Raw genomic sequence first — 112,235 nt, forward strand, 5'->3', positions numbered from 1 at the left:
GCTCGCCAGCGGGGGTTGTGACGTGTAGGTGACCACTGCGCAGCCAGGAGTCGGTGTAGGTGTAGCTGAGGCTGGCGGTCAGCCGCTGATCGGGGGACCAGTGGCCCTGCAGCTCCAGACCCTGGACCCGGGCGCCGGGGAGGTTGAGCCAGGTGCCCCAGGCCGGGCAATCCCGGGTGGCCGGGTCACTGGGCTGGCAGGTCAGTGCCGGTACGGCGATGGGGTGGCCGTCGCTGTTGTGGAACCGGTGGGAAGCGGTGTTAATGATTTTGTTGCGAAAATCGCTGTGGAACGCGGTCGCACTGACGTTGAGCCCCGGCCGCTGGTAGTAGACGCCGAGCTCAGTGTTGACACTTTGCTCCGGTGAAAGCTCCGGATTGCCCAGCGCAAGGATGGCGCCCCGAGCCTGGGGGGCTCCGCTGGAGGCATCCATTTCCCGCAGCTGTGGCGCCTTGAACCCGGTGCCGATGCCACCTTTTAGCGTCCAGTGGGGCGCGGGGCGCCAGTTGAGGTAACTGCGAGGGCTCCAGTGCAGGCCGTAGATCTGGTGGTCACTGAGTCGCACGCCGGTGGTGAGAGTGAACCGGGGAGCGAAGCGCCACTCGTCTTCCACAAACCAGGCCTGTTGGTTGACGGAGCGGGTGCCCCAGAGGCTGTCCGGCACCTGCAGGTTGCGAAAATCGGCTTTGCTGGAGGTGGTGTCCTGCCTCTGGTATCCCAGGGTGGTGGTATGCGATCTGAAATAGGCGGTGAGCTGGCCATCCGCGATGGTATGGGTGACGCTGGTTGGCAGGTAGCGCTGGAACAGCGGGGCCCGCCGTGAGGTGTGTTCGCGGTAGAGCTGGAGGCGGGTATCCAGCGTCTGCCACTGGCCCTGGTGGGCAAGGGCCCAGCTGCGTCGACGGTAGTGGCGACGGCGGTTCTTGCCCGCACCGCTGGCATTGGCATGACGGGCGTAGTGTTGCCGGGCCTGTCCCAGCTCCAGCATCCAGCGCTGATGGCCGGAGGTTTCCAGCCACAGCCGGCCGGTGAGTTGCTGCTGGCGGCCCTGCTGGGCGCCGTTCTCAAAGGCATCCTCCTGGCGCTGTTGTTGGCTACCCCAGAGCTGCAGCCCCAGCCGGTCAGGCAGCAGCGGACCGGATACGTAGGCGCTGCCTTGATGGGCATTGCCCTGCTGGCCCACCAGCGCGGAGGTGTGGCCAAGGACCAGACTGCTCGACCAGTCGCTGGCCACGGCACGGGTGATTACGTTGATCACGCCGCCAACCGCGTCGGCACCATACAGTGACGACATCGGCCCCCGGATGACCTCAATCCGCTCGATGGCGGCCACCGGAGGAATCCAGTGACTCTCCAGGTCATTGCCGCCGCCGCGGGGATTGGCTTCTGCCGAACTGATCCGACGTCCGTCCACCAGGATCAGCGTCTGATCCGACTCCATCCCGCGAATGGATACGCCGCTTCCTTCCTGGTGACGACCGCCGGCGATGCTGACGCCGGGGATGCCGGTCAGGGCATCCTGCAGCGAGCGGAAGGGTTGGGTCATCAGCTGTTCGCGGTCAATCACGGTGATGGCGGCGGGAGCCTGCTGAAGCGACTGCTCGTAGCCGCTTGCACTGACCACCAGGGTGGGCAGCGGTTGCACTGGAGCAGGATCAGGCGCCAGTTGCACCCGCCGATGACTCTGGAAAAGTGTGTGCAGGCCGGTGTCCGCCAGCAGGACTTCAAAGGCCCTAGCCAGGGTGTAGGCCCCGATCAGTGACGGTGCCGGCTGATTGGGGACCAGGTTGGCGTCATAGACCAGTTGCAGTCCGGCCTGCTCTGCCAGTTCCAGCAGCGCCGCGGGTAACGGCTGGGCGGGGATGCTCAGTTCCTGAGTGTGGTTGCCTGGACTGTGGTCGGTAACCGCTCCGGCCTGACCAACGCCAGCCAACGCCGCGATCAGGCAGACTGGGAGCAGCCAGCCTCGACCCTGCCGGCGCATCAGTACACCAGGGTCAGCCAGGGCGTCAGCGACTGCTGTTTCAGACCGAGGCTGTCGGTGATGGTTGCCAGCGCCTGTTCCGGCTGTGCCAGGTCGAAGACGCCGCTGATCGGGCGTTGCCCCTTGGCGTCTCCCAGCAGTATCAGTTGGCCTGGATAATACCGTTGCAGCCGGGCCAGCACATGGCTCAGCGGTTCCTGCTGGAATCGCAGGGTACCCTGGCGCCAGTCGGCAAGGGTTGCCTGTGCCGCCGGCACCGGTGTCCGGAGCCCATCTGGATGAATACGCACCGCCTGCCCGGCATACAGTACCAGCGGCGCCTGTTCTCCATGACTGGCGATGGCGACCCGATGCTCGGTAACGGTGACCAGCAGCTGGGCCGGTAGCCGTTCCACTTCGAATCGGGTGCCCAGGGCGCGGGTGACGGTGTCGTCGGCGACCACCTCGAACGGCGGTCTCAGCCCATCCTTGGCCGGGGCCGGATGGAACCAGGCCACACCATGGAGGAGTTCAACCCGCCGCTGCTGAGCCGATAGCATCACATCGATGGCCGAGTCCGGGCCGAGCACTACCTCGCTGCCATCGGCCAGGGTCAGAGGCAGGGTTTCCCCCCGTTCGGTGTGGTAATCGGCCGTCAGTGCCTGATAGCGTTCTGGCATCAGGCCAACCCCAAGCAGCATGGCCAGTATCAGGCACGCCGCCAAGGCCAGTGCCGGTGAGCTGATGCGGGGCTTGACCACCGTGTGGCGGTTGGTAACCGTTGCCGGTGGGGGCAGGGCTTCCGTGGCCGCCGTTGTCATCAACTGTAGCACCCGACAGGCGTCGTCGTAGGCGTCGGGGTGCGACGGGTGCTGAGCCAGCCAGGACTCGAAGTCAGCCGCCTGAGCGGCTGAGAGGTTGCCATCGGCACAGATCACCGCCCAGTCGATGGCTGCCTGCTGCACGGTGTCGGCGGTAGCGGACGGGTGATTCATCGCTCTTCCCCCAAGTGGTGCATGACCGTACCCAGGGCCGCAGTCAGATGTTTCTGCACGGTGCTTTCCGATACCCCCAGCTGCCTGGCGGCCTCGCGGTACTTGAGCCCCTGGACCCGGGTCAGGTGAAACACTTCACGGGTCATCGGCGGCAGTCTGGTCATGACCTCGGCCACTCTGTCGAGTTGCTGGCGGCCACCGATCATACGTTCCGGCACCTGGAGGTCGTCGCGGATTTCGGGCAAGTCATTCGGGTCGCAGACGTCATTGGGGTTGCGCTGTTGCCGGCGCACATGATCCACCGCCAGGTTGCTGGCTGTCCGATAGAGGTAGGAGCGGCTGTGGGTGATCGGACGTTCGGGACGCTGCTGTAGCTGCTCGGCCATCCGCACAAAGGTTTCCTGGGTCAAATCCGCCGCTGTTTCCCGGTCCCGGAGTTTGCGGGTCAGAAAGATGTGAAGTTCCCGGCGATGTCGTTGGAACAGGTCGACAAGGTTGAGGGTGGAGGTTGCTTTCATGCCTAATCCGGCCGCTGGAGTCAGTCAGGAGCAGGATCATATAGGTATCGATAATCGTTATCAAATGAGATCTGTTGTCGGAATTGATCTGCGTGCTTGCGACCATTCGCGGCTGTTGCGGCTCGTCCAACCGGGGTAAGGTGGGCGGTTTCGATCAAGGAGATGTCGTGCCATGCGGTCGCTGTTCTACACCTACCTGATCCCGACCCTATTTGTATGGCTCTGGAGCACCGGCTTCATTGGCGCCAAGTACGGCCTGCCTTACGCCGAACCGTTTACCCTGTTGCTGATTCGCATGTTGTTGACCATGGCGCTGCTGCTTGCTCTGGCCGCCTGGCTCCGGGTGCGCTGGCCAGGCTGGCAGGTTGCCGGGCATCTGGCGGTGACCGGGCTGCTGGTGCATGGGTTCTATCTGGGTGGGGTGTACTACGCCATTCAGGGCGGTATGCCCTCCGGTCTGGTGTCGCTGATCGTCGGTCTGCAGCCGCTGGTGACGGGCGTCGCTGCCGTGTTCCTGCTGGGGGAAGGTATTGCGATGCGGCAGTGGGCCGGTCTCGGGCTGGGGCTGGCCGGTGTCGCCTTGGTGATCCTGGAAAAAATGGGGCCTGCAGCAGCGGCCATGGAGACCTTTCCAGTGTGGACCCTGGGATGGGTCCTGCTGTCGCTGGTGGGTATTTCGCTGGGCACGGTGTATCAGAAACGCTACGGCGCTCAGGCAGAGCTGGTTCCGGGGACGTTGATCCAGTATGCCGCTGCCGCCACCTTTTTTGCCGTGGGAGCCTTCGGCTTCGAGAGCCGCGAGGTGGAGTGGCATCTGCAATTGCAGCTGTCGATGGCGTGGCTGGTGTTCGGGGTATCCATCGGCGCCATTCTGCTGCTGATGTGGCTGATCCGCCAGGGGGCGGCCAATCAGGTGGCCAGCCTGTTCTATCTGGTGCCCCCGGTGACGGCCTTACAGGCCTACTGGGCCTTCGACGAGCGCCTGGGACTGCTGGCCATGGCCGGCGGTGCTCTCTCCGTCACCGGAGTGGCGCTGGTGGTGAGTGGCCGGAGTTAAAGGAGACTAAACCGCCACCGGCAACGGTGGCTCGGGATCGACCGGTGAGTCAGGGTCCCGTGGGGTGCTGCGGCTCTCCAGATAGCTCAGGATGGCATCGCGCAGACGATCGTTACCGGCTAGGCCCTGGTTGCCAAACAGGCGGTTGAACTCCAGCACGTACGGGTGATCCCCCACCATGGCGATGTCGAAGCCGGCGTGGTCGACCTCCAGGTCCCGGGCAAGCTGCAACGCCAGGTCCAGGGCGCCCTGGGGAACCGGGCTGGTGTCGATGCGACCGCCCTGGGCAACGTTGTTGTAGAAGCCCTGGTCGGCTTGGTGGCGCCAATAGGCGGTTACCACCCGATTGCCGACCACCACCACCCGGATGTCCCGGTCAATCGGCAGATATTCCTGGGCATAGAGGACGTCGGTCCGATCGCAGTAGCGTTGCCAGTCCTGGCGACTTTCTATCAGCCACACACCTTCCCCCATGCTTGCCCGCGGCAGCTTCGCCACAAAGGGCGACGGCATGGTGTCCCAGACCTCCTGGCGTTCCCGGGGGCCGTTGGCTTCGATCAGGGTCCAGGGCACGTGGGCCGGGGCGACGGTCTCGAACGCCCGGGTCATCTCCACCTTGTCGTGGCCAATGCGGTAACTGGCCACGCTGGGAAAAACCCGGCACTTGAGACCGTGCACCAGGGCGTTCAACTGCCAGTATTCCGGAAACAGCACCCAGTCTGCCTGGCGCAGCTCTTCCTTGTGAGCAAGGAACCGCTCGGGCTTGATCACCGTAGTGTCAGGAAAACCGAGGGTTCTGAAGATATCAAATGAGATCAGATGCATGACGTTCAGGGGCACCCCAAAGTTTGAACCGGTCACAGTTTAATCAGCTTTCGGGGCTTGGCAAGTGCTATCGTCACGAGCCGTGCGATTATTATGGTCTATTGCGATTGTCCTGAAGCTTCAGGCTGTGATCGATACCGACAGCGGCCACGAAGTCTTCGTCGTGGGATACCAACAGCAGCGCGCCGGGGTAGTGGGCCAGGGTGCTGGCCAATAGGGTCTGCGAGGCCAGGTCCAGGTGGTTGTCGGGCTCGTCCAGGAGCAGCAGTGCCGGGCTGTCGTCGGTCGGGGCCACCATCAGCAGCGCGACTTTCAGACGCTGGCCGCCACTGAGCTGGCCGGTAGGTGTCAGGGCCAGGTCGCCAGTGAGATTCATGCCGGCGAGCTGGGTGCGCAGATCGCTGTCCCCGCGGTTCGGCTGGTAACGCCGGAGATTGTCGAGGGCGGTGGCCTGGTCGTCGAGGATGGACAGCTGCTGATCCAGGTACAGGCAGCGTCCGTTACGCAGGCATTGACCGGATGCCGGCTCGAGCCGGCCGGCGATGGTTTGCAGCAGGGTCGACTTGCCACTGCCATTGGCGCCCTGAACGCGCCAGCGTTCACCTTGCCGTACACTCAGGGTGATGGGGGTGGTGTCGCCATGGCTCAGCACCAGGTCCTGCAGGAACAGCCGACGGCCACCGGGCTCCTGGCCTGAGCCCAGGGCCAGGCGCTGGTCGGGTTGGATCTGCTGTTGGGCCCGGGCGTCGCGAATCGATTCGGTAAGCGCCGACTGCTGGCGTCGGTGGCTGTCCTTGAGGCCGGAAAGGCTGTTCTCGGCTCGCTGTTTGCTGGCGTCCAGCAGCAGTTTGCTTTGCGATCCGTCCCGTCGTAACCGGCGGCCCTGGCGGCTGCGACGACTGGCGGCTTCCAGGGCTGCCTGATGTCGCTGCTGGCGTTGCCGTCGTTCGCGTGACAGCTGCTCCAGCCGCTGGCTCAGCGCCTGTTGCTGACGCTCCTGCTCTGCCCGGTAGTCGTCGTAGTCGCCGCCATACACCTGAAGGCCCCGGGGGGTGAGCTCCAGAATCTGCTCGACCTGCCGCAGCACGGCGCGGTTGTGGCTGGCGATGAGAGCGCCACCGGGATGGTGTTTCAGCGCCTGGCGCAGCCAAAGCCGGCCAGCCTGGTCGAGATGATTGGTGGGTTCATCCAGCAGCAGGAAAGCCTGTGGCCGGGCGAAGGCAGCGCACAGAGCAAGGCGGCTCCTCTGGCCGCCACTGAGGGTCGCTACGGGGGTGTCCAATGGGCAGGTCAGGCCAGCGAAGGCCAGTTGCTGATGCCACTGCGCCGGCAGGTGCCAGCGGTCGGCGAGGGTGGTGAGATCCTCGGCATCGCCTTCGCCGTGTTCCAGCCGTTGCCAGCTGTCGAAAAGCGGGCCGACACCCAGCGCCTCGGCAACTCTGGGGCCTGCCACTGCGGCCTGCTGATCTACCCAGTGCCAATCCCGGTGCCAGCGGATTTGGCCCTCGGAGGGAGTCAGCGCCCCGGCCAGTAGCCTGAGCAGCACCGATTTACCGACGCCATTGTCCGCTACCAGGCCGGTCAGGCCGGATGCCAGGGTAAAGGTGAGGGGCGAAAACAGTTGTTGATCGGCAAAGCCATGGGACAGGCCGATCAGGTCGACTACGGGGGATGAGGTGGGCATGGGCGTTGTTCTTCCTTAGGAAACAGGTCCATCGGGAACAGGCGGCCACACCGGCACGGGATACTCGGGAATTGTTGCTAAGAGGCACGCCGCCTGTCCTATCAAACCGCCAGCCATGGGGCTGGATTTGCAGAAATCGGTTGATGGCAGGACTTACTTCATTGGCGTGCATACTCCAGTCAGGAAAGGGGTGACCAGTTTAAGGCGGATGGCGTAACTGGCGCAAGGGTGGACCGGAGTCGGTCTGATCGGCTCCGGGCCACCCTGGATGGTGGGCAATTGCAACGGCGGGTCGATCAGAAGAACAGCGTGACGCCGCCAAACAGTCCCAGCTCGCCATCCTGGATGTCCAGTTCGGCGGTTGCGCTCAGATTCCGCTGGATCTTGTAGCGCCCCTGTCCGGTGAGACCGAAGTAATCCAGGTCGCCGGAGACATAGCGGGCACTGGCTCCCACCTCGATACGGTCGTCCAGCTGATGGCGAATACCGCCACGGATGGCCGGTGCCACATCGTCTTTGGAGCAGCCGCTGAAGCCTCGGCAGTTGTCCGCCTCCACTTCCTGGTATTCCAGGTTGGCGCCACCCCAGACATCGGTGCGGGCATCCACAGCGTGACGATAGGCGCCGCCGAGGTACCAGTTGGTGTAGTCGAGGTCATCGGACAGAAACCTCAGGCCGCCATAGGCAAAGATGTTGCGGTTGATCTGATACGACCCGCGACCGTCCACCCCGAACAGAGTGTCGTCGGTGTCGGTATCGAGAATAGCGAGGCCGCCCTCGGCGTAGGTGTAGCCCAGTTCCGCATGGGCCGCGGTGGAAGCGAGCACTGAGGCGAGCACAACTCCGGTGATACCTTGTTTCGTCATGTCCTTTATCTCCCTGCAGGATTGTTATGGTGCATTCGTGACCGTATTCTTTTGAGTGCAAATTGCAACCGTTCAGTTCGCAACCGGATCCCCGTGTGCATACGACCAATGCATGAGTCGCCAGGGGCGTGGCAATGCTCGTGTTCTGCGGCGGTTGCCATTACAGTGAATCTCCCAAAAACAACAAAGCGTCAGCAATCAGCGGACGATTCCCGATTGCCGGCGATTCAAGGAGATCTGTATGGTTCAGACGTCCATGCCCCCGATCAGCCGTTTCGACACGCCTACCCTGGAAGACCTGCCGCAGGACATCCGCGACCGCATCCTGGCGGTACAGGAAAAAGCCGGTTTCGTGCCCAACGTCTTCCTGGTGCTGGCCCGCCGTCCGGACGAGTTCCGGGCTTTCTTCGCCTACCACGACGCCCTGATGGACAAGCCCGGCAACCTCACTCAGGGGGAGCGGGAAATGATCGTGGTGGCCACCAGCAACGCCAACCAGTGTCAGTATTGTGTGGTGGCCCATGGTGCCATCCTGCGTATTCGCGAGAAGAACCCGCTGATCGCTGACCAGGTCGCGGTGAACTACCGCAAGGCCGACATCAGCGAACGCCAGAAAGCCATGCTGGACTTCGCCCTCAAGGTAAGCCAGCAGGCCCATGCCGTGGCCGAAGCCGACATCGAGGCGCTCAAGGTTCACGGCTTTGATGAAGAGGACGTTTGGGACATCGCCGCGATTGCCGCTTTTTTTGGCCTCTCCAACCGGATGGCAAACGTTGCCAACATGCGTGCCAACGACGAGTTTTACGCCATGGGTCGTTAACCGGCGCCGTCAGGCCGGGCCTCCGGGTCCGGCGTCATTTTCAGGAACACTCCCAGGGCAGCCAGCAGGAACGCGGTGCTGATGATGATCGCCACCGGGTAGTAGAGGTTGCCCGCCATGTCCATCTGACTGTACTTGATGATCATGATCAGTCCCTCCAGTGACATCGCCACACAGGCAGTGCCGATAAACCGGGGCAGGGTGCGTCGCAGCATGGTGACCACATCGTGGGCGCCGGACGGCCCGCTGTATTCGGAGCGAATGACCATCGCTAGTTCGTAGACGGCGAGGGCGATAATGCTGCTGTTGATCACCTGTATCAGCATCGGCATGGTGTCCTGGCCGCTGCCCAGATTGCTGATGACCGTCACCGTGGTTGAGATCACGATGCCTGCGGACAGCGCAAAGAACATCAGCGAGAACAGCCTGGCAAAGACTTCACGCACCGACAGGCGGATGCCCATTACCGTCATTGTCTGTACCTCCGGTGATTTCAGCGTTCAATAGGTCGGCATGCTAGGGAATCCGGCAGGTGGATGCAGCTTACGGTTGCGCAACGCCCTGTCCATCCTGGACTCTGTTCGGCCCATCCACCCGTCGGTTCACGGTTGCATGGCATCCCGCACCGGCACCGGCTGGTGCTGGTTTACCAGTCTACCTCGCCGGTGTTGACCTTGGCGCTGATGGTGAGGGAGTCCTCTCCCGGCAAGTCCGGATAACGGGCCTTCAGCTTATTGATGACGCCATCGGAGCTGTCGTGCTCGGTGAGAGCCTGCTCAAAGTTCTGCAGGTAGTCGCGGGTGAACACCACCGCATCCACCCCGTCAGGCCGCTGGCCCAGGTAGTGGCCGGGAATGACCTGCCGGGGCTGGCGCTCGATCATTTCATTGAGTACGGCCTGCCACTGGTCACGGGCTTCGCGACTCTGGCTGTCTGCGGTCCAGACGTGGGTGTCGGCGTACACCGCCACACCACCAAGGATGGTTTCCTCGCCGGGCAACCAGAGGTGGGCCTGGTGGGTGTTGATGTGGTGAACCTCCACCGGCTCGCCGTCCACCAGGAACTCGGTGCGCTCGCTGACGTCAGGTACGATCACCTGCTCCGGGGCGCCTTCTCCCAGCTTGGGTCCCCAGTATTCAATCTTGCCTGCCTTGGTGGCGTTGATGTGGGCAACCACCACCGGGCTGGCGATGACGTCGGCGTCCGGAAATGCTGCCACCAGTGGCTCCAACCCGAAATAGAAGTCCGGATCACCACCGCTGATGTAGATGGTGGTCAGGGTTTTGCCACTGGCGCGAATCAGGTCCACCAGTTCGTCGCCCTCGGTGATGCTGAACTGGGCATCCACCAGCATCGCCTCGGTCGGTCCGGTGATCAGCGTGGAGGTGACGGGGAAAATGCCTGCCTCGCCCGGGTTGTAGACGGTCAGGTCCAGGTCGGCAGCCAGGGTGCTGGTGCTGGCGAGCAGGGCGGTGGTGGCAAGTAGGAGTTTTGTATTGGTCATCATAAGTACCTTTGTGTTTGGTTATTCAAATCATGGGGCTTGCAGGTTGGGCAGTTCGTTCAGCAAACGCAGCCACCCTGGCTGGTCGCCGTAGAAGGTCGGCAGCCGAATCCGGTGCCAGGGCTGTCCTTCGAGCGCCAGGGCCAGAGTGGGGTAGCCCTGACCGCCAAGCTCGGTGAGACGCTGGCGGGTGGCGGCCAGGTGGTGCTGAAGGTCCGCCCCGGATTGGTTTGTCCAGACCTGTTCGGTGGCCTCTGGCCAGAGCCGGTCTGCGGCCAGCAGCTCATTCAGGACCTCTTCGCGGGTTATGTTGCGGCCATGGCCGTAGTAGCCCCGCTGGATCGCATTGAAGGCCCGGGCCGCGGTATCTGCCCCGACGCTCTGCTGGATCGCCAGAACCCGCCGGATGGCCGGGGTGGAGTCCAGCACCAGGGAGGGATCGCGCAGCAGCTGGTGACGGTAGCCGTCGCCAAAGGGTTGGCCGCTGAGGCTGGCGATCCGGTCGTCGTGGACCAGTACCTGTTCACGCCAGGTGTCATCCACCGGTCGCCGGCTGGGGCCGTGGAACAGGCCGCCGAAATGCAGGGTATGCTGGCCCGGGAAGCGTTCCAGCGCGGTCTCCAGCAACGGCGCGGCGGCATAGCTCCAACCGCAGAGAGGGTCGAGGATCCAGTGGAACCGTGGTGGTGTGTGGGACATGGGGTGTACTCCGGTCGCGATGTCTCTGATGGAGCGTTATTCTAGGTTTCGTATCAGGAAACAGAATCCCCATTGTCGTTGATGGTTTGTTGCATAAATCGAGCAGGTGAGTGAATGGACAGGGTCAAGGCCGCGATCGTTTTCAACCGTATCTGTGAACAGGGCAGTCTCAGCGCCGCGGCTCGGGTGCTGGACATGTCACGGCCGATGGTCAGCCGTTATCTGGAACAGATGGAACACTGGGCGGGCACCCGGCTGCTGCATCGCTCGACCCGCAAGCTGTCGCTAACGGCGGCGGGGGAGCGGGTTCTGGAGCAGAGCCGGGAGCTGGTGGAGGTGGCAGAGCGGATTGCCGATCAGCAGGAAGCGGAGACGCCGGCGGGCCGGCTACGGGTGGCCTGTGCCCGCTTCACCGCCGAACACATGGTGATGCCCTGGCTACCGCAGTTCCTGGCCCGCTATCCGGCGATGGCCGTCGATCTGCATGTCAGTAACCAGGCGGTCAATCTGGTGGAGGAGCGTATTGATCTGGCGATTCGCATCACCAATGACCTGGACCCGAACGTCATTGCCCGCCGATTGGGGGACTGTGAATCGGTGTTGTGCGCGAGTCCGGATTACCTGGCCCGGCATGGTCGGCCCACGGCGCCGGAACAGCTGGCGCTGCACAACTGCCTGCACTACAGCCATTTCAGTCGCGGGCTATGGCATTTTCGGCAGGCTGATGGCGAAAGGCTGGGGCTGGACGTGGTCGGCAACTTCAGCGCCAACGAGTCGTCCCTACTGACCAACGCGGCCCGCGCCGGCATGGGCATCGCCCTGCTGCCGGAGCTGGAAGTGCGACAGAGTCTGAGTGCCGGTGAGTTGGTGCCGGTGCTTGAGCAGCTGGAGCCGGAGCCGCTGGGCGTCTTCGGTCTTTATCGCAGCCGCCGGCACCAACCTCTGGCGTTGTCGTTGTTTCTGGAGTCGCTGAATGCGGCGTTGCCGGCGGGGTGACGTCTGCCTGAGCCGCCTTATTGCTTGCCGAACCCCCGGTCCCGCAGGAAGGACTGCATGTGGGGACGCAGCTTGCTGGTGAACAGCGGCTTGAGCTGTTCGGACCAGTTGCTGTCCTTGTTGCCACCGGTGCGCACCTGGTAGTAGCGGTGCATGGTGGCGTCAAATTCCGCCACTAGCTCGGCGTCCCGGGTATCCTGGTAGTAGTCTTCCTTGAGGATGGCGGGCAGCGGCAGCCGCGGTTTAACCTCCGGGTCCTGATTCGGGTAGCCCAGACACATACCGAACACCGGATAGACATGCTCCGGCAGGCGCAGCAGTTCACTGACCTCCGCCGGATTGTTGCGGATGCCGCCGATGTAGCAGATGCCCACGCCTTCCGATTCGGCGGCAATGGCGACGTTCTGTGCCATCAGGGCGGTATCGATGCTGGCCACCAACAACTGTTCCGTCATGCCCCGGACTACATCGGCACCAGCGCGCTCGGCGGCTTCGGTCGGGCGTTTCATGTCGGCGCAGAACACCAGGAAATCCGAGCATTCAGCAATATAGGGCTGACCACCGGCCAGCTCCGCCAGCCTGGCGCGGTTATCAGGGTTCACCACGTGGATGATGCTGTAGGCCTGGACGTGGCTTGAGGTCGCCGCGCACTGACCGGCGCGGACAAATGCCTCCAGGGACTGTCGTGGAATGGCCCGTGGCTGGAACTTGCGGATGGAGCGGTGGCGACTGAGCTGGTCGATGATTGGGTTCATGCGGACTCTCTGTTGCTGGATAGGGACGCCGGTCGGTCGGCGGTGTGTCTATTCTGCCGTGTCCACAGCGCTCGCGAAACCAGGGTGTGGCTTCCCAACCCTGCGCCTTTGCGGACCTACAACTGCAATACGCCCAGTTCCAGCGCCCGTACTACCGCCGCGGTGCAGTTTCGTGCCTGCAGCTTGCGCATTGCATTGCGCAGGTGGAAATCGATAGTGTGGGCGGACAAGCGCATGTGGTCGGCGGTTTCCTGGCGGGTGAAGCCCTGGGCGCACCAGCGCAGCACGTCGAGTTCTTTTACGCTGAGCGGCTGATTCTCAGTATGAGGTATCGCCAGACGGGCGTAGCGGGCCTGGAACTGACGGGTCAGACGGTCGGTTTTGTCCGGTAACCGCGAGTCCCTGCCCGGTGGGTCGCTGGCCAGTGTTACCAGGGCATGGCGGTACAGGGCCAGCAGTTCGTCGACACTGGAGGCGGCGTTGCTGCGCCGAAAAAACTCGTCGAAGTGCACGTCCGTCGTTTCCTTCCGTAGCCAGACTCAGTGCAATGCTGAAGCAATCACCGGGCCAGGCGTTGGTGTTGGAGATGGCCTGAAAAACCGCCGATGGCGACCCATGACTATCGATCACCATTGCCCATGACTACGTATATTCGTAGGCGTCAACGGCGACAGACTGGCTTAACCTGAACGTGCCGGGTGAATTCTGGGGAGCCTCTGATTGATCCCGCGTCTCCTCTGCGCGCTTTGATGGCTGTCACCGCAACGCGGGGCGTCGCAAATGGTCTGGGGTTACTTCCGGGCTCCCTGACTCTGGTGCTCCTGTGGGTCGTGCAGACTGCAGGTTTGCGTGTGCCTGCCGGGGTTGATGGTTTGGTATTCAAAGGAGGGAAGACAATGGTTCTTCGAATGAGTGGGCCTCTGGGGGCCTTTTGCCTGAGCCTGATGCTGGCCGCCTGCGGCGGGGGCAGCAGCAGCGGTGGTTCGAACAATGACGGTGGTGGCGACGGCAACGGTGGCGACAATGGCGGTGGTGATGTGGGCGGCACCACCCAGCAGGGGGTGTTCATCGACGCTCCGGTGGCCGGCCTGCAATACACCGCCGGCGCAACCAGCGGTGTGACTGATGCCGAGGGCCGCTTCGAGTATGTGGTTGGCCAGACTGTCCGTTTCTACATCGGTGGTATTGAGTTGGGCCAGGCCACCGGGGATGACATTGTCAGCCCCATCGATCTGGTCGCCGATGCGGTGGATGACAGCCACCCGACGGTGGTGAACATGGTCCGCTTTATCCAGACCATCGATGACGATGGCAATCCCGATAACGGTATCCAGATTACCGCGTCGGTTCGTGGCCAGGCGGAGGGCCGCAGTATTGACTTCAACCAGTCTGAAGCCGCCTTTGAGGCTGACGCGGCGGTAACGGCCGCGCTGGATGAACTGACCGCTGCAACCAACTCGGGCGCCCGCGGTATGGTTGCCCGGGAACAGGCGTTGGCGCACTTCCGTGAAACCCTGGCGAGCTTCGAGCTTGAGGGGCGGCTGGAGCCCGGGGTCATTGATGGTGAGAACCTGACCCTGGCGCAGGTGGAGTCCTATATGCAGAGCGTTGGCTCGGGGATCTGGCGCACCCTGGTGGTGATGGATGCGGCCACCTCGGTTACGTTGTTGGGCAATGAGATCACCTCCCAGACCGCCGGGACCTTCGTCACCGAAACCATGTTCCTGTCCGAGGGTGGCCAGTTGCTGGTGCGCAGTTGCGGCGAGGACGTGGCCGAGCCGGTGGACGAGGATGAGTTCGACCCGTCGGACGATGACAATCCGTTCTGCCAGGATGAGCAGTTCCAGTATTACCGGCTCGACAGTGGTGGTCTTGGTATGACCCTGACGTGTGACGGCAACATTCTCTGGGCGGCCGAGTTTGACAAGATTTCCAGTCAGACGACCTGGCACCAGGGGCAGCTGTCGATGTCTTCCGCCCAGTTTCCGGATCTTGCCAGTACCGGCGAAGTCTGCGGGATGATCACCGATGTTGAGGTGACCACCTCCGGTTTCCCCGATGACTTTGGCGACCAGTTCCCCGGTGGTGGTGACCTGCCGTATGGCAACGGCACCCAGACCTACTGGTCAACCGAGGTGGTTGCGCCCTACGGCAACGATGATATCGAGCTAATGTTCAACTTCTACGGCGGTAGCAAGCAGGCCGGCACTTACTCAGTGCTGGACTCTGTTGATCCCGGTACCGATGGCCGCTACGTCGTGGCGTACGCCGAATCCGATGCCTTCGGCGTCGGCTCGAACATCGTGGTGACCGGTGGCAGCGTCACCATCAGCAGTGTTGGCCTGTATACCGTCAGTGGCAGCTACAACCTGAGCACCGCCACGGGCGATCAACTGCAGGGGAGCTTCCAGTTGGGCATTCATCCCTGACTGACGGCCCGCCCCCTTATTGCCGGGGCTGTCCGGACATCGGACAGCCCCAGGCTTGAACGTTCCCGATTGTTCCGTGTTGACGGATCTGCTCGCCACGATTCCTTCCCGCCTTGCGCAACCGTAATCGCCGCCGGTCTTCAATGCTCCTATGCTGGGAGGCTCTGTAGTCGGACAGGATATCGGGGGAGACCGTGCAATGACCTATTGGTTGGTGGCCAACGGCCAAGCCGGTGATGGCGGGCGGGGGCGTGACTTCTGGGTATCGGCGTTGGTGGCCGCGGGGATTGAGCAGCCGCGGTGCTGTGAGTTTGACGACCCGGCCTGGCAACAGGAGGCGGGGCCAGGCGATGTGGTGATGGTGGCCGGTGGTGATGGCTCGGCGAACCTTGGTGCCCGCGTCTGCACGGACACCGGGGCGACCCTGGCGGTCCTGCCATCGGGCACGGCCAACGATTTTGCCCGCAATCTGGCATTGCCGGATGATCCGGATGCCCTATGCAGACTCATTGCCAGGGGTGAGTCCCGGGCTGTGGATGTGGCGGTTTTCGGTGAACAGATTTTTCTCAATGTGGCGCATGTCGGTCTGGGTACCCTGCCAGTGCGGCGCGGAAACGGCAGCCGCAAGCGACTGCTCGGGCGATTCAGCTACGGTGTGGAGCTGATTCGTCAGCTCGGTGCAAAGCGGGGCTTCCGTGCCACCATTGAATGTGATCGGGGGCAGGTGAGTGGCCGCTGGCTGTCTGTCGCGGTGGCCAGCGGTGCCTTCTATGGCGGTGGCAATGAAATCCCCCAGGCGGCCGCCGACGATGGCTTGCTGGACGTGATTGCGGTGAGGCCCCGGCCCCTGTTACAGCTGCTGCTGACCTTTGTGATGGTACGGTTGAACCGGCAGGCGCCGCGTCGCACCAGCACACTGCTTCACCTGAAGGGGCGGCAATGCCGGATTGGTACCCGTAAGCCCAAGACCGTGACCGCGGATGGTGAGGTGGTAGGCAAGACACCCCTTACCGTCACTTGCCGGCCAGGGTGCCTTAAGGTTATTGCGTCGACCGTGGTCAGCACCGTACGAAACTGAATTTTCAAGCCCGCGGGTCTGCCGTATAGTAGGGGTCTGCCTCGCCTGGCCAGTGCCTGGTCAGGGCAAAGGCGTAATGCCATGGCCGCAAAGGATATGGTCCCCATCAAAAGGAGTAGATATGTCTGACCCCACGCCGCAATCACCGTCGTCCCCTGAGCAGCCGGAGCCCAAGCCGCAGGCCGCCCCCGCTGCACAGCCAGAGCCTCAGGCTCAAGCCCAAGCACAAAACCAGGCCCAGACGGAGTCTGCTGCCGGTACCGGGCTGTCGGAACCCAGTCAGGATTCCCGCAACCTGGCGCTGTTGAACTGGATTGGTACCTTTTTCTTTGGCTTCATTCCCTGCCTGGTGCTGTACATCGTCAAGAAAGACGATCCCTATGTACTGGATCATGCCAAGGAAGCGCTGAATTGGTCGATTACCTCATTCATCGCATCCATGGTGGCTATTGTTCTGAGTTTTGTCGTAATCGGTGTCTTGCTGTTCCCCATCATCGGTATTCTGCACATCGTGGTTTGCATACTGGGATTGGTTGCCACCACCAAGGGCGAAACTTTCCGTATGCCCTACATTCTCCACCTGATCAAGTAAGCCCTGCTGTTCGCAGCCACCGAAACGCTCGGTGGCTGCCTTTCTCCCCCCGATTCCTGCCACAATTCATCACCACTGTGCCTCTGGCTGGCCCGAATCCGCCTGTAGCCTGTTTGCAGTTACGACGCATCGGGCGTTGGTATCACTGGCGATCAGGAGGGCAGGGGTTATGGCAACAGGCGAATCAATAGCGCGGGCTAGTGGTGTGAGGGAAACGGATGTGGCGCACCCAGGGCGTGTGCATCAACAGCTGCGGCGATTGCGGCTGGAGCGGGATCTGGCCATTGCCGCCTGCGAGCGGCTGGCGGCGGAGCGGATCGTGTTGCGTTGTCTGGCGCGATCACGCCGCCGTCGCTGATCCTGAGGGATATGTCGGCATTGTTTACGCAGCTAACAGAGTGTCGTGTTTTAAATCGTCTATCTAGCAGTAATTATTGAGAAAAATGCTTCTGGTCGGGTTCTTGCTAAAGCTTAAGTGCAGGCAGCAGTAATAAGACCCATAAAGGAGATAGACGAATGAAACACACTCTTGCACTGGGAGCTGCTCTGGCGTTGGCCAGTACATCCTCCCTTGCGGCGCCCATCAGCGCCGACGTGGTTTTTCTGGTGGACGAATCCGGCTCCATGGCCGGCGAGCATACCTGGCTCGGCAACATGATCTCCAGCCTCGAAAGTGGCTTGCAGGCTAAAGGTGTCGGTGGTTCCCAGGCCAACCAGTATTCCCTGGTGGGCTTTGGTTCATCATTACATGGCACCGGCCAGGGGCCTCACCCCCATGACATGGACGCCGGCACCGGCGGTATTCAGAACTGGGGCTCCGCTGCCCAGTTCGCGACTGCCACCAGTTCCCTGGTTGCCAGTGGTGGTTTTGAAGATGGCTGGACCGCCATCGACTGGGCCATCAACAATCTCAGCTTTCGCTCCGACAGCGCGGTCAACTTTGTGCTGGTGACGGATGAGGACCGGGACGCTCCCTTTGGCGATACCCTCACCGCTAACGGGTTGTTGTCTGATATGGGCGGCTTGGGCGCTTTGTTGAACGTAGTGGTCAACAACAACTTCGGCTGTTCGCCCAGCACCACCGGCGCCATCGGTATCGACAGCGACAGTAATGGTTACGAGGCCGATGGCAGCGGTGGCTACACCGAATGCGCTGGCCAAGGCACCATTGGCAGCGGATTTGGCACCACCAAAACGGACTACGTGGATCTGGCCACCGCCACCGGCGGGGCCGCCTGGAACCTCAATATCCTGCGCAGTGGTGGCCTGGACGCCGACTCCTTCACCACGTCTTTCGTGGACATCAAGGTGGAAGAGATCACCAACCAGGACCCGAACGATCCGGGTGACCCGGTGCCAGAACCTGGCTCCCTGGCGTTGTTCGGACTTGGTCTGACCGGTCTGTATCTGCGTCGTCGCAGAACCCAGGCCTGATTGGAATATCACCGGCCGGGCAGTCTTGTGGCTGCCCGGCATTTCGCCGGGAGGAGTGCCGGCGGTTGTCGCGGCTTCTGTGCCTCCCTTACACTGGCAGGGCAATGTAGTTCGGCCATACAAGGAAGCCCGGTGCCATGGTGTTATTGACGATTCTTGCGGTCCTGTTTGTGGTACTGGTCGTAATCGTACCCCTGATTGAACGCTACGCCCCCAGAGACAATGGTCAGCAGCTGGCCCGTTACCGTCGGTTCTTCTTTCCCGCCCTGGCGTTGCTGCTGGTGATTCAGTTGCTGCATCACTATCTGGGCTCCTAGCTCGCTATCCATTCGCCTTGCAATGGCGCCCGTCTGTTCTGTTTTACCCGCCCAGCTCCTGCCTGAGCCATTGGCAGAATGCCGCTTCTCCGGGGCGGACGAGGCGTCCGGCTTCCCGCACCAGGTAATGACCGCCATCGCTGGCCAGCGTGACCGGGCTGGCCTGCACCAGCGACCCATCCGCCAGGGCCTGCTCCACCAGCAGTGACCGCACCAGCAGCAGACCGAGACCGGACTTGGCAGCTTCAATGGCGAGGCTGGTGGTGTCGGTTTCCATGATCGGTTCGGGCAGGGTGCCGGCGATGTTCGCCTGTTGCTGCCACTGCTGCCAGGTCTCGCGATAGCCCTGCACCGCAATCCGGGGCAGGCTGTGCAGCCGTGTTTTCAGATCGGCCGCGCCATGCCGGATCGGGAATCCGGGGGCGGCCACCACCAACCAGTGTTCCCGGGTCAGGCGTTCCACCTCCAGTCCCTGCCAGTCGCCATAGCCATTGGCGATCTCCAGGTCAGCGCCTTCCAGGGTGTGTTGTGAGGGCCAGGTGATGGCCAGCAGGCGAAGTCGTAGGCTGGGCTGCTTGCGGTAGAGTTCGGGCAGCCTGGGCACCAGCCACTGACGGGCAAAGCTAGCGGCAACCCGAACCGTCAGTGGGCGTTGGGCGTCGTCACCGAACAGCGCCTGGGTTCCTTCCCGCAGAGTTGTAAGCGCTGTGCTGAGGATGGGGAGATAGGCCCGGCCGGTGTCGGTAAGCTCAAGACGGCGGGGGTGGCGCAGGAACAGCGGTTGCCCCAGGTGTTCTTCCAGCAACTTGACCTGCTGGCTGACGGCGGCCTGGCTGACACCCAGTTCCCGGGCAGCCTGGGTGAGGCTTTCGTAACGGGCGGCGGCTTCGAAGGCCCTGAGGGCGTTCAGCGGGGGCAAGGTGCTTCTACTCATAAGAAATTCTAACTTGTTGTCTCAAATTGTCTGGTATGTCTATCCACTTTCCAGCTTTTTATCAATCTCTCTTCGCCGATTTCACAGAAGTGACATCTTCTGTGAATAAGTTTTCCTGATAGTTGGCTTTCAGCTTTTTGAGCTGAACAGCCCCCGGAAGACACGTTGAGGAGAACGCCGTGAGTATGTTGAAAGAAGTCCGATTTGTGCCGGATGAGCTGATGATCGAGTGGGCGGACGGCCAGCAAAGTGGGTTCTATGCCTTGTGGTTGCGGGACCATTGCCAGATGTCGGCGAGCCGCCACCCGGCCAACGGTCAGCGTCTGGTCAATGTCAGCGACTTTTCGGAGTCGTTGTCGATCGGGCAGGTCAATCGCCTGTCTGAGGATCGGTTGGAGGTGGTCTTTGAGCCGGATGGCCACCGCTCTATCTTTGAGGCGCAGTGGTTGCGACGTCACTGCTACACCCTGAACGAACCCTGGGATGACCGGTCCGAATCTGCCAAGACCCTATGGCAGGCCAGCTGCTTCAGCGGTGGCGTGGCCAAGACAGACTATGTCGAATATGGCCATTCGCGGGAAGTCCGTCGGGACTGCCTGCAGTCGGTGCAGAGGCTGGGCTTTGCGCTGCTCGGCAACGTGCCCTGTGAGAGTGGGGCGGTGTTGGACGTCATCCGCAGCTTTGGCTACTGCCGTGAGACCAACTACGGCGAGTTATTCGACGTGCGTTCGGTGGTGGACCCCAACAACCTGGCGTTCAGCAATCTGGGGCTGGGCTGCCATGCCGATAATCCCTATCGTGATCCGGTACCGACCATACAGTTGCTGCATTGCCTGGCGAGTTCCACCGAAGGCGGCGACTCGATTCTGGTGGATGGCTTTCGCGCCGCCGCCATTCTGAGGGAAGAGGCACCGGAGGATTTCGAACTGCTGACCGGTCACTATCTCAACTACCGTTTTCAGGACGCTTCTACGGATCTGCGCTCGCGGGTTCCGATGATCGAGCTGGACGATCGCGGGCGGATCACCAAGGTGCGTTACAACAACCGCTCCATCGATACCATCTTGCTGGCCCCGGCGGTTATCAAGCCGTTCTATCGGGCTTACCGCCACTACGCCCGCATCCTCGAGAGGCCGGAGTTGAAACTGACGTTCCGGCTCAACCCGGGGGATCTGATGGTGTTCGACAACACCCGCATCATGCACGCCCGGACCGGCTACCAGGCCGGCGGCGAGCGCCATCTCCAGGGCGCCTATGCCGACCTGGATGGTCTCTACAGCACCCTGGCCGTGTTGCAACGGGAAACCCGGCCAGCCGCCATGGGGAGAGCGTTATGACTCAGTCATTGCCAACCCGGGACACCATTGTGGATTTCATCGAAGGCATCTTCCTGCGTCGGGGCGCGGAGTCGTACTTGGGCGAGGCGGTGTCGATGGCCCAGCACATGCTTCAGGCCGCGGCTTGCGCCGAACGCGACGGTGCGCCCACCACGATGGTGGCCGCGGCCTTGTTGCACGATCTCGGACATTACACCAATGAGATACCGGACGATGTTCTGATGGAAGGCACCAACAACTACCACGAGGAAGCCGGTGCCAACTTCCTCGCCCGTTTCTTCCCCGCCGAGGTGGTTGAGCCCATTCGCCAGCATGTCGCCACCAAACGCTACCTGTGCGCGGTGGACCCGGCTTACTTCCAGCGGCTGTCGGATGCATCGGTGTATACCCTGGAGCTGCAGGGCGGGCCGATGAGTGAGGCCGAAGTAGCGGCGTTCCGGACCAACCCCTACCTGGAGGCCTGTGTGCGGGTGCGCCACTGGGATGATGAGGGCAAGGACCCTGAGCGGGCGCATCCGCCGTTCAGCCATTATCGGCCGCTGTTGGCGTCGTTGGTGACGTCTTGACGCAGTCGCTGGTCCAGGGGGTTATTGGCGGCCAGCTTGCTGAAGCCGCAGCGGCGGAGGAAGTGGGCGTGGCTGCCTGGGCGGTGCGGAGTCTGATCGATGGACGTGACGATCTCCTCACGGAATCCGTGGCGGGGATAGCGTTGGTGGATCTGCTGGTGCAGAGCTTCCGGCACCAGGTGCTGATAGGCTCCAGCAACGTCCATGTGGGCACCGTACTTGAGCAGCAGTGCCTCGGCTGAGTGGTGGTGGGCGCTGAGCCAGGGGTTGAGGTGGTAGCTGATGGCCTCGTACAGCCGGCTGGCGTCGTCATCACTCCATTGCTGTCCCTTGGCCAGTCGCCAGGCTTCCCGGGCACCAAGGATCTGGAAACCGGTGTCGCAGGCACAGTCGAGGTTGGGGGTGGTCAGGCCCAGGTCGTGCAGCAGACAGGCGATGTAGAGCTGTTCCGGGTCGGCCTCGACCGCCAGCGCCTGGCCCACCACCGCGCCCATCAGCCAGGTGCGGTAACAATGCGACAGCAGCGCGGGGGAATAGCGGCTGGCTGCCAATTCCTCGCACTCGCGGGCAAATCCGGTGTCCGGGCGTCGGATAGCCTCCAGTGAAACCCTGCGCCGACGGGCCGGAGACAGGTTGAGGCGATAGCACAGCCGGCTGGCCTGCTCGTCGACCTGAGTGCGGATCAGTTGCCAGATAACGTGTGCCTTCTCGCGGGTGGTCATGGCACCGTTGGTGCGTTCGCTCCAGTGGTGTGAGCCTGGGGTAGGGCCGAGCATGGTTGTCTCCCGGTACTTGCTTTGGCGGAACAGGTCGCTTTCATTTTGAAAGTCTCTTTAGTGTCGCTAGATGACTTGCGTATTGCAAGTGACTATTGGTGCCTCTAAACTGCAACCATGACCTCTCCCAGCTCCTCTCCTGACCCGAACTCTGCGACCACTCAGCGCGCCGATCTGGCCGAACCTGTCGATCGCTCATCGGTGCCGGATAACACCCCGCCAGCAGGCCAGTACTGCCCACTGGCCCGGGGCCTGGAGTTGGTGGGAGATCGCTGGAGTCTGGTAATCCTGCGGGAGATGGCGCTGGGTCGGCATCGCTACGGCCAGTTCAGTGAGGTGGCGGAAGCGATTCCCACCAACATCCTGGCCAGCCGGCTACGCAAGCTCTCCGACCATGGTCTAATCCGCAAAGTGCTTTACCAGGAGCGACCGCGTCGCTACGAGTACCACTTCACTTCCCGGGGCGCGGCGCTGTTGCCGGTGATGCAGGCCCTGGCGCAGTGGGGCAGCGACCAGTTGCCGGAGTGTTATCGCCCGCCGGAGCGGTTTTTCGGGTTGTGTCCAGATGACCTGTTGAGGAGCGTGCCGAAATAGCCGGTGAGGTGGCCCGGTTGTGAATCAAATGAAAGTGGTTATCATTATTTTTATTTGATTCATGGCAGGGAACTAGCGGTATGCTAAAACTCAAAGCGTCGGAGTTCTTTGCCGACACTCATGCGGCAAGCTTTGTCGGTGTCCGATCCGAGGTTGAATCAACGTCCCTGATGCGGGATCTGATGGTATCCCTGGTGTCCTTCGAGGCCCCCGAACAGTTTGTGCTGGCGGCGGAGAACGATCAGGATCTGATCCACTTCAGTTATTTGTTCGAAGGCGGAGCTGAGGTCGGTTGGTCGGGGCAGAGTCACCAGTTGGGGGCTGGCAACCTGTTGGCCAGCTACGCCCCGCAGGCCCGTTTTCAGTTGCAGCTGTCACCGCGATACCAGAACATTGAGTTAATGGTCCGGCCCCAGCTTCTCGCCGAACTGGCGGGGGATGAGTACGAAGCCCTGGCGCTACATATCCGTGAGGGGTTCTGTTTCCGTGTCGGCCCCGGTTGCCCGGAAGCTGACCGTTCAGCACGGTCACTGGCGCGGGTGTTACGGCAGCCGGACATATCGCCGCTGTTGCGGCAGGCGGCGGCGCTGGAGTTTCTGGGGTGGCAGTTGCAGAGCTTCAATCAAGCCCGAGACAGTGGCTTGCCGCGCCAGGAGCGACAACAGCTCGCCAGGGCCCGGGCCCTGCTGCTGCAGGATCTCACGACGCCCCCAACGATAGCCGCGCTGGCGAGGGAAGTCGGGCTTGGCCAACTTCGTCTCAAGCGCGGATTTCGATTGTTGTACGGCGACAGTATTTACGCCTGCTTCCTGCGACACAGGATGGAGCGGGCCCGGCAGTTGCTGGAGTGTCATTCCGTCACCGAGACGGCTGTGGCGGTGGGTTACTCCAACATTAGCCATTTCAGCGCTTGCTTCCGGAAGCATTTCGGCTGTCTGCCTCGGGATATCCGGGCCCGCTCCAGAATGGCCTGATGCCCCGCCAACCGCTATCGCCATCCGGATCGGGGCATGGGCAAACCCGTTTCGGGTGGTTGTTGCAAGTAATAATCAATATCGTCTTGGTCAGGCAACGTATTCGAACGCACCCAAGTCGAGAAGTCCATGACCAAGATCCTCTCCCGGCCCTCCCTGGCCGTTGCATTGCTCACCGCGCCATTGGCGGTCTCCGCAAACACAACTGATGACCAGGCAGCACATTCGCTCCCGGCGTTGACTGTAACTGCCAGCAAACTGGGTACCACTGAGTTTGATACCCCGACCGGTGTAACGGTAACTGAAGGCGACACTGTCGAAGACTATCGCTACAGCACCCTTGGGGACCTTGCGGAGCGTCAGTCCAATCTCTATCTCACCAGCTTTACCGGCCATACCCCTCAACTGGTGTTCCGCGGGCTGGGGTTCTCGGACGATGAGTCTGACAGTGTCAGCAGCAGCGTGCTGATTGATGGTGTACCGGTCTTCGGTCTGGCCTTGGGGCAGCTGTTCGATCTGGATCAGGTGGAGCTGCTGCGGGGGCCCCAGAGTACACTGTATGGCCAGAACAGCATGGCCGGTGTGATGGCAGTGGCGACACAGGCGCCGCAGGCGGAGACGGCGAGTGCTCTGAAGTTTGAGTATGGCACCGGCAATCGCAGGCGTGGAGAGTTGACGACTAACCTGGTGATGTCTGAGCGCACCGCGGTCCGACTGGCATTGGGGGGAGAGTGGGCTGACGGCTATACCGACAACCAGATGCTTGACCGGAACGATACGGCGGATTGGGCCTCGGGTTTTGGTCGCGTGCGGTTGAGTCATCTCGATGAGGCCGGCGGGCAATGGCACCTTGGACTCCACCTGATGGATCACGACGGTGGCAATGATTATTTTGCCAGTCAGGATCAAGCCGATGACCACCAATCCATGGCCGGTGACTCGGGCCAGAACGATGTCTGGTTTGCGTTGGTGACTGGCGAGTACCGACGTCCGCTGGAGACTGGAGGGGACTGGGTGACGACGCTGGGCAGCAGTTCCTACGATTGGCGTTACTGGGTGCCGGCGTCGCTCTTCGATGCCCGCTCGGGATACCACATGGAGGGGCGCCAGAGCAGTCTGGAGACGCGGTTCAATGGCTTGCATGGTGAACTGGACTGGCTGTTGGGCGGCTTCGTGTCCCACAGTGCACGTGAGGCGCCCTATACCTTTGACATGGGGTCGGCTTACACGAGCAAAACTCACTCCGATGTTACCGGGCAAACCGCTGTACTGTTCGGAGAGGGCGGTTGGCGTTTTGGCAGCGGCTGGCGGGTCGCTGCAGCGTTGAGGCTGGAGTTTAATCATCGGGAAATGGACTGGCATGCGCTAAACCGAGGCCTGATAGATGCCGACGGTGACGGTACGCCAGAGACTCCATTTGAGCAGATCCGGCAACTGGAGGACATTAAGGCCACTGACCGGGTGCTGTTGCCGCGCTTTACTCTGGCACATCGCGATGGCCACTCCAGCTACCGTTGGTTGACTCTGGCTCGTGGGTACAAGGCATCCGGTTTCAATCTGTTCACCGGTAGCGAGGCTATTGCCAATACCGAGTTCGATGCCGAGTTCGGCAACTATGTGGAGCTGGGGCAGCGGCTGCAGGACCCGGATGGTGCGTGGCAGCTCAGCGGTAATCTGTTCTATATGAAGCTGACTGATCAGCAGGTCGTCGTGGTGAACGATCAGAACGCGACCATGACGACCAACGCCGGACGCTCACACAGCGCTGGACTGGAGCTTGAGGGCAGTGTTTGGCCTACCGATATGGTACGGGTTCAGGTTCGCGGGGCATTGCTGGAAGCGGAGTATGATCGTTATCGGAATCAGGGCGAGGATTTGGCTGGTAATCGCTTCCCGAATGCGCCCCGCTACAGTTATGGCCTGGCTTTGAGCTGGCAGCCGGCTTCGGGCTGGCGGCTGGGTACATCGGCGACCCGGCAGGGTTCGACACAGGTGTATGGCAATACCGCGATCAAGAGTCCTGGATACACCCAGGTGGATGCAATGGCGGGCTATTACCGGCCAGATTGGCAAGTCTCAGTGTTTGGCAAAAATCTGCTCGATGAGGACTACTACGTCAGGGCTATGAACAATGGCATGGTCGTGGCTGGTGCTCCGCGAACCCTGGGCCTGCGGCTGGGGCTGTCATTCTGATGGCTGTTGCCACCCGTTCCGCTCGATTACTACCGATGCTGGCGCTGTTGTACCTAGCCCAGGGACTGCCGATGGGGTTGGTGTTCCACGCCTTGCCGGCAATGCTTAGGGATGCCGGGGCATCCCTTGAGTTCCTGGCGATGGTGCCCCTGGCAAGTCTGCCCTGGGTGGTGAAGATGCTGTGGGCGCCCTGGATGGAGAACCACTGGTCGCCACGCTGGGGACGTCGCCGCAGCTGGCTGGTACCCGCTCAGGTGTTATTGACCCTGACGTTGGTCATTATGGCTCTGGTGCCGTTCGGGCTGGACCAGGCCAGCACACTGCTCGGCCTGGTGGCTCTGGCCTCGCTGTTGGCAGCGACCCAGGATGTGGCCAGTGATGGCTTGGCCGCTGATGCCCTGACGGGGCAGAGCCTGAATGCCGCCAACGTGCTTCAGGTGGCTGCCTTCATGGTTGGCATGCTGATTGGCGGCCCAGGAGTGATGGTGGTGGCTGATGGCTTTGGCGTCCGATTTGGGTTGCTGGTGCTGGCGCTACTAATGATGGTGTGCAGCGTGCCTGTGTGGGTTTGGCAGGAACCGGCCGCGGCCTTCGCCGGTCGTCATGTGCGGGCATCGTTGCGGCAGGCCTTTCAACGGGAGCGGGGGGTGTTCATGCTGGTGCTGGCCATGATCTCGACGCTGGCTGGCGCAGTGCTCTTTGCCTTGGCCAAACTGATTTTGGTGGACGCTGGCTGGCCTCTGGCTCGGGTGGGTGTGATTACCGGCGTGGGCAGTTCGCTGATGATTGTGGCGGGTTGTGTGCTGGCGGCTTGGCTGATGCGTTTCGCGGGTCAGTGGCAGACCCTCACCCTGGGGCTGCTGCTGGTGTTGGTGAGTACTGGCCTCTGGCGCTGGTTGGCGCTCCAGCAGGATCTAAATGTCAGCGCGGTTTGGCTGGCAACGTTGGTCAGTGGTACGGGGACCGGTGTTGTTTCGGTTGCCATCTACGCGCTGCTGATGGGGTTTGCCCAGCGTGGCGAGCAGCCAGCAACGGATTATTCACTGTATCAGGGCTGTCAGGTGCTGGGGGAAATTCTGGTCGGCAGTTTCGCCACCGCCCTGGCTGCTTTTGCAGGCTACGGCGCCGCAATGATGCTGGCTGCGTTGCTAGGGTGCCTGGCACTGGTCCTTAGCTTCCGCGGTCGACCGGGGTGTCAGGCTGCCGGGTAACGCTTGCGATCCTGTTGCGATGGGACCTGTTCTGGCTCTGTGACCCCCGCCAAGGTCAATTCTGTGTCTGTTTTTCCGGGCCATGAAGGGTCATAATGGTGGGCTTATCAAGACATCAGGTTGCGTATCGGGAGGAGCAGAGAATGGCGGATTCGTCCCCCAACAAGGCACAGGCACCACGGCAGACCGGGGCCTTTGGAACAGAGTTTATTTCGAAGATGGCGGTGGCCGAATGCATTGACGGTGTCTGGCAGCCGGCCAGGGTTGTACCGGTGGCGCCGATCTCCCTGCACCCTGCTGCTCACGTCCTGCATTACGCCAGTACCTGTTTCGAGGGTATGAAAGCCTACCGTACGCCGGATGGTCATACCCGTGTGTTCCGGCTGGATCGTCACATGGCCCGCTTCGGCCGCAGCGCCCAGCAGCTGTACCTGCCGTTCCCCGGTGAACAGGTGGTGGAAAGCATGGTCCGTGAGATGCTGGCGGAGTGTGACGCCGAAATGCCGGAGCCGCCCAAGGCGCTGTATCTGCGGCCTACGCTGATCGGCACCGAGGCGAACATTGGTGCCGCCGGCGCACCGTCCCGCGATGCCCTGCTGTACGTGCTGGGCTCGCCGGTGGGTGACTATTTCACCGGTGGCGCCAAGGCGCTGACCATCAAGGTGGAAGAGGAAGCCATGCGCTGTGCGCCCGGCACCGGCCAGACCAAGACCGGTGGCAACTACGCCGCTGCCCTGCGGCAAGTGATTGAAGCGCGGGAGAATGAAGGTGCGGATCAGGTGCTGTTCTGCCCTGGCGGTGACGTTCAGGAAACCGGCGCGTCCAACTTCTTCCTGCTCAAGGACAACTGCCTGCTGACCAAACCGCTGGCGCCCTCGTTCCTCGACGGTGTTACCCGGGATTCGGTGATCACCGTGGCAAAAGACTTGGGCTACGAGGTCCGTGAAGAGGACTTTACCGTTGACGATATCCAGGACTGGATCAAGGACGGTGAGGCGTTCCTGTCCGGCACTGCCGCGGTGTTGTCCGGTGTTGGTTACCTGCTGTGCCGTGGTGAGCGCCTGGTGGTTGGCGACGGCAGCATGGGTCCGCACACCCAGAAGCTTCGCCAGGCCCTGACCGACCTGCAGTTCGGTCGAGTGGAAGACCGCTTCGGCTGGTTGTCCTGATGGCTTCCGGGCGCTGGTCACGTGCTGATCAGCGACCCTCTCAGGTTCCGGTGTCTGAGCCACGATCGTCACTTCTTCGTATAAGACGTGACAGCTGATCGTGTTAAGATGCCGGCGCCGATTCCCTGGGTGGTATTGGTATCTGAACAGCGGATATCCGCAGTAACAGGGGATGTTATCCATGCAAATTGAAAACCTGCCTGAATCCATCGACGCCGACATCCAGAACTGCATGGCCGATGTATTCGAGACCCTTCAGGGCATGGCGCCCGAGGAGTCTTACCTCGCCACTAACCTCATGAAAACCAGGCCCTTCTTCCTGAAGGCACTGGCACTTCTGCGCACCACCGATTACCTGTCCCGCGGGGATCATCTGAATCTGCTCAAAGCGCTGGATTTCGAGATTGACGCCAACGGTGACGATCTGGAAGACAACCTGGCGTTCTGCTGGGTGACGATGGTCAACAATCTGGAAATGGCGCTGACCCAGCAGGAGTTCAACGCTCGCTTCGCGCTGTTTGTGCCTTTGGTCCTGCGCAAGATGAACGAAGTCCAGGCAGAGGCCAGATTCCCAGCGGCCTGACCATCTCCTCAAAACGACGCAGTAGGTCAGCGGGGCGTTTTTCCTTTACTGGTCGGTCAGTTACCGACTCTCGGATTCCCGTGGCCGGCCTCAGGACGGCAAGTGCAGGCTTTGCTCAATCACCAAATAACAACAATTCTCATTTGTATTATTATTAAATTGTGGTAGGTTTGCCGCCCGAAATTTGAGGCGGTCGGACCAGGGCTGCCTCATGGCCATTCGATGACCGGATCAACGAGGTATCCCGCAACCATGCGTGTCAAACCCGCTCACCCTACGATTACTCTAACTCTGTTCGTTGCCGGGCTGGCCCAGCCGGTCTCTGCTGTGGCTGACAGCCCGGGATACACCGCCACTCTGCCGACGCTGCTGGTGGAGGCGACGTCGGAACTGAGTCAGACCAAGGGGTACGTTGGCTACGAAGAGGCGAACGTCACCCGCAACAATCTGACGATTCGCGAGGTACCCCAGACCATCGATGTCATCAACATCCAGAAGAACAAGAACTACGGCACCAATGACCTCAGCTCGATCCTTGAGGGCAACGCCGGTGTGGATGCCAGCTACGACATGCGCGGGGAGAACATCTTTCTGCGGGGCTTCAAGGCAGACGCCAACGACATCTACCGGGACGGAATCCGCTCCAGTGGCCAGGTGCGACGGAGCACCGCCAACATCGAGCGGGTCGAGATTCTCAAGGGGCCGGCGTCGGTACTCTACGGGCGCAGCACCGGTGGCGGGGTGATCAACCTGGTGAGCAAGTCCGCCAACTTCACGCCCACACGGGTCGTGGGTGTCAACTACGGTTCCTGGGCCGATCGCAGCGCAACGCTGGATGTGAACGAGGTGGTGAACGACAACGTGGCGGTTCGGCTTACCGGTGAGATTGGCCGGGCCAACGCCTTCCGCTCCGGCATCGAAAGCGAGAATGAGATGCTGTCACCCAGCGTGTTGGTGGCCTCCGACGATGGTCGCCTGACGTGGGAAGCCCAATACACCTATGACAACGCCTGGCGAGTACCGGACCGTGGGCCGAGCAAGTCGGACTACGATCTCATGGGGATCGACTACCACACCGGCTTCGCCCACCCCGGGGATTACGTTGAGGATACCCTGCATTTTGTCCGTTCCAGCCTCGGTTACCAGTTTGCCGATGACTGGGAAATCAGCTGGCTGATCGGCTACCGCCAGGCCGAGCAGAACTTTGATCACCATTACGCTGGCCGCTACAGCGAAGATGACGGCCTGCTGTCCCGCAACTACGCCTGGCAGGAAACCGACAACAAGACGCTGACCAACACCCTGCGCCTGACCGGTGAGGTGACGACAGGTCCGTTGAGTCACAAGATTACCCTGGGCCTGGAGGACAGCCGTGAAGAGCGGGTGCCCAAGGTTGGCTTCGTCAGCGGCCTGGTGAACATTGATCCCCGTGATCCGTCCAGTTGGCCGCGCCCGGACCGGGCCAATGCACCGATCCGCTTCGACAACGTCCATGAGACCGAGACCCAATCGCTGTTCGTGCAGGATCTGATCGGGCTGACTCCGGCGCTGAAGGTGATGTTGGGCGCCCGCATCGATGACTACGAGTTCCAGACCACCAACATTGATGATGTCAGCAACCGCTATGACGACACAGTATTCAGCCCCAGCGCCGGTGTGGTCTGGGACCTCGCCCGGGACCATACCGCCTACGCTTCCTACAGCCAGAGTTTCTCGCCCTATGGCGGCCAGGGTTACCTCGGCATCAGTGCCACCGCCGACAGCGACACCTTCAACACCGATCCTGAGGAAAACCGCCAGTACGAGATCGGCCTGAAAAGTGACTGGCTGGATCAACGACTCACTTCCACGGTGTCGCTGTACCAGATCGAACACCGCAACATCCGTTACCGTCCTGACCCGGACAACGACCCGTTCCGCTGGGCGGAGCGGGGCCAGGAGCGTTCCCGGGGTATTGAGCTGAGCCTGATTGGCCAGATCGTTGATCACTGGTTCCTGCGCAGCTCGGTAGGGGTGATGTCCGCGAAGGTGGTTGATAATGTCGCCGATCCGGCTGAGGAAGGGCGCCATCTGGACAACACCAGCAACGTCACTGGCAATGCCTTTGTGCGCTATGTGCCGGACGATCAGTGGTACGGCGAGCTGGGCGTGACTCACCTGGGTGACCGCTACAACTACAACCGCGACGGCTCCGCCGCGCACCTGGACGGCTTTACCCGTGTTGATGCGATGGTGGGCTGGCAGTGGCGTGACTGGAGCACCACCCTGGCGGTGCACAACCTGCTGGATACTGACTACTGGCGCTCCTCCAGCATGCCGGGCGAGCCCCGCTCGGTGTATGGCCGTCTGAGTTATCAGTTCTAGGGAACCTCAGATTAACTCCGGATCGCGCAGGGACGATTCGGAGTTAATGGGAGCCTCCCTGGTAGCCCAATCCCCCCGTGTCAGGGGAAATACCGGTTGAAGCCAATGGCCGTGGCCTTTAGGGTGCGCGGCCATTTGCAAAAAACTGGCTTTTTTATGACCACTCTCTCGTCGGCAGCGTCTGGCTCTTCCGCTGCACCATCCCGCTGGCATCACCTGGGTGATCCGGTTGTTCTGATTCTCACCATGGGATTCATCATTGCCTTCATCGGCTTTTCACTGGCTGATTCGCAATGGGTGGCTACACAGATAGGCGAGGGATTTGCCTGGACCGCGAAGAATCTGGGATCGTTTTTTCAGCTCCTGCTGCTGCTGACGTTCTTCATCGCCATGGGCGTTGCCCTGAGTCAGGCGGGCGCGGCCCGGCTGGGGGATCTGGCGAAGCCGGAGATCGGTACCTTCCGCTGGCTGGCGATGATCCTTTGTACGCTGCTGGCCGGTGGCGGCGTGTTCTTTGCCGCGGGTGAACCGGTCTACCACTTTGTGGTGACGCCGCCGGTGTTCGATACCGAGGCGGCGACCGCGGAGGCCGTGGCGCCGGCACTGGCGCAGTCGTTCATGCACTGGGGCTTGCTGGCCTGGGCGGTGCTTGGTTCGCTGACGTCTTTGGTGCTGGCCCATGCCCACTACGTTCAGGGCAAGCCACTGCAACCCCGTACCCTGTTGTACCCGGTGTTTGGTGAACGGATCCTGACCAGCTGGGTTGGCGGCGTGGTGGACGCGCTTTGTGTGATTGCCGTGGTGGCCGGCACGGTGGGGCCGATCGGCTTTCTGGCGACCCAGATGAGCTTTGGGCTGCACGAACTGTTCGGCTTTGCCGACAGCTATGGTGCCCAGTTGGTGATCCTCGCCATTCTGGCAGGGGTTTACATGACGTCCGCAATGAGCGGCGTCCATCGCGGTATCCAGTTGCTCAGCCGTTTCAACGTGGTGCTGGCGTTAGTGATTGCGGCGGTGATCTTCGTCTTCGGCCCGACGCTGTTCCTTACCAACAGCTATCTGTCCGGGTTGGGGGAGTACATGACCTCATTCTTTGATATGGCCACCGTGACCTCGGAAACCGCCCCGGACTGGTGGATGAAATGGTGGACGGTATTCTTCTTCGCCTGGTTCATTGGCTATACCCCGCTGATGTCCATCTTTGTGGCACGGATCTCCCGAGGCCGCACCATCCGCGAAACCATCCTGGCCATTTCGCTGTTGGCGCCGATCGCCACCACCATCTGGTTTACCCTGCTCGGCGGCAGCGGTGTGTTCTATCAGCTCAGCGGTGCCATTGACCTGACCGAAGCATTGAATGCCTTCTCCTTCGATGTGGCCACCCTGACTGTGGCTCAGGCTCTGCCAGGTGGCACCTTTATGGCGGCGGCGATCCTGTTGCTGACCACCATCTTCGTTGCCACCACCGGTGATTCCATGAGCTATTGCATTGCCATGGTTGGTACCGGCCATGACGAGCCCCACTTTCTGGTACGGACCTTCTGGGGTGCGGCCATGGCGATCATGGCGGCGATTCTGTTGTACATGGGCAGCGGTCAGATCGGGGTGCTGCAGCAGTTTATCGTGCTGACCGCCATTCCGGTGTCGCTGATCATCCTGCCATCCCTGTGGACCGGCCCCCGGGCGGCCTACGCCATGGCGCGGGCCCAGGGACTGGTGAAGTAACCGGGGCTTTTGCTCCTTCCATCGGCCCCCGCCACTATCACCGGAACTGCCGGTGATAGTGGCGGGGGTTGAACTCTGCCGCCAACAGGAACAGCAGGACGTAGGCGGCGGCCAATACCAGCCAGACATCGACGAATGTCCCCAGCAGGTCTCGTGTGACCCCTGCCAGCAACGGCGTGAAGGCCGCCAGGGTGTAGCCATAACCCTGAACCCGTCCGACGATCTGACCAGCCACCTGGTGGTCGGGATGGTGATCCATCGCCACAATCATTGCCAGCGGGAACTGCCCGCCAATACCCAGCCCCAGCAGCGTCAGCGGCACCAGGATGGACGGGGTCTGCGGCATCAGGGCCAGTACCAGAAAGCCCACCATGGTCAGGCCCAGTACCAGAAAAATTACTGGTCGCCGGTCGGTACTGCGTTGGGCCAGAGACGGAAACAGCAGGCCTGCCACCACTTCCACGCAGGTCAGGTACCCCAGCAGGTAACCGGATTCCACCGCGCTGAACCCGAGATCCATGGTGTAGGGAGGCAGCCAGGCCAGCACACATACATAGCCGGTGCCCGCCAGTGCGAAAAACACGGCCAGGGCGGCGCTGCGTCCAGGCACCAGCGTTGGCTGGGGTGAGTGGCTGCGGTGTTCCGCCGGCAGCGCCAGACCACGACGATTGCCCTGCCAGAACAGCGCTGCGACGGCTGCCAGCAGTCCCCAGCTCGCCATGCTGTGACGCCAGCTGTCCAGAGTGTCGGTGAGAATCGGAGCCAGAGTAGAGGACAGCGCCGCGCCGCACATGATGGCGGTGATGTACCAGCCCATGGTGATGGCCATGCGTTCGCCGGTCTGGCGTTTGATGATCGCGGGCATCAATGCCTGGACCAGGGCGATGCCGGCACCACCGAGCAGTGCGGTGGACAGGAACGCCAACCACCCCAGATCGAACAGTCGCATCAGGTCAGCCAGTGCAATCAGCACCAGGGCAATGCCCACCAGTTGATGCACCCCCAGGCGGCGGGCCAGCGGCATGGCGACGAAACAGCCAAGGCCCATCACCAGTACTGGCAACAGTGTGAGCAGGGAGATCTGGGTGTAGTTCATCGCCAGGGCGAGCTGGAGATGTTCGGTCAGTGGCCCGATGACGGCCAGCGATGGCCGCAGGTTGAGGCCGACCAGCACGCACAGGCCGGTGAAGGTCAGCAGGGACAGGGATGTCCGAGCGGGGGGTTGCAAGGTGTGTTCCATAACGTTCCTTTGTGCTTGCCAAGGGGGGTGTAGGAACGGCACTCTAAAACCTCAAGTCAACTTGAGGTCAAGCCATGGAGTTTCGAAAGTTACCGAGCCGTAAAATCGACAGCCGCAAGCAGGCCCTGAGTGCGGGGGAGGTGGCAAAACGTTGCGAGATTGCGGTGTCGGCGGTGCATTTCTATGAAGCTGAAGGGTTGATTCACGGCTGGCGTAACAACGCCAACCACCGCCGCTATTCCCGCCATGTGCTGCGTCGGGTGGCGATCATCAAGATCGCCCAGCAGACCGGCGTACCCCTCAGGGACATCAAGGTGGCGCTGGATGCCTTGCCGTCCAACGAGGCTCCGACGCCGGCGCAGTGGGAGGCCATGTCCAGTCGCTGGCGGGATCTGCTGGATCGCAAGATCCACGATCTCTCCATGTTGCGGGATCAGTTGGGAGAGTGTATTGGTTGCGGGTGTCTTTCCCTCACTGCCTGTCCGCTGCGTAATCCCAGTGATTGTCTGGCAGGCCAATAGAGCTGAAAGGTTTGGATATAAAATATAGATTCACTTATAAATGAAAATTTGACTATTTTATATTTTGTTTTGATGTTTTTATTCTTTGAAGTTTCTTGGCTTTATATTCATACAACTTTAACGTCTTCTGGCTAGGGTGGCGCTTCGTTCATTCGATAGTCAGGAGTCTCACTATGAAGTGTCTATCCCGCAATGCGTGGTGGCGGGGCGGATTGCCCATCGCCATGAGTCTGATGTTGTCTGCCTGTGGTGGTGACGGCAGCTCTGGAAACAGCACCACAGGACCGGTGGTCGACAGTGACGCAAATTTTACCCTGGCGGTCATTCCAGATACCCAGAAGTATGCCCGCTATTCGCCAGAGCGGTTTCTGGCCCAAACTCAATGGATTGCCGACAACTACCGGCAGGAAGGGGTTGCCTTCACCGTTCACCTGGGCGACGTGGTTGATCAGGCGGACGAGCCCTCCGAGTGGACCTATGCCCGACAGGCCATGCAGGTGCTGGAAGCCAATGCTGATACTCCCTACAGTGTGCTGCCTGGAAACCACGATGTAATGGACAGCAGCCAGTGGGACAATGAAAGGTCGCTGGCGTCGGAGCCTTACCTCAACCATTTCCCGGCGTCATTGCAGGCTGGCAACTTCACCACGTTCCAGGGCACAGACAGCACAGGGTTCAGTAGTTACCACATATTCTCAGCCGGTGGCCGGGAGTATCTGGTACTGGCGCTGGACTGGCGGTCTTCGGAGCAGACCGTCACCTGGGCCCAGTCAGTGCTGGATCAGCATCCGGACTTGCCCGTGATTCTCACCACTCACCAGTTGCTCAATATTGCGGGTGACGGCGAAACGGCGATCTTCACCGATCATGGTGCCATGCTGTGGGATCGTCTGATTCGCAGTAACGACCAGATTTTTCTGACGTTTAACGGTCACCACCATGGCGAGGCAATGATGGTGGGCAAGAACGACTATGGCCGCGATGTGGTGATTGTTGTAGTGGACTACCAATCCGGCTTCTGGGGCGGGAATGGCATGATGCAGCTGGTGGGGTTTGACGCCGCCAACGACGAGCTGGATTTTCGTTCCTTCTCACCATGGGTGGCAGCGATTCCCGAGGGGCAACGCCAGCCACAGGATGAGCTGTCCCGTTGGGAGTTCAGTGTGCCAATGGATTTTGATGCCCGCTTCAGTGCCTTCAACCAAGGTGCTGTGGACGACGAACCCGGCAATATTGACGGCACCCAGGCCTACTGGATTCTGGATGAGGCCCACCGTGCAACCACCACCAATGGAAACGTCGAGTTCCTCGATGCCTCCGGTAACGGCAACAGCCTGCATCTGGCGTCTTTCAATGATCCCCAGGGCGACCTTTCGAACTACTTCAGCCTGACGAATGAGCCGGCTCCCTTTGGGTATGCTGATGGTGCCGCCAGTTTCCGTGGCAATAACCGTGTTGGCGGGTACTACCTGACCACCGAAGCACCCGGGCTGACCTTCAGTACCAGTGAATCGGGGAATGCGGGCTACCTGCCAACCTACACCATCGAAGCAATCGTCAGATTGCCGGAGGATTGGTCGTCTGAAGATAACAAGTGGTCGGGTATCCTCAACCATCGTCCCCAGATCTCCCGGGTTTGCGACTACCATCAGGTGGATTGCAGTGGTGGCGATGCATCTCTTGGACTGAACGTGTCGTCCTTGAAAGAGTTTCAGTGGGTGAGCACCTCGCAGAATGGCAAAGGCCCGGATAACTGGTCCTGGGAAGTGATGAACGGCTACTGGTACCACATTGCCCTGATCAATGATGGTGAAAAGGTGCAGATGTACGTTGATGGCTCTCTGGTGATGCGCACCGGTGTGGGTGAGCAACAGGGGTTGTTGGTTGAACCCGGGCAACCCTGGTCCATTGGCATTAACAGCTGGGAAGGGGAGCCGGGCAATCTGTTCGCTGGTGATGTCGCTGAAATCCGCATCAATCGCCGGGTGCTGGATCGTTCTGAGTGGCTGCTTAACCGGTAATTTTCTGACCCCCGGTGCGGGGCGGTGAGTTGCCGCCCCGAACCATTTGGTACGGACAAATCCATCGCCTTACCTGCCGGAAACATCCCTTAGCCGCTATACTTCCCGCCGCCGGGTCATGTGATCCTACGGCGGGGTCGGAAGGGGGACGTGCGTTTGCGGTCTGGTGGTTGTGGTATGGGTGTTCGGTGCCTTGCTGTGGTGTGGCTGGCGCTGTTGGCAATGTTGGCCTGGAGCGAGGAACGCCCGTTGGTGCTGGATGAAGGTCTGGCGCAGTCCCTGGATGGCTATGTCGCGTTGTTGAGGGACCCGGGAGGCGAACTGAGCTTCGACCAGGTGCGTGCCGGCACAGGGCTTTTCCGCCTGGCGGCCGCTGGGGATCTTCACCAGGGCTATACGCCAGACGTGTACTGGATGCGGGTCGACGTGGAATCCCGATCCAGTCAGCGGCTGGATCGGATGCTTGAGTTTACCTACGCCTACCTGGACGACATCCGGCTGTATCGGGTCAATACCGACGGTACGGTTGAGCAGATGCGCTCCGGACGCACCCTGACCCCTGCGGATCGTGTGGTGGCGCACCGCAAGCCGGTGTTTCCGCTGTCATTCGACGCCGGCGAACGGGCAACCCTGTACCTGCGGGTGACCACCCACGCCAGCATGACGCTCAACGCCCGGCTGGCGCCGACCATCGAGTTCTACGAAGACAGCGATCAGGCCTATGTCTGGCTGGCGCTGTACTTCGGCATGCTGGTGGCATTGGGTACCTACAATTTTCTGCTGTTTCTCGGCACTCGGCATCGCACCTTTCTGCTTTACTCGCTGTTCGTGTTCAGCTTCGGCATCGCCGCGTCCAGCATGAATGGGTTGGGGCCGCTGCTGCTGTGGCCAGGTCTGGTCGGGGAGTGGGGCAATCGCATCCTGCCCACCGGTTACACCCTGGCGGCGACTTTGGCGGTGATGTTTGCCCGCAGCTTCCTGGACATGCGGCGGATCGCGCCGCGTTGGGACCGGGTGCTGTCGGTCATGGTGATTTGCTGGTGGGGGGCCACCCTGACCACCCTGGTGGTACCGGTGCAGGGCGCGCTGAAGATCATGTCCGCCATGGGCGTGTTGACGACGGTGTTCCTGATTGCCAGTGGCGTGGCCGGTGTCCGCCACCGGATTCCCGCCGCACGGATCTACCTGCTGGCCTGGCTGCTGTTGCTGGTGGGGACGGCGCTGCTGTCGGTGCGCAACCTGGGCTGGATACCGTCCAACTTCCTCACGGTCTACAGCCTCCAGATCGGCTCCGCCATCGAGATGCTCCTGCTGTCCTTCGGCCTGGCTGCCCGCTTCAATGAGCTCAAGCGCCAGAAGGAGTTGGCCCAGCGTCAGCTGGTCCTGGCGTTGCAGCGTCAGGAACGGGAGCTGGAGCACCGGGTTGCACTGCGAACTTCCGAGTTGGAAGCGGCCAAGGCACAGCTGGAGCGTCGGGTGGTGGAGGACCCGCTGACCGGGCTCTACAACCGCTATGGTCTGATGACCCATCTGGAAAAAGCGTTGCAGCGGGCACAGCGCCGCCATGAACCGTTGGCGGTCATCCTGATCGATCTGGACGGATTCAAGCCGGTGAACGACCAGTATGGCCACGAAGCGGGTGACATCCTGCTGCAGGCGATTGCCCGACGGCTTCAGCAGGAGGCGAGGGACAGTGACTGTGTCGCACGGCTTGGCGGCGATGAGTTTGTGGTGGTAACAGAGAACATCGCCTCGGAAGCCAGTGTGCTGGAGATCGGGCAGCGGTTCCGTGAGGCCATTACCCGGCCTGTCACCCTGGCATCGGGAGACGCGGTGCGGGTGGGTGCCAGCGTTGGTATCTGCACCGGTCGGGGCGGAGATCAGCAGGGACAGGATCTGATCCACAGAGCGGACGAGGCGATGTATCGGGTCAAGAAGGCCAACAAGAACGACGTCTGCCTGATGCCCTGATGCCCTGCCTCAGGGCGGTGACTGCATGGCTCTACGACAGGGAGGCGGGGCGGGGCATTCAATTCAAAAAAGAAATAACCATATCCTATTTTATGCTTTTTCGTTTTTTAGTGCTTCTGGTAGCTTAGGCGCCCTTACACGATTTTCCACGTACCGGACTGGGGTAGATACCATGAAACACTTTCTCAAAGGTGTCGCGGTCGCGGTCACCCTGGCGGCACAGCCTGTGCTGGCGGCTGACCGGGAACTGCTGAATACATCCTATGACATTGCCCGTGAACTCTTCGCTGCCTACAACGAACAGTTCCAGGCTTACTGGCAGGAGACCCAGGGAGAGGATGTCACCATCCGCCAGTCCCACGCCGGTTCTTCCCGTCAGGCCCAGGCCATCATCCAGGGGCTGAAGGCCGATGTGGTGACCTTCAACCAGGTCACCGACATCGACATCATCCACGAGCGTGGCAACCTGCTGCCGGAGAACTGGGCCGAGCGGCTGCCGAACAACAGCTCACCGTACTACTCCACCATGGCCTTCCTGGTGCGCAAGGACAATCCCAAGGGCATTGAGAACTGGGACGATCTGGTCCGTGAGGACGTTGATCTGGTGATGCCGAACCCGAAAACCTCCGGCAACGCCCGCTATACCTATCTTGCGGCGCTGGGCTACGCTCAGGACACCTTTGGTGACGACCAGGAGCGGATCGATGACTTCCTCTCCAGCCTGCTGGGCCGGGTCAAGGTCTTCGACAGCGGCGGCCGCGGTGCCACCACCACCTTTATCGAGCGTGGTATTGGTGATGTGCTGCTGACCTTCGAGTCGGAAGTCCTCAACATCGTTGACCGACTGGGCGACGACTACCAGGTGGTGACACCGAAAGTCAGTTTCCTGGCCGAGTTCCCGGTGACCTGGGTTGATGACTACGCTGAACAGAACGGCAACCTGGATCTGGCCAAGGCCTACCTGGAGCACCTGTACAGTGAAGAGGCCCAGCGCCTGCTGTCCGGCTTCAACTACCGGGTCCATGATGAGACCGTCAAGGCGGAGGTGGCTGACCGCTTCCCAGAGGTCAAACTGCTGCCCATTCAGGACATCGCCGGCAGTTGGGAAAACGCCATGCAGACGCACTTCGCCAGTGGCGGCAAACTGGACCAACTGCAACGTCGCTAGGACATCTCCGTGACCGAAACCGTCACCCAGGGCGCTGTGGCAACACCGCGCCCTTTCCTCGTTAAACGCAATAAGCGGGTCCTGCCCGGGTTCACCCTGAGCCTGGGTATCTCGCTGCTGTTCGTCAGCATGGTTCTGCTGTTGCCCCTAAGCGGTCTGGTGGTGGAAGCCTCTGGCATGAGCTGGCAACAGTTCTGGTTTGTGATCAGCGATCCGCGGGTGGTGGCCTCCTACAAGGTGACTGCGCTCGCGGCCCTGGCGGCCTCCCTGTTCAATGCCCTGTTTGGTCTGCTGCTGGCCTGGGTGCTGGTGCGCTATGAATTCCCGGGCAAGCGCCTGGTGGACGCCATGGTGGATCTGCCCTTTGCCCTGCCGACGGCGGTCGCTGGTATAACCCTGGCGACCCTGTTCGCCGAGACCGGCTGGTACGGCCAGTGGTTGAGCAAACTGGGGCTGGAAGTGGCGTTCACCCCCGTGGGTATCGTCGTTGCCATGGCCTTCACCAGCATTCCCTTCGTGGTGCGCACGGTGCAGCCGGTGCTGGAGGAGCTGTCGCCGGAGGATGAAGAGGCGGCCATAAGCCTGGGCGCCTCCGATGGCCGCATTTTCCGTAAGGTAATCTTCCCGGCCCTGTGGCCGGCGCTGGTGACCGGTGCGGCGTTGTCGTTTACCCGCAGCCTGGGTGAGTTCGGGGCGGTGATCTTTATCGCTGGCAACATGCCCTATGTCAGTGAGGTGACCAGTCTGATGATCTACGTGCGGCTGCAGGAGTTTGACTACGCCGCTGCCAGTGCCATCGCCTCGGTGGTGCTGTTGACCTCACTGGTGCTGCTGTTTGCCATCAACCTCTGGCAGGCCCGCTTCCTGCGCCGTCTGGAGGGTCGCTAACATGGCTGAATCCGCCCGTCACCAGGTCGGCTCAAAACCGCTGATCAAGTGGACGCTGATCGGCCTGGCGTTGTCGATTACGCTGGTGCTGCTGGTGATTCCGCTGGTGCTGATTTTCAGCCAGGCGTTCAGTGCTGGTTGGGGAACCCTGATGGCGAACCTGGGGAATGAGTACACCCTGCACGCCATCGGCCTGACCCTGTTCGTGGCGCTGGTCACGGTGCCGCTGAACCTGGTGTTCGGCACGGCGCTGGCCTGGGCGGTGACCCGCTTCCAGTTTCCCGGCCGCAAACTGCTGATCACCCTGATCGACATTCCGTTCGCCATCTCACCGGTGGTGGCGGGGTTGTTGTACCTGCTGCTGTATGGGCGCAACGGTTGGGTGGGGAGCTGGCTGGGGCAGTACGATCTGCAACTGATGTTTGCCTGGCCCGGAATCGTGATGGTCACGGTGTTTGTCACCAGCCCCTTCGTGGCCCGGGAGCTGATTCCGCTGATGCAGCAGCAGGGCAGCCAGGAAGAAGAGGCTGGCGTGGTACTGGGGGCATCCGGTTGGCGGGTGTTCCGCCACATCACCCTGCCCAACATCAAATGGGCGCTGATCTACGGCGTTGTGCTGACCAACGCCCGTGCGGTCGGGGAGTTCGGCGCGGTATCGGTGGTGTCCGGGAATATCCGTGGCGAAACCAACACCCTGCCATTGCACGTCGAGTTGCTGTACCAGGACTACAACATTGTGGGGGCCTTCGCCAGCGCCTCATTGCTGGCGGCCATTGCCATTCTGACCCTGGCAGTGAAAGGCTTTGTGGAATGGCACCAGGCCCGTGAGCGGGACCAGCAGCCGGAACACAGGACGGAAAAATGAGTATCCAGATTGACCAGGTAAACAAGTTCTATGGCCAGTTCCAGGCGCTGCATGATGTCTCCCTGACCATTCCGGAAGGGCAGATCACCGCACTGCTGGGACCGTCCGGTTCCGGCAAGACCACGTTGCTGCGCATCATCGCCGGTCTGGAGAGCGCCGAGCGGGGGCGCATCCTGTTCGGTGGCGAAGACATCAGTCAGCTTCATGTCCGGGACCGGAATGTCGGCTTCGTGTTCCAGCACTACGCGCTGTTCCGTCATCTGACGGTGGCCCAGAACATCGCTTTTGGCCTGGAGTCCCTGCCCAAGAAGCAGCGGCCGCCAAAGCCGGAGATCCGGGCCACGGTGGGGCGTCTTCTGGAGATGATCCAGCTGCCACACCTGGCCAACCGCTATCCGGCCCAGCTGTCCGGTGGCCAGAAACAGCGCGTGGCATTGGCCCGCGCACTGGCCACCAAGCCCCGTATCCTGCTGCTGGACGAACCCTTTGGCGCCCTCGACGCGCGGGTACGCAAAGACCTGCGTCGCTGGCTGCGTAACCTGCATGATGAGTTCCATTTCACCAGTGTGTTCGTCACCCACGATCAGGAGGAAGCGCTGGAGCTGTCTGACCAGGTGGTGGTAATGAGTCATGGTCGGGTGGAGCAGGTCAATGCACCGACCGAACTGTACGCGCGACCGGAAAGCCGGTTCGTGTTCGACTTCCTGGGGCAGGTGAATGAATTCTCCGGCCAGCTCCAGGAAGGCCGGCTGGTGCAGGGGGACGCCTGGGTCCGTCTGCCGGAATCGCCGGCAGGGTCTGAGGCGCAGCTCTACCTACGGCCCCATGAAGTGCGGCTGACCAGCGAACCGTCGGAGCAGGCGCACTTCCCGTTCTGTATTGAGGCCGTCAGCCTGATTGGCTCCGAGGTGCGGGTGGAGCTCAAAGCCCAGGGTTGGCAAAGCGAGGATGTCTGGGAGGTGGGAATCAGCCACGCCGAGTTCAATCGCCGTCAGCCTCGCCGGGGGGACCGTTGCTACGCGGTGCCCGATATCGGCCATCTGTTTGCCGAAGGACAGGATCAGCCCCGAACCATCAGCTGGGGCGACAGCGCCTGACGTGAACGCTGAGTGCAGGCGGCGTTCCTGACGGTCGCTGCCTACCTTACTGTCCCTGCCATACTGCTCTCCTACGTTACTGACCTGTCTGCTGGGGGACCCCGTTCCCCAGAATCTCCATTTTACCCGCCAGGGTCGCCAGCAGATCCCCGGCTTCCAGCCGGGGGTGGTTCAGGCCCTGGATCAGGGTCATGAAGTACAAGTCCAGCATCACCTCGGCCCGGGCCGGGGCAGGGTGGTCGTCCGCCGCTTCAAGGCGTTGCCGGAAGGCCAGCAGTTGCGGGCTGAAGTAGTCCTGCTGCCAGACGATCTCCTTCAACAGCTCCCGGCTGAACTCCCGATGTGCCAGGTAGAACCGGTAAAGGTAGTCGGCGAAATGCAGTAACCGGCCGGCGGCGCTGTGGCTGCGGTCCTGTTGCTCGGCATTGGCCAGCACCTGGTCAATCTGAATCCGCATTCCCTCTTGTAACAGCTCCAGCTTGGTGGCGAAGTGACTGAATACAGTACCGTCAGCGACACCGGCGGCGCGGGCGATCTGGCGGGTGCTGGTGTCCTGGTACCCCTGCTCGCGAAACAGTTGCCAGGCGGCGTTGAGGATCTGTTGGCGAGTGCGTTGCCGTTTGCTGGGTTCTGGCATGGTGGCTGCTGGCCTTCGGTTCTGTTGGGTGAAGCGGAACACCGGGTCAGTATAAGTTGTAAATTGAGCGTGCTCAAATTAGCATTATGAGCGCGCTCAATTTTAACCGGAGGTCATCATGTCGATTTTTGAATCCCTGAAACGCCTGGCCATGGCGGTGGTGCTTGTGCCCTATCTGCTGATCTACGCCTATGTCATCGGTCCGCTGTTAATGCTGGTGCTGGTGCCGGGTGGTCTGGCGCTGCTGTTGCTTGTCGGGCGCGGTGAGGCCTGGGCGGTGGCGCGGCAGACACTGTTTCGCCGGTCAGCCCAGGGTGCCGAACTGAATCGTGTTCCGGCATCACCTTCAGAACGGTGAGATTGATACAGGTTCGCTTTGCTACTTGACCCGCCACCCGGCTTCTTGAACACTGGGGGTCCTATTCAAAGGATCGCGGACCCTGATCAAGATGTTTTGTAAGCGTTTGACTGTTACCAATCTGCTCCAGAACCGGGCCGCCGCGATCCGGTTTTTCGGGTGCCCGACCCTCTGCCATTCCCTTCGCTGAATCCGTGTTGTCGCTGCGGATTCGGCGACAACCTCCAGCCTGGCTGATGCGCTGACTGCCGCATCGGTTTCCCAAATCGATTGCTGATCCACCTGTTATCGAACCTGCGTGTTTGAGGGATTGCTATGTCTGAATTACCTGCCATTACGGTGACCGAAGAAGATTACAACCGCCTGATGTCCTTGCTCGATCGGGACGACAGCGACTCCGATGTGCTGGAGGGCCTCGCCGAAGAACTGGAACGGGCGGAACTGGTACCGGCGGACCAGTTGCCCGAGGGCGTGGTGGCGATGAATTCGCTGGTGCGTTTTGTCAACGAGGGCAACGGTCAGTCCCACGATCTGACCCTGGTATACCCCCATCAGGCCGGCGCTGGCGCCGGCCAGGTATCGGTGTTCGCGCCTGCCGGTGCGGCATTGTTGGGGCTGTCAGTGGGTGATCGGATCGACTGGCCGATGAGTGGCGGCAAGATCCTGCATCTGAAGATCGTCAGCGTGACCCGACCTGAGTAATCGGACGGGCCCCTTGCGCCCGAAAACAACCAAATTCCAATAACCATCCACAGTCAAAAAAACATCCACAGCCAATAAACGTGATAAGGAGATGTCATGCACAACACCCATGCCCTGGAGGCCCTGAGGGAAGATGTTGTTCGCCGCAACCCGGCCGAGCCCGAGTTTCATCAGGCCGTGACCGAGGTGCTGGATACCCTGGCCCCGGTGATTGCCCGCCACCCCGAGTACGCCGAGGCCAAGCTGCTGGAGCGCATCTGCGAGCCGGAGCGGCAGATCATCTTCCGGGTGCCGTGGGTGGATGATCAGGGCACTGTGCAGATCAACCGGGCGTTCCGGGTTGAGTACAACTCCGCTCTGGGGCCCTACAAGGGCGGCCTGAGATTCCATCCGTCGGTCAACCTGGGAGTGGTCAAGTTCCTGGGCTTCGAGCAGATCTTCAAGAACGCCCTGTCCGGCCTGCCTATCGGTGGCGGCAAGGGTGGGGCGGACTTCGATCCCAAAGGACGGTCCGACAATGAAATCATGCGCTTTTGCCAGTCCTTCATGACCGAGCTCTATCGCCACATTGGGGAGTACACCGACGTACCGGCGGGTGACATCGGCGTTGGTGCGAGGGAAGTGGGCTACCTGTTTGGCCAGTACAAGCGCATCACCAACCGCTATGAATCCGGTGTGCTCACCGGCAAGGGCCTGGGCTGGGGGGGCGCCCGTGTGCGCAAGGAGGCCACCGGCTACGGGGCGGTGTACTTTGCGGAAGAGATGCTGGCAACCCAGGGGCGCAGTCTCGAGGGGCAGCAGGTGGTGGTGTCCGGCTCGGGTAATGTGGCGATCTACGCCATGGAGAAAGTGCACCAGCTGGGGGGCCGGGTGGTGGCCTGTTCCGACTCCAGCGGTTACGTCTACGATCCGGCGGGAATCGACCTGGAGTTGCTGCGCCAGATCAAGGAAGTGGAGCGGGGCCGTATCGGGTTCTATGCCGAGCGCAAACGCAGTGGCACCGATTTTGTCGAGGGTGGCTCAATCTGGAGTGTGCCCTGTCAGGTTGCCTTGCCGTGTGCGACCCAGAACGAGCTGGACGAATCCGCTGCCCGTCAGCTGGTCCAGTCCGGGGTTCTGGCGGTGGTGGAAGGTGCCAATATGCCGTGCACACCGGAGGCGGTACGGAACTTCCGCGAGGCCGGTGTGCTGTTTGGCCCGGGCAAGGCCGCCAACGCCGGTGGCGTCGCCACCAGTGCGCTGGAGATGCAGCAGAATGCGTCCCGGGATTCCTGGAGCTTCGAGTACAGTGAGCAGCGGTTGCGGGACATCATGATCGACATCCACCGTTCCTGCGACGAGACCGCCCGCGAGTATGGCCAGCCCGGTGATTACGTTCTGGGCGCCAACGTCACCGGCTTCTGTCGGGTGGCCGATGCCATGCTGGCCTTTGGCGTGATCTGAACCCGCGATTCCAGCAACAGTGCTGTTTCAGTAGTCCCCGCCCGGTGCCATGGCACCGGGCGGGAATGGTTTAGCGTTCATGGTCCGTCGATTGCGGTAAACCGCTACGGGGATTCCTCAATGACTATTTGGCGCGTTTTTCTGTAGCGTTGCTAATCTTTTTTCTGAGGAGCCCCGATGGGCTCCTCCGGTACCGGCCTCGCCGGTTTAGCCCTACTCCCACGGAAAGATCGCCGCCATGAAGAACCTGACCATCCAGACCCGGGTGCTGGTGTTGGCACTCGTGCCCGTCATCCTGTTGACCGGCCTGCTGAGCAGCTACAACCTGAACCAGGCCCGCGCCATCGGCGACCAGGCCGTGACCAGCTTCTCTGAAGACATGGAGGCCAGCAAGCGGCAGGAGCTGCGCAACTATCTCCAACTGGCCAAGACCTCCATCCAGCACCTCTACGACGAGCCCGGCTCGGCGGGCGACCCCGCAATCCGTGAACAGGCCTGGAAGATCCTGCGGCAGCTGCGCTTTGATGACTCCGGCAGTGATGGCTACCTGTTTGCCTATGACACCCGTGGCACAGCGGTGATGCATGGTCTCAACCCGGCGCTGGAAGGCCGCAATCTGTGGGACTTCCAGGACCCCAACGGCACCTACCTGATTCGTGAACTGGTCAAAGTCGCCCGTAGCGGCGGTGGCTACGTGCCCTACGGCTGGAAGCACCCGGACAGTGGTCAGGTAGCGCCGAAGCTGGGATACGCCGAGATGCTGCCGGAGTGGGGCATCATGATTGGCACCGGTTTCTGGGTTGATGGCCTGGAAGCCCAGGTGGCCAGCATGGAGGCGCGGGTTGGCAGTTCGCTGGAAGAGGCGATCTTCGGCTCGGTGACCACCTCGCTGGTGGCGCTGGCGATCATCGTATTCCTGGCACTGGTGGTGGTGCGAAGCATCATCCGACCGATGAAGTCTGCGGTTGCCGCGATGAATGGCATCGCCAGCGGTGACGGCGACCTGACCCAGCGGCTGGAGGTCGCCAGTGGTGACGAATTGGGCCAGCTGGCGGAAGCGTTCAACAGCTTTGCCGATCAGGTTCAGGCTCTGGTCAGTCGGGTGCGGGCATCCACCGACACGCTCAATGAGACCGCTGGCGAGCTCAATGGCGTCATGGTGGAGGCGGAGCAGGGAGTGGCCCGTCAACAGTCCGAGAGTGACCAGGTCGCCACCGCGATGAACGAAATGACGGCGGCAGCGCAGCAGGTTGCGGGCAATGCGGCGGAAGCCTCCGATGCTGCCGGCCATGCGTCGGTGCAGGTGTCGGACGCCCAGGGCGTGCTGTATCAGGCCATTGAAGTGATTGGCGGGCTGTCCCGGCAAGTGGAAGAGGGCGTGCAGGTGATCCGGAAGCTGGGCGAGGACTCACGCCAGATCGACAATGTACTGGAAGTGATCCGCGACATTGCCGACCAGACCAACCTGCTGGCGCTCAACGCGGCCATTGAGGCCGCCCGCGCCGGTGAAAGCGGGCGGGGGTTCGCGGTGGTGGCGGACGAGGTGCGAACCCTGGCCAGCCGCACCCAACAGAGCACCCAGGAGATTCAGGCGACCATCGAGCAGCTGCAACAGGGCGCCGACAGGGCCGTGCAGTTGATCGGCACTATCAGTGAGCAGAGTGAGGCCACCGCCGATGAAACCCGGCAGGTCAATGAGGCGCTGCAGCGCATCTCCCAGGCGGTTGGCACCATCACCGAGATGAACACCCAGATTGCCAGCGCCGCCGAGGAACAGACCAGCGTGTCCGAGACCATCAACCAGAACGTGCACGAGATCGTGGCCATTTCCGAGCAGACGGCTCAGGGTACTAAACGGGCTGGTCACGCCACCCAGCAGCTCAAAGCACTCGCCGGCGAACTGACTGATGAGGTTCAGCGCTATCGGGTTTAGGGGCCGCTCGGCAAAGGCGACAGCGCCTATCGCAGGTGTATGGTTTTGATGCACGACGGCCCCGCCATGGCTGGTGGGGCCGGTCAAAACGATTACTGACGGGACAAGATCAAAGCGATGTCGTCTTCGTCGATTACCTCGTTCTCGTTGTCGTCCAGCACCAGGGACAGCTGGTCTCCGTCCACTGTCGCGAACATCAGAAACGGCTCAGCTCCGGGAGCCGAGAGTCCCCGGCCATCGTTCCTGTCAAGCAGGGCTGAAACGGACAACTGATCAGTTACCGGATCAATGGTGTAGTTACCCAGTTCGACTCCCGCCTCTTCGGCTTCTATTTCAGGGCCGTATTCCGAGTGGATATAGCGTCCGTCGTTGAAGAACATGAAGTTTACCTTGTCATCCCCCGTCACATTTTCCCCGATTATCATCGTCATTTCCCATAGCCCCACCTCCTGATCCGAAGTCACTCTGGTGAAAATGACTGTCTCCGAGCTGTCGGCCAGGCCGTCCCCATTATCATCAAATATCAGGTGAAGCTTGTCGCCATAGACCCGGGCGAAATGGCCGATGTCTTCGGACAGGCCACGACCGGGGTCCAGGTCGTACAACTGGGTTGTGGTTAATTCGCCGGTGCCTGAGTCCAGTGCATAGTTACCCTGCTCCATACCGTTCTCGGAATCGGGTTGCTGAGAGTTGTAATTGGTGAAGATGTAGTAGCCATCGGACATAAAGGCCACAGCGGTCAGGTCGTCCCCATCGGAGTCCAGTCGCCACAGGCCGTCCAGGGTGCCGAAGGTAACGCCGTAGCTGACCAGTTGCTCCTCAAAATGGTCACGGGCTTCGACCTCGGCGACCAGGGAGGTCGTCGCGGAGCCGGAGTTGGCCACCAGGTTGGTCACCAAAGAAACAAACTGCCCCGGGTCGACGGAAAAATCCACGGCCAGGCTGTTGGCCGCCGCCCCTTCCGGAATGGCAATGCCATTGTCCGGATCTCCATCCTCGTCCAGCGACTGCAACAGTCGAACCATATTGGTCACGGCCTGATTATGAGTATCGTTGGTCCCGGCCAGATCCAGCGGTGTGACGACAGCACTGGCGGGTACCGTGGGAAATTCCAGGTCGCCAATAAAGAAGGTGACCATCTCGCCTTCGAGGTATTTGAACTCGCCCAGTTCATTGGTGGTACCGGCCTGGGAGTCGGTGCGATAGCCAATATTGATCACTGGGCTGTCAACAAAAATGCCAGTTCGTGTCTCCGGCTCAGGAGGATTGGTGTTGCTGTCATCGTTTGATGATCCACCGCATCCGTGGAGTGCGCCCGCGGCCAGCAGCGTGGCCAGGATTGGGAGCGTTTTCTGCGAGAGAGTCATGCTAGACATGGTAAGGGTATCCTTTTGACGGTCTTTTTTGCGACTTCTGTCCATACTCCTTCGATAACAAGATTAACGGTTGTTCATGTCGATGCGATTCACCCATATGGGTGAAATCCTGAAGCGCCGGATCGATCCGGGCGTCGTCATACGGGGCGGTGAATACAGCGGGGAGGGAGGGCAACTGCAGAAGGTGACTCGTCAGTTCAATACCTGGGACAGCACCAGCGCGAGCTCCATTTGTCCGGTGGCCTGCAGTTTCCTTGTCATGGATTTTATCTGTGAGCGTACCGTGTGTACGGTCCGGTTTTCCTGCTCCGCGATCCGCTCTGGTGTGTAGCCATGGGTAAGCCAATAGCCTACGTTGGCCTCCCGGCCACTCAGGCCGAAGGCCAACTGAAGTCGCTGAATTGCCTCCGCGGGGGCAGGATGGCTGCCCTTGATCTTAACCAGGGCGCACATGCTGGTCGCAATCGGGACTCCCAGAAGGCTCTGGCGCCACTGGAACGGCGAGAGCTCAAGAATCAGTCTGAAATCCGGGGTGTGAACATAGCGAACAGGCTGGAGTTGCTGCGTGACTTCACGGAGTGCCAAGCCGAACTGCGACCTCAGGTCCGGGTTTCGGGGGCGCAACCTGCCCCGAACAGCAACCAGGTCCGAGCCACTGCCGACCAGCCTGTCAGCGGCGTCATTGTGGTACAGAATGGTGCCATGGACGTCCAGCACCAGTGCGGCATCACCCAGGCTGTCCAGCAACGCCTTGTGGTGGTGCTCTGAACTGTGACTGCGGTCCAGGTCACCCTGGATGGTGATGGCTCGCCGGATGTGGGGTCGCAATTGCGTGAGATGATCGGTTTCTGCGGTTTGGAAGGGGCCCTGTGACTGGCTTCTCTGGAAGGCGACCCGTAATACCGCGTTGCCTTCCGTAATCAGGTAGTTGCCCATGGCGTGGTGAATGTCCAGTGGGCGGGCATAATCGTTGTAAACCTCTGTACGTTTGAAATCCCGTAGGCTCATCATCTCATCTGATGTAACAAACTGCGGCCGTTCAATTTCAAGCAGCCGCTTGCTCCAGATATCCATGTCATAAAAGTGCTCGCTATACGTCTCAAGGTCTCTGTTATCGAATCCTGACGATAAGATATGCAACGGTTTACCGGTATGCTTGTCCTCAAGCGAGAACAGCCCCATGGAAGCGTTGATATCAAGCTTTAGCGTTTCGATAAGCGCCTGCCAGCGCCCAGGCGACCCAATGGCCTGATAGATCAACTCCAGGTGGCTTTGGAAGTCTGGTGATCGATGCATCGCGTTTGCCCTGTCAGGGCCAGCTCTCCCCAGAGCCGGCCGTGCTCCCAACAGCGAAAGGTATGGTGTTCCTTCTCAGGGTTGCGTTGAACATGGTGCAAGTATTGACCAGATGCCCGATTTTGCTAGTGCCCCCTCTGGTTGGTTCGATGACCTGCTGTGCTGTACTTAGCTTTTCTGGGGCTCTTGGCCTCGGCGTCAGAGTGCCGGTGCGTGGTGGTTCCCTGGCGGCACGCTCGCGCCGCCGGCCATGGACTTGGGTGGCTGCCCGAAGAACCGTTTGAATTCCCGGCTGAACTGGCTGGGGCTTTCATAGCCCACTTCTGATGCCGCCTGGCCCACCTGAACCTGCTGATCCAGCAGCAGGTCGCGGGCGCGGGTCAGGCGAATGCGTTTGATGTACTGAATCGGTGACAGCGACGTCACTTTGCGGAAGTTGCGGTGAAACGTGGGTGAACTCATATTGGCCATGGCCGCGAGCTGTTCCACGTCCAGGGCGTTGGCGAAGTGGGTATGGATGTACTTCATCACCGGTTCCAGTCTCGATAGGCTGGTGTTGTGACGGGCCAGCGCCATCAGTGACGAGCCGCCCGGTCCCTGCAGGGTATGCAGCAGAATCTCCCGCACCAGTCCGGGGCCAAGTACCTTGGCCTTGACCGGGTCCTGCAGGGCTCGGGCCAAGCGCAGGGTGCAGCTTCGGAAATCGGCTCCAGCCGGGGATACGAACAGGCTACGCTCCGGTTCTCTGGTACCGGCAACCGGGTTGCGGCCACAGTCGTCAAAGACCCGGACAATCTCATGCAGCATGGTCAGATCAATGTCGATCACCAGGGACAGCAGAGGGCGACCTGGTTCTGTGATGGCCTCGCAGTCGGCCGGTACCGGCAGCGTCAGCACCAGATAGTTATCCGGGTTGTACTCATACACCTGGTCTTCCAGGTACACCCGTTTAGTGCCCTGCGCCATGATGATGAGGCCCTGCCGGTAGCACAGCGGCTCCCGCTGATTTGAGCGTTCGCTGCGAAAGATACCAACACCATTAAGGATAGTTGGATGGTATCCCTCGCCTTCAGCCAGTTGCTCCAGCACGGCGGCCAATGGTGTCATGTTGCTTGCTCCCAGGTGGTCTTTTCGCGCCATTCTAGCACTCCATCATAAATGCCCAAAAAGATCTTTCTTGATCGTATTAGGCATGTCTGAGATGGTTTTCCCCATTCCTGAAACGGTCGGCGTACGTATCATACTGCTTATAAACTAGTGGGAGAGTAGGTGATGCAGAACTTTGATTTTCATAATCCAACGCGGATCGTATTTGGCAAGGATCGTCTGGCTGAGCTGGACCAACTGATTGCTGCGGATGCACGGGTGCTGGTGCTCTACGGTGGCGGCAGCGTCAAGCGTAATGGCACCCTGGAACGGGTGTTGGCGAACCTGGGGGAGCGGGCGGTCTTCGAATTTGCTGGCATTGAGCCGAACCCTCAATTCGATACGCTGATGCGGGCGGTGGAGCTGGTTCGACAGGAGCGCATCGACTTCCTGCTGGCGGTCGGTGGTGGTTCGGTGATGGATGGCACCAAGTTTGTTGCCGCCGCGGCGCCGTATGATGGTAACGCGGCCGACCTGCTGGGCCACGGCTTTGCGGGTCTTCCTGTGACTGAGGCTTTGCCTCTGGGCACTGTAGCGACGTTGCCGGCCACCGGATCTGAAATGAATATGGGCGCCGTAGTGTCTCATCAGGGAGGCAAATGGCCGGTGATGAGTCCGCTGCTGTTTCCTGCCTTCTCGGTACTTGATCCGACGTTGACCTTCACCCTGCCGCAGCGCCAGGTGGCGAATGGTGTGGTGGACGCGTTCGTACACGTTGTTGAACAGTACGTGACATATCCCGCCAACGCTCGTATTCAGGATCGTACCGCCGAGGGCATTCTAAAGACCTTGATCGAGGTCGGCCCGATCACCCTGGCGGAGCCGGAGAATTATGAAGCCCGTGCCAACCTGGTGTGGGCTGCGACCTGGGCGTTGAACGGCTTCATCGGTGCCGGCGTACCCCAGGACTGGAGCACGCACATGATCGGCCATGAACTGACGGCGCTGTTTGGCATCGACCACGGCCAGAGTCTGGCAATTGTGCTGCCGTCGGTGTGGAAGGCCCGTAAAAACCAGAAGCGTGAGAAGTTGCTGCAGTTTGCCGAGCGGGTCTGGGACATCTCTTCGGGGAGCGAGGAGGAGCGGATTGACCAGGCGATTGCCAAAACCCGCGCTTTCTTTGAGTCCCTGGGGGTGAAAACGAGGCTGAGCCAGTACGGGGTTCAGGCGCATCAGATCGGTGATGTGGTTTCGGCCCTCGAGGCTCACGGCATGGTGGCGCTGTCCGAGCAGGGCGACATGACGCCGGAGATCAGCCGCGCTGTGCTTGAGGACGCTTTCAGCGACTGACCGTTGGCTGCGCCGCCTCGACGGTCAGCCAGTCGATGAACTGCTGCACCGCCGGCCGTGGCGCCGGGTGGCTGAACAGCCAATAGGCCCGGGTGGTGTTGGCGCGGGTGCCGAACAGCACTTCCAGCGTGCCCTGGGCCAGCTCGGTCTCGATCAGCCGGGGTGGGCACAGTGCCACGCCCTGGCCGGCGATGGCGGCCGAACTGAGCAGGTTGAAGTCCTGGTACAGCAGCCCCTGGTCCAGGTGGCTTGGGTTCAGGCCCTGGCTGTGGAACCAGTAACGCCATGGGTCCCGGGTTTCGTCGTGGAGCAGTTCCAGGCGCAGTAGATCCCGGGGTTGGGTGATGGCCTGGACGGTCTGCAGGTAATGGGGGCTGGCCACCGGCACGGTGTCCCCGGCAAACAGCAGGGTACGGTCGCAACGACCGCGGGGATCGCCGTCAAACCAGGTGATCTGGACGTCGATGTCCGGCGGCACCTCACTGCTGGCGATGTCGATGTACTGAAAACTGATGGCGACTTCCGGATGCTGGCTGCGAAAGCGGTTCAAGCGGGGGATCAGCCAGCGCACCGCAATGGAGGGCAGGCAACTGACCCGCAACCGTTCCCGGGCCTGGTCGCTGGCCAGGGTGTCCAGCGCCGCATCAATCTGACCGAAGCCAGCACGTAACCCTTCCGCCAGTTGATCTCCCCTGGGCGTCAGACGAATGCCCCGTCCCTGTTTTTCAATCAGTTGCAGATCCAGAGTTTCCTCCAGTCGCCGCAACTGGTGGCTGACGGCGGACTGGGTGATGTGCAGTACCTCGGCGGCGGCCCGCAGGCTGCCGAGACGGGCGACGATTTCAAAGGTTTTCAGTGAAGAGAAGCTTGGGCGGGCCATTGGTGACTCAGATTCATGTATTTTGCCAATATTAGTCAATTTTAATTAGTTTTTCTTGCCGATAACCTGCTCATCCACAATAACTACTCCAAGAGGTGAGCCATGAGTACCTCCGTTCTGATCTCGTTCGCGATCTATCTGTTGATGATGTTGGCGATCGGGGTCTACTTCTACCGTAATACCCGTGACCTGTCTGACTACATTCTGGGTGGCCGCAACCTGCCGCCGAGCGTCGCAGCGCTGAGCGCTGGTGCCTCCGATCTCAGTGGCTGGGCGCTGATGGGATTGCCGGGTGCGATCTTTAGCGGTGGCTTTTCCCAGGCCTGGATCGCGATCTGGACCCTGGTCGGGGTTTACCTCAACTGGTCGCTGATCGCCGAACGCCTGCGGGTGTTCACCGAGGCCGCCGGCAATGCCCTGACCGTACCGGATTATCTGGAAGCCCGTTTTGCCGACAGCCAGCGCATTCTGCGCACGGTGTCGTCGGTGGTGATGCTGGTGTTTTTCACCTTCTACGTGTCTGCCGGCCTGGTCGGGGGCGCGGTACTGTTTGAGAGCCTGTTTGAGCTCGATTACACCCTGGCGCTCTGGCTCGGGGCGGCGGTGATCGTGTCGTATACCTTTCTGGGGGGCTTTCTGGCGGCATCGTGGACCGACCTGATCCAGGGCATCATGATGGCCGCTGCGCTGTTCTCTGTTGCCATCATGACCTTGCTGGCGCTGGTCAACGGCGACACAGCGGCAGTGAATGCCGATGCCATCGCACCGTTGGCAGGCCTGACTCAGGACCTGACGGTGGTGGGGATGATTTCCCTGGCGGGCTGGGCCATTGGCTACTGTGGTCAGCCTCATGTGGTGGTGCGGTTCATGGCGTTGCGTCGTCGTGAGGACGTGAAGGTGTCCCGGCGAATCGCCTTGGTGTGGTCCACCATTACCATGGCGTCCGCAGTGGCTGTGGGAGCGCTGGGTTACTACTGGTTTGGTGGTGAGCTGGAGAACAGCGAGCGGGTGTTCATTGTGCTGGCTGACACCATGCTCAACCCTTGGGTTGCCGGATTCGTGCTGGCCGGCGTACTGGCAGCGATCATGAGCACCATCGATTCCCAGCTGCTGGTGTGTTCAAGCGCCATTTCCGAAGACATCTACCGTGGCCTGATCCGGCCTCAGGCAGAACAGAAAGAGCTGGTATGGCTCAGCCGTGGCAGTGTGATTGTGGTGGCGCTGCTGGCGACGGTGATGGGCATGGATCGCAACAGCAGTATCCTTGACCTGGTTTCTTACGCCTGGGGCGGGTTTGGCGCAGCCTTTGGGCCGGTCATCCTGCTCTCGCTGTTCTGGCGCCGGATGAATCGCAACGGTGCGATTGCCGGCCTGGTGGTGGGGGCTGCCACCGTCGCCGTGTGGAAACCACTGACCGGTGGTCCGGTGGGGATCTTCGACATGTTCGAGGTGGTTCCTGGCTTCATTCTTTCTTTCTGGGCCGTGGTGGCGGTCAGTCTGTTGACTGACGGCGAACGCGAGGCCCGCCAGTTCGATGGCCTGTTGGCGGCATTCAAACCGTCCGGGTCAGCGACTCCCAATCCTGTTTCCGGCTACAACAAGGAGGAATCCTGCCATGTCTGATGTACCTGCTGCCTACCGCGCCACCAAAGGTTCGGTGCTGGATGTCGATAAAACGTTCTACGATGGCCTGACTGCCGCCGCTGGCGACCGCGAGCTGGTGGCAACCCACACCGTGCCAATGCGGGACGGTCTGGCCTGGACGGTGCCGGCCGGCCACGTGTTCCGGGTACGGATCACCGACGGTCCGCAGGTCGGGGATTTCAACATGTGGAGCCTGCATAACCCGCGGGAGCGCATGTGGGCGTCCCGCACCCGCCAGCTGCAGCGGGCCCACATCAGCACCTACGACCGGTTGTGGTCGACGCTGCCTTACCTGCGGCCAATGGCCACCATCATCGACGATACTCTGGCAAACTATGGGGTAGACGACGAAGGTGGCCGGGTTCACGACCTGCTCGGTACCCGCTGTGATCCCTACGTCAACCGCCTGCTGACCGGTGAGGACTTTGATTTTCACTGCCATTCCAACCTGGTACGGGCGGTTGAGCCCTGGGGACTGACGGAGTTTGATGTCCACGATGTGTTGAACATCTTCCAGTGCACCGGGTTGAACAGCGACGACCAGTACTTCATGAAGGCCTGCCCCGCGCGCCCGGGGGACTACCTGGAATTCTTCGCGGAAATCGACGTGCTGTGTGCCATGTCCTGCTGCCCGGGAGGCGACCTGTCGGTGGACCTGTGGGGGGAGAACGCGCAGGACCCGTTGCAGACCTGCAATCCCCTTGGGGTTGAGGTGTACCGGGTGGCGCCGGAGCGGCTGCAAGGCTGGCAATCCCCGGAGTACGCACCGTACCGGGGACGTCACGGCCGCCAGGCGCCGAAGGTGGACTGGGCCGCGATCAAACAACAGGGCTGCTGCTGAGACAGCCTGGTAACGAGGAGACGAGACACTGTGACGCAACTGCTACTGAACGCGGATGTGGGTGAGAGCCTGGGAGCCTGGACCATGGGCAATGATCCGGCCCTGGTGCCTTTGCTGGATCTGGCCAACATTGCCTGTGGCTTCCATGCGTCCGATCAGGACATCATGCGTTCCACTGTCCAGCTGGCGGTCCGTCACGGTGTCCGTATCGGCGCCCACCCGGCGTACCCGGACCTGATCGGCTTTGGCCGGCGGTCGATGGCGTGTACCCCGGAGCAGGTCGAAAATCTGGTGCTGTACCAGATCGGTGCCCTCGCGGCGATGTGCCGGGCGGAGGGCGCTTCGCTGAGCTACGTCAAGCCGCATGGAGCCCTGTATAACGACATGGCCCGGGATCACCGGCTGCTGGCGGCGGTCATGCGCGGTGTGCGGGCATTCGATCCAACCCTGATCGTGGTGGTGCCAGCCACGCCCGACCCGGAGACAACCCAAGCGCTGGCGCAGGATCATGGTCTGGCGGTGTGGTTTGAAGCCTTCGCCGACCGTGCCTATCACCTCGATGGTCGCCTGGTGGCAAGGACCCGCGACGGGGCGGTGCATCATGATCAAACGGTGATTGTTGACCAGGCGATGCGGTTCGCCGAAGGCCGCAGTATCCAGTCGGTGGATGGCCAGCCGCTGACCCTGAAGGCAGATACCTTGTGTGTGCATGGCGACAACGAGGCCTCCATTGCGGCGGCCCGGGCTATCCGTGTGGCCCTTGGGCAGCGGATGGCCCAGCCATGAACGCGCCCCGGATCGAGAATGCTGGCCTGGGTGGCTGGCTGGTGCGTCTGTTCGACACCATCGATGAGGCCAACCTGCCCTGGGTCACAGCGTTGGCCCGGCAGTGTGAATCGGCCTTTGGTTCAGCGTTGGTGGATCTGGTGCCGTCCTACACCACACTGCTGGTGCAGTACGACCCACTGATACTGACACCGGATCAGGCCCAGCGCAGGCTGCAGTCAGTGCTGGCTGAGCTGGCGCCGGACGAGTCCGATGCCTCGGGTTCAGAGAAGGAGCTGCCGGTATGGTATGACCCGTCGGTCGGGCCGGATTTGCCCACCCTGGCGGACGCCCGTGCTCTGGGTCTGGAGCAGTTGGTGGCGTTGCATACCCAGACCACTTACCGGGTGTTTGCCCTGGGCTTTGCGCCGGGGTTTGCGTTCATGGGCTCGCTGGACCCGCGCCTGGAGGCGCCTCGTCTGGCCACCCCGCGCCCCAGGGTACCCCGGGGCAGTGTGGCCATTGCCGGACGCCAGACCTCGGCCTACCCGGCGGTGTCGCCCGGAGGCTGGAATCTGCTGGGCCGTACGCCAGTCACCCTGTTTGATCGTCATCGCCACGAGATGAGCTATTTGCAGGTGGGCGACCGAGTACGCATGGTCCCCGTCAGCCGTGAGGAGTTTCTGCGTCTGGGAGGTGATACCACCCCGTTGGAGGCGTCATGAGTTCAGGACCCGTTGTCGCGCTGGATGTGATCAAGGCCGGTCCGCTGGCATCGTTGCAGGATGCCGGTCGGTTTGGCGTGCGTCACCTGGGGATTACCCAGGGTGGTGCGGTGGACCTCCACGCCTGGGCCTGGGCCAATCAGCTTGTGGGTAATGCCTGGGGGGCAGCGGCGCTGGAGGTGACCTTCGGGGGCTTGCAGCTGCAGGCGTCCCGGGATCTCACCCTGGCGCTGTGTGGTGCAGATCTTGGCGCCACCATCGACGGCGTTGCGTTGCCTCCCTGGCGTACCTTGCAGTTGGCTCCCGGTCAGGTGCTGGGCTTTGCCGCCCCGCGGCAGGGGATGCGGGCCTACCTGGCGGTTGCCGGTGGCTTCCATGCCGAACCGGTGCTGGGGAGTCGTGCCGGGGTGGCACGGGAAGCCCTGGGAGGCCACGATGGTGAGGGCCGTCAACTGGCGGTGGGTGACGCCTTGAGGGTAAGCACCCCAGCTCAGTCGCCGGCGCCCAGCGTCCTCGAGGTGCCACGGGAGCAGCGTCCGGACTATCGTCAGACGGCGGTGTTGGGGCTGGTGCCAGGCGCGCAGATTGGGGCATTCAGTGGCCGCAGCCTGTTTGATGCGTTCAACGCCGAGTGGACGGTGGACAGCCGTTCTGACCGGATGGGCATCCGCCTGGCTGGTCCAGTGCTTAACAGCGAGGTTGGCAATCTGGTGTCCGAAGGTATTGCGCTTGGGGCGGTGCAGGTACCGCCGGATGGCCAACCGATCGTACTGCTGAATGATCGCCAGACCATTGGTGGCTACCCGCGCCTGGGTACCCTGACGCCACTTGCCTGTAGCCGACTGGCCCAGTGCCAGCCGGGACAGACTGTGATCCTCAAGCCCCAACCACTTGATCGGGCACAGGCAGAGTACCGGACGTTCAGAAAACCGTTCGCCGGTTGACCTTCCGCTACACAGTATTGTTGTTAGTGAGTATCATTATCTTTTCGGTGGTCCTGTTGGACGCCAGACTGCCAGGGAGAGCATGACATGAGCACTGCCGCCAGATCCGAACTGAACGCCCTTCTGCTGTTTAACACCCTTTGCCTGACCGCGATGATGGCCATCGTCCCGGTCATTGGCCCGATCATTCGCGAGCTGCAACTGTCGGAATGGCACGGTGGTTTGGTGGTGACCGCTTCGGGGGTGCTGTGGATGCTGATGGCCCGGGTCTGGGGACGGCGCAGCGATCGTCGGGGCCGGAGAACCGTGCTGCTGCAGGCTGCTGCCGGGTATCTGGTCAGTTACCTGCTGCTGGCCTGGGGTCTGGACGTTATGCTGGACGAACCGCCGGCAGCCTGGTTGACCCTCAGCGTGATGATTCTGTTCCGGGGCCTGGTCGGCGCGTTCTATGCTGCCCTGCCATCGGTCAGTGCTGCCCGGGTGGCTGATACCACCGCGCCGGCGGAGCGGGGTGGCATCATGGCCCGGTTGGGGGCTGCCAACGCCCTCGGCATGGTGTTGGGGCCCATGCTGGGTGGGTTGCTGGTACAGGACAGCCTGGTTTTGCCGTTGTACGTGGCAGCACTGCTGCCGCTGTTGGGTATGATCTGGCTGGCGCGGGTGCTGCCGAAGGACGGTCGCCATGAGCACAGCGATTCACCGCCGGTGCGACTGACCGATCCCCGCCTGCGATTGCCGCTGGCGGGCATGCTGCTGGCCATGAGTGGGGTGATTACCGCGCAGATGACCGTCGGATTCTTCGCCATGGACCGCCTGGCGTTGCCTGCCAACGAGGCTGCCCGGGCGGCGGGCATGGCAATCACCGCCGTTGGTGTAACCCTTATCCTGGTGCAGGGCGCCCTGTCCCGGTTTGGCAGCGCATCACCCAGGCTCTGTCTCGGTGTGGGAGCACTGATCGCGGCAGTGGGGTTTGCGCTGGTGTCGCTGTTGTCGTCGGTGGTGGGCCTGGTGGTGTGCTACTGCGTCATGGCCATGGGCCTGGGGCTGGTGTTTCCCGCGATCCAGACCCTGGCGGCCAATTCGGTAACGGCCCGGGAGCAGGGCGTCGCCGCTGGTTCCGTTACCGCCGTACAGGGGCTGGCGATGGTGGTAACGCCGTTGCTCAGTACCCTGGCGTACGAAGTGTCGCCGGTCTTGCCGTATGCCGCGTCTGCGGGCTTGCTGCTGGTCCTGGCGATGATGGTAGGGCTGAGTCGCCGAACCCCGGAGACTGGCGAAACCGACGATAACAGCCTGGCCAACGCCCCCTGAATTCAGAGGGCGGGGCGCTGTTGTCAATGTGTTGGAATGCGAGCGCTGGTATCGGCGGCGCAACCGATGAGCGAATCAACCAGACGGGACACTAGCTGCGCTCTGCCAGTTCCGCCAGGGTTTCTTCAGCCTCGCTGACATCGAACTCATCACCGTGGTTCCGGGCCAGTGCCAGGCGTTGTTCAAACAACTGGCGGGCCTGCTCCGGGTTGCCGCTTTCAAAGCTCAGTACGCCCAACTGGAACAGGCTGTCAAAGGCGTCTTCAAAGCCTTCCTCGTCGGCAGCCTGGGCCGCAGCGAGCCGCTGACGCAGGTAACTTTCCGCATCTTCCAGCCGTCCCAGTTCGTAGCAGTTCTGGGCCAGGTTGTTGAGCACCCGCAGGTTGGTTTCGCCGGCGGTCTCGGCCTGATCGAGCAGGTTGGTGTTGAGCGCCAGGGCTTCCTCGAAATGAGCGGCCTCGTGCAGCAGGCGGGCCAGGCTTTCCACCAGGGTCCGGTGTTGATCGTCATCCAGGGTGACGGCGACGGGGTTCTGCAGAACCAGGTTCAGGTACATCATCGCCCGTTCCGGTTGGTCGTCTTCTTCCAGCGCACAGCTCAGGCGGTAGTGTAGATAGAAGCGGCTTTCGTCATTGAGGAACGGTGTTCGTTGGTCAATGGTGACGCAGGCTTCGCCGTGTTTCAGTACTTCATCGGTGTCGCCGCGCTTGTTCTGCACCAGCGACAGCAGGTTCAGGATCTGCCCGGCGATGGGGCCCTGGGGCTGGTCCACCTGGCCCAGCAAGGCCTCCAGATTACTGACCATTTCGGTGCCGCTGAAGCTTGCCTCTTCATCGAGGATGATGTCCTGCAGGCGCTGCAACTCGGTGGCAATGCTGTTCTGGGAAGACATGGGTACGGTCCTTGTATTCGTTAATCGATGGTAGTGGGTGGTCGATCACTGATGTTTTATACCGCGCAGGATGCCCATCAACAGCTCTCCGGCATCGAACTTGGTCAATGCCTCATCGGCACCGACCTGGCGGGCGTAGCTCACGCTCATTTCACTGTTCAGGGAACTGTGCAGAATGACATAGGGCTGATTGAGTGATTGGTTGTCGCGGATGTTGAACGTCAGTTCGTAACCGTCCATCTCCGGCATTTCGATATCGCTGACCAGCACATCCACCGGCTTGCCCTCGTTGGCGCTCATCACCATCTGCAGGGCATCCTGACCGTTGGTTGCCACCTGGTAGGAGATGTCGTGCTGGTCGAGCACGTCAGACAGCTGCTTACGGGCGACCTTGGAGTCATCGACGATGAGAATGTGAAGGGTTTTGAGCTGCTCGCTCTGGACATCCGTCAGGTTGACCTCTTCACCCTCCGCCGAGGCCGGGTAGATCTTCGCCAGCAGCAGTTCCAGATCCAGCAACTGCACCAGCTTGCCATCGCGTTCCAGCAGGCCGGCCACAAAGGCCTGGCTGCCCAGCCCCTTGGGCGCCGAACGCACTTCCTTCCAGTCAATTTCGATGATATTGGAGACTTTACGGACCAGAAAGCCCATCTCTGTGCGCTGAACGTCGGTGACGATGATGGAGCCTTGCTGGCGCTCGGTTTCGTTTAGCGGCGGGTAGCCTACCGCAGCGGCCATATCCACTACTGGAACCGCGCGACCGCGAAAACTCATGGTGCCGATCACCGCCGGGTGGCTGTGAGGAAGATGAGTCAGCGGCTGGCAGGGTACGATCTCGCGAACCTTCAGCGTCCCGAGAGCAAACGGGCGCTCTCCAACCAGGCTGAACAGCAGCAGTTTCTGCGGATGGGCCGCGCGATCGGACATGACGGAGATCCTTGCTTGGACAATGGTCGGATCTCCGATTTTGCAGGATTCGTCACAGGGATGCCAAGGTATCCCTGTGACGAAGTGTTTTGTCTGGACAATTCGCCGGTCAGACCAGCGTCATCACAACTTCCAGACCCGTTGCATCTGCAATGCTGCACGTACTTCGTCAGCCCGGCCTTCCGAGGACATCTGGGCCAGCAGCGCCAGGGCGGCTTCGTAGCTCACCACGCTGCCATTGGAGGTAATGACGTTGCCGTCGATGACGTAGTTGGTGTCGTATTGCACGTCCACCGCAGGATAATCGTCTTCCAGATCGCCTTCTCCGCCGGCCCAGGTGGTGGCTTTTCTACCGTCCAGTACGCCGGCCTCCGCCAGTACGAAGGCGCCCGAGCAGTTGCTGGCGAGCCATTCGATCTTGGGCTCCAGCTCGCGGATGTAACCGATCAGGTCCTTGTTCTCAAGCAGCGGGTCCATGTCGTAGCTGCTGGGGACCAGCAGTACGTCCACTTCGGGGCGGTCGCTGAGATGGGCGTCAACGGCCAGGGTCAGGCCTTCTTCCGAGGTCACGGTGGCGCCGTCACCCACGTTGATGGTGATGACGTCGTAGTCCGAGAACCAGGCTTTCTTGCTGGCAATGCCGAAAACCTCGATCGGGGCGGTGATGTCAGAGGTCAGTACGCCGTCAAAAACAATAATGCCGATGCGCTTGTCGGCCTGGGCTGAGGCAGCCACCAGCAGGAGTGACAGCGCGAACAGGGTGCGTTTGAGAAGGGTAGGAAGCAGGTAGCGATGAATCATGGAATCTCCTTGAGTCACGGGCGGGCACGGGTAGTCAGTCAGACTTTTGCTGACCAGTTCCCCGGGATTCTATGGCGCCCCCGGCTGTGCTTAAATGCCACAATCATGGCAACTGATGTGAAGAAATTTCACGAATGGATAAGCTAAATCTGATTCGCCTGTTCCTGACGGTGGTGGACCGGGGCAGTTTCGCAGCGGCGGCCGCCGTGCAGGGGCTGTCGCCGTCAACCGTCAGCAAGGCGATCGCGCGTCTGGAAGAAGACCTGCGGCTGTTGCTGTTTCACCGCACCACCCGCCAACTGACTCTCACCGTGGCGGGACAGAACTACGCCAAGACGGTGCGTCAGTTGGTGAGCGAACTGGACCAGTGTGAAAAGGACCTGGGGCGACAGAATGACAGCCCGTCGGGACGGTTGCGGGTCAATGTGCCGGTGTCCTACGGCCGTCGTTATGTGGTGCCCATGCTATCGGGTTTTCGCGAGCGTTACCCCGATATCGAGCTGGATGTGCGGTTCGATGACAGCTACGTCGATATGATCGAGCAGGGCATCGACGTTTCCATACGCAGCGGCACCCTGGCGGAGTCCGGGTTGATTGCCCGTCAGCTCAGCCCGGTGGACTTTCTGATCTGCGGCTCACCGGCTTACCTGGGCGCGACCCGGACCATTGCCGCAACGGATTTTGGCCGCCACCCCTGGGTTCGGTTCCGTTTCCAGCAGACTGGTCGGGTGCTGCCAGTTATGGTGCCGGGTGACGAGGAATCCCTGATGCTGGACCCCGGGCGCCAGTTTGTGGTGGACGATGGCGAGGCCCTTGCCGAGCTGTGTGCGGCCGGGGCCGGGCTGACTCAGGTGCCGCACTTTATTGCCCGGGACTGGCTTGCCGGGGGGCAGATTGTGCCAGTGGCGCCGGCGTATCGACCGCCCGGGTTTGGTGTGTGGGTGGTGTACCCGGAGCGGGAGTATCTGCCCCAGAAGATTCGGGTCTTTATTGAGTGGCTTGAAAAATACGTGGGTGGGCAAGGAGAGAGTGCCTACCACACCTGGGCGGAAAACCTGGGAGTTTCCTAGTTTTGCTCGCCACAGAGCACCTGCGCCAGCGCCTGGCGCACGGACTGGGGCTCCCGGTGCTGGGTCAGCAGCACATGCAGCTTGGCAAAGGCTGCTTCCGGGGTCAGGTCCGCTCCGGCCACCACGCCCAGCCGGTTCAGTGCCGCTCCGGTGGCGTAGACGCCCTGACACACCGCGCCCTGCTGGCACTGGCTGATGTTGATCACGGTAACGCCGTGGTTGCAGGCCCGTTCCAGCGATGCCATCCACGCCTCGTCGGCATCCGGCGGGTTGCCCACACCGTAACTCTGCAGCACCAGTCCCCGGACGCCGGGGGCGTTCCAGGCGGCTTCCAGCAAGCGTGCTGGCATACCGGGAAAGACCGGCAGCATCACCACCGCGGCCGGGTCGAAATCCGGTTGCAGGAAATCCGGTGTGCCCGGTGGCAACAACAGATCTTCCTGCAGTTCAATGTCGATGCCGACCTGGCCCAGCCAGGGGGCGTTGGGGGAGTCGAACGCATCAAACCCGCTGGTGCGGACTTTCCGCGCCCGGTTGCCCCGCAGCAGGCGGCCATTAAAGCAGACGCAGACTTCGGTGATGCGCCGGTCCGCCGCCAGCAGCAGGGCGGTCACCAGGTTGTCGACACCGTCGTTACGAAGCTGGGACAGCGGAATCTGGGAGCCGGTGATGATCACCGGGCGATCACAGCCCCGCAGCAGGAACGACAGGGCACTGGCGGTGTAGGCCATGGTGTCGGTGCCGTGGAGGACCACGAAGCCATCGTACTCGTGCCAGCGCTTCTCCAGCATCTGGACAATGTGGGTCCAGTGCGCCGGCGTCAGGTTGGCGCTGTCGATCAGCTGATCGAATTCGACCAGGTCGTACTCCGGCAGCTCCGCGGCGCGCTCGCCCAGTTCTTCCCGCAGGCGACCGTCGAACCCCGGGCAGGGCACGTAGCCCTGTTCCGACGGCACCATACCAATGGTGCCCCCGGTATAGAGTACCAGAACCCGGGCTGTCACGACGCCACCGCCACGGGCGCCAGCATGGACCGCGGGCTGAGCAGCTGATCCAGCGTGGCCTCGTCCATCAGCGCTTCCTCCAGCACCAGCTCCCGCACGGTCTTGCCTGTGTTCAGGGCTTCCGCGGCAATGCGGGTGGAGTTGGCGTAGCCGATGTGGGGCACCAGCGCGGTGATGATGCCGATGCTGTTGTTGACGTGGGCGGCGCACTGTTCGGTATTGGCGCGGATATCGCGAATGCAGCGCTCATCCAGCATGGTGCAGGCCGATTCCAGCATCTTCATGGAGTTCAGCAGGTTGTAGACGATCATCGGCTCCATGGCGTTGAGCTGGAGCTGGCCGGCCTCGGCCGCCAGAGTGACGGCCAGGTCGCTGGCAATCACCTGATAGGCGGTCTGGTTGACCGCTTCCGGGATCACCGGGTTGACCTTGCCGGGCATGATCGACGATCCCGGCTGCCGCGGTGGCAACAGGATCTCGCCCAGGCCGGTGCGGGGACCGCTGGACAGCAGGCGCAGGTCGTTGCACATCTTGCCGAGCTTGATGGCAAAGCGCTTGAGGATGCCGGAGAACAGCACAAAGGCGCCCATATCGGAGGACGCCTCCACCAGGTTACTGGCCGACACGATCGGTTTGCCGGAAATCTCCGCCAGGTACTTCACCGCCAGGGTCTTGTAGTCCGGGTGGGTGTTGATGCCGGTACCAATGGCGGTGCCCCCCAGGTTCACTTCGCACAGCAGACGGCTGGCTTCGTGCAGGCGGTCAATGTCCTCTCCCAGGTTCACTGCAAAGGCTTCGAACTCCTGGCCCAGGGTCATGGGTACGGCGTCCTGCAACTGGGTGCGGCCCATCTTGACGATGTCGGCAAACTCTCGGCCCTTGCGTTCCAGCTGCTGCTTGAGCTGCAGGATCGCCTGCTCCAGCGGTTCGGCGGCAAACTGCACCGCCAGGCAGACCGCCGTGGGGTAGGCGTCGTTGGTGGACTGGGAGCGGTTGACGTCGTCGTTGGGGTGCAGGTGCTGGTAGTCGCCTTTTGCATACCCCAGCTTTTCCAGCGCCAGGTTGGCGATCACCTCATTGGCGTTCATGTTGGTGGAGGTGCCGGCTCCGCCCTGGATCAGATCCACCACAAACTGATCGTGCAGACGACCGGCGATGATGTCGTCGCAGGCCTCGATGATGGCATTGGCCTTGGTGGCCGGCAGCACGCCCAGATCCCGGTTGGCCCGGGCGGCGGCGGATTTGACCATCGCCAGGGCGCGAATGAACGGCGGGAAGTGGCTGATGGGAACGCCGGTGATGGCGAAGTTCTCAACGGCGCGCTGGGTCTGGATGCCGTACCAGGCGTCGGCGGGGACTTCGAGGTCCCCCAGCAGGTCATGCTCAATGCGGTTGGTCATGATAGGGCCTGAACTCGTAGCTTCGGTGATCCGCGGGGATCACAGGGTAGAAAACGGGAGAGAAAACGGAAAAGGGAGCGGCCCACGCGGTGGTGGGCCGCCTCCCGGTCAGGCTTGCGCCTGTTTGCCGCTGGTGGCGGACTTGTCGCTGTATTCCTTGAGACGCTGGATGTCTTCCGGCTCCAGATCCCAGGCGGCTTCGTCGACGTTCATATCGCTGAAGCGCTTGGCGTCAAAGATTGGCTGCTTGATGCCGGCGGCGATCTGGCCGTCGAAGTCCTTGAGGATGCGCAGGCCTTTCTTGAACAGCGCGATCAGGGCCACCAGGTTCACCAGCGCCAGCAGGCCCATGGTGACGTCGGCGAAGCCGAACACGGTGCCCAGGTCGGTGGTTGCGCCCCAGCACACCAGGCAGATGATGGCGACACGGAAGCCATTGAACAGGTTCTGGTTTTCCGTGCTGAAGTAGTTGAGGCTGTTCTCACCCAGGTAGTAGTTGTAGAGGATGGTGCTGAAGCCGAACAGTACCAGGGCAACGCTCACGAAGCTGCGTCCCCAGTCACCAATGTGATCCGCCAGGGCGGCCTGGGTGAGGGCGACGCCACCCACATCGCTGGCACCGGCCGGGTCGTAGATGCCGCTCAGCAGGATGATGAAGGCGGTGGACGAGCAGATGATCATGGTGTCGATGAATACCGAGAATGCCTGCACTACGCCCTGGTTGGCCGGGTGCGGTACGTAGGCCACGGCGGCGACGTTGGGGGCGCTGCCGAGGCCGGCTTCGTTGGAGAACAGGCCGCGCTTCACACCCATCAGGATCGCAGCACCGATGCCACCACCGACAGCCGGCTCCAGGCCGAAGGCGCTGTTGACGATCAGCATGATCACGTCCGGCAGACGCTCAGCGTGCAGCGCCAGCACCACGGCGGTGAGGAACAGGTAACCAACGGCCATGATCGGCACCAGCACTTCCGCCACCCGGGCGATCCGCTTGACGCCACCGAAGATGATCATGCCGACGATCAGCGCCAGGGCAATACCGGAGTAGTAGACCGGAACCCCGAAAGCGTCACCAACCGAGGTGGCAACGGCGTAGGACTGCAGGGCGGTGAAGCCGAAGCCGAAGGTCAGCAGCAGCAGGGCGGAGTAGAGGCCGGCCATCCACTTCCAGTTCTTGCCAAGGCCGCGGGCAATGTAGTGCGCCGGGCCGCCGCGGTAGGTACCGTCAGGCTCGGCCTGTTTGTAGGTCTGCGCCAGGGTACATTCCAGGAAGCTGGTGGCCATGCCCATCAGGCCGACGACCCACATCCAGAACACCGCGCCTGGCCCGCCGAGGGTGATGGCGACGGCGACACCAGCGATGTTGCCGCCACCGACCCGGCCGGCAACCGAGAGGACCAGTGCCTGGAAGGAACTGAGGTGACCGTGTTTGTCACGCTGGAACGCCTGACTGGCGCCAAGGATGCGGAACATCCGGCCAAAATAGCGGAACTGTACAAACCGCGAGGCAACGGTAAAGCCGACACCCACTGTAATCAGCAGGGCAATCAGAATCTTGCCCCACAGCAAATCGTTCAGAACGTCCAACATAGCGAACTCCACTGGTCATTGTTATGTGAAGCCGATGAATGACGACTGGGCGTTTCCGGACCGAGAACCGCTATGAGGCAGGTGCAATGGCTGCGAAAACCCAGAGGCCATTCAACGGCCCCTTACGGGAATTGCGCATTTAAACAACACATCGCTATTGTTAGAATTTCGCACTATTCGTTACTTTGGCGCAGTTTGGCGCAGTTGCGGCGTCGAGTCGCACCGGCGCAGAGTGTTGTCCCCGGCGCAGGCCCATGCAATGACAGTATCCGGCACCCACCAAGATCTGGCCCTCAACCTGAGGCTACTGTGCAGCTATTACAAATCCATTGCGGAAGTCTGTCGCCGTCTCAACATCAATCGCCCTCAGTTCAACCGCTACCTGAGTGGCCAGTACAAGCCCTCGGCCAACACCCTGCGGCGCTTGTGTGAGTTCTTTGGGGTTGAGGTCCATGAGATCCTGATGCCCCATGGCCAGTTTGAGCGTCTGGTTCAGGCCCGGCCGCCGTCGATGGCCTCTGGCGGACAGCAGGAGTCGGAGCTGGAAGACCACGTAACGCAGCTGAGCCAGGTCAGTCGGGCCGGGCTGGAGCGTTACCTGGGGTACTACTTCGAGTATTACCTGTCGATGTCCACGCCGGGCAAACTTTTACGCAACCTGGTTTGTCTGGAGCAGCGTGACGGTCAGGTGGTGTTCCAGCGCACCGAACGGATGCGGCCTCAGCATGGTCTGCCGCCCTGCCATAACCGCTACCAGGGCATCGCCTTCCTGCTGACCGACCGGCTCTTTCTGGTGGACTACGAAAGCCTGAACCATCATGAAATCACCCAGACCATCCTGTTCCCCAGTTTCCGCAACCGGGTATCCCGACTGACCGGACTCAAGGTCGGCGTTTCCGACAACAGTGAGCGCATGCCCTGCTGCGCCCGGGTCCTGTACGAGTACCTCGGGCCCACCGTGCAGCTGCGCCGGGTGCTGGCCCAGTGCGGCCTCTACGACACCTCTGACCCAGCCCTCGACACGTCCATCCTGGCCGCAGTCAACAACGACATGGCGCCCCACGAGTTGCTGTTTCGCGCGAGACATTGAAATAGGCGTTCTGTCGCCGCCAAGGTGCGATGGGCTTGCTTTCAGGTAGACTGTCAGAGAGCAAAAAACGAGAGCTTGACTGAGTCGCATCGTGCCCAAACTTCCCCGCAATACTGTTGCCGAGCATCTGGACGAAGTGAGGTCCTGGGAGGACTTCTTCGGAGTGGATTACCCCGGCTATCTACCCTACTGGGTGGCCTATATGCCATCAGATGAACGCTATCGCTATTTGCTGGCAACCCGTTCGGAATATCGAGACTTCCAGTCGGCAATGCTGAAACCTGGTTTTGACTGGGCGAGTTGGGTTGCCATCTGTCCCTATGATGAGCAAGATCAGCACGGTACCGAATTTCAGGCTTACTGAGTAAGCACCACGTTGAAAGGGACATCAGCATGCAGAAACGATTTTCAGCCCTGGTCATGGCGTCGGCACTCACTGTGTTGTCGGCCTCGAACGTCTATGCGGCCTCCGAGTGCAAAGGCGAAAGCCTCACACCCGACAGTCAGTTTACGTTGATGGAGGATCAAGTCCTCGACAAAAAGACGGAACTGGTCTGGAAACGCTGCGCCGAGGGCATGAGCTGGAACGACGGCGCTTGCGCCGGTGAAGCGGCGCAACTGACCTATGAAGAGGCCATCGCCCGCTACGATGAGGATGGCAGCGGTTGGCGACTGCCCGACAGTGACGAGCTGATGGGCTTGCGGGCTGGTCGGGCGTATGCGTCTGGGTGTATCCATCCAGCACTTAATACCACGGCATTCCCTGGCGAAGAGCAGGTTGGTGGGTACTGGTCCAGTACCCCGTCATACATGTCTGGTGCCGCCACCAGCGTAGACTTCCGCAATGGTGCGCCCAGCGACGGCACTCAGCGGAGCAAGCCCCTGAGAATTCGGCTGGTAAAGAACCAGTAGCCTCAGATCAACCCCTGATCCAGCGCCTTCAGCACCGCCCGGGTACGGTCACGAACGTTGAGTTTGGCGAGGACCGATGAGACCTGGTTGCGGATGGTGCCGACGGATTTGCACAGGGCGTCGGCTATTTCGTGGTTGGAATAGCCGGCGGCCACCAGCCTGAGCACCTGGCGCTCGACGCTGGACAGCGGTTCGCTGGGCAGGCCGTCGTCGAAATCCAGTTCGGGTTTGCCCTGTTCCACCCGATAGGTGACTGCGGGCTGCAACCAGGAGTCGCCATTGGCGAGGCTGGCAATGGCGCTGGTAAGGGCCTCGAAGCTGACGTCCTTACGGAGGTAGCCCTTGGCACCGAGGCGGATGCAGTCCAGCACCAGATCGTGATCATCAAAGGTGGTCAGTACCAGCACCGGCGTTTCAAGACCTTCGTCCTTGAGCTGTTGTAACACCTCCAGTCCCGAAACCCGGGGCATGCGCAAATCCAGCAGGATCACCTGGGGACGGTGCTGGTGGATCAGCCCGATCACACCATCGCCATCGTCGGCTTCGGCCACCACTTCAATTCCGGGGCTGATCTGTAACAGGCTCTTGATGCCTTCCCGAATCAGGTTCTGGTCGTCCACCAGGGCAACACGAATGGTCATGGGGCAGGGTCCGGCAGGGTTGTGTCAATGGTAAAGCCCGCCGCACCGACCTTCAGCTGCAGCGTTCCGTCCAGATGCTCAATCCGTTCCCGCATCCCGGTGAGGCCATTGCCTGGGACGATGGGCGCGCGCGCGTGGCCGTTGTCTGACATCACCAGGCGAATCCGGTCGTGATCATCCCGTGTCAGGTCCAGGGTGCAGCGGCTGGCACGGCCATGGCGAATGCTGTTGGTGAGCGCCTCCTGGGCAGTGCGAAACAGCGCCTCCGCGACGCGGGCGTTATGGATGTTGAGCCCCGGTTCCAGGTTGAGGGTGACCTGAAGGTGTTTCAGGTCCTGCACCAGGGCCTTCAGCGCCTGGGCCATGTCCAGCTCATTGCTCTGGCGAATGTCGGACACCGCCTCCCGGACATCGCTGAGCAGCAGGCGGGAGATGTCGCGAGCTTTCTGGATGTGGGGCAGGGCCGGGTCGCTGCCGAGCTGGTTGGCAACTTCCAGCTGGATGCTGAGCGCCGTCAGGTGATGGCCGAGCACGTCGTGCAGGTCCCGCGCGATGCGCAGGCGCTCGTCCCGCTGGGCGGTGGCGAACAGCAGCGTCTGGGTGGCCCGAAGCTCCCGCAGCAGGTGGGCGCTGGCTTCCCGGGCCCGGCGTTCGTTGACCAGACGGCTGGAGATCAGCAGTGCAAACAGGTTGAACATTCCCAGCATGGAAGCGTTGATCCAGGCGTATTGCTCACTGGCCTGCACGTAGTACAGCAGTGGCAGCAGCAGGGCGATCATCAGGCAACCGGCGGGGCGCAGGTATTCCCCCAGGTGTCCCACCAGCATGATGCCGAGAATCATGATCATCGCGCTGGGGAACAGTGATATCAGCACCAACAGCGAGGCGCCCTGGAGCACCAGCCCCCACTGCGGCCGGTGTCGGGACATCAGGCGCCAGCAGAAACCCGCGAAGTTGGTGATGAACAGTGCCACCACCGCCACCAGGGTTGAGGGATTGAACTCAACCCGCGCCGGCAGGTTGGGATCGTTCTGGTGCCAGAAGTGCAGCGCGATCAGGGTGATCGTGCCCCAGGTCAGCAGACCCAGTGACAGCTCCACCAGTTGGGCACGGGTAGCGGGTAATGACGTCATGGTGGGCATTATTCCATGGCCGGGGCTGAACCCAAATAGAACAAATGTCATCCCCCGAACGTCGCCGCCGTTCGGCCGTGACATTTGATACATGCCCGCAGACCACCGACGGCTCCAGACTTCAGGATCATTCCACTCTTCCGGGAGTCTGTCGTGCGTCGTTCCGCTGTACTGTTGCTGCCGCTTGGACTGCTGCTCGTGCTGATGGCCTGGCATCTGGCGGACTGGCCGGCGGGTCCGTGCGCCAGTTTCTACCGCGGTGGCCTGGTGGGCGCGGAGAGCAGTTGGACCTGGCCGATGCCCTGTCGCGGCAGGCCATGACATTTGGTACATGCCGCCCGGTTGGCCGGGAGATAGCCTGAGATTCCCGTACTCAGCCAAGGCAGATCTGTTATGAAGCCCAATCACCCCCTGTTATCGATCACGACGCTGGTTCTGGCGCTCAGCCTGACGCTCCCCGAGTGGGCCCGGGCGGATGACTGGAACCTTGAATTTGGCGGCGGTGTACTGGTTATGGACCCGCCCTGGAAGGGCATGCCAACCCAGCATCAGTCGCTGCCGTATGTCCGCGCCGAATATGGCCGCTGGCGCCTCGGTGTGCAGTACGGCCTTTTCCAGTATCGACTGACCCCCGCCGAGTGGCCGGTGGATGTCGGCATTGGCCTGGACTACCGCGATGAGGTCTATGAGAGCCTGTTCTACTCTGACGATGATCTTTCCGACGATCCGGTGTTTGAAGGTTATGACTCTCCCAATGGCGAGGGCGTCGTCCGCCTCGACCTGCGCTGGCAGGATCTGGTGGTGCGGCTGCGTCAGGATGTGACCGATCAGTCCGGCGCCGTCAGCGGCGAAATCAGTTACCTGCACCCGGTGTACCAGGGGGCCAAAGGCTTCCAGGTGCGGTTGGGCGGCGGCGTGGTCTGGAAAGACCGCGAATACAGCCGCTACCTCTATGGTATCGAGGGTGACAACATTGACCGGTCTGTTGGCCGCTACCCCTACCTTCCCGATGATGCCCTGAACTACGTGGCTTCCATGCAGGTGATCTACCCGTTCAACCAGCAGTGGGCCCTCAGTGCTCACGCCCATTACGAGTGGCTGGACGAAACCGTCAGTGACAGCCCGCTGGTTGGGCAGGATGGTCTCGGCAGGTTCATGCTGTTTTTGACCTATCGACCCTGAGCCTGATGCTTCCTCGATATAGATGAGAATGTTTTACATTTGTTGACGTGAAAAGCGTCCCTGTCATTTGCGGGACCTGTGTGAACTGACTACATTTAAGGGGCTTCAGAACAACGCCTGAAGCGCCTCGCAGGCTTGTCCTTTGAGGCCTTCAGGGGTTGCTCTGGGGCCGTTGACATCCAGTTCGATGTGTTTGAACTGAATCTGCGTTGAACCTGCCTTTCACCAGGCTGGATAACGTTGTCCCGGTTGCTCTGGAAGGCATTGGATCGCCTCTGACTCGCATTGTCATGGAGGACCCCGGTCATCTCTGGCCGGGATTGGGCACTGGAACGCTTGGCCCGATTTCCCGATCCGTATTCTGTTCCGCGCCGAACGGGCTTCCATTCCTTTGCGGGAAGATCGCCCGGCACGGGCAAGGTCGGACTTCGACACACCGCGAAACCAGTACGTGGCCGTTCCTCCATGGCCTGCCGTCAAGGCTGCTTAGGGAGGGTGTATGTCGAAGTTGCTCGATGCGCTGAGTGTCCGTGCCCAGCTGATTCTCGCAGTTGCTGTACCGATGTTGCTGTTGCTGGTCCTCAGTGGTGTGTCCACCTGGGGTCTGCAGAAAACCAATCAGGTCATCCATACCATCTATCAGGATCGGGTGGTGCCCCTGCGGGACCTGAAGGTCATTTCCGACAAATACGCTGTCCGCATTGTCGATGCCATCAACAAGGCCAACTCCGGTCTGATCTCGGTGGATTCCGCCAGAGACCAGATCATGGAGGCCCAGCAGTCCATTCATGAGCGTTGGGAGCAATACCTGGCCACCACCCTGACGCCCCAGGAGCAGAGCCTGGTGAATCAGGCGGAAACCCTGTTCCAGCCGGCCAATCAGGAGATCGACCGCTCCGTTCAGAAACTGACCGCGTTGTCGGGCAACCGTGCCGGTCAACTGGATGACATTGACGGGCCGCTCTATCAATCCATCGATCCCATCAGTGACAAGATCTCCCAGCTGATCGAGCTGCAGTTGCGGGTGGCAGAGCGGGAGTATGAAAACTCCCTGGAGCTGAAGGCCACCATCGGCCGGGTGATCGGTCTGGTGATCGGCATTGGCTTGCTGGTGAGCGTGGTGCTGACCTACTTCATCCTCAAGGCGCTGTATGGCCGGTTGGGGGGGGACCCGCGCCAGGTCAATGACGTGGTGGGTGAAGTTGCCGAGGGCCATCTGCTGGAACACGAGGCGGCCGATCTCAGACCCAACAGTGTCCTCGGTCGGGTGCGTAGCATGATCCGCAAGTTACGGGACGCGGTCAGCGGGGTGATGAGCAGTGTCAGCGCCATTCGCGAGACCTCCCGTCAGCTGGTTCAGAAAACCCAGGACAGTGCCCAGGCTGCGAACCAGCAGCAAAGCGAGACTGAGCAGGTGGCCGCGGCGATGAACGAGATGACGGCGTCCGTTGCCGAAGTGGCCAACAATGCCCAGAGTGCCAGTGAGGCGGCCAGCCGCGCGTCCTCTGAAGTGGACACCGGCCAACTGCGCATTCGGGATACCATCCGCTCGCTGGAGGCCCTGGCAGAAGAGGTGGAGAAATGCGTCACCATCGTCCAGCAGCTGGCGTCCGAGAGTCAGAAGATTGGCAGCGTGGTGGAAGTGATTGACGGCATTGCCGAGCAGACCAACCTGCTGGCACTCAATGCCGCCATCGAGGCCGCCCGGGCCGGCGAACAGGGCCGGGGCTTTGCCGTGGTGTCCGATGAAGTCCGTTCCCTTGCCCAGCGCACCAACGAGTCGACCCGGGATATCCAGGCGATGGTGGAGAACCTGCAGGAAGGCGTAGGCCGGGTCTCCGATGCCATGGAGCACAGCAACACCCGTGCAGCCGACACCCGCAAAAGTGCCCGTACTGCCATTGAGGTGCTGGACAGCATCCAGTCGGCGGTCAATGAGATCACCGACCTGAATGCCCAGATTGCCAGTGCTGCGGAGGAGCAGAGTCATGTCGCAGATGAGATCAACCGTAACATCCACCGGATCACCTCGGCCGGGGAGCAGACGGTCGAACTCAACAACAATCTCCGTGCCACCGGGCAGGATCTGGAAAGCATCTCCAACCGGCTGCAGATGAGCGTCGCGTTCTTCAAACTGGAGTAATGAGGTGTCCGGGCTGGTGCCGCTGCGGCCCAGCCCGGTCATGCAAACGAGGGATCAGACCCGGAACTGCCGCATCAGGGTCTGCAGTTCGTTGCCCAGGGAGTGAAGCTGTCCAATAGCCACTGCCGTGGTGTTGATGCCGGCCGTGGAGCGTTCAACGATCTGGTGAACCCGGTTGACGTTCTCATCGATGGACTGGGACACACTGGCCTGTTCCTCGGCCGCGGCGGCGATGGACGCGGCGGTCTCGTCGATCCGGGTGACCGAATCGGCGATCGCCATCAGGCTCTGATCTGCTTCCTCCGCCTGGCTTGCGGTACGACGGGCGCCGTCCAGACTGTCGCCCATGGAGCGGGACGCCTGAGCCGCCTTACCCTGGAGTGATTCGATAATGGTCTGGATTTCGCTGGTCGACTCCTGGGTTCTTGAGGCCAACTGACGTACCTCATCGGCAACCACCGCAAAGCCCCGGCCCTGTTCGCCGGCCCGGGCGGCCTCGATGGCGGCATTGAGTGCCAGCAGGTTGGTCTGTTCGGCGATGGCACCAATCACTTCCAGTACCGATCCGACCTGTTGGCTTTCGTTGTTGAGCTGTTCGATCAGCCCGGCATTGGCTTCCATATCGCTGGCCAGGGCCTGCATTGCGGTGCGGGTATCCTGTACCAAGCCGCGACCGGTCTGGGTCTGATTGGCGGCGGAGCGGGCCTGTTGCGCGGTGCTGTTGACGGATTCCGCCACCTCGTTGGCGCTGGCGGCCATTTCGGTCACGGCGGAGGCCACCTGGGTGACTTCGCTTTCCTGGTGACGGGCGTCTTCCATGGCTTGGTTGGACGTTTGGGTCAGGGCCTGGGACGACTCTGCCAACTGGCTCACCGCCTGGGAAACCTGGCTGATGGTGACACGGATTTTTTCCGCGAACTTGTTGAAGTTACGGGACAGGTCGCTGAGTTCGTCGCGACCTTCGGCGGGCAGGCGTACGGTCAGGTCACCGTCGCCGTCGGCCAGGTCGACCAGGGTGGCGTTGAGGCGGCTGACGTCATTGCGCAGGCGCACCACCACCAACCAGGCCACGGCAATGCTCAGAGCGAAGGCGATCACCGTCAGAAGGATGCCGTTGGTGGTGACGGTCGCCACTTCCTCGTTGGCGTTGTCGGTAGCGGCCTGCATGGAGTCCACCAGGCTGGCGCGCAGATCCGTGGCCAGCTGTGCCACTTCCGGTCCGATCAGGTTCAGGCGTTGGTTGCCGGCGTTGCGGGCCTTGATGGCGTTGACCACCCGCTCAGTGCCGGCCATGTAGTTTTCAAACGCGGCAATCTGCGGTCGCAGGATTTCGGTCAGGTCGGTGTAGTGCCGGGACAGCTTCTGCAGCCGGTCCATGGTTGCGGCCAGGTCTTCCCGGAAGTACTGCTCGTTGTGCTCGCTGTTGTCACGCAGGTAGCGGTTTACGTATACCCGCGCCAGCAGCAGGTTGCGAATGGTCTGGCTGATGTCGACCGCCGCCATGGTGTCGTACTCGGCGAGGGCCTTGTCCTGCTGGAACTTGAGCACGTCTTCCACCGCCGGGCCATTGACACTGAGGTTGTTCTCGATTTCGTCCTCGATCATCGCCTGGTTGCGAACGATGGTGCTGAGGAACACATCCCGGTATTCCGATTTCAGCGCTTCGATGCGTTTGATCTTGGCTGCCCGTGCGGTGTTGCTGATTTCGCGGCTGGCCACCGCCAGGCGCTCTTCCCACAACGCAATGGATTGCCGGAACGCGTCGACCTTTGCCTCGGATGGATCGGACAGGTAGTCCATCACCGCCATCCGGGAGCGGTACATGGAGTCCATCAGGTCAGCCGCGTGATTGGTGTCTGGTGCCAGATCCTCGGTCACCGAGGCCATGGCGGCTTCGATGCGCTGGATGCTGAAAATGGCGTAGGTTTCCTGAATCAGCAGGAAGACGGCAAAGATGGCCGGGGCGATGGCGATCTTAATGGCAATCGGCAGATTGTTTAACCAACCCATTGAAAACTCCGTGTGCATTGGGGAAGGGAGGCGGGGAATGGTACTGCCGGATGAGGGGCGGGAAAGTTGTATTTTTGTGTCTGACGTCACAGACGCGGGCTAAACGTGATGTTGTGGCAGGTTTGCTGAATGCTATTTCTGTTCAGTTAAAAGTTAAATTTAATCAATGGCTTGCTGGTTTTTATGGTGATTATTCCAGACCCGACATCCGGTGTCTGGGATGTCCGGAAGCTTCGGAAATCACGTATCGGGTGAGTCGGACGCGGTTACTCGGAGGTCTGCACCCGTCGGAGTGAGCGCTCCAATCGGGTCTCCCGTTTGGACAGTTCCAGCAGGCCCTCTTCCACATACACCAGGTGCTGGTGAGACATCTTGCGGGCCAGCTCGCCATCACCCGCCAGAATGGCATCAAGCAGCGCCTGGTGCTGAGCCAGCAACTGGCTGCGGGAGTTGTCCCGCTCAAACAACAGGCTCAGGTTCTCCACGATGTTCTTTTCCAGCAGATTGAATAGGCCGCGAATGGTGTGCAGCAACACCACGTTGTGGGCCGCCTCGGCAATGGCCAGGTGGAAGGCGGCGTCTGCCTCGGCTTCGCGAACCGGGTCCTGATCTTCGTAGGTGGCGCGGAGTTCCTCGAAGCGGGCTTGCAGTCGCTCCTTGTCGGCCGGGGTGGAACGCAGGGCGGCGTAGTAGGCGGACAGACCTTCCAGGGAATGCCGGAACTCCAGCAGGTCGTACTGGAATTCGTTGTGGTTGGCCAGCAGGTCGAGCAGGGGATCGCTGAACGAGCTGCCCACCTGTTCGCTGACGAAGGTGCCGCCGCCCTGGCGACTGGTCAGCAGGCCCTTGGCAGCCAACTTCTGAATCGCTTCCCGCAGCGATGGCCGTGACACCCCAAACCGGGTGGCCAGCTCCCGCTCCGGAGGCAGCCGTTGCCCGGGCTTGAAACTGCCTTCCAGAATCATGCTCTCCATGCGCTGCATGATGACGTCGGAGAGCCTTGGGGTCTCCAGGCGGCTTTGGCTCATGGTGGTCGGCTTCCTGAGTGGCCAATGGGTTTCGGTCGCGGTTGGCTGACTGTCGAAGGATACCAAAGCCCGGGCCCGGGCGTCTTTATTCAGGACGGAGATGAGAATTGGTCATACCAATAATCTGATGCCTGTTTACGGTGGCGCTCAGAGGCTCAGCGGTATGGATGCCGTCTTGTCCAGGTATCAAGAACAAAAACTATCTCAGGAATGTGTCTGCGGCAGCGATGGTAGACAAAGGTCGCATGGGTGTTGGCTAAAAATTGACAACAGGTTAATCGTCTCACTAGCATTGGCTATCGACAATTGTAAATTGGTAAGACCAATTATAACAACGAGCAGGTGACCCCTGATGACCGACACCATCAAGCTCTACCCAGCCAAGCCCGCCAAGGTGTACTTCTACGGCACCTGCCTGGTGGACCTGTTCTACCCCGACGCAGGCCTGGCCGGGGTCCAGCTACTGGAGCGGGAAGGCATTGACGTGCTGTTTCCCCAGGATCAGACCTGTTGCGGCCAACCCGCGTTCAGTTCCGGCTTCAACGACCAGGCCCGGGATGTGGTTGTGCCCCAGCTGGACCTGTTCCCCGGCGACTGGCCGATCGTGGTGCCGGCCGGTTCCTGCGGCGGCATGATGCGCAAGCATTATCCGGAGCTGTTTGCCGGCACCCCCTGGCAGGCCAAGGCCGAGGCCCTGGCATCGCGGGTATTCGAGCTGACCGACTTCCTGCTCAACGTTTGCCACATTCGCCTGGAGGACCAGGGCGAACCGGTTCGCGTGGCCATGCATACATCCTGTTCCGCCCGTCGGGAAATGGGGGTCGGGGACGTCGGACCGGCGCTGCTGGCCCAGTTACAGCAGGTGGAGGTGGTTGAGCAGGCCCGGGCCACGGAATGCTGTGGTTTCGGCGGTACCTTTGCGGTACGGCACCCGGAGGTGTCCGAAGCCATGGTGGCGGACAAGACCACCGCCATTGAGGAGGCGGGTGCCGATACCTTCCTGGCGACCGACTGTGGCTGCATGATGAACATCGCCGGCTACGCCGAGAAACAGCAGCGCTCCCTGAAAGGTCAGCACATTGCCAGCTTCCTGTGGCAGCGGGTGGGAGGGGACGCATGAGTATCGATACTGCTCACAGCGACGTTCAGCAGTTTCACCCCCGGGTTCGCTCGGCGCTGGAAAATCCGCAGATTCGCAGCAACTTCCGCTCCGCCATGGATGGGCTGATGGGCAAACGCCAGGCGGCGTTCGAGGACTGGGAGCTGGAAACCCTGCGGGACCTCGGGGCGGCGGTACGGCTGCGGGCACTGTCCCGGTTACCGGAACTGCTGGTACAGCTGGAGACCAACTGCCAGCTCCAGGGCATCCGTGTGCACTGGGCTGAAACCGGTGATCAGGCCTGCGAAATCATTCGGGACATCTGCAAGGCCCGCGACGCCAGACGGGTTATCAAGGGTAAATCGATGGTGTCCGAGGAAATGGAACTGAACCATTTCCTGGAGGCTGAGGGGATTGAGGCGCTGGAATCGGATCTGGGCGAGTACATTGTCCAGCTGGCGGAGGAGACGCCCTCCCACATCATCATGCCGGCGATTCACAAGAATACCGACGAAATCTCCGATCTGATGCATGAGAAAACCGGCACTGAACGCTCGCGGGATGTGGGGTATCTGACCGCCAGTGCCCGGCAGCAGCTGCGGGACAAGTTCATGCAGGCGGATGTGGGCATTTCCGGAGTGAACTTTGCGGTCGCGGAAACCGGCACCCTTTGCCTGGTGGAGAACGAGGGCAATGGTCGTCTGACCACCACCGTGCCGCCCTGCCACATTGCGGTGACGGGCATCGAAAAGGTGGTGGAGCACCTGGAAGACGTCGCGCCTCTGCTGGCGCTGCTGACCCGCTCCGCCACCGGCCAGCACATCACCACCTACTTCAACATGATCTCTGGCCCCCGCAAGGCCGATGAGAAAGATGGGCCGGAAGAGGTTCACCTGGTGCTGGTGGATTCGGGCCGTTCGTCCATCTACCAGGATCAGGAGCTGCTCGACACCTTGCGTTGCATCCGCTGCGGCGCGTGCATGAACCACTGTCCGGTGTATGCCCGGGTCGGCGGGCACGCCTACGGCACCACCTATCCCGGGCCCATCGGCAAGATCCTGATGCCTCATCTGCTGGGGCTGGAAAACACCCGTGACCTGCCATCCGCGTCCACTCTGTGCGGTGCCTGCGGTGAAGTGTGCCCAGTGCGGATTCCCATCCCCAAGCTGCTGCAGCGTCTGCGCAAGGAGTCGGTGGACGGTGATCGCCTGCGGCCGTCGGTGGTGTCTGGCCATGGCGTCAAACGCACTCTGAAGGAACGGGCCAGCTGGAATGGCTATCGCTGGCTGGCGTCCGACCCCGGGCGCTACCGCCTGGCGGGCTGGATGATGACTCGTTTCCGCGCCCTGACACCCCGCAACGTTGGTCCCTGGACCCGCTATCGAACGGCGCCGCGACCGGCCGCCAAAACCCTGCATCAGCTGATGGCGGCCCGTCGCCGGGAGGAACAGTCATGAACCCGGGTAAGACCGCCAGTAATCAGAGTCGATCCGCCATTCTCAAGCGGCTGCGCCAAGGTCGCGGAGACCAGCCGATGACGGTGCCAGCCAGTGATTTCGCCGTGGTGCGGGACCGCAACTGGACGCCAGCCGAGCGGCTGGACCGATTTGAGGCGCGGATTTGCTCGGTCAACGGTGAGGTCCACCGGGTGGCCAGGGAGCAGTGGATCGACACGCTTTATGCGCTTATGAAGGCCAAAGGGCTTGAGAACCTGCTGGTGTCTGAGGACGTTGAGCATGGCCGTGAACTCCGACGCCTGTGGCCGTGGGAAGCCCCGGCCCTGCTGGGGTATGAACAGCCCATCGAGCACTGGAAGCCGGCCATGTTCAATGACGTGGCGGCGGCACTGACCGGCTGTCTCGGTGCTATTGCTGAAACCGGGTCGCTGATGCTCTGGCCGACTCCACAGGAGCCGCGGCTGATGAGCCTGGTGCCGCCGGTGCATTTTGTCCTGTTGGCCGCAGACTGTGTCTACGACACCTTCCACCAGGCGATGGCGGAGCAGCAGTGGGTGCAACAGGGCATGCCCACCAACGCCCTGCTGATTTCCGGCCCCTCGAAAACCGCCGACATCGAACAGACCCTGGCTTATGGCGTCCACGGCCCCCGAGAGTTGGTGGTGCTGATCCTGGAATAGTGTTCCCGGCCAGACGAGACCTTGGGTTGCCCCGGAACCGTCCGCTATCCGGGGCTCCTGATACCCCCTGCAAGGGTGCGGGGGAGCAACAACGACAATAACCACATCCGGAGCTCTACATGTCCGATACTCTGTTTTCCCTGCTGGCGTTCGCGCCGCTGATTCTTGCCGGCATTCTGCTGGTGGGCCTGAACTGGTCTGCCCGTGTTGCCATGCCGGTGGTGTTTCTGGCCACCGCTGCAATTGCCTTGCTGGCCTGGGATATGACCGTCAACCGGGTCCTGGCCTCGACCCTGCAGGGGCTGATCCTGACGGCCGCGATCCTGTGGATCATTTTTGGTGCCATCCTGCTGCTCAACACACTTAAACACTCCGGGGCGATTGCGGCCATTCGCCGGGGGTTCTCCGGTATTACGCCAGATCGCCGGGTTCAGGCGGTCATCGTGGCGTGGCTGTTTGGCTGCTTTATTGAGGGCGCCTCCGGCTTTGGCACGCCTGCCGCGGTGGCGGCCCCGCTGCTGGTTGCGCTGGGCTTTCCTGCGCTGGGGGCGGTGATGATTGGTATGATGATCCAGTCGACGCCGGTCTCCTTCGGGGCCGTGGGCACGCCGATTGTCGTTGGCGTCAGTGGCGGCCTGGACCGGCAGTTGATTGGTCAGCAGATGGCGGCCAATGGCGGTGACTGGGAGATGTTCTTCCGCCTGGTGACCTCCGAGGTGGCGATCATTCACGCTGTGATCGGTATTCTGATGCCGTTGTTGATGTGTGTAATGCTGACGCGCTTCTTCGGCCGTAACCGCTCCTGGCGAGAGGGACTGGAAGTCGCTCCGTTCGCATTGTTTGCCGGTGTCTCGTTTGTGGTGCCCTACGCCGTCGCCGGAGTTTTCCTGGGGCCGGAGTTTCCGTCGATGATCGGTGCCCTGGTGGGCATGGCCATCGTGGTACCGGCGGCCCGTGCCGGTTTCCTGATGCCGCGCCAAGCCTGGGACTTCGCGCCAGCCAAAGACTGGCCCAGCGAGTGGATGGGCAAGCTTGAAATCAGCATGGACCAGGTAGCCAGCAAACAGCACATGTCCGGCGTCAAGGCCTGGACTCCCTACATCCTGCTGGCCGGCCTGCTGGTGGCGTCACGGGTGATTCCGGAGGTAAAGGCGGCGTTTACCAGCTACCTGAGCTTTGGCTGGAGCAACATTCTCGGGGAGCAGGGCATTTCCGGCGCGGTGCAACCGCTGTACCTGCCCGGTGGGATCATGGTGATGGTGGTTGCGATCACCTTCTTCTTTCACCGCATGTATCTGAAGGAAATGCGGGCCGCGGTGGTGGAGTCGTCACGCACCCTGCTTGGTGCCGGGTTCGTACTGGTGTTTACCATCCCCATGGTGCGTATCCTGATCAACTCCGGGGTGAACCTGGCGGATCTGCCTTCCATGCCTATTGCCATGGCGCGCGGGGTGGCGGACCTGATGGGGGGGCTGTATCCGGCCTTCGCACCCCTGGTGGGGGGATTGGGAGCGTTCATTGCCGGTTCCAACACCGTGTCCAATCTGATGCTGTCCCAGTTCCAGTACAGTGTTGGCGAGCTGTTGGGGGTATCCAGTGTGCTGCTGGTGGCACTACAGGCGGTGGGCGCCGCTGCCGGTAATATGATCGCCGTGCACAACGTGGTGGCCGCCTCGGCGACCGTGGGCCTGCTGGGCCGGGAGGGCCGCACCTTGCGGATGACGGTGATTCCTACCGCCTATTACCTGACGGCGGCGGGGGTGATCGGGCTGGTTGCCATTTTCCTGCTTGGCTTGGGCGATCCCCTATCTTAGGGATGTGGCGCTGACCGGGAGTCCGTTAGGGTGCTTTGGAACCTTTTCTCTCACTGGCGGTCACTCCCGGCTCGCCGGTATGATCCGGCAGAATGGATGATGAGAGGAGAAGTACATGCAGTTCAGGGATACCCAGAACCGTTACGGCGGCCTGAGTCGGGCTTTTCATTGGGGAATGGCGTTGCTGTTCGTGTGGCAGTTTCTGACCGTGATTGCCCGGGTACTGTTTGAGGATTCCGCCCTCGATAACCTGCTTTGGGGCAGCCACAAGCCGCTGGGTCTGGTGCTGATGGTACTGGTGGTGTTGCGCCTGTTCTGGGCCCTGGCCAACCGTGCCAGTCGGCCGCCATCGCTGAACCTGCCGGCCCGTCTGGGGCATCTGGCGCTCTACCTGCTGATGGTTCTGGTGCCATTGCTGGCGTTGATGCGCCAATACGGCTCCGGTCGAAGTTTTGAGCCCTTCGGTCTGCCGCTGATGGCAGGGTTCGAGGGTGACAAGATCGAATGGCTGATGACACCGGGCAACTGGCTGCACGGTAACCTGGGCTGGGCGCTGCTGGCGCTGATCGTGGGCCACATCGTGCTGGCCATGGTGCATCGTCGCCGACCGCAGGACAATGTGCTACCGAGGATGCAGGGCCGACCGGTCGGTGAGTAACCCGGTGCTTGCTGGCCGCTCGTCATCAAGGCACCTGGCCTATCTGGGCCTGGTGCTGACTCCGCTGTTCTGGGCAGGTAACGCGGTGGTAGCCCGTGCGGCGGTGGAGCAGATGCCGCCCATGGCGATGTCGTTCTGGCGCTGGTGCCTGGCGCTGGCCATCCTGTTGCCCTTTGGCGCACCGGCGGTGTGGCGCCAGCGTCATCTGGTGCGTCAGCATTGGGGCTCATTGCTGGTGCTATCCGCTTTCAGCGTGGGGGCGTTCAACTCCCTTCTGTACGTCGCCGCCCAGACCACCACCGCCACCAATATCGCGCTGATCAACGCCACCATCCCCATCATGGTGGCGCTGCTGGCCTGGCTGATCCTGGGGGATCGGACCCGGCCGCTGCAGGCGCTGGGGATCGGGCTGGCGGTGTTGGGGATTGTGCTGGTGGTCATCCAGGGCCAGTGGCAACGCCTGATGGCCCTGCAACTGCAAACCGGCGACCTGGTGATGGTGCTCGCGGTGTTCAGTTGGGGGCTGTTCTCGGTGTTGCTGCGACGACAGCGTGTGCCGATGGGGGCGTTGGCGTTCCTGACGGTCCAGATTGCCATCGGTATCCTGGTGATCCTGCCGTTCTATCTGGTGGACCTTGTGTGGTACTCCGGTGGTTTTGAGCTGAACCAGGGCAACCTGACCAGCCTGGCCTATTTCGCCATCTTCCCCGGATTGCTGGCCTACAGTTTCTGGAACCATGCCATACACGAAGTCGGGCCGGCCCGGTCGGCGGTCTTCATGTACCTGACGCCGGTCTTTGCATCGGTGCTGGCGATGGTGTTCCTGGACGAGCAACTGGCGCCGCATCACCTGGCCGGTGGCGGGCTGATCCTGCTGGGACTGGTGCTGGCGACCCGGGTGGGGCGCCAGCAGAGGTAAAGCCGGGTGGTAACGGAGGGTGGTTACAGGTTTCGGAAATAGGCGTTTGCAAAGTTGCGCTGTCTGGGCTCGTCTTTATTGGTTGTGAACACAACTTCGTCACCGTCCATCTCAAGCTTCAGCCGATCCCCAAATTGGCAGGTCACCGTCTCGATTTGTTGGACCATGTTCTTGAAAGCATCGTCGCTATCTTTGCACATGGACTTAAGTTCGGTGACGACAACACCGCAGTAGCCCGATACATTAATGGCGATCATCAGATCATCCGTGACGGTGTCCCAGTCAACCTCGGTGATAATATCGCTGTCGCAGGATGTGTTGGTATCGCTATCCATCTCTTCCAGTATATGTTCGGCTTCTTCTTCGTTTCCGTCACGGTCGAACCTGGCGATCTCAGCTTGGATGCCTTCTTCCATTTGCTGGTGGTAAAGGACCTGCAACGATTGCAGGTCGACTTCGTTTTGCAGATCTTCGTCTGGATACAGGCTGACACGCCCCTGGTCTGGTAAAAATGCCTCAAAATACTCTCCGCGCCATCCTTTTTGGCGCAGCACCAGTGCCAGGTACTCTCCATCTCTTTGAAACTGGTAGGCCTTGGTGTCTCCGCCACGGGAGACAATGTCACTGAGGAAAACCACGCCGTCGAGGGGGTGGTTGATCCCCGTCACCTGAAGCAATGCTTGGTCTCCCTCTGATGTCGGAACCAAAACAATCTCGGCACCATCTGAAGTGGTAAAGGCTTTAGGATATTTGACCAGATCAATGGCGGATGCAGTGGTGGCTGTCAGGCAACCGAAAAACAGAGCCAGTGCGTGTCGGGACATAGGAACTCCTCCTTGATGGTTCCTTCTGATTGGAGGCGGCATCATAGTCGGGTTTTTTACGAATGTGCAATGAATCATCCCGTAGGACAGGAGTTAGATCTTTATTTGTAGGAGATATATTACAAGGTGCTCTGATATGTAAGAGATATGATATGAATTCCGTGATTTTAAGGTGATCTGCAAGAATTGATGACGACTAGTTCATTTATTTCTAGAGCTTATGATGCAAAATCTTCACAAGATTCCAAAGGTGGGATAGTATCGCTGTCGCTGGTGTCAGGCCGGCATGGATAATGAATAGACAGATTGGAAGTTATTCGTTCATCTAATCGGCCGATGTGATGATCGTACGGACTGGTCTGTTTTGGAACTGAATGATTCAGTATCGAAGGAAAATACCCATGGGATTGAAAGAAAGAAGAAAAGCCAAGGAATTTCAGGAAGATCGGCTTCCCGCCCTGCAGGCCAAGCTGAATAAAGTCGCAAAGTTTGAGGTCCCCCTGGAAATCAACTGGGATACACTGTCGGTGGATGATCAGGGCGATAACTATGACATTTACTGGCCTATGGTTTACTTCGAGCCATTGATTAACGGTTTCAAAAAAATCTGTGATGATGACATGGGACAGGAAGCCCTTCAGGAAGTCCTCCAGAAAGTCGTTATGCAGAATTTCAGCGACAACTGGTCCGCCAATCACTGGGCAAGATTTGATCGCAAGACCGGTGTCCTGACCCTAAACCACTCTCCTGTTCTGAACGTTCCCCGGGTAGAAGAGCGTGAGGTGGAACTGATCAACGCGATTGAAAGCGAGCTTTGATCAGTTAGAGTTTTTTGTGCTGGACAGGAGCGGGCAGTGCTTTGCCCGGCCTGTGTAATAAAAAGGCAGCCCAGGCTGCCTTTTTATTTTATGAGGATCATTTCAAGTCGAGGCAGCCTTCTTATAGATGATGGTTCAGTTCCCTTTCCAGTCGTTGACGTGTCCAGCTGTGTCCGGGTTTTTCCAGATCTACTTCGATGCTTAACTTGTTTTCACGTCGACTCACTTTAATCGTTCGGTCTTTTTTGCTGACGATCGAAACCGAGGCGATTTCTGACCATGCATCCCTGCCGACTTCATCATCACAGAGTTTGGACAGGACGCTTCTGATCATGTCCAGTAAGTCGCGCAAGTTGACGGCAGTTCGGTCGTTCTCTGTAAATGTTGCATGATCGATAAGCCACTCAGTATCTGTTTGCAGCTGACTGTTCATCTGCTTCGTGGCAGTGGCGGCGACCTCCTCTGCGTTCAATTCTTGCTCTGTCCCGGGGTCTTGGTTGGCGGTGCCATCGTTATTTCGCATTAACAGGCATTCGAGTTGCGTCGGATGATGTATCTCGACTGAAGAAACGTCTGAAATGCTCTGGTAGCGCAGTCGTCCAGACACATTGCTGTTCTCATCTGAGAGTGCGATGAGTGCGGTTGTTCCGTTGGACTTCAGTAGCAATCCCGTCACAGCCATGCCGTTGGCGGTGTGCAAAGTAAGGAGTGGCGGTTTTCCTGGGGAGAGCGCATCTTTATCGTTGTTTGAGGCCAGATTGATCATTTCTCCTGGGGTAAGCAAGGGAAATGCTTCCAGGCTCTCAATATCGGGGGAATAGTTGTCCATAAAGAATCACATCCGTTGTATTGTCGGGCGTTCCTCGCCCTGAGTTGATTCAACCCGTTTCGACGTTGATATTAAACACAATTTACACAAAGATATACTGCCCTTGTCCTAGTGTCCCGTCTGGTTAATTCGTTGACTTACGGAGCCACTGATAACCCGAAGAGCTAGGCGTACTGGTGACGGTTTGGTGGTTCCAAATCGAGACAGTACAACGACGCTATTCGGGGTGTCAGTGGCTCCCGAAGGGCTTGCCTCTGAGGGCTCTGAGCCTGTGTTGCCACTGTTTGATGTGGAACCGCCACATCGGCACAGCGGCGCCTTGGTCAGAACCCTCAGAGACAAGCAGTAAGTTAACGAATTAACCAGACGGGACACTAGCTGAGCGATCAGATTAAATGGGAGCCATCTGGTGTTTTGCCACTGAGTTTGCGGAGTGGGCTTTTTGATTCTTTGCGTTCAGTTCACTTGCCTTTCTCAATGGTAAGACCGGCCCGGGCAAGTATCACCAGCAGTTGATCAACGTCACCTGGGTTCAGAAACCCGGCCAGCTGTATGCGGGTATTCCGGTGTTGCAGGTACAGTCGGGGATTGGCCGGCAGGAGCCGGTTACTGGTCTGTTGGCAGACGCGGGTGTAGCGGGCTGGCCACTCCCATTGGCATTGTCGGTGGGAATGGCCCTTCTCCAGTCGCACGAGATCACGATCTATGGTCAGCACTTCCTTGCGGTGGCAATCCCGGGAGGTGCAGTAGAGGCCGACGGCGAGTGCTCCCAGTTCCAGGCCGGCAAACGGCAGCACCATCCACGCCCCGGCAAGGGTGAGTGCCAGCGTTGCCGCCAGAACCGGCAGGCAAAGCAGGCACCAGATGATCACATTCCCCCGCCAACTGAGGGAGCGGTTCGGCGTTAACAGCAGCCGAATGCCCTGTCTGGATTCCAGGAACTGAACCATCGCCAGTGCCCCACGGTAAGCGTACGGCTTCCGTTGCGGTAAGCCGCATCACGTTCCTGTCAGTGTGCGCCAGCCGGTGTGTGAGCGTAAAGATCTGTGTGCGAGCCTAACCTAAAGAAGGGCCCTGTTATCCGGTAGCGGCTGTCACCCCACCGACCTCAGCCGGAAGTGGCCTGTTCGGAATAGAACTTTGCGCTGGCAATCACCGCGTTCGTGGTGCTTGGTTTTGGGAGTGCTTGAGTCTTTAGGAAGTGTTCGCTCTGGCTCAGATCGAAGCGGGTGGTCTGGATGAAGTTCAGGGCCTCGGGCGACGTGTTCATCAGCTGTGGCATGCCCGGCAGGGCAAGGAGTAGCCTCAGCAATCCCTTGGGAATGTGCCCCGTTGGCGTCTTGCGCCCCAGTGTCTTTGCCACCAGCGCCAGGGTGTTCTGCAGGTTTGGGGTATCGTCCGCCAATGCCAGCAGTTGCTCAGGCGGGTGGGGAGCGAGGGCTGCGGCGGCGATCATCTGCGCCAGCTGGTCGACCGGAATCAGCGGCAGCCAGTGATCCGGAGTGCCTGGAACCCGCGCCAGGCGCCCCCTGGCGAGATTGTCGATAAGGTTGTAGAGGGGTTGGGTCGGGTCGATGGCACCGGTCTGGCTGTGACCTGCCACGGTGGCTGGCTGCACCTCGACGTAGTCCAACTGCTGGTCACGGGCAAACTGGCGCACCCGCAACGCGCCTTCCAGCTTGCTGGCCTCGTAAGCGCCGGCCCGGCGATAGACCTGGTCCCAGATGGTCTGGTCCGGCGCCTCGGGTTTGATCCCGAGTTCCGCCAGATGCCGGGTATTGGCCAACATGAAACCACTGATGAACACCAGGCGGCAGCCCTGACTCTGGGCCAGCCGGGCCACCGCGAGGCTGCCTTCAACGTTGGTTTGGCGGGCTTCGTCCGGCGGCAGTTTCCAGCCGAAGCGGGCTCCCAGGTGGACGATCGCTGCCAGTGGTGGCAAGGCGTCCGAGAGACCAAGTTGGGGGTGGTCGAGATCGCCCTGAAAAGCGGAGAGCAGAGCGTCCTGTCCTCCCAGCTCTGCGACCTGCCGGCGCAAGGTGGGGAGCCGGTCGGTGTGTCTTAACAGCGCAATAACGGAGTGTCCGGCGGCGGTCAGGTGGGCGGTCAGGTGCCGGCCAACGAAGCCGGTGGCGCCAGTAATCAGGATGGTCATTATGGGTCTCCTTGGGAGTTGATGACGGAACCGATACCAGCAGGCTAAAGGCTGGAGTATGCTCTAAGGTCAAGGACGAAATGCTGCAAAGAATGAGGAGCCTGCATGCGCATTGCCGAGCTGGAGCGCCGCACTGGGGTGAGCCGCCATACCCTGAGGTATTACGAGAAGACCGGTCTGTTGCAGGAGGTGGGGCGGCGGCAGAACAACTATCGGGACTATCCTGACCAGGCTGTTGCCCGGGTGGCCATGGTGCGCCAGCTCAAGTCATTGGGGTTCTCCCTGAAGGAGATTCGTCAGGTTCTGGATGCACTGCGGGCTGACCGTATCGACTGCGCCGAGGGTGCTGTCCTGATGGCGGAAAAGCGCCAGGCGGTGGAGCAGCGCATTGCCGAGCTGCGTCAGGTCAGTGACCTGCTGGCGCGGGAGCAGGCCCGGCTGGAAGCCAGCGCCGCGCGGCAACTCGCCGAAGGGCGATGTACCCGCGCGCCGGGGTAGCCGAAAGGCACCTCCAATTAACTCACGCTGCAATGCGTCGGGAACGATCAGCGTCCAGATTAGATCCGTACCTTTTCGAACAGCTCAGGCACCCGGGTGAGCCAGCCAAAGCGTTCTTCTATGTGTTGACGCATTTGATCGCTGGCCACCGGTTCACCGTGGGTGACATAGACTGCCTCCGGCGCCAGAGAACCCTGCTCCAGCCAGGTCAGCAGTTCCCGGTAGTCGGCGTGGGCGGACAGTGCGTCCAGATTCTGAACGTCGGCCTTGACCGGCCAGTACTCGCCGTGGATCTTGACCCTGTCGGCACCGTGAACCAACGCATCTCCCCGGGTTCCGGGTGCCTGGAACCCGGCAAACAGGATGGTATTGCGGGGATCGGGGAGCAGTGTCTTGAGGTGATGCAGCACCCGGCCACCGGAGGCCATGCCGCTGGCTGAGATGATCACTGACGGGAACTTGCGGCCGGTCAGATCAATGGATTCCTCGACGGTCCGGACATAATGGGTGCCGTCATCGATCATGCGGCACTGCTCCGGGTCCAGCCGGTGTTCCCGGTGATGGTCCATGAAGATCCGGGTGGCGCGAATGGCCATCGGACTGTTGAGGTACACCGGCAAGCGGGGGATGCGTCCCGCCTTCATCAGTGAGTGCACCAGGTACAGCAACATCTGCGCCCGACCGACCGCGAATGCCGGGATCAGCACCACACCACCGCGCTCGGCAGTCCGCTTGATGATCTCCTCCACCACCTGCGCCGGGTCATCGTCCGGGTGCAGGCGGTCACCGTAGGTGGATTCACACACCAGCACGTCTGCCCGTTGTAATGGTTCCGGAGGGCGCATGATCATGTCGTCCTGGCGGCCGACATCGCCGCTGAACACAATGGTGCGATCATGGCCGGCATGGCGAACGTGCACGCAGGCCGAACCGAGGATATGGCCCGCTGGTGAGAAATTGACCTCAAAGCCTTTCACCGGCTCGAAGGCCTTGTGGTAAGGGTGTGACTCGAAGTGCTCCAGGGCGGCCAGGGCCTCTTTCTCGGTGAACAGCGGGTGGGGCTCCTTGTGGCGGGAGAACCCCCGGCGGGCGGCGAAGCGGGCATCTTCCTCCTGCAGGTGGCCGGCGTCCGGCAGCAGGACCTTGCACAGTTCGTGGGTGGCCCGGGTGCAGTGGACGCGGCCTCGAAATCCGTGTTTGACCAGCGCTGGCAGGTAGCCGCTGTGGTCGATGTGGGCATGGGTCAGCACGACGGCGTCGAGGGAGGCGGGATCGACCGGAAAGGGTGACCAGTTCCGTCGCCTGAGATTCTTAACCCCCTGGTACATGCCGCAGTCCACCAGCAGCCGGTGTCGGTCATCACTGAGCAGGTAGCGGGAGCCGGTGACAGTCCCGGTGCCGCCGAGAAAGCTGAGTTCCATGTATGCACCTCCGGTCAGTCTGTTTCGCTCATTATGGCGCTGCTGCAGCCGTCGTTTCTTGACGTTGGGCAAGCCCCCGTCTTTCACGGATGCCGTTCTGTCTGACTTTAGGTCAAAACCCGTCAACAGGGGAGTTGATCAGGGCTCCCTAATCAGTCGTTCACTGCCGTGGCTTCGGTGTGAGCTGGCCTGGGATAGAACCTGGCGAACAAGGCCATGGTTGCCAATGCAAAGGCCAGGCGAGCCCAGAGGATGCCAGAGAGATCCGCTCCCAGCATCAGAATCAGCAGGGTGTCCTCGATCAGGCTGTGGCACAGTCCGAGGAAGCTCAGCGTCAGCACCGCGTCGCGATGGCTTAGGCGGCCGGAGCGGGCATCCCGGATCAGCAGTCCGGCGCCGAAACTCAGCCCCAGGGTCAGGCCGATGACGGTGGTGTTGGCCGCATTTCGGCCCAGCCCGATGGCCCGTAACAGGGGATAGATCAGGGCATGGAGCAGCCGTTCGATGCCCAGTCGACGCAACAACCGGAGCACCACCATCAATCCCAGGATCACCGCAAAGATGGTGGCGAGCATGGAGCCCTGACGATACAGCCAGGGGACCACGCCGGACGGTGTCGGCGCCGGTTGCCAGGCCAGTTGGTTGGCGTCCTGCAGCCAGTTGCCGGTTTGGTAGACCAGGTGGAGCAGCCACGCCAGCAAAATGGCACCGCCCACTCGCAGCAGCAGGGTCAGCCACCAGGGCGCACCGGCCTTGCGGGCAACCGCGCCTTCTACCGGCAGGGCGTGACCGATGATCATCAGCGTGCCGAGAACGGTGACCTGGGCCGTCGTCAATGGCATCTCCGGCGCCAGGGCGAAGAACACCACCATACCGGCGTAGATGTTGGTGAGCAGTGTGGTGGCCCACACCAGTCCGGCTGCGACAGGGAGGCCAATCCAGCCCATCACCGGCGCCAGCAGCCACGCGAGGACCTGGTCAGCGCCGGTCCAGATCAGGCCTTCCACCACCAACAAAGCCGGCACCAGAATTTTCAGCAGTGTCAGATAGACCTGCCAGGCTTCCAGCAGCAGTTGGCGGCAGTGGGCGAAGAGGGTCTTTGGCATGGTGCGGGTCTTCCGTTGGTGACTGTTCAAGCTGTCGTGGTGGCGCCGGGTTGGCCCACACGCTCAGGTACTGGTCACCAGTTTATGGAGCGCCAAACAAATTGTTGCGTTTTAGGTAGTCTTAAAAAGCGATATTGTTGAAAATAATCGGTGCAAACGATTAATTATTTCTTTGGGGGCTGCCTGTGGTGAATGAGCCGGATCGTCTCGACTTACGCATTCTGGATGCGCTGCAGAACGACAGTCGCATCAGTAACCTGGCCCTGGCAGAGCAGGTGGGTTTGTCGCCCTCGGCGTGCCTGAAGCGGGTGCAGCGGCTGCACCAACAGGGCCTGATTGAACGCCAGGTTGCGCTGTTGGCACCCCAGAAGCTGGGCATTGCCCTGCATATGGTGGTGGAAGTCACCATGGAACGGGACCGCAAGGATCTGTACCAGCGCTTCCTCAAGCGGGCACTGGCCGCGCCGGAAGTGAAGCAGTGTTATCAGGTGACCGGGGAAGTGGATTTCGTGCTGATCGTGGACGTGCCAGACATGGTTGCCTATGACCGCTTCTGTGATGAAGTACTGTATGCCGACGACAACATGCGCAAGTTCCGCACCCTGATCTCCCGTCGCCGCAATAAATTTGATACCCGGGTGTCGCTGCCGGATGTATGAGGCCGTGGCCTGTACCTTCAGCCCCGGGCTGGCGTTGATGCCGGCCCGGGGCTGATTCTCCTTTGGCTAGTCTGTGCTAAGGCACCGTGAGCAGGGCGCTAATCGCCATAGCGCTGCCGATTACGTACTTGTTGCACGCCCCGATATTTACGGCTGAGCTGGCGGTCCTGGGCCCGTCGCTGGGCCAGGGTAGCGGTGTTGTGGGCCTGTTCCCGGATCAGTTTGTGGTAGTTGGCGAGCCGCCGGGCGTCCAGCGCACCCGCCTCCAGGGCGCCGGTAACTGCACAACCGGGTTCCTGCTGGTGCTGGCAGTCCGGAAAGCGACACTGGGCCGCGAGGGCTTCAATGTCCTCAAACGTACTGGCAACCCCTTGGGCGCAATCGGTGAGCTGGAGTTCCCGCATGCCCGGGGTATCCAGCACGAGTGCGCCGCCGGGCATCTCCAGCAGTGACCGCCGGGTGGTGGTGTGACGGCCCCGCGCGTCGCCGGCCCGCACCGAACCGGTGCGCTGGCACTGCGCGTTCATCAGGGTGTTGGTGAGAGTGGATTTTCCTGCTCCGGATGATCCCAGCATGACCACGGTGGTGCCGGCACCACACCAGGGCAGCAAGGCCTGCACCTGCTCCGGTTCCCGGGTGTCCAGGCAGTGCACCGAGAGCAGAGGGTCAAGACCCTGAACCTGGCTGCGAAAGTTCTCTGACTGCTGGAACTGGTCCGCTTTACTCAGCACCACCACCGGCTCTGCACCGGCCTCATGGCAGAGACTGAGGTAGCGTTCGATCCGGTTCAGGTTGAAGTCGCCCTGAAGCGCGCATACCACCAGTGCGACATCCACATTGGCAGCAATCAATTGCTCCCTGGCCTCAGGGCCGGCGGCCCGTCGTTTGAACAGGGTCTTGCGGTCCAGCCGGCGCTGTACCCGCTGGTCAGAATCCAGCAGCAGCCAGTCTCCCACCGTCACGTCCGGTAAAGAGGGGGTGATGGGAATCTGAAAGGATTCCTGCCCGCTGGCGAACTGAAGGCAGGAGCGATGGCGTTCCGTAACCCGTGCGGGCACGGTTGTTTCCCATTCGGAAAGGCACAGTTGTTGCTGAAAAAACGGTTGCCAGCCAAGGTTGGCCAGTTGGATGTGATTGGTCACGTTGATACCCCCGACGCCGCAGCGTCTTGAAAGCCTTGTAAAAAGAGAATCGCAAAGCGATCCGGTTAACAGGGCAAATGACCGGGCGAGGGCATGAGAGGCAGGGTGTCAGGCAGGAGCGAACGCACCACAGCGGGTGGATCGTTTCAAAACAGGGTCTGACAGCGGCTTCAGCCGGCAGTAATGGCCCGGTCGGGGTGGGTGACAATCATCAAGCGTGCTCCTTGGCAGTGGGTAGGATGGCCAATATAGCACAATGCCGTCCTCGGGCAATCGGCGCGATGGCTGATGGTTCCTTGACTATAGTGAGTGAATCGGGGCTCCTTGATCGGGGCTCTCAGAACCGTGATTTCCCGACAGGGCGGTAAGCATTCAGGGAAGTGAGTCAACCAAACGGCGACAACGGCGACAACGGCGATAGGGGGCCGCATGACTCCGCATTTTCTCAAAGGGCTGTTCAACAGCCGACTGTTGCGACCGGTGCTGCTGATACTGCTGCTGGCAGGCGCCGTGCAGTTTGTGGTCAGCCAATGGCTGATCAGTCGTCAGGTCGAGGCACTGACCGATCAGGTGGAACAGGCACTGCAGGCGGGCGGTGAACAGGTCAATCAGGCATTTGGTCAGACCCGGGAAGACGTTAATCAGCGGCTCCAGGGCATGCGGAACCAGACCAGTGAGCGGCTGGCGGAGCAGCTTGATCGCCAGCTAAGGCAGCAGCAGGCGCAGATTGCCGAAACCCTGCGTCTGGCGGTTCGCTCCAAGGCTGAGGGGCTGGCTGAGGTGCTGGCCGAAGTGGCGGCACCACTGATCTGGGACCGGGATGTGCCCCGTCTCACCGATCTGGTGGAGCTGGCGGATGCCCAGGAGTCGGTGTTGTTCGCCGTCTATTTCGATCAGTACGGCGAGCGCCTGACGCGTTATGTCGACCGGACTGACGATCGGGTGAAGGCGCTGATGCGTGCCGGCGAGGGTCGTGGCGCGGCCAACAAGGTGCTGGATGCCGCGTCCCGGGACCCGGATGTGGTCATCATCACCGCCAATATCGAGCCCCAGGGCACGGTGATTGGTCAATTGCGCATTGGTCTGTCGCTGCAGGCGATCAATCAGCAGATGGAGGCGTTTGCGTCGGGCTTCACCACCACGATTGACGACAGCACCCAGGTGCTGGGGCAGACCCTGGATCAGGCCACTCGCGGTCTAAGCGCCCGGCTGCAGGAACAGTTGGCGCGGGTGGAGGAAACCACCAGCGAGCAGAACATCCAGGCACTGGCAACCATTTCGGCGGAGGCTGACGATCTGACCAGTAACCTGTCGCTGTTCGCGATCCTCTCCAGTCTCGGGCTGCTGATTGTGGTGGCGGTGGTGCTGGGTATCGGGGTACTGGCCAAGGTCTGGCGCCTGGACCGGGCGGTGTGGGACATCGCCGACGGGGAAGCCGATCTGACCCGGCGGGTGCAGTTGGGTGGTCGCGATGAGTTGACCCGTATGGCGGATGGTTTCAACCAGTTCATCGAACGCATCCAGCACCTGGTGGGCCAGGTGGGCGAAGCGGCGGAATCGGCGGTGCAGCAGGCGGGTGTACAGGGGGATGCCAGCCAGCGGGCGGTGGCGGCAGTAGGCCACCAGCAGCAGGAGGTGGCCCAGGTGACCGATCATATGGTGGCCATGTCTGATCGCATTGCCCAGGTGGCGGACGATATCCAGCAAATGGCCGGTACCGTCCAGGACGTCAACAGCGAGAGTGAGGCTACGGCTGAGCTGTCCCGGGGAGTCCGTGAGCAGTTGGATCGCATGGTTGCCGAGGTCGGGGAGGCGGTCACAGCGGTGAACGCCCTCAACGACCAGAGTCAGGAGATTGGCTCGGTGCTGTCGGTCATCGGGGCCATTGCCGAGCAGACCAACCTGCTGGCGCTGAATGCCGCGATTGAGGCTGCCAGGGCCGGCGAGTCCGGGCGAGGCTTTGCGGTGGTCGCGGATGAGGTCCGGACCCTGGCCAGTCGTACCCAGCAGTCCACCACCGAGATCCAGGCCATCATTGACCGGCTGCGTCAGGGCAGTGAGCGGGCCGTCAACCTGATCGGCGAGGCATCGTCCCAGGTGGGCGCGGCCTCCGACCGGTTCCGGGACGCGGATGAGCACTTCGAGCAGATCCAGCGCCAACTGGCCAGTTTGCAGGAGCACGCTCTGGCAGTTGCAGAAACCGCCAAGCAGGAGGGGCAGGAAGCCCGGCAGGTCAGCGAGAGTGTGGCAGGCATCAGCGAATCGGCCGGCCACACCCAACAGGCAATCGAACAGTCCGATGACGCCAGTCGGGAAATCGGTCGGTTGCTGCGTTCCCTGCAACAGACGGCCGGACAGTTCCGGATCTAGCGTGGTCAGCAGGGCGCCGGATGTCCGGCGCCCGCTCCACTACAATCGGGGCCAGTGGGCTCCGGTGTTGTATCAGGGCTGCGCCGTGGTGACCGACTTCAGGCTGTAGTTGGCCGGGTCCAGCGGTGGCAGGGTGTTGTCCGCCAGCTCGTCCCGGAAGTACTCCAGCAACGGTACGGCGTAGGCCACGTCGGAATCCTCAAAGGTGTCCGGATTGGCAGCACGTACTTCGCCAAACGTGACATAGCCATCCTTGCCCAGAGCGGTGAAGGAGTTGGTGGCCACTGAATAGGTGGCGGTGGCGTCGATGGGACTCCAGGTGCCAGAGGTCTTGTCCTTCACTTCCACATTGCGGATGCCGGTGCCGGCCTCAGCGCCCAGAACCACGTCGTAGCGAAGATTCGCGGAGTAGGGGAAGGCGCCGGTGGAGGCGGAAATGCCCTGGGCGTAGTCGAGGGCCTCGTTCAGGACCTTGACGATCTGTGCCCCGGTCATATCGATGGTGACCACGGTGTTGGAGAACGGCAGGATGGTATAGGCATCGGCCACGGTGAAATTGCCATCATCCAGAGCTGCCCGCACGCCACCGGCGTTCTGGATGGCCACATCCGCCTTGGGCAGGTAGCTCAGAAAAGCCTCCGCCACCACCTGGGCGGCGTAACTACCGCTGGGCTGTTCACCGGGGGCAAAGTCAGACGGAATCCGGGTGAACGGCATGGGGGCCAGCACAGTGCCCAGAGACTCCTGTTTGTAGGCTTCCAACTCTGCTTTATAGGGGGCGATCAGGGCCAGTACATCCTCCGCTTCGGCGACCTGTCGCACGGTGGTCAGGTTGTCGATGGCGCTGGTGATGCCTGCCTGCTGTTCGCTGCTGGCTTCCACCCAGTCGTCGTTGTCATCCCTGATCTGAAAACGATCGCCGACCAGCAGTTCCACATGGCCGGTTGCCGTAGTGACACGGCCGTCAGCGTCAAAGCTGATGTTCATCCGGCCCAAGCCCTTGGCGTACTCCCAGGCCTGGGCGATATAGACCGGTTCGCCATCCGGGTTGTTGACTACGGTGGGGTAACTGCCATCCACGTCGATGCCCATACCCTCAAACTCGCCGGTGGCATCGAGCACATCGTGGGTGTCGCCACCGATGATCACGTCCAGATCGCGGACATTGGCCGCCAGGACCTGATCAAACTCATACCCCAGGTGACTCAGCACAATGATCTTGTTGACGCTCTTGCCCTTCAGTTCGTTGATGTGGGCACGCACGGACTCGATCTCGTCGTCGAAGGCGACGGCATCGGTGACCAGGGACGACTCCCGGGTTTTCTCGACTTTCAGTACGCCGATGATGCCCACCAGTTCTCCGTCAATCTCCTTGATGACGTAGGGCTCGATGTTGGAGCCATACAGCGGACTGTCGGTGGTGGGGTGAACATTACCGCCAATGATGGGGAAGTCGGCGAGTGTCATCAGCTCGGCCAGATGGGCTTCACCCTCGTCGAACTCATGATTGCCGAGTTCGTAGGCGTCCAGTCCGATGCTGTTGAACACCTTGAAGTCCACTTCCCCCTTGAACAGGCTGAAGTACAGGGTGCCGTTCAGTTCGCCGCTGTTCAGCACCAGCGTGTGGTCATCGCGATAGTCTTCAATGGCAGTGGCAATACGGGGAAAGCCTCCGAGGTCCACCCGTACCGGTTCCGCGCCGGGCTGACTGGCGTCGTAATCCAGTGCCAGGTCGTAGGTCTGGCCCTCGAAGTAGGAATGGTGATCGTTGGTGTGCAGCAGGGTGATGTCGATGGCCTTGCTGTCTTGACTGTCGTTATCGCTGCCGCCGCAACCGGCGACCAGCAGGGCGCCGAGGCTGAGACAGCCCAGGGCAGTAACTCGCTTGAACTGGGACATTCTGATTACTCCGGAACTGAAATGATTTAAATTACAAAGTGTTATGTTTTTGTTCCGGGGTCAGCCTATTGGCCTGATGTGACTGGATCATGGCAGTCCGGTGACAGTCTTGAGTGACATCCACTCGTGGTGAGCGCCTGGCTTGGGGGTTGGCCGGAGGCGGGGTATGATGCTGTCACACAACGGTCACCGGGCGCTTGTTATCAGTCCGCCCACCAATCATCCAACACAGCCAGGAACGCAGTCATGAGTTCATCAGCATTCAGCAATCTGCCCGATGCCCAGGGTTTCTTTGGTCGCTTTGGCGGACAGTTCGTACCGCCGGAACTGAAAGCGGTGATGGACGACATCAGTGCCGCCTATGAGGACATTCGCCAGCGGGACGATTTCCAGCAGGAACTGGCAATGCTGCTGGCGGATTACGTTGGCCGGCCAAGTCCGGTGTTCTATGCCCGCCGGTTGTCGGAAAAGCTTGGTGGGGCCCGTATTTACCTCAAGCGTGAGGACCTTAATCACACCGGCGCCCACAAGATCAACCACTGTCTGGGCGAGGCGCTGCTGGCGAAGTTCATGGGCAAGACCAAGGTCATTGCCGAGACCGGAGCCGGTCAGCACGGCGTTGCCCTAGCCACGGCCTGCGCGCTGGTTGGTATTCCCTGTGAGATCCACATGGGACAGGTGGACATCGAGAAGGAACATCCCAACGTCACCCGGATGAAAATTCTGGGGGCGACCCTGGTGCCGGTGACCCGTGGTACCGCGACCCTCAAGGACGCAGTGGACAGTGCCTTCGAGGAGTACCTCAAGGACCCGCAGAATTTCATCTATGCCATTGGTTCGGTGGTGGGGCCGCATCCCTTCCCGGGCATGGTGCGGGACTTCCAGTCGGTGATTGGCCGTGAAGCCCGGGCCCAGTTCCTGGAACGTGAGGGGCGGCTGCCGGATCGTGTGGTGGCCTGTGTCGGAGGGGGCTCCAACGCCATTGGCATGTTTACGGCGTTTCTGGACGACAACGAGGTGCAGCTGGTGGGTGTTGAGCCGGCCGGCGACGGCCTCGATACCGACCGCCACGCCGCTACCCTGACCCTGGGGAAACCCGGAGAAATCCACGGCATGGCCTGTTACGTGCTGGAAGATGCCGAGGGCAATCCGCTGCCGGTACATTCGATTGCGTCGGGGCTGGATTATCCGGGCGTTGGTCCCCAGCACAGCTACCTGAAGGACCTGGGCCGGGTGGATTATCAGTCGGTCAGTGACCAGGAGTGCCTGGATGCGTTCATGACCCTGTCCCGGGTGGAAGGCATCATTCCTGCTCTGGAAAGTGCCCACGCGGTGGCCTGGGCGATTCGGGAGGCGCCGGCGCTGTCACCGGAGCAAACGATCCTGGTGAACCTTTCCGGACGGGGTGACAAGGACGCCGATTACGTCGCCGACAAACTGGGTCTTTGACGCCACCGTATCGGTAGCAGCCATTGCGGCACTGGCAGGAGTCTTGCCGCAATGGCTGTCGGGCGACCTCAGCGATTGGTCAGCCAGTGGGTCAGCTGATGAATCCGTGGTCCGAACGCAAATGAAATCAGAGCCGCCGCCGGCCAGGCGGTGACAAACGCGGTTGCCCACTTCACAACAAAACCTTCCACAAGCCCCAGGTTGATCCAGGTGACCCAGGCGGTCATCAGGCCGGACAGCACCAGCGACATCAGCAAGGAAAAGAAAAAGCGGTATTTGGCGGACATAGACTCGAGACTCCGGTTGCTTGATCAGGGGTTTCCCAGACTAGCAGGACGTCATTATTGTAAGTAGATTGATAAATCCAATCTTAATTTGCGATATTGCAAACATGCTGGATGAACTGAAGCTGTTTATCGTAACCGCCGAGTCCGGCAGCCTGACGGCGGCGGCCCAGCGCCTGGAGACCACCGTGGCCACGGTGTCCCGGCGTCTCAGCGCACTGGAAGGCCACCTGGGATGTCGGCTGCTGCATCGCTCACCACGGGGGCTGACCCTGACTCAGGAGGGCGAAGCCTATTTCAACGAGTGCGCTGAGTTCGTGCATTCCCTGGATCAGCGTCTGGAAAGCCTTAACGACACCCTCAACAGCCTGCAGGGGCCATTGCGGGTGCTGGCACCCACCAACCTGGCGGTGGGGCCGATGGACACCTTCTGGCAGGATTTCCTCGCCCGCTACCCGCAAATTGAGCTTACCGTGGAGCTGAGCAACAGCTACGTTGATCTGAAGCAGGCGCAGGCCGATCTGGCCATCCGTATCGGTGAACTGCCGGACTCCAGCCTGATCCAGAAACGGCTGGGGCATACCGGCACTGTCCTGGTGGCCGCGCCGGCACTGGCTGAGCGGGTATCGCTGCCCAGTCGACCGGAGGCCCTGAACAGCTGGCCCTCGGTGGCCACCCATGTGCTGAGCCGCTGGGAACTGATCAGCGATGAGGGTGAGCAGGTTGTTCTCAACAAGGCGCATACCCACGTATCCAACGACATTGCCCTGGCCCGGCAACTGCTGAAGGCCGGCGAAGCCGTGGCGCTGTTGCCCCTCAGCGGCGTTGAGGCAGAGCTTCGCAGTGGCGAGCTGGTCAGGATATTGCCGGCATGGCAGGGGCAGCACCGCCATTTTCAGTTGGTGTGGCCGTATCGCCGGGCCATGTCCGTCAGGGCGCGGGCGTTCATTGAGGCGCTTGAGACCTACCTGGCACAACAGCCCTGGTTTACACCTTTCTGACCGCCTGCCGGCTCAGCCGGTGCGCCCGAACACCCGTTGCAGGAAACCGACCTCCCGCACGTCCGGTACCGGCAGTTCACCGTCCAGCTTGACCGCCTTGCGCCAGAACGCCTCCGGGGTGTCCAGGTGGGCGACCTGCTGGCGTTCCTTTGAGGTGTAGGCGTTGTGCTCACCGGTCAGGCCGTGATCCAGCAGCGCCTGGCACCACAGGTAGAGCGCGCCTCGCACAACCCGTATTACCCGGCAGTAGGTATCCCGATTGATGGTCAGGGCCAGGGTGGCGGTCAGGTTCACCTGTTTCTGCAGCGTTCTCAGGGTGTCGTCGTCGAAGGTGACCCGATGGCCGTTGCCTTTCTTGCAGTTCAGGCACACCCGTTCCAGTTCCTTGATGCTGTCGCCGACATCCAGGTGATTGTGTCGGGTCTTCTGATCCTCGTCGATGGGCGCGGGAATCCAGCCGTACTGGGGCGAGTTCGCCACCAGATGGCCGGGCAGGGCAGCGCGATAGGTGGGGATGCTGGCGGGATCACGGTAGCCCTCAAACTCGGTGCGTAGCCAGGTGGCCATGGCACGGTGGCGGACCATGGTGGCGAGGGTGATGGCGATGGGCATGAGCCGGGTGATGGCTTCGGCTTCGTCCTGCAGATGCTGGTGGAGATGGTTGGCGGATGTTGACATATCGCACGCTCCCGTACCGGGACCATGGGCGCTGAAGCTGTGCCGACCGTCCCTGGTACTGACTGTTATTGTTGTTGCTGTTGTCTCTATTCCACCGTAGGCCGCATCCAACGGCGAATCCATTGCAAATCGGTTGTGCTTTGTAACGCTCGGTAAGCCTCTGCCAAAGCAGCCGCTAGCTGTCCATATCCGGGCCGTCGATGGGGTCCGGCAGATTCGCCAGCAGCCACTGGCGGAAGGTCTGGGCAGCGGGTTTCAGTGGCCGTCCCCGGCTATAGGCGAGGTAGTCGTAATACCCGGAGATATAGCTGAAGGGGCCGAGCCGGCGCAGGCGGCCGGTGTCGATGGCGCGGTGGACCATGAAATTCCAGCCCAGACCGACCCCCAGTCCCTCCAGCGCGGCGTGGTACACCAGTGTGACCTGATTGAAGGTCGCTGCACTGGCCGGGCTGCGGTAATCCAGCCCGAAGTAGGCGAACCAAGCGGTCCAATCGATGCAGTCCCAGGCCCGGGAATCGAGCTGGATCAGAGGATAGCTCATCAGCTGTTCCACAACGTCCGGTTCGTTCACGTCCAGATCCGGGTGGCAGACAGGATAGACCTGTTCGACAAACAGCGGGTCGCTGTGCAGTCGCGGCCAATTGCCGGGGCCGTAAAGAATCCCGAAATCGTAGTCATCCAGGTTGGTTTGGTGAATGGCGTTATTGGAATGGATGTTGATGGTCACTTCGGGGTGATGCTGATTGAATTCGGTCACCCGGGGGAACAGCCAGTAATGGGCCACCGCATGGGTGGCAATGATGTTGACGGTGGTGCTGTCATGTTCCAGTCGAACCCGCTCCACGCCGTTACGGAGCTTGTTCAGCACCGGCGTAATCTCATCCAGCAGGCTGGCTCCGGCGGCGGTTAGCACAATCCCGCGGGCGTGGCGCTGCAACAGGGGGATGGCCAGCTGGGTTTCCAGGGTCTTGATCTGCTTGCTGATAGCGCTCTGGCTCAGATGAAGCTCGCTGGCCGCTGCGGTCATGCTGCCACGACGGGCTACTGCCTCGAAGGAGATCAGGGTGTTGAGTGGGGGAAGGCGACCAATCGATGCCATGTCATCCGGGGTCCGCGGGGTGGGTGTCGTGGTGTCCGGACTGGTCAGCGCGCCAACCCGACGGCACAGGAGTATAGCAGCTATGACGAAATGGAATAGCTGAATGCGTAATCGTCGCTTCTTGAGATGCATCGTTGAGCGGTACGGTGACCGATTGGAATTGGTCACAGGAGAAGGCAATGCGGACTGGGGTACTGTTGGGCGCTGCAGCGGGGGCGTGTTGGGGGCTGATGTTTGTGGCACCGGTGGTGCTGTCGGCGTTCACTCCGTTGGAGATCGCGGCCGGGAGGTTTGCAGTGTATGGCCTGGTCTCACTGTTGCTGCTGTCTCCGGCACTGGTCACGGTATGGCGACGGCTTAGCGGGCGGGACTTGCTGTTGCTGTTGCTGCTGGCAGCTTGTGGGAGTGTGGTGTTCTATATTCTGTTGTCCGCGGCTATCCAGCGCGTAGGCGTTGCCCCGGCCGGGTTGATCATGGGCCTGGTGCCGCTGGTGGTGACCCTGTGGGGGCGCAACGATGAAGGTGCGGTGCCGCTTGTACGGCTGGCGTGGCCGTTGGCAATGGTGCTGCTGGGTATTCTCTGCATCAATCTTGATGCCATGGAAGCCACACTGGCGGCCGGGCTGACCTGGCTGGAGGCCGCTGGTGGCCTGATGCTGGGCTTTGCCGCGCTGTTCAGTTGGAGCCTGTATGCGGTGCTCAACGCCCGTGCTCTCAAGCATCGCCAACAGGTCACCAGCCAGCAATGGTCGCATCTGGTGGGGATCGCCTGTGGCCTGCTGGCGTTGGGCTTGCTCGGCTACAATCACCTGCTGGCCGAGCCGGTGGTGGTAACGCAGGCGAGGGACTGGCCCCTGTTCTGGGGGATCAGTGTGGTGATTGGCATAACCGGATCGGTGGTGGCCAACATTCTCTGGAATGCGGCTTCCCGTCGATTGCCGCTAACTCTGACCGGTCAGGTCTTCGTATTTGAGCCTCTGTTTGCGCTGATCTACGGCTTTGCCTATGCCGGTCGTTGGCCCCGGCCGTTGGAAACCCTGGCCATTGTGTTGCTGCTTGGCGGTGTGGCCTGGGCCGTTGCCCGGCATGCGGAGAAACGCGAGCCTGCGGAGATCACCGAACACTGACTACCCTTAATCCATCCCCCATGCATGGGTAGGGATGCTGGGCTACCTTTAAGGAGGCCCAGCATCCTTGTCTCTTTGAGGAGCGACTGTGGCCAAGCTACGGGCAGTACGGGAGCCTACCTCTGCATGCATCTCAAGCGAGTGACCTTTTCGGTTTTTGTTGCCTTGGTTGCAATGGTGATCGCTATCTCGTTCAAGGACGAGCCGCTGCGTAGCTGGAGCGAGATTGCGTTGCACGATTTTTTCAGTGAGATGGCCATGACGGTGCTGGCAGGAAGCTGGGTAGTGTTCCTGCATACATTCTCGATCTCCAATCGTGTTTTCTGGTGGCTCTATCCGGGCTTTACCCTGATTGTGATTGCCAGCCTGGAAGACGCTCTTGAAGAATGGCTGTTCATGCAGCCCCTGTCTCTGCAGCTGCTTGAAAACCTGGGGTTTCCAACGGGCATGTTACTGGTCAGCATTGGGCTTTTCTTCTGGGGCCGGGAACAGCGCCAATCCCGTCGGCATTTTCAGGTACTCAGCCAAACGGACCCGCTCACAGGCCTTGGCAATCGAGCCGCCTTTGACCGGCAGTTGGGTTTATTGGCCGACCAGGAAGGGGAGCGTGCCCTGCTGGTTATCGACGTCGACGACTTCAAGCCCATCAACGATACCTACGGTCACGCCACCGGTGATGAGGTGATCAAACAGCTGGCGCTGGTCATCCGCGACAATATCCGCCAACAGGACAGTGCCTTCCGCTACGGCGGTGAGGAGTTCACCATCCTGCTGCGCAATCTGCCGGTGGAGGCCCTGACGCAAGTTGCGGAGAGGATACGGCGTAACTTTGCTGCCCTGCGATTTGAGGGCAATGGGTTGGGGGCGTTTTCCCGCACCATCAGTATCGGCATGGTGCATGTCAACGGGCCCGTTTCGGCCGACCAGTGGTTTGATGAGGCGGATCGCTACCTCTATGAGGCCAAGGCGGCGGGGAAAAACCGGACGATCGATGGTGTGCTGGGTGTTGGTTAGACTCGCTGCCTAAAACGAAGCGGGGGAGCGGATCACGCTCCCCCAGTCCTTGCTCTGCTTTGTGGTTGTGTTCTGGGCATCGCCTTGGCGCTTGTGGCGCCGGCGTGGCGATGCCAGGCCCTGCCACCCCCGAGTGAGTGCTAGGGCCTGAGCCGGATATCAGTCGCGACCGTAAACGGCGATTTCGGTGCCGGCCATGCTCAGACCCTGGATGGCGACGGAGCCAACGCTCTTGCCACCGATCTGAACGTCACCCATCCAAACGTCGAGGTTGGAATCACCCACGCTCATACGCAGTGCCAGCGGGTTGGTCGGGTTGCTGGGATCAGCCTCGCTCAGGCGAGAGCCGGAACCGATGGTGACGGTGTTGGTCGCCAGCATGGAGTCGGTGATAGTACCGCCGCTCTTGAGGGTGTCCAGGTTACCGCTGGCGGCAACGCGAACGTCACGCAGCTTCATCGCAACCATGTCGACGTCGGCTTCCAGGTTGTTCACCGCGAAGGAAGATTCGATGACCAGTGAGCCTGTGTCGCCACCACCGGCAAACGGGTTGTTGTTGGTGGCGGTGATGGTGGTGGTACCGACCAGGGCTTCGACTTCCAGATTGGAGATCAGAGTGGTGGTGACCGGGTCGGACATGTTGGTGCCCAGGCCGATTCTGTCAATGCCGAGACCAACCTTGAACGGGTCGGCGGAGGCGCGGTTGGCCAGCTTGATGATGGCGTCGCCGTTGGCGGCGATGTCGATGTCGACTTTCAGTTCCAGGTTATCGTAGGTCGGGTTGCCGTTGGTGTCAGTGCCGTTCTGCCAGCCTGACAAACGGATGTTGTCCACCAGCAGGGCGCCCTGGCCCTGGCCACCGTCGTTCTGGGAGTAGGCAACCCGGTCAATGTTTACGTTGGCGTCCATTTCGATGGTAACGCCGGCCTGACCGGTAACGTTACTCATGTCAGTATCGCCCAGCGGCACCAGACCCTGGCCCATGGCAGGCAGAGCGGCCGTGGCAGACGCGATCGCAGTAGCACACGCAAGCTTTTTGAATGTTTTCATTGTTCGACTCCTCGGGGAATTCTGGAAGTTGGAATTGTTTTTAGTACCTGCTGATTGGTGTCCCGAGCTATTCTTTTTCTTTTGTGTATCTTGGTCCGTTATTTCTTTTTATGTTGTGTCATAAGAGGCCAGATTGTCTGACAACCCCTCTCGAGACGTTAGCGAGAACTGTTCTTGCCCGCTAGCGTCTGGCCGTAACCTTTTGCAAATGTTTGCAATGTTATGTGTCTGATGGCTGAAGTCGGGCTTTGACCAGATCGTGCAGCCGAGGCTCAATGACCTGCTGGATCGCGCCTCCGACCTGCCATTCCTCACCTTCCCGCCAATAGGGCACGACATGGAGAATGCCAAGCCCGGCCAGGTGCTGCATCTCGATCAGCAGGTAGCGAAGATCTTCAAGGGTACGGCCGTCGGCTTCCGCTTCAGCGCGGAACTGGGCGAGGGTGTCGTTGGAGAGGTGGTCTGACCCGCCGGTGGTGATGTACAGCAGGCTGGCTGCCAGGGTGCCGTCGGTGGCGGCTTTGACCACTGAGCGCTGGATCGCATGCACAGCCACGTCCGGTGGCACCGCTTGATCCTCGGAAAATCTCAGAAAGCGACCCTGGCCTTCATAGTCGCCGATGTAGGCGAAGGGTTTCACGCCCCCCTGCTGATGGATCTGCGTCAGCGCCGCATCAATGGAACTGCTCAGCAGGTTCTGCAGGTTGCCCAGTACCACCTTGCGTTCATCTTCGGTCAGTGTCTGGAACACCGTGGCTTCGGCCCGTGACTGGCCCTCGTCCTCTGCGGCCTGGAGCATGGGGCTGGCCACCAGCAGGGTGATCAGGACGGCGAGAATTCGGAACTTCGTCATTATTATTCTCCTGACAGGGATACATCGCACGAAGGCTCCATTGAACCCTGTCAGGTCGAACCTTGCAAAGGGCTGAAACGGCGACGTCAGGTTGCCGTCAGGGCCAACAGCTGCATCGCAAAGGGCAGCAGCACTGCGGTGAATACGCCCGTCAGACCCATGCCCAGAGAGGAAAATGCACCGGCGGTGGGGCTGATCTCAAAGGCCCGGACGGTGCCGATGGCGTGACCATTGATGCCGAGGGTAAGGCCGATCAGGCGATCGTCTTCGATGCCGAGGCGTCGACTGAGCAGGTCAACACACAGCGAGGCCACGACCCCGGTCACCAGCAGGCTACCCATGAGCAGCGACACCGAACCACCGATCTGCTGGTTGATACCAATGGCAATGGGAGCGGTGACCGACTTGGGCGCCAGTGACGCCATCACGCTGTTGCTACCACCCAGAGCCCAGGCAATGACCAGGGCATAGGCGGCGGCCATGGTGGCGGCCAGCGGAACGGTGACCAGAATTTGCCGCCAGAGGGCACGGATGTGGTGGAACTGCTGGTACAGCGGCACGCCAAGCGCCACGGTGGCGGGGCCCAGGAGGAACGACAGCCAGCCGGCACCACGTCGATAGTCGTCAAAACTGATCGACAACAGGCTGAGCGTACCTGCCAGCAACAGTGCGGCCACCAGCACCGGCGGGCACCACACCGGCTGGCGCAGCTTGCGGAAAATCGTGACGCCGGCGAAGTAGGCAATCAGGGTCAGTAATACCGACAGCGCCGGTGTCGCCAGAAGATGCGGGAACAGGGATTGTAATCGTGCGCTGAACTCAGTCATGGGGGACCTCCGCCGGTTTTTGCGGCACCAACGCTTTCAGCAGCAATAGAGTGGTCAGTACACTGAGCAGGGTGCCGCCCACCAGGGCCGCGGCAATGGCCAGCCATTGGCCGTCGAACTGGTTGCCGAGAAAGAACACGCCAACCACCCCGGGCATGATCAACAGGATCAGCAGCGAAATCAGGTGCTGGCTGGTCTGGGCGACGTCATCCCGGACATCTCCGGTGATCATCAGCCACAGTGTCAGCAGCATCATCCCGGCAACACCACCGCTGACCGGCCAGTTGCACAGGTAGCGCAACAGCTCCCCCAGAATCAGGAACAGCAAAAGAGTGAGAAAGCCGCGCAGCAAGGGCATGGGCGCATCCTCCAGGCAGGGACAGGGAAGGGAGACCGGCCCGCTGGGCCGGAAAGCCGGGCATTATACCGGCATTGCTTGGCGGTGTGGGGTTATGGTTCGGAATTACAATGACTTAAATCATGACCCGCCCCAGCGCGGGTTGGCTGGGGCGAGTGTTGTCGGCGGCTATCCGGTGCCAGGAATCAGGCCACCGGCACCAGGGTGCGATTGCCCGCCCCCGGCAGGACTTTCAGGCGCTGGCTGCGGTTGCTGTCAACCTGATAGTCCGGGCTCTTCACCGTTGAGACGAAGCGCCAGTCCGCTGTGACCTGCTCCGGGCTGAAGTTCACCACCAGGTAGCCGCGCTGGTTGAGGTTGAGGTATTGCAGATCATCCACCAGCAGGCTGAGAGCCTGCTCGGCGCCCATCACCTGCTCCATGGGCAGCTGCAGGTACTCCTCCATGCCGGGGGAGGAGACCGAGGAAGTCGCCAGTTCCACGCCAACCGTGTCGCCGTTCATCGTTTTCAGATTGCTGGCCCAGGCGTTGTGGGTATCGCCGGCCAGCACCACCAGGTTACGGTCGAGGCTGCGGGCGGTTTCCAGCACCACTTCCCGTTCTGCGAAGTAGCCGTCCCAGGCGTCCAGATTGTATGGCAGCACGGTGGTGAGGCGGGCAATCTCTGCTTCTGTCAGGGTGGGATCGCCCTGGAGCTGGCGGGCCTTCAGTGTGGCCAACTCCTGGAACTGGGGCAGCAGCGTAGCGGGATCAGGGTTGATGAAGTTCAGCAGCAGCTCCGCTGGCAGCATCATTCGTCCCATCAGGATCTGCTGGCCGAGCACGTCCCAGGTGGTGGTTGACTGGGCCAGGGTGTTTTGCAGCCAGCCTTTCTGTTCTGCTCCCAGCAAGGTGCGGTTGGGATCGGTGAGGTCCGCCTGGAATGCTGGCGCGTTGATGCCATCGCCGGTGAGGTAGTTGGCGTAGTCGAGCTGCTGATCGCGGCCGATCACCCGGGTGTCCAGCATGTGCAGTGATACCAGGTCGCCGAACTGGAAAGTGCGGTAAATGGTTTCCTGATCGCCGTCGGTGACGGGACGGATCGGAAGCCACTCAAAGTAGGCCTGCAGGGCAGCGAGTTTACGCTGCTGGAAGTCACCCTCACCGTCGTTGTGGTTCTCGGCGCCGTCACGCCAGGTGTCGTTGGCGACTTCGTGGTCATCCCACACCGTGATAAACGGTACCAGGGCGTGCAGTACCTGGAGGTCGGTATCGCTGCGGTACAGGGCGTAACGCTTGCGGTAATCCGTCAGACTCAGTAGTTCGGTGTCGTTGTCTGCAGGCAGGGTGCGACCGAGGGCGGCGGCATCGTCCGTGGCATAGCCGTTACCGTCGTATTCGTAGATGTAATCACCGAGGTGGACAACCGCGTCAAGATCCTGCTCCTGGGCTGCGGCGGCGTATACATGGAAGTAGCCGGCCGGGTAGTTCGAGCAGGACATGACCGCCAGCTTGACGTTGTTGACAGCACCTTCCGGCAGGGTGCGGGTGGTGCCGGTGAGGGAGGTCTTGTCGCCGGCGCGGAAACGGTAGTAGTAGGTCTGTCCCGGTGCCAGGTTGCGCACATCCACCTTGATGGTGAAGTCGTGCTCCTGACGGGCGTCAATCGAACCGTTGTGGATCAGGTTGCTGAAGCCTTCATCGGTCGCCACTTCCCAGGTGGTGGTCACTGGCTTGTCCAGATCTTCGGAGGGCAGGACCCGGGTCCAGAGCATGACGCCATCCTGCAGTGGATCACCACTGGCCACCCCGTGGCTGAATGAGATCGAGCGGTCATCATCGCTGGAAGACAGGCAGCCGGAAAGGCCGGTGGAAACCGCCACTGCACCCATGGTGAGGGCCGAAGCCTTGAGGAACTGGCGTCGAGAATACTGCTTCATGATTGGAACTTCCCCATCAGTCGTTGGTTGTTGTAACCCGCATTTTGGGGAAGTTTATGGATTTTTTATGACACTTCGTCGACATTTTCGGAGTTTTACCGAATTCGCTTTCAGTCGCGCAGCTGCGATACCAGAAACTGGTGCAGGGCTCGCACCGTTGGTGACAGCTGGCGCCGGTCCGCGCACACCAGGTTCAGTGGCGCTGGCTCCCCCTGCCATTGCGGGCACAGGCGGATCAGGTGGCCCCGGGTCAGTTCCTGGCTGATATCCAGAGTCGACTTGTAGGCCACCCCGCAGCCGGCCAGCACCCAGCGCCGCACCGCATCGCCATCGTCGGTGACCCGATCCCCCCGCACCGGCACCGACTTCTCCTGTCCATCGTCCGCGAAGAAGCGCCAGCGATCGTGGAAGTAGTCACCGCGCATGTAACACAGGCAATTGTGCTGGGCCAGCTCGTCCAGGGTTTGCGGATGACCGTGAAGTTCCAGATAGCCCGGAGCGGCCACCAGCACGCGGCGGTTGTCAGTGACAACCGGTAAGGCCACCAGGCTGGAATCCGGCGGCTCACCGTAGCGCAAGGCGAGATCCACAGGCTGACTGTAGATATCCGCCAGGCGGTCACTCAGGCGCAGTTGCAGATGCACATCGGGGTGTTGCTGCTGGAATTGGTCCAGCAGCGGCAGAACCCGGTTTCGGCCCAGATCTGAGGGCATGGTGAGCTGCACCGTGCCGCTGATGACCTGCCGGCCACTGTGCAGGGCCTGGCGGGCATCCTGCAGGATGGTCAGCGCCTGCTCGCAGTGCTGGAGATAGCTCTCGCCTTCCAGGGTCAGCCTCAGGCGGCGGGTCGAACGCAGGAACAGCACAACCCCAAGCTCGGCCTCCAGTCGCTTGATGGCGGCGCTGGCGGCTGCGGGGGTGAGATTGAGCTGCCGGGCAGCGGCGGAGAGACTGCCAGCATGGGCAGTACGGACAAACAGGTCAAGATCGTGGAGGCCTTTCATATTCAAAAAATAGTTGAAACTGGTTATCTTTTAAAGCGGTTTTTCAACCGTGGATTGATTAATAAGCTGGTGCCTCACCCATGACTGGAGACACCCGCGATGAGCGATTCCCCTTCGGGTCCGTCCCGGGCCCCATCGAGTCCTGCCTGGCAGTTCGATCACCTCAGCCTGACGGCGCCGGAAGGCGCACGGGATGTGCAGATCCTGGCCCGGCTATTAGCTCTGGTGCCAGGTCCGCGGCCGGCGTTTCCCTTCCCGGGCCGTTGGCACTACGCCGGCTCCCAGGCGTTGCTGCATGTGGTGGAGGTACCGGCGACGGAGCCTGCCAAGCTCAGCCACCTGGCGTTCCGCGCCGAACTGCCCGGTGACCAGGTCATTCGTCAACTGCAGCAGCTTGAGGTGCCCTTCGAACAGGCCCGGGTACCAGAGACTGACCAGTTGCAGCTGTTCTTTCGCCTCGACTGCGGCCTGGTGATTGAACTGGATCTTCCCCTGGCTGCGGACGCCTCAGCAGCACCCCTGACAACCATCGATTCCCTGGAGGAACTCTAAGATGACCCTGCCCCTGTTTCAGCCTTACACCCTGACGGACCAGAGCCTGCCCAACCGGGTGGTGATGGCACCGATGACCCGCTGTCGCACCGAACAACCGGGCGATATTCCCTCAGCGATGATGGCGGACTACTACGCCCAGCGGGCCAGTGCTGGCCTGATCATCTCTGAGGCTACCCAGATTAGTCGCCAGGGGCAGGGCTACAGCTTCACCCCCGGTATCTACACCGAGGCTCAGGTGGATGGCTGGCGCCGGGTAACCGACGCCGTCCACCGGGCTGGTGGCCGTATGGTGCTGCAACTCTGGCACGTCGGGCGCATGTCCCACGCCAGCTTCCATGATGGCGAGCCCCCCGTTGCGCCGTCCGCGATCGACCCACGGGCCCAGGTCTGGGTCGCCGATGGTCAGGGTGGAGGCGGCATGGTGGATTGCCCGATGCCGCGGGCGTTGGCCACCGAAGAGCTGGCCGGCATTGTCGCGGACTACCGTCAGGCGGCGGCGAATGCCATGGCGGCCGGCGCGGACGGCGTGGAGATCCATGCGGCCAATGGCTATCTGCTGGACCAGTTCCTGCGTACCACCTCCAACGTTCGCACAGACCGCTACGGCGGCAGCCGGGAGAATCGCCTGCGCCTGCTGCTGGAGGTGGTGGGCGCGGTTGCTGAAGAGATCGGCGCCGCGCGCGTCGGCGTGCGCCTGGCGCCCTACATCACTGCCCGGGGCATGGCGTGTCCGGACATCATCGATACCATCCTGGCGGCGTCGGAACGGCTGAATGACATGGGCATTGGCTATATCCACCTGTCGGAAGCGGAGTGGGATGATGCG

General features: G+C 61.2%; 106 protein-coding genes (2 of these 106 running past the window's edge). 60 read left to right on the forward strand and 46 right to left on the reverse strand.

What is annotated here, in order from left to right:
- The 3 genes in view from J2887_RS05805 to J2887_RS05815 are tightly spaced (each overlapping or abutting the next) and all read right to left on the reverse strand, a layout consistent with a single transcriptional unit that may run on beyond the window.
- Positions 1-1,984: the 5' portion of a TonB-dependent receptor domain-containing protein gene (locus tag J2887_RS05805; RefSeq protein WP_227174930.1), read on the reverse strand. It extends 383 nt beyond the left edge of the window; 1,984 of the gene's 2,367 nt are visible here — the first part of the coding sequence; it begins with the start codon at positions 1,982-1,984; its stop codon lies beyond the left edge, outside the window.
- Positions 1,984-2,958: a FecR family protein gene (locus J2887_RS05810; RefSeq protein WP_227174934.1), complete on the reverse strand. Its 975-nt coding sequence runs from the start codon at positions 2,956-2,958 to the stop codon at positions 1,984-1,986. The genes J2887_RS05805 and J2887_RS05810 overlap by 1 nt, the downstream gene beginning before the upstream one ends.
- On the reverse strand, positions 2,955-3,476 hold the full coding sequence (locus tag J2887_RS05815; protein WP_227174937.1) for an RNA polymerase sigma factor: 522 nt from the start codon (positions 3,474-3,476) through the stop codon (positions 2,955-2,957). The genes J2887_RS05810 and J2887_RS05815 overlap by 4 nt, the downstream gene beginning before the upstream one ends.
- 172 nt (positions 3,477-3,648) lie before the next feature.
- Here J2887_RS05815 and J2887_RS05820 point away from each other — a divergent pair, with 172 nt between their 5' ends.
- Positions 3,649-4,533 carry a DMT family transporter gene (locus J2887_RS05820; protein WP_227174939.1) on the forward strand — a complete coding sequence of 295 codons (885 nt, stop codon included), beginning with the start codon at positions 3,649-3,651 and terminating at the stop codon, positions 4,531-4,533.
- Positions 4,534-4,539: 6 nt separating this feature from the next.
- On the opposite strand, the gene J2887_RS05825 is transcribed toward J2887_RS05820, so the two are convergent.
- From J2887_RS05825 to J2887_RS05835, 3 genes are all read right to left on the reverse strand, one after another.
- The gene (locus tag J2887_RS05825; RefSeq protein WP_227176057.1) at positions 4,540-5,358 is read right to left on the reverse strand and encodes an ATP-grasp domain-containing protein; all 819 of its coding nucleotides are present in this window, start codon (positions 5,356-5,358) and stop codon (positions 4,540-4,542) included.
- 91 nt (positions 5,359-5,449) lie between these two features.
- Entirely contained in the window at positions 5,450-7,042 is a 1,593-nt protein-coding gene (locus J2887_RS05830) for an ATP-binding cassette domain-containing protein (RefSeq protein WP_227174941.1), read from the reverse strand.
- Positions 7,043-7,338: 296 nt separating this feature from the next.
- The gene (locus J2887_RS05835) at positions 7,339-7,908 is read right to left on the reverse strand and encodes an outer membrane beta-barrel protein (protein WP_227174943.1); all 570 of its coding nucleotides are present in this window, start codon (positions 7,906-7,908) and stop codon (positions 7,339-7,341) included.
- Between the two features lie 241 nt (positions 7,909-8,149).
- Between J2887_RS05835 and J2887_RS05840 the strand changes: the two genes are divergently transcribed.
- On the forward strand, positions 8,150-8,728 hold the full coding sequence (locus J2887_RS05840) for a peroxidase-related enzyme (RefSeq protein WP_227174946.1): 579 nt from the start codon (positions 8,150-8,152) through the stop codon (positions 8,726-8,728).
- Here J2887_RS05840 and J2887_RS05845 read toward each other — a convergent pair.
- The 3 genes from J2887_RS05845 to J2887_RS05855 all read right to left on the reverse strand — a co-directional run bounded on the left by J2887_RS05845 (position 8,725) and on the right by J2887_RS05855 (position 10,931).
- A complete protein-coding gene (locus J2887_RS05845) occupies positions 8,725-9,201 on the reverse strand; it encodes a hypothetical protein (protein WP_227174948.1) in 477 nt (158 codons plus the stop codon). The genes J2887_RS05840 and J2887_RS05845 overlap by 4 nt on opposite strands.
- Before the next feature lie 173 nt (positions 9,202-9,374).
- Entirely contained in the window at positions 9,375-10,232 is an 858-nt protein-coding gene (locus tag J2887_RS05850) for a Vmh family MBL fold metallo-hydrolase (protein WP_227174951.1), read from the reverse strand.
- Positions 10,233-10,262: 30 nt separating this feature from the next.
- Positions 10,263-10,931 carry a DsbA family protein gene (locus tag J2887_RS05855; RefSeq protein ID WP_227174954.1) on the reverse strand — a complete coding sequence of 223 codons (669 nt, stop codon included), beginning with the start codon at positions 10,929-10,931 and terminating at the stop codon, positions 10,263-10,265.
- Between the two features lie 114 nt (positions 10,932-11,045).
- Here J2887_RS05855 and J2887_RS05860 point away from each other — a divergent pair, with 114 nt between their 5' ends.
- The gene (locus J2887_RS05860; protein WP_227174956.1) at positions 11,046-11,927 is read left to right on the forward strand and encodes a LysR family transcriptional regulator; all 882 of its coding nucleotides are present in this window, start codon (positions 11,046-11,048) and stop codon (positions 11,925-11,927) included.
- A 17-nt stretch (positions 11,928-11,944) separates the two neighbouring features.
- On the opposite strand, the gene nfsA is transcribed toward J2887_RS05860, so the two are convergent.
- Positions 11,945-12,682: an oxygen-insensitive NADPH nitroreductase gene (gene nfsA, locus J2887_RS05865; protein ID WP_227174959.1), complete on the reverse strand. Its 738-nt coding sequence runs from the start codon at positions 12,680-12,682 to the stop codon at positions 11,945-11,947.
- Between the two features lie 116 nt (positions 12,683-12,798).
- Positions 12,799-13,194 (reverse strand): helix-turn-helix transcriptional regulator, encoded by a 396-nt coding sequence (locus tag J2887_RS05870; RefSeq protein ID WP_227174963.1) that lies wholly within the window; start codon positions 13,192-13,194, stop codon positions 12,799-12,801.
- Between the two features lie 384 nt (positions 13,195-13,578).
- On the opposite strand from J2887_RS05870, the gene J2887_RS05875 reads away from it, so the two are divergent.
- The 6 genes from J2887_RS05875 (at position 13,579) to J2887_RS05900 (ending at position 18,532) form a co-directional block, all read left to right on the forward strand.
- On the forward strand, positions 13,579-15,111 hold the full coding sequence (locus tag J2887_RS05875; protein ID WP_227174965.1) for a hypothetical protein: 1,533 nt from the start codon (positions 13,579-13,581) through the stop codon (positions 15,109-15,111).
- A 199-nt stretch (positions 15,112-15,310) separates the two neighbouring features.
- A complete protein-coding gene (locus J2887_RS05880; protein ID WP_227174968.1) occupies positions 15,311-16,189 on the forward strand; it encodes a diacylglycerol/lipid kinase family protein in 879 nt (292 codons plus the stop codon).
- Positions 16,190-16,310: 121 nt separating this feature from the next.
- A complete protein-coding gene (locus tag J2887_RS05885; protein ID WP_227174969.1) occupies positions 16,311-16,781 on the forward strand; it encodes a DUF4870 domain-containing protein in 471 nt (156 codons plus the stop codon).
- 220 nt (positions 16,782-17,001) lie between these two features.
- Positions 17,002-17,139, forward strand: coding sequence for a hypothetical protein (locus tag J2887_RS05890; RefSeq protein WP_227174980.1), 138 nt, complete (start codon positions 17,002-17,004; stop codon positions 17,137-17,139).
- A 158-nt stretch (positions 17,140-17,297) separates the two neighbouring features.
- Positions 17,298-18,215 (forward strand): PEP-CTERM sorting domain-containing protein, encoded by a 918-nt coding sequence (locus J2887_RS05895; RefSeq protein WP_227174982.1) that lies wholly within the window; start codon positions 17,298-17,300, stop codon positions 18,213-18,215.
- A gap of 137 nt (positions 18,216-18,352) precedes the next feature.
- Positions 18,353-18,532, forward strand: coding sequence for a hypothetical protein (locus J2887_RS05900; RefSeq protein ID WP_227174986.1), 180 nt, complete (start codon positions 18,353-18,355; stop codon positions 18,530-18,532).
- Between the two features lie 43 nt (positions 18,533-18,575).
- Here the strand turns inward: J2887_RS05900 and J2887_RS05905 are convergent, their stop codons facing one another.
- Positions 18,576-19,466: a LysR substrate-binding domain-containing protein gene (locus J2887_RS05905; protein ID WP_227174988.1), complete on the reverse strand. Its 891-nt coding sequence runs from the start codon at positions 19,464-19,466 to the stop codon at positions 18,576-18,578.
- A 185-nt stretch (positions 19,467-19,651) separates the two neighbouring features.
- Between J2887_RS05905 and J2887_RS05910 the strand changes: the two genes are divergently transcribed.
- Together J2887_RS05910 and J2887_RS05915 are read left to right on the forward strand one after the other, a co-directional pair.
- Positions 19,652-20,803 (forward strand): gamma-butyrobetaine dioxygenase, encoded by a 1,152-nt coding sequence (locus J2887_RS05910; RefSeq protein WP_227176058.1) that lies wholly within the window; start codon positions 19,652-19,654, stop codon positions 20,801-20,803.
- Positions 20,800-21,369 carry an HD domain-containing protein gene (locus tag J2887_RS05915; RefSeq protein WP_227174991.1) on the forward strand — a complete coding sequence of 190 codons (570 nt, stop codon included), beginning with the start codon at positions 20,800-20,802 and terminating at the stop codon, positions 21,367-21,369. Before J2887_RS05910 ends, J2887_RS05915 begins: the two co-directional genes overlap by 4 nt.
- Here the strand turns inward: J2887_RS05915 and J2887_RS05920 are convergent.
- Positions 21,333-22,145 carry an HD domain-containing protein gene (locus J2887_RS05920; protein WP_227174996.1) on the reverse strand — a complete coding sequence of 271 codons (813 nt, stop codon included), beginning with the start codon at positions 22,143-22,145 and terminating at the stop codon, positions 21,333-21,335. The genes J2887_RS05915 and J2887_RS05920 overlap by 37 nt on opposite strands.
- 117 nt (positions 22,146-22,262) lie before the next feature.
- Here J2887_RS05920 and J2887_RS05925 point away from each other — a divergent pair, with 117 nt between their 5' ends.
- The 8 genes from J2887_RS05925 to J2887_RS05960 all read left to right on the forward strand — a co-directional run bounded on the left by J2887_RS05925 (position 22,263) and on the right by J2887_RS05960 (position 32,958).
- Positions 22,263-22,739 carry a winged helix-turn-helix transcriptional regulator gene (locus tag J2887_RS05925; RefSeq protein ID WP_227175000.1) on the forward strand — a complete coding sequence of 159 codons (477 nt, stop codon included), beginning with the start codon at positions 22,263-22,265 and terminating at the stop codon, positions 22,737-22,739.
- A gap of 80 nt (positions 22,740-22,819) precedes the next feature.
- Positions 22,820-23,713 carry an AraC family transcriptional regulator gene (locus tag J2887_RS05930; RefSeq protein ID WP_227175004.1) on the forward strand — a complete coding sequence of 298 codons (894 nt, stop codon included), beginning with the start codon at positions 22,820-22,822 and terminating at the stop codon, positions 23,711-23,713.
- A 129-nt stretch (positions 23,714-23,842) separates the two neighbouring features.
- Positions 23,843-25,906 (forward strand): TonB-dependent receptor, encoded by a 2,064-nt coding sequence (locus tag J2887_RS05935; protein ID WP_227175009.1) that lies wholly within the window; start codon positions 23,843-23,845, stop codon positions 25,904-25,906.
- Positions 25,906-27,117 carry an MFS transporter gene (locus tag J2887_RS05940; RefSeq protein ID WP_227175012.1) on the forward strand — a complete coding sequence of 404 codons (1,212 nt, stop codon included), beginning with the start codon at positions 25,906-25,908 and terminating at the stop codon, positions 27,115-27,117. The genes J2887_RS05935 and J2887_RS05940 overlap by 1 nt, the downstream gene beginning before the upstream one ends.
- A gap of 143 nt (positions 27,118-27,260) precedes the next feature.
- On the forward strand, positions 27,261-28,286 hold the full coding sequence (locus J2887_RS05945; protein WP_227175017.1) for a branched-chain amino acid aminotransferase: 1,026 nt from the start codon (positions 27,261-27,263) through the stop codon (positions 28,284-28,286).
- Positions 28,287-28,467: 181 nt separating this feature from the next.
- Complete coding sequence (locus J2887_RS05950) at positions 28,468-28,869, forward strand: hypothetical protein (RefSeq protein WP_227175019.1); 402 nt, start codon at positions 28,468-28,470, stop codon at positions 28,867-28,869.
- A gap of 252 nt (positions 28,870-29,121) precedes the next feature.
- Positions 29,122-31,233: a TonB-dependent receptor gene (locus J2887_RS05955; RefSeq protein ID WP_227175024.1), complete on the forward strand. Its 2,112-nt coding sequence runs from the start codon at positions 29,122-29,124 to the stop codon at positions 31,231-31,233.
- A gap of 156 nt (positions 31,234-31,389) precedes the next feature.
- Positions 31,390-32,958: a BCCT family transporter gene (locus tag J2887_RS05960; protein WP_227175026.1), complete on the forward strand. Its 1,569-nt coding sequence runs from the start codon at positions 31,390-31,392 to the stop codon at positions 32,956-32,958.
- A gap of 37 nt (positions 32,959-32,995) precedes the next feature.
- Here the strand turns inward: J2887_RS05960 and J2887_RS05965 are convergent, their stop codons facing one another.
- Positions 32,996-34,198, reverse strand: coding sequence for an MFS transporter (locus J2887_RS05965; protein WP_227175028.1), 1,203 nt, complete (start codon positions 34,196-34,198; stop codon positions 32,996-32,998).
- Positions 34,199-34,272: 74 nt separating this feature from the next.
- Here J2887_RS05965 and soxR point away from each other — a divergent pair, with 74 nt between their 5' ends.
- The 7 genes from soxR (at position 34,273) to J2887_RS06000 (ending at position 42,729) form a co-directional block, all read left to right on the forward strand.
- Positions 34,273-34,719, forward strand: coding sequence for a redox-sensitive transcriptional activator SoxR (gene soxR, locus J2887_RS05970; protein WP_227175031.1), 447 nt, complete (start codon positions 34,273-34,275; stop codon positions 34,717-34,719).
- A 173-nt stretch (positions 34,720-34,892) separates the two neighbouring features.
- Positions 34,893-36,740 carry a LamG-like jellyroll fold domain-containing protein gene (locus tag J2887_RS05975; RefSeq protein ID WP_227175033.1) on the forward strand — a complete coding sequence of 616 codons (1,848 nt, stop codon included), beginning with the start codon at positions 34,893-34,895 and terminating at the stop codon, positions 36,738-36,740.
- A gap of 177 nt (positions 36,741-36,917) precedes the next feature.
- Positions 36,918-38,711, forward strand: coding sequence for a diguanylate cyclase (locus J2887_RS05980; RefSeq protein ID WP_227175035.1), 1,794 nt, complete (start codon positions 36,918-36,920; stop codon positions 38,709-38,711).
- 172 nt (positions 38,712-38,883) lie between these two features.
- Positions 38,884-39,879, forward strand: coding sequence for a thiosulfate ABC transporter substrate-binding protein CysP (gene cysP / locus J2887_RS05985; RefSeq protein ID WP_227175037.1), 996 nt, complete (start codon positions 38,884-38,886; stop codon positions 39,877-39,879).
- Positions 39,880-39,915: 36 nt separating this feature from the next.
- A complete protein-coding gene (gene cysT, locus J2887_RS05990; protein WP_227176059.1) occupies positions 39,916-40,767 on the forward strand; it encodes a sulfate/thiosulfate ABC transporter permease CysT in 852 nt (283 codons plus the stop codon).
- Between the two features lies 1 nt (position 40,768).
- Positions 40,769-41,632 carry a sulfate ABC transporter permease subunit CysW gene (cysW, locus tag J2887_RS05995; protein WP_227175039.1) on the forward strand — a complete coding sequence of 288 codons (864 nt, stop codon included), beginning with the start codon at positions 40,769-40,771 and terminating at the stop codon, positions 41,630-41,632.
- Positions 41,629-42,729, forward strand: a complete 1,101-nt coding sequence (locus J2887_RS06000) for a sulfate/molybdate ABC transporter ATP-binding protein (RefSeq protein WP_227175042.1) — start codon at positions 41,629-41,631, stop codon at positions 42,727-42,729. The genes cysW and J2887_RS06000 overlap by 4 nt, the downstream gene beginning before the upstream one ends.
- A gap of 76 nt (positions 42,730-42,805) precedes the next feature.
- Here the strand turns inward: J2887_RS06000 and J2887_RS06005 are convergent, their stop codons facing one another.
- A complete protein-coding gene (locus J2887_RS06005; protein ID WP_227175043.1) occupies positions 42,806-43,366 on the reverse strand; it encodes a TetR/AcrR family transcriptional regulator in 561 nt (186 codons plus the stop codon).
- 118 nt (positions 43,367-43,484) lie between these two features.
- Between J2887_RS06005 and J2887_RS06010 the strand changes: the two genes are divergently transcribed.
- The 4 genes from J2887_RS06010 (at position 43,485) to J2887_RS06025 (ending at position 47,802) form a co-directional block, all read left to right on the forward strand.
- Positions 43,485-43,724 carry a hypothetical protein gene (locus tag J2887_RS06010; RefSeq protein ID WP_227175045.1) on the forward strand — a complete coding sequence of 80 codons (240 nt, stop codon included), beginning with the start codon at positions 43,485-43,487 and terminating at the stop codon, positions 43,722-43,724.
- Positions 43,725-44,039: 315 nt separating this feature from the next.
- Positions 44,040-44,426 carry a nucleoside diphosphate kinase regulator gene (gene rnk / locus J2887_RS06015; RefSeq protein ID WP_227175047.1) on the forward strand — a complete coding sequence of 129 codons (387 nt, stop codon included), beginning with the start codon at positions 44,040-44,042 and terminating at the stop codon, positions 44,424-44,426.
- A 96-nt stretch (positions 44,427-44,522) separates the two neighbouring features.
- Positions 44,523-45,869 carry an NADP-specific glutamate dehydrogenase gene (gene gdhA, locus J2887_RS06020; protein WP_227175049.1) on the forward strand — a complete coding sequence of 449 codons (1,347 nt, stop codon included), beginning with the start codon at positions 44,523-44,525 and terminating at the stop codon, positions 45,867-45,869.
- A gap of 238 nt (positions 45,870-46,107) precedes the next feature.
- On the forward strand, positions 46,108-47,802 hold the full coding sequence (locus J2887_RS06025; RefSeq protein ID WP_227175050.1) for a methyl-accepting chemotaxis protein: 1,695 nt from the start codon (positions 46,108-46,110) through the stop codon (positions 47,800-47,802).
- Between the two features lie 92 nt (positions 47,803-47,894).
- On the opposite strand, the gene J2887_RS06030 is transcribed toward J2887_RS06025, so the two are convergent.
- From J2887_RS06030 to J2887_RS06040, 3 genes are all read right to left on the reverse strand, one after another.
- Entirely contained in the window at positions 47,895-49,223 is a 1,329-nt protein-coding gene (locus tag J2887_RS06030; RefSeq protein WP_227175053.1) for a hypothetical protein, read from the reverse strand.
- Positions 49,224-49,370: 147 nt separating this feature from the next.
- Positions 49,371-50,438, reverse strand: a complete 1,068-nt coding sequence (locus J2887_RS06035) for a helix-turn-helix transcriptional regulator (protein WP_227175054.1) — start codon at positions 50,436-50,438, stop codon at positions 49,371-49,373.
- A gap of 234 nt (positions 50,439-50,672) precedes the next feature.
- Positions 50,673-51,614 carry an AraC family transcriptional regulator gene (locus J2887_RS06040; protein WP_227175056.1) on the reverse strand — a complete coding sequence of 314 codons (942 nt, stop codon included), beginning with the start codon at positions 51,612-51,614 and terminating at the stop codon, positions 50,673-50,675.
- Positions 51,615-51,746: 132 nt separating this feature from the next.
- Between J2887_RS06040 and J2887_RS06045 the strand changes: the two genes are divergently transcribed.
- Positions 51,747-52,910, forward strand: coding sequence for an iron-containing alcohol dehydrogenase (locus J2887_RS06045; RefSeq protein WP_227175058.1), 1,164 nt, complete (start codon positions 51,747-51,749; stop codon positions 52,908-52,910).
- Here J2887_RS06045 and J2887_RS06050 read toward each other — a convergent pair.
- Complete coding sequence (locus tag J2887_RS06050) at positions 52,900-53,790, reverse strand: LysR substrate-binding domain-containing protein (RefSeq protein ID WP_227175060.1); 891 nt, start codon at positions 53,788-53,790, stop codon at positions 52,900-52,902. The genes J2887_RS06045 and J2887_RS06050 overlap by 11 nt on opposite strands.
- Positions 53,791-53,892: 102 nt before the next feature.
- Between J2887_RS06050 and putP the strand changes: the two genes are divergently transcribed.
- The 6 genes from putP (at position 53,893) to J2887_RS06080 (ending at position 60,020) form a co-directional block, all read left to right on the forward strand.
- Positions 53,893-55,413, forward strand: a complete 1,521-nt coding sequence (gene putP / locus J2887_RS06055; RefSeq protein ID WP_227175062.1) for a sodium/proline symporter PutP — start codon at positions 53,893-53,895, stop codon at positions 55,411-55,413.
- Entirely contained in the window at positions 55,406-56,275 is an 870-nt protein-coding gene (locus J2887_RS06060) for an urea carboxylase-associated family protein (protein ID WP_227175074.1), read from the forward strand. The genes putP and J2887_RS06060 overlap by 8 nt, the downstream gene beginning before the upstream one ends.
- Before the next feature lie 30 nt (positions 56,276-56,305).
- Positions 56,306-57,061 carry a 5-oxoprolinase subunit PxpA gene (locus J2887_RS06065; protein WP_228752843.1) on the forward strand — a complete coding sequence of 252 codons (756 nt, stop codon included), beginning with the start codon at positions 56,306-56,308 and terminating at the stop codon, positions 57,059-57,061.
- Entirely contained in the window at positions 57,058-57,765 is a 708-nt protein-coding gene (pxpB, locus tag J2887_RS06070; protein WP_227175077.1) for a 5-oxoprolinase subunit PxpB, read from the forward strand. Before J2887_RS06065 ends, pxpB begins: the two co-directional genes overlap by 4 nt.
- Positions 57,762-58,709 carry a biotin-dependent carboxyltransferase family protein gene (locus tag J2887_RS06075; protein ID WP_227175079.1) on the forward strand — a complete coding sequence of 316 codons (948 nt, stop codon included), beginning with the start codon at positions 57,762-57,764 and terminating at the stop codon, positions 58,707-58,709. The genes pxpB and J2887_RS06075 overlap by 4 nt, the downstream gene beginning before the upstream one ends.
- Positions 58,710-58,796: 87 nt before the next feature.
- Positions 58,797-60,020 (forward strand): MFS transporter, encoded by a 1,224-nt coding sequence (locus J2887_RS06080; protein WP_227175082.1) that lies wholly within the window; start codon positions 58,797-58,799, stop codon positions 60,018-60,020.
- 91 nt (positions 60,021-60,111) lie between these two features.
- On the opposite strand, the gene J2887_RS06085 is transcribed toward J2887_RS06080, so the two are convergent.
- The 3 genes from J2887_RS06085 to J2887_RS06095 all read right to left on the reverse strand — a co-directional run bounded on the left by J2887_RS06085 (position 60,112) and on the right by J2887_RS06095 (position 62,640).
- The gene (locus J2887_RS06085) at positions 60,112-60,912 is read right to left on the reverse strand and encodes a tetratricopeptide repeat protein (protein ID WP_227175084.1); all 801 of its coding nucleotides are present in this window, start codon (positions 60,910-60,912) and stop codon (positions 60,112-60,114) included.
- Positions 60,913-60,957: 45 nt separating this feature from the next.
- Positions 60,958-61,839 (reverse strand): chemotaxis protein, encoded by an 882-nt coding sequence (locus J2887_RS06090; protein ID WP_227175086.1) that lies wholly within the window; start codon positions 61,837-61,839, stop codon positions 60,958-60,960.
- A gap of 123 nt (positions 61,840-61,962) precedes the next feature.
- Positions 61,963-62,640 carry a DJ-1/PfpI family protein gene (locus tag J2887_RS06095; protein ID WP_227175088.1) on the reverse strand — a complete coding sequence of 226 codons (678 nt, stop codon included), beginning with the start codon at positions 62,638-62,640 and terminating at the stop codon, positions 61,963-61,965.
- Positions 62,641-62,774: 134 nt separating this feature from the next.
- Here J2887_RS06095 and J2887_RS06100 point away from each other — a divergent pair, with 134 nt between their 5' ends.
- Positions 62,775-63,710 (forward strand): LysR family transcriptional regulator, encoded by a 936-nt coding sequence (locus J2887_RS06100; protein ID WP_227175092.1) that lies wholly within the window; start codon positions 62,775-62,777, stop codon positions 63,708-63,710.
- On the opposite strand, the gene J2887_RS06105 is transcribed toward J2887_RS06100, so the two are convergent.
- The 3 genes from J2887_RS06105 to J2887_RS06115 form a co-directional block, all read right to left on the reverse strand.
- A complete protein-coding gene (locus tag J2887_RS06105) occupies positions 63,707-64,714 on the reverse strand; it encodes a type I asparaginase (protein WP_227175095.1) in 1,008 nt (335 codons plus the stop codon). The two genes, J2887_RS06100 and J2887_RS06105, sit on opposite strands and share 4 nt — an antisense overlap.
- Entirely contained in the window at positions 64,711-66,114 is a 1,404-nt protein-coding gene (locus J2887_RS06110) for an aspartate ammonia-lyase (protein ID WP_227175097.1), read from the reverse strand. The genes J2887_RS06105 and J2887_RS06110 overlap by 4 nt, the downstream gene beginning before the upstream one ends.
- Positions 66,115-66,222: 108 nt before the next feature.
- Positions 66,223-67,704 carry an alanine/glycine:cation symporter family protein gene (locus tag J2887_RS06115; RefSeq protein ID WP_227175099.1) on the reverse strand — a complete coding sequence of 494 codons (1,482 nt, stop codon included), beginning with the start codon at positions 67,702-67,704 and terminating at the stop codon, positions 66,223-66,225.
- A gap of 259 nt (positions 67,705-67,963) precedes the next feature.
- Between J2887_RS06115 and J2887_RS06120 the strand changes: the two genes are divergently transcribed.
- The 3 genes from J2887_RS06120 (at position 67,964) to J2887_RS06130 (ending at position 69,706) form a co-directional block, all read left to right on the forward strand.
- Positions 67,964-68,794 carry a helix-turn-helix domain-containing protein gene (locus J2887_RS06120; RefSeq protein WP_227175100.1) on the forward strand — a complete coding sequence of 277 codons (831 nt, stop codon included), beginning with the start codon at positions 67,964-67,966 and terminating at the stop codon, positions 68,792-68,794.
- Positions 68,795-68,885: 91 nt separating this feature from the next.
- The gene (locus J2887_RS06125; RefSeq protein ID WP_227175101.1) at positions 68,886-69,158 is read left to right on the forward strand and encodes a hypothetical protein; all 273 of its coding nucleotides are present in this window, start codon (positions 68,886-68,888) and stop codon (positions 69,156-69,158) included.
- Positions 69,159-69,187: 29 nt separating this feature from the next.
- Positions 69,188-69,706, forward strand: coding sequence for a DUF1566 domain-containing protein (locus J2887_RS06130; RefSeq protein ID WP_227175102.1), 519 nt, complete (start codon positions 69,188-69,190; stop codon positions 69,704-69,706).
- Between the two features lie 2 nt (positions 69,707-69,708).
- Here the strand turns inward: J2887_RS06130 and J2887_RS06135 are convergent, their stop codons facing one another.
- Positions 69,709-70,347 carry a response regulator gene (locus J2887_RS06135; protein WP_227175103.1) on the reverse strand — a complete coding sequence of 213 codons (639 nt, stop codon included), beginning with the start codon at positions 70,345-70,347 and terminating at the stop codon, positions 69,709-69,711.
- The gene (locus J2887_RS06140; protein WP_227175104.1) at positions 70,344-71,480 is read right to left on the reverse strand and encodes a sensor histidine kinase; all 1,137 of its coding nucleotides are present in this window, start codon (positions 71,478-71,480) and stop codon (positions 70,344-70,346) included. The genes J2887_RS06135 and J2887_RS06140 overlap by 4 nt, the downstream gene beginning before the upstream one ends.
- 153 nt (positions 71,481-71,633) lie before the next feature.
- Between J2887_RS06140 and J2887_RS06145 the strand changes: the two genes are divergently transcribed.
- The 3 genes from J2887_RS06145 (at position 71,634) to J2887_RS06155 (ending at position 74,805) form a co-directional block, all read left to right on the forward strand.
- Complete coding sequence (locus J2887_RS06145) at positions 71,634-71,801, forward strand: hypothetical protein (RefSeq protein ID WP_227175105.1); 168 nt, start codon at positions 71,634-71,636, stop codon at positions 71,799-71,801.
- Positions 71,802-71,873: 72 nt separating this feature from the next.
- Positions 71,874-72,662, forward strand: a complete 789-nt coding sequence (locus tag J2887_RS06150; RefSeq protein ID WP_227175106.1) for a MipA/OmpV family protein — start codon at positions 71,874-71,876, stop codon at positions 72,660-72,662.
- Positions 72,663-73,161: 499 nt separating this feature from the next.
- A complete protein-coding gene (locus J2887_RS06155) occupies positions 73,162-74,805 on the forward strand; it encodes a methyl-accepting chemotaxis protein (RefSeq protein ID WP_227175107.1) in 1,644 nt (547 codons plus the stop codon).
- 54 nt (positions 74,806-74,859) lie between these two features.
- On the opposite strand, the gene J2887_RS06160 is transcribed toward J2887_RS06155, so the two are convergent.
- Entirely contained in the window at positions 74,860-76,815 is a 1,956-nt protein-coding gene (locus J2887_RS06160; RefSeq protein WP_227175108.1) for a methyl-accepting chemotaxis protein, read from the reverse strand.
- A gap of 266 nt (positions 76,816-77,081) precedes the next feature.
- Positions 77,082-77,843, reverse strand: a complete 762-nt coding sequence (gene pdhR, locus J2887_RS06165; protein ID WP_227175109.1) for a pyruvate dehydrogenase complex transcriptional repressor PdhR — start codon at positions 77,841-77,843, stop codon at positions 77,082-77,084.
- 352 nt (positions 77,844-78,195) lie between these two features.
- Here pdhR and J2887_RS06170 point away from each other — a divergent pair, with 352 nt between their 5' ends.
- The 6 genes from J2887_RS06170 to J2887_RS06195 all read left to right on the forward strand — a co-directional run bounded on the left by J2887_RS06170 (position 78,196) and on the right by J2887_RS06195 (position 84,470).
- Positions 78,196-78,963, forward strand: coding sequence for a (Fe-S)-binding protein (locus J2887_RS06170; RefSeq protein ID WP_227175110.1), 768 nt, complete (start codon positions 78,196-78,198; stop codon positions 78,961-78,963).
- The gene (locus tag J2887_RS06175; RefSeq protein ID WP_227175111.1) at positions 78,960-80,399 is read left to right on the forward strand and encodes a LutB/LldF family L-lactate oxidation iron-sulfur protein; all 1,440 of its coding nucleotides are present in this window, start codon (positions 78,960-78,962) and stop codon (positions 80,397-80,399) included. The genes J2887_RS06170 and J2887_RS06175 overlap by 4 nt, the downstream gene beginning before the upstream one ends.
- The gene (locus J2887_RS06180; protein WP_227175112.1) at positions 80,396-81,079 is read left to right on the forward strand and encodes a LutC/YkgG family protein; all 684 of its coding nucleotides are present in this window, start codon (positions 80,396-80,398) and stop codon (positions 81,077-81,079) included. The genes J2887_RS06175 and J2887_RS06180 overlap by 4 nt, the downstream gene beginning before the upstream one ends.
- Before the next feature lie 119 nt (positions 81,080-81,198).
- Positions 81,199-82,893: an L-lactate permease gene (locus tag J2887_RS06185; protein WP_227175113.1), complete on the forward strand. Its 1,695-nt coding sequence runs from the start codon at positions 81,199-81,201 to the stop codon at positions 82,891-82,893.
- Positions 82,894-83,008: 115 nt separating this feature from the next.
- Positions 83,009-83,551: a cytochrome b gene (locus J2887_RS06190; RefSeq protein ID WP_227175114.1), complete on the forward strand. Its 543-nt coding sequence runs from the start codon at positions 83,009-83,011 to the stop codon at positions 83,549-83,551.
- Positions 83,544-84,470: a DMT family transporter gene (locus J2887_RS06195; protein ID WP_227175115.1), complete on the forward strand. Its 927-nt coding sequence runs from the start codon at positions 83,544-83,546 to the stop codon at positions 84,468-84,470. The genes J2887_RS06190 and J2887_RS06195 overlap by 8 nt, the downstream gene beginning before the upstream one ends.
- Before the next feature lie 23 nt (positions 84,471-84,493).
- On the opposite strand, the gene J2887_RS06200 is transcribed toward J2887_RS06195, so the two are convergent.
- The gene (locus tag J2887_RS06200; protein WP_227175116.1) at positions 84,494-85,294 is read right to left on the reverse strand and encodes a hypothetical protein; all 801 of its coding nucleotides are present in this window, start codon (positions 85,292-85,294) and stop codon (positions 84,494-84,496) included.
- Between the two features lie 401 nt (positions 85,295-85,695).
- Here J2887_RS06200 and J2887_RS06205 point away from each other — a divergent pair, with 401 nt between their 5' ends.
- Complete coding sequence (locus tag J2887_RS06205) at positions 85,696-86,112, forward strand: hypothetical protein (RefSeq protein ID WP_227175117.1); 417 nt, start codon at positions 85,696-85,698, stop codon at positions 86,110-86,112.
- 121 nt (positions 86,113-86,233) lie between these two features.
- Here J2887_RS06205 and J2887_RS06210 read toward each other — a convergent pair whose 3' ends face one another.
- The 3 genes from J2887_RS06210 to J2887_RS06220 all read right to left on the reverse strand — a co-directional run bounded on the left by J2887_RS06210 (position 86,234) and on the right by J2887_RS06220 (position 89,096).
- Positions 86,234-86,941, reverse strand: coding sequence for a hypothetical protein (locus J2887_RS06210; RefSeq protein WP_227175118.1), 708 nt, complete (start codon positions 86,939-86,941; stop codon positions 86,234-86,236).
- A gap of 461 nt (positions 86,942-87,402) precedes the next feature.
- Entirely contained in the window at positions 87,403-87,891 is a 489-nt protein-coding gene (locus J2887_RS06215) for a DUF2244 domain-containing protein (protein WP_227175119.1), read from the reverse strand.
- A 158-nt stretch (positions 87,892-88,049) separates the two neighbouring features.
- Complete coding sequence (locus J2887_RS06220; protein WP_227175120.1) at positions 88,050-89,096, reverse strand: SDR family oxidoreductase; 1,047 nt, start codon at positions 89,094-89,096, stop codon at positions 88,050-88,052.
- A gap of 105 nt (positions 89,097-89,201) precedes the next feature.
- On the opposite strand from J2887_RS06220, the gene J2887_RS06225 reads away from it, so the two are divergent.
- Positions 89,202-89,594, forward strand: coding sequence for a MerR family transcriptional regulator (locus tag J2887_RS06225; RefSeq protein ID WP_227175121.1), 393 nt, complete (start codon positions 89,202-89,204; stop codon positions 89,592-89,594).
- A gap of 59 nt (positions 89,595-89,653) precedes the next feature.
- On the opposite strand, the gene J2887_RS06230 is transcribed toward J2887_RS06225, so the two are convergent.
- Both J2887_RS06230 and J2887_RS06235 read right to left on the reverse strand, forming a co-directional pair.
- A complete protein-coding gene (locus J2887_RS06230) occupies positions 89,654-91,015 on the reverse strand; it encodes an MBL fold metallo-hydrolase RNA specificity domain-containing protein (RefSeq protein WP_227175122.1) in 1,362 nt (453 codons plus the stop codon).
- Positions 91,016-91,167: 152 nt separating this feature from the next.
- A complete protein-coding gene (locus J2887_RS06235; RefSeq protein WP_227175123.1) occupies positions 91,168-92,121 on the reverse strand; it encodes a hypothetical protein in 954 nt (317 codons plus the stop codon).
- A 188-nt stretch (positions 92,122-92,309) separates the two neighbouring features.
- Here J2887_RS06235 and J2887_RS06240 point away from each other — a divergent pair, with 188 nt between their 5' ends.
- On the forward strand, positions 92,310-92,780 hold the full coding sequence (locus J2887_RS06240; RefSeq protein ID WP_227175124.1) for an Lrp/AsnC family transcriptional regulator: 471 nt from the start codon (positions 92,310-92,312) through the stop codon (positions 92,778-92,780).
- Positions 92,781-92,878: 98 nt separating this feature from the next.
- Here the strand turns inward: J2887_RS06240 and rsgA are convergent, their stop codons facing one another.
- Positions 92,879-93,922, reverse strand: a complete 1,044-nt coding sequence (gene rsgA, locus J2887_RS06245; RefSeq protein WP_227175125.1) for a ribosome small subunit-dependent GTPase A — start codon at positions 93,920-93,922, stop codon at positions 92,879-92,881.
- Between the two features lie 429 nt (positions 93,923-94,351).
- On the opposite strand from rsgA, the gene J2887_RS06250 reads away from it, so the two are divergent.
- Complete coding sequence (locus J2887_RS06250) at positions 94,352-96,292, forward strand: methyl-accepting chemotaxis protein (RefSeq protein ID WP_227175126.1); 1,941 nt, start codon at positions 94,352-94,354, stop codon at positions 96,290-96,292.
- A gap of 72 nt (positions 96,293-96,364) precedes the next feature.
- On the opposite strand, the gene J2887_RS06255 is transcribed toward J2887_RS06250, so the two are convergent.
- Positions 96,365-98,191 carry a 5'-nucleotidase C-terminal domain-containing protein gene (locus J2887_RS06255; protein ID WP_227175127.1) on the reverse strand — a complete coding sequence of 609 codons (1,827 nt, stop codon included), beginning with the start codon at positions 98,189-98,191 and terminating at the stop codon, positions 96,365-96,367.
- Positions 98,192-98,437: 246 nt separating this feature from the next.
- On the opposite strand from J2887_RS06255, the gene trpB reads away from it, so the two are divergent.
- Positions 98,438-99,640 (forward strand): tryptophan synthase subunit beta, encoded by a 1,203-nt coding sequence (gene trpB, locus J2887_RS06260; protein ID WP_227175128.1) that lies wholly within the window; start codon positions 98,438-98,440, stop codon positions 99,638-99,640.
- A 68-nt stretch (positions 99,641-99,708) separates the two neighbouring features.
- Here trpB and J2887_RS06265 read toward each other — a convergent pair whose 3' ends face one another.
- Complete coding sequence (locus J2887_RS06265) at positions 99,709-99,927, reverse strand: DUF2798 domain-containing protein (RefSeq protein ID WP_227175129.1); 219 nt, start codon at positions 99,925-99,927, stop codon at positions 99,709-99,711.
- Positions 99,928-100,031: 104 nt separating this feature from the next.
- Here J2887_RS06265 and J2887_RS06270 point away from each other — a divergent pair, with 104 nt between their 5' ends.
- The gene (locus J2887_RS06270) at positions 100,032-100,925 is read left to right on the forward strand and encodes a LysR family transcriptional regulator (RefSeq protein WP_227175130.1); all 894 of its coding nucleotides are present in this window, start codon (positions 100,032-100,034) and stop codon (positions 100,923-100,925) included.
- A gap of 12 nt (positions 100,926-100,937) precedes the next feature.
- Here J2887_RS06270 and J2887_RS06275 read toward each other — a convergent pair whose 3' ends face one another.
- Positions 100,938-101,603 carry a hypothetical protein gene (locus tag J2887_RS06275; RefSeq protein WP_227175131.1) on the reverse strand — a complete coding sequence of 222 codons (666 nt, stop codon included), beginning with the start codon at positions 101,601-101,603 and terminating at the stop codon, positions 100,938-100,940.
- Between the two features lie 175 nt (positions 101,604-101,778).
- Entirely contained in the window at positions 101,779-102,702 is a 924-nt protein-coding gene (locus J2887_RS06280; protein WP_227175132.1) for a LysR substrate-binding domain-containing protein, read from the reverse strand.
- 179 nt (positions 102,703-102,881) lie between these two features.
- Here J2887_RS06280 and J2887_RS06285 point away from each other — a divergent pair, with 179 nt between their 5' ends.
- Together J2887_RS06285 and J2887_RS06290 are read left to right on the forward strand one after the other, a co-directional pair.
- On the forward strand, positions 102,882-103,829 hold the full coding sequence (locus J2887_RS06285; RefSeq protein ID WP_227175133.1) for a DMT family transporter: 948 nt from the start codon (positions 102,882-102,884) through the stop codon (positions 103,827-103,829).
- Between the two features lie 126 nt (positions 103,830-103,955).
- A complete protein-coding gene (locus J2887_RS06290; protein WP_227175134.1) occupies positions 103,956-104,843 on the forward strand; it encodes a GGDEF domain-containing protein in 888 nt (295 codons plus the stop codon).
- A gap of 159 nt (positions 104,844-105,002) precedes the next feature.
- Here the strand turns inward: J2887_RS06290 and J2887_RS06295 are convergent, their stop codons facing one another.
- From J2887_RS06295 to J2887_RS06320, 6 genes are all read right to left on the reverse strand, one after another.
- Positions 105,003-105,893: a DUF6160 family protein gene (locus tag J2887_RS06295; protein WP_227175135.1), complete on the reverse strand. Its 891-nt coding sequence runs from the start codon at positions 105,891-105,893 to the stop codon at positions 105,003-105,005.
- A gap of 220 nt (positions 105,894-106,113) precedes the next feature.
- Positions 106,114-106,746 carry a hypothetical protein gene (locus J2887_RS06300; RefSeq protein ID WP_227175136.1) on the reverse strand — a complete coding sequence of 211 codons (633 nt, stop codon included), beginning with the start codon at positions 106,744-106,746 and terminating at the stop codon, positions 106,114-106,116.
- An 86-nt stretch (positions 106,747-106,832) separates the two neighbouring features.
- On the reverse strand, positions 106,833-107,573 hold the full coding sequence (locus J2887_RS06305; protein WP_227175137.1) for an LrgB family protein: 741 nt from the start codon (positions 107,571-107,573) through the stop codon (positions 106,833-106,835).
- Entirely contained in the window at positions 107,566-107,931 is a 366-nt protein-coding gene (locus J2887_RS06310; RefSeq protein ID WP_227175138.1) for a CidA/LrgA family protein, read from the reverse strand. Before J2887_RS06310 ends, J2887_RS06305 begins: the two co-directional genes overlap by 8 nt.
- A gap of 185 nt (positions 107,932-108,116) precedes the next feature.
- Positions 108,117-109,850, reverse strand: a complete 1,734-nt coding sequence (locus J2887_RS06315) for an alkaline phosphatase D family protein (protein ID WP_227175139.1) — start codon at positions 109,848-109,850, stop codon at positions 108,117-108,119.
- Positions 109,851-109,960: 110 nt separating this feature from the next.
- On the reverse strand, positions 109,961-110,854 hold the full coding sequence (locus J2887_RS06320; RefSeq protein ID WP_227175140.1) for a LysR family transcriptional regulator: 894 nt from the start codon (positions 110,852-110,854) through the stop codon (positions 109,961-109,963).
- Positions 110,855-110,953: 99 nt separating this feature from the next.
- On the opposite strand from J2887_RS06320, the gene J2887_RS06325 reads away from it, so the two are divergent.
- Together J2887_RS06325 and J2887_RS06330 are read left to right on the forward strand one after the other, a co-directional pair.
- Positions 110,954-111,406: a hypothetical protein gene (locus tag J2887_RS06325; RefSeq protein ID WP_227175141.1), complete on the forward strand. Its 453-nt coding sequence runs from the start codon at positions 110,954-110,956 to the stop codon at positions 111,404-111,406.
- Position 111,407: 1 nt separating this feature from the next.
- Positions 111,408-112,235, forward strand: the 5' portion of a protein-coding gene (locus J2887_RS06330; RefSeq protein ID WP_227175142.1) for an alkene reductase. It continues 318 nt past the right edge of the window; only the first 828 of its 1,146 coding nucleotides appear in the window; its start codon is at positions 111,408-111,410; its stop codon lies beyond the right edge, outside the window.

The sequence above is a fragment of the Marinobacter sp. CA1 genome (assembly GCF_020546665.1).
GTDB lineage: Bacteria > Pseudomonadota > Gammaproteobacteria > Pseudomonadales > Oleiphilaceae > Marinobacter > Marinobacter xestospongiae.

What these genes read in the sequence shown, in the direction of transcription:
- J2887_RS05830 (WP_227174941.1), bottom strand. Translation starts at nt 7,042, where the DNA reads ATGCCCACCTCATCCCCCGTAGTCGACCTGATCGGCCTGTCCCATGGC.
- J2887_RS06235 (WP_227175123.1), bottom strand. Translation starts at nt 92,121, where the DNA reads ATGCCAAAGACCCTCTTCGCCCACTGCCGCCAACTGCTGCTGGAAGCC.
- J2887_RS06225 (WP_227175121.1), top strand. Translation starts at nt 89,202, where the DNA reads ATGCGCATTGCCGAGCTGGAGCGCCGCACTGGGGTGAGCCGCCATACC.
- J2887_RS06250 (WP_227175126.1), top strand. Translation starts at nt 94,352, where the DNA reads ATGACTCCGCATTTTCTCAAAGGGCTGTTCAACAGCCGACTGTTGCGA.
- J2887_RS06290 (WP_227175134.1), top strand. Translation starts at nt 103,956, where the DNA reads ATGCATCTCAAGCGAGTGACCTTTTCGGTTTTTGTTGCCTTGGTTGCA.
- J2887_RS06085 (WP_227175084.1), bottom strand. Translation starts at nt 60,912, where the DNA reads ATGTCTTCCCAGAACAGCATTGCCACCGAGTTGCAGCGCCTGCAGGAC.
- J2887_RS06200 (WP_227175116.1), bottom strand. Translation starts at nt 85,294, where the DNA reads ATGTCCCGACACGCACTGGCTCTGTTTTTCGGTTGCCTGACAGCCACC.
- J2887_RS06040 (WP_227175056.1), bottom strand. Translation starts at nt 51,614, where the DNA reads ATGGCGCGAAAAGACCACCTGGGAGCAAGCAACATGACACCATTGGCC.
- J2887_RS06130 (WP_227175102.1), top strand. Translation starts at nt 69,188, where the DNA reads ATGCAGAAACGATTTTCAGCCCTGGTCATGGCGTCGGCACTCACTGTG.
- J2887_RS05855 (WP_227174954.1), bottom strand. Translation starts at nt 10,931, where the DNA reads ATGTCCCACACACCACCACGGTTCCACTGGATCCTCGACCCTCTCTGC.
- J2887_RS05935 (WP_227175009.1), top strand. Translation starts at nt 23,843, where the DNA reads ATGACCAAGATCCTCTCCCGGCCCTCCCTGGCCGTTGCATTGCTCACC.
- J2887_RS06140 (WP_227175104.1), bottom strand. Translation starts at nt 71,480, where the DNA reads ATGACGTCATTACCCGCTACCCGTGCCCAACTGGTGGAGCTGTCACTG.
- J2887_RS06275 (WP_227175131.1), bottom strand. Translation starts at nt 101,603, where the DNA reads ATGTCAACATCCGCCAACCATCTCCACCAGCATCTGCAGGACGAAGCC.
- J2887_RS05815 (WP_227174937.1), bottom strand. Translation starts at nt 3,476, where the DNA reads ATGAAAGCAACCTCCACCCTCAACCTTGTCGACCTGTTCCAACGACAT.
- J2887_RS06295 (WP_227175135.1), bottom strand. Translation starts at nt 105,893, where the DNA reads ATGAAAACATTCAAAAAGCTTGCGTGTGCTACTGCGATCGCGTCTGCC.
- J2887_RS06170 (WP_227175110.1), top strand. Translation starts at nt 78,196, where the DNA reads ATGACCGACACCATCAAGCTCTACCCAGCCAAGCCCGCCAAGGTGTAC.
- J2887_RS06190 (WP_227175114.1), top strand. Translation starts at nt 83,009, where the DNA reads ATGCAGTTCAGGGATACCCAGAACCGTTACGGCGGCCTGAGTCGGGCT.
- gdhA (WP_227175049.1), top strand. Translation starts at nt 44,523, where the DNA reads ATGCACAACACCCATGCCCTGGAGGCCCTGAGGGAAGATGTTGTTCGC.
- J2887_RS05905 (WP_227174988.1), bottom strand. Translation starts at nt 19,466, where the DNA reads ATGAGTAGAAGCACCTTGCCCCCGCTGAACGCCCTCAGGGCCTTCGAA.
- J2887_RS05820 (WP_227174939.1), top strand. Translation starts at nt 3,649, where the DNA reads ATGCGGTCGCTGTTCTACACCTACCTGATCCCGACCCTATTTGTATGG.
- J2887_RS05895 (WP_227174982.1), top strand. Translation starts at nt 17,298, where the DNA reads ATGAAACACACTCTTGCACTGGGAGCTGCTCTGGCGTTGGCCAGTACA.
- J2887_RS06305 (WP_227175137.1), bottom strand. Translation starts at nt 107,573, where the DNA reads ATGACTGAGTTCAGCGCACGATTACAATCCCTGTTCCCGCATCTTCTG.
- J2887_RS06315 (WP_227175139.1), bottom strand. Translation starts at nt 109,850, where the DNA reads ATGAAGCAGTATTCTCGACGCCAGTTCCTCAAGGCTTCGGCCCTCACC.
- J2887_RS05960 (WP_227175026.1), top strand. Translation starts at nt 31,390, where the DNA reads ATGACCACTCTCTCGTCGGCAGCGTCTGGCTCTTCCGCTGCACCATCC.
- J2887_RS06135 (WP_227175103.1), bottom strand. Translation starts at nt 70,347, where the DNA reads ATGACCATTCGTGTTGCCCTGGTGGACGACCAGAACCTGATTCGGGAA.
- J2887_RS05810 (WP_227174934.1), bottom strand. Translation starts at nt 2,958, where the DNA reads ATGAATCACCCGTCCGCTACCGCCGACACCGTGCAGCAGGCAGCCATC.
- J2887_RS06230 (WP_227175122.1), bottom strand. Translation starts at nt 91,015, where the DNA reads ATGGAACTCAGCTTTCTCGGCGGCACCGGGACTGTCACCGGCTCCCGC.
- J2887_RS05875 (WP_227174965.1), top strand. Translation starts at nt 13,579, where the DNA reads ATGGTTCTTCGAATGAGTGGGCCTCTGGGGGCCTTTTGCCTGAGCCTG.
- J2887_RS06215 (WP_227175119.1), bottom strand. Translation starts at nt 87,891, where the DNA reads ATGGTTCAGTTCCTGGAATCCAGACAGGGCATTCGGCTGCTGTTAACG.
- J2887_RS05965 (WP_227175028.1), bottom strand. Translation starts at nt 34,198, where the DNA reads ATGGAACACACCTTGCAACCCCCCGCTCGGACATCCCTGTCCCTGCTG.
- J2887_RS05915 (WP_227174991.1), top strand. Translation starts at nt 20,800, where the DNA reads ATGACTCAGTCATTGCCAACCCGGGACACCATTGTGGATTTCATCGAA.
- pxpB (WP_227175077.1), top strand. Translation starts at nt 57,058, where the DNA reads ATGAACGCGCCCCGGATCGAGAATGCTGGCCTGGGTGGCTGGCTGGTG.
- J2887_RS05955 (WP_227175024.1), top strand. Translation starts at nt 29,122, where the DNA reads ATGCGTGTCAAACCCGCTCACCCTACGATTACTCTAACTCTGTTCGTT.
- J2887_RS06000 (WP_227175042.1), top strand. Translation starts at nt 41,629, where the DNA reads ATGAGTATCCAGATTGACCAGGTAAACAAGTTCTATGGCCAGTTCCAG.
- J2887_RS06100 (WP_227175092.1), top strand. Translation starts at nt 62,775, where the DNA reads ATGGATAAGCTAAATCTGATTCGCCTGTTCCTGACGGTGGTGGACCGG.
- J2887_RS06090 (WP_227175086.1), bottom strand. Translation starts at nt 61,839, where the DNA reads ATGTCCGATCGCGCGGCCCATCCGCAGAAACTGCTGCTGTTCAGCCTG.
- J2887_RS06255 (WP_227175127.1), bottom strand. Translation starts at nt 98,191, where the DNA reads ATGTCCCAGTTCAAGCGAGTTACTGCCCTGGGCTGTCTCAGCCTCGGC.
- soxR (WP_227175031.1), top strand. Translation starts at nt 34,273, where the DNA reads ATGGAGTTTCGAAAGTTACCGAGCCGTAAAATCGACAGCCGCAAGCAG.
- J2887_RS06180 (WP_227175112.1), top strand. Translation starts at nt 80,396, where the DNA reads ATGAACCCGGGTAAGACCGCCAGTAATCAGAGTCGATCCGCCATTCTC.
- J2887_RS06265 (WP_227175129.1), bottom strand. Translation starts at nt 99,927, where the DNA reads ATGTCCGCCAAATACCGCTTTTTCTTTTCCTTGCTGATGTCGCTGGTG.
- nfsA (WP_227174959.1), bottom strand. Translation starts at nt 12,682, where the DNA reads ATGAACCCAATCATCGACCAGCTCAGTCGCCACCGCTCCATCCGCAAG.
- J2887_RS06210 (WP_227175118.1), bottom strand. Translation starts at nt 86,941, where the DNA reads ATGGACAACTATTCCCCCGATATTGAGAGCCTGGAAGCATTTCCCTTG.
- J2887_RS06270 (WP_227175130.1), top strand. Translation starts at nt 100,032, where the DNA reads ATGCTGGATGAACTGAAGCTGTTTATCGTAACCGCCGAGTCCGGCAGC.
- J2887_RS06095 (WP_227175088.1), bottom strand. Translation starts at nt 62,640, where the DNA reads ATGATTCATCGCTACCTGCTTCCTACCCTTCTCAAACGCACCCTGTTC.
- J2887_RS05950 (WP_227175019.1), top strand. Translation starts at nt 28,468, where the DNA reads ATGCAAATTGAAAACCTGCCTGAATCCATCGACGCCGACATCCAGAAC.
- J2887_RS05885 (WP_227174969.1), top strand. Translation starts at nt 16,311, where the DNA reads ATGTCTGACCCCACGCCGCAATCACCGTCGTCCCCTGAGCAGCCGGAG.
- J2887_RS05840 (WP_227174946.1), top strand. Translation starts at nt 8,150, where the DNA reads ATGGTTCAGACGTCCATGCCCCCGATCAGCCGTTTCGACACGCCTACC.
- J2887_RS06325 (WP_227175141.1), top strand. Translation starts at nt 110,954, where the DNA reads ATGAGCGATTCCCCTTCGGGTCCGTCCCGGGCCCCATCGAGTCCTGCC.
- J2887_RS05850 (WP_227174951.1), bottom strand. Translation starts at nt 10,232, where the DNA reads ATGACCAATACAAAACTCCTACTTGCCACCACCGCCCTGCTCGCCAGC.
- J2887_RS06150 (WP_227175106.1), top strand. Translation starts at nt 71,874, where the DNA reads ATGAAGCCCAATCACCCCCTGTTATCGATCACGACGCTGGTTCTGGCG.
- J2887_RS06205 (WP_227175117.1), top strand. Translation starts at nt 85,696, where the DNA reads ATGGGATTGAAAGAAAGAAGAAAAGCCAAGGAATTTCAGGAAGATCGG.
- J2887_RS05860 (WP_227174956.1), top strand. Translation starts at nt 11,046, where the DNA reads ATGGACAGGGTCAAGGCCGCGATCGTTTTCAACCGTATCTGTGAACAG.
- J2887_RS06155 (WP_227175107.1), top strand. Translation starts at nt 73,162, where the DNA reads ATGTCGAAGTTGCTCGATGCGCTGAGTGTCCGTGCCCAGCTGATTCTC.
- J2887_RS06025 (WP_227175050.1), top strand. Translation starts at nt 46,108, where the DNA reads ATGAAGAACCTGACCATCCAGACCCGGGTGCTGGTGTTGGCACTCGTG.
- J2887_RS06005 (WP_227175043.1), bottom strand. Translation starts at nt 43,366, where the DNA reads ATGCCAGAACCCAGCAAACGGCAACGCACTCGCCAACAGATCCTCAAC.
- J2887_RS05825 (WP_227176057.1), bottom strand. Translation starts at nt 5,358, where the DNA reads ATGCATCTGATCTCATTTGATATCTTCAGAACCCTCGGTTTTCCTGAC.
- J2887_RS05945 (WP_227175017.1), top strand. Translation starts at nt 27,261, where the DNA reads ATGGCGGATTCGTCCCCCAACAAGGCACAGGCACCACGGCAGACCGGG.
- J2887_RS06075 (WP_227175079.1), top strand. Translation starts at nt 57,762, where the DNA reads ATGAGTTCAGGACCCGTTGTCGCGCTGGATGTGATCAAGGCCGGTCCG.
- cysW (WP_227175039.1), top strand. Translation starts at nt 40,769, where the DNA reads ATGGCTGAATCCGCCCGTCACCAGGTCGGCTCAAAACCGCTGATCAAG.
- J2887_RS06175 (WP_227175111.1), top strand. Translation starts at nt 78,960, where the DNA reads ATGAGTATCGATACTGCTCACAGCGACGTTCAGCAGTTTCACCCCCGG.
- J2887_RS06300 (WP_227175136.1), bottom strand. Translation starts at nt 106,746, where the DNA reads ATGACGAAGTTCCGAATTCTCGCCGTCCTGATCACCCTGCTGGTGGCC.
- J2887_RS06110 (WP_227175097.1), bottom strand. Translation starts at nt 66,114, where the DNA reads ATGACCAACCGCATTGAGCATGACCTGCTGGGGGACCTCGAAGTCCCC.
- J2887_RS05930 (WP_227175004.1), top strand. Translation starts at nt 22,820, where the DNA reads ATGCTAAAACTCAAAGCGTCGGAGTTCTTTGCCGACACTCATGCGGCA.
- J2887_RS06060 (WP_227175074.1), top strand. Translation starts at nt 55,406, where the DNA reads ATGTCTGATGTACCTGCTGCCTACCGCGCCACCAAAGGTTCGGTGCTG.
- J2887_RS05940 (WP_227175012.1), top strand. Translation starts at nt 25,906, where the DNA reads ATGGCTGTTGCCACCCGTTCCGCTCGATTACTACCGATGCTGGCGCTG.
- J2887_RS06280 (WP_227175132.1), bottom strand. Translation starts at nt 102,702, where the DNA reads ATGGCATCGATTGGTCGCCTTCCCCCACTCAACACCCTGATCTCCTTC.
- J2887_RS05900 (WP_227174986.1), top strand. Translation starts at nt 18,353, where the DNA reads ATGGTGTTATTGACGATTCTTGCGGTCCTGTTTGTGGTACTGGTCGTA.
- cysP (WP_227175037.1), top strand. Translation starts at nt 38,884, where the DNA reads ATGAAACACTTTCTCAAAGGTGTCGCGGTCGCGGTCACCCTGGCGGCA.
- putP (WP_227175062.1), top strand. Translation starts at nt 53,893, where the DNA reads ATGAGTACCTCCGTTCTGATCTCGTTCGCGATCTATCTGTTGATGATG.
- pdhR (WP_227175109.1), bottom strand. Translation starts at nt 77,843, where the DNA reads ATGAGCCAAAGCCGCCTGGAGACCCCAAGGCTCTCCGACGTCATCATG.
- J2887_RS06320 (WP_227175140.1), bottom strand. Translation starts at nt 110,854, where the DNA reads ATGAAAGGCCTCCACGATCTTGACCTGTTTGTCCGTACTGCCCATGCT.
- J2887_RS05835 (WP_227174943.1), bottom strand. Translation starts at nt 7,908, where the DNA reads ATGACGAAACAAGGTATCACCGGAGTTGTGCTCGCCTCAGTGCTCGCT.
- J2887_RS05910 (WP_227176058.1), top strand. Translation starts at nt 19,652, where the DNA reads ATGTTGAAAGAAGTCCGATTTGTGCCGGATGAGCTGATGATCGAGTGG.
- J2887_RS06115 (WP_227175099.1), bottom strand. Translation starts at nt 67,704, where the DNA reads ATGTTGGACGTTCTGAACGATTTGCTGTGGGGCAAGATTCTGATTGCC.
- J2887_RS06050 (WP_227175060.1), bottom strand. Translation starts at nt 53,790, where the DNA reads ATGGCCCGCCCAAGCTTCTCTTCACTGAAAACCTTTGAAATCGTCGCC.
- rnk (WP_227175047.1), top strand. Translation starts at nt 44,040, where the DNA reads ATGTCTGAATTACCTGCCATTACGGTGACCGAAGAAGATTACAACCGC.
- J2887_RS05975 (WP_227175033.1), top strand. Translation starts at nt 34,893, where the DNA reads ATGAAGTGTCTATCCCGCAATGCGTGGTGGCGGGGCGGATTGCCCATC.
- J2887_RS06310 (WP_227175138.1), bottom strand. Translation starts at nt 107,931, where the DNA reads ATGCCCTTGCTGCGCGGCTTTCTCACTCTTTTGCTGTTCCTGATTCTG.
- J2887_RS06080 (WP_227175082.1), top strand. Translation starts at nt 58,797, where the DNA reads ATGAGCACTGCCGCCAGATCCGAACTGAACGCCCTTCTGCTGTTTAAC.
- J2887_RS06220 (WP_227175120.1), bottom strand. Translation starts at nt 89,096, where the DNA reads ATGACCATCCTGATTACTGGCGCCACCGGCTTCGTTGGCCGGCACCTG.
- J2887_RS06045 (WP_227175058.1), top strand. Translation starts at nt 51,747, where the DNA reads ATGCAGAACTTTGATTTTCATAATCCAACGCGGATCGTATTTGGCAAG.
- J2887_RS05925 (WP_227175000.1), top strand. Translation starts at nt 22,263, where the DNA reads ATGACCTCTCCCAGCTCCTCTCCTGACCCGAACTCTGCGACCACTCAG.
- J2887_RS06030 (WP_227175053.1), bottom strand. Translation starts at nt 49,223, where the DNA reads ATGGACAGAAGTCGCAAAAAAGACCGTCAAAAGGATACCCTTACCATG.
- J2887_RS06120 (WP_227175100.1), top strand. Translation starts at nt 67,964, where the DNA reads ATGACAGTATCCGGCACCCACCAAGATCTGGCCCTCAACCTGAGGCTA.
- J2887_RS05920 (WP_227174996.1), bottom strand. Translation starts at nt 22,145, where the DNA reads ATGCTCGGCCCTACCCCAGGCTCACACCACTGGAGCGAACGCACCAAC.
- J2887_RS06010 (WP_227175045.1), top strand. Translation starts at nt 43,485, where the DNA reads ATGTCGATTTTTGAATCCCTGAAACGCCTGGCCATGGCGGTGGTGCTT.
- J2887_RS06285 (WP_227175133.1), top strand. Translation starts at nt 102,882, where the DNA reads ATGCGGACTGGGGTACTGTTGGGCGCTGCAGCGGGGGCGTGTTGGGGG.
- J2887_RS06185 (WP_227175113.1), top strand. Translation starts at nt 81,199, where the DNA reads ATGTCCGATACTCTGTTTTCCCTGCTGGCGTTCGCGCCGCTGATTCTT.
- J2887_RS05880 (WP_227174968.1), top strand. Translation starts at nt 15,311, where the DNA reads ATGACCTATTGGTTGGTGGCCAACGGCCAAGCCGGTGATGGCGGGCGG.
- trpB (WP_227175128.1), top strand. Translation starts at nt 98,438, where the DNA reads ATGAGTTCATCAGCATTCAGCAATCTGCCCGATGCCCAGGGTTTCTTT.
- J2887_RS05980 (WP_227175035.1), top strand. Translation starts at nt 36,918, where the DNA reads ATGGGTGTTCGGTGCCTTGCTGTGGTGTGGCTGGCGCTGTTGGCAATG.
- J2887_RS06160 (WP_227175108.1), bottom strand. Translation starts at nt 76,815, where the DNA reads ATGGGTTGGTTAAACAATCTGCCGATTGCCATTAAGATCGCCATCGCC.
- J2887_RS05845 (WP_227174948.1), bottom strand. Translation starts at nt 9,201, where the DNA reads ATGACGGTAATGGGCATCCGCCTGTCGGTGCGTGAAGTCTTTGCCAGG.